A 115,343-nucleotide genomic window follows, 5' to 3' on the forward strand; every position below is an offset into this window, starting at 1 on the left:
CGATGGTACGCAGCGAGCGCGCCGCGAACGAGTCCATGACATCGATCGCGGTGACGTCGACGATGATTCCCTGAGCGCGGTACTTGCTGACGTATGTCATCAAGTCGTCCTGCAGCCGTTCGGTATCGGCGTCGGTCAGCGCCGACTGCACGGACGCGATCAGGTAGGTGCCCTGTTTCAGAATGGGTACCGGCATGGGGCGCCTTGACTACCGTCCGTCGCGGTCGGTGAGTCTCGAGATTTCGTAGCCGAGCAGCCGCTCCGCTTCCTCGATTCCACCTTGCAGGTCGCCGACCGCGTTCATCTTCGTGAGATCGAGGCCGATGGTGACCAGGGCGAGTGCGATCTCCGACGACAAGCCGGTGATGATGACGTTGGCGCCCATGAGATTCGACGCGTCGACGGTTTGCACGAGGTGGTTGGCAACCGTGGAGTCGATCATCGGCACACCGGTGATGTCGATGACGACCACCTTGGCGCGATTGGCGCGGATGGCGCGCAGCAGCTGCTCGGTGAGCTGGCGGGCGCGCTGGCTGTCGAGAACGCCGATGATCGGCAGGATGAGCAGCTGCTCGCGCACCTGAAGCACCGGCGTGGACAGCTCGCGGATGGCTTCCTGCTGCTGGCGGATGACGCGCTCGCGCTCCTGCACGAACGAGATGGCCACGGTGTTGGCGATCCGGTTGGCCGCGGGCTCGTAGGCGTCGAGTACTCGTTTGAGCAGTTCGAAGTCGGACTGGTACTTCTCGAAGAGGCTGCGCGCGAGCACATCTCGTAGCAGCAGCACGATGCCGACGACCTCGTCGGTCTCGACGCCACGCGGAATGATGCGCTCGGACAGGTCGCGGGCGTAGGCCTGCAGTGCCTCGACGCTACCGGTCTGCAGTGCCTCGACGTAGTTGTCGTAGATCGAGGTGGCCTCGGAGAAGATCTCCTCCGGGGTCATCGCGGTCAGCAGTGCGGCGTCCCCGATGCGCCGGGCCCATTCCTCACGTAACTCGGTGCGGTTCTGGCGCAGATGTTCGACCAGTTGCGGCAGCAGGTTGTCGACCGGGCCGGCCGGTAGCGAATCCGGCGAGAGGCCGATGGACACGTCGGACATGGAAACTCCTGCCCCTTTCGTAAGGGAGGTCGATACGTCGGGTTCGCTCGCGCGCGGCTGCCGTCGCCGCCGCAGTCGAGCCTAGTCTTACCCGATACCCGTCGCTGAACAAATCAAACACAACGGCACGGTGTGTGCTCGGCCACGCTCAGCTCGGTTGCGGTGTCGGCCGGCGCCGCGCGTGGGCGGGGGAGCCGCGATGATCGATGCAATCGGCACCGTCGTCGCCGGCGGCCCGGTGATGAGTGAGCAGGGTGTCGTAGATGTCGGAGAGGGCCGCGAGCTGGTCGCGGTCGAGGACATCGATCATGTGCCGTCGCACGCTGTCGACGTGGGCGGGAGCGGCCGTGGCCAGCACCTCCGCCCCCTTCGGGGTGAGCACCGCGGCGGTGCGGCGGGCGTCGTCGGGGATGGACTCCCGGGCCACCAGGCCGCGCTTCTCCATGCGGGTGATCTGGTGCGACAGCCGGCTCTGCGACCACTCCAGCACCGACGCCAGCTCGGCGAAGCTGCGCCGTAGCTCGGGGGTGTCGGCGAGCCGGGCCAGCACCGTGTACTCGACGTAGGTGAGGTTGGACGCGCGTAACGAATCGCGGCCGACGGCCGCGGCGATGAGATCGCGGGTGAAGACGAAGCCGAGCCAGGCGCGCGTTTCGATGTCGTCGAGCCAACGGGGTTCGGTCACGATTCCTCTCCAGGTTTGTGCGTGGTCATGCTATTGCCTTCCCGCTGTCGGCGACAGCCGATGTCGCGCACTGTCGGCGATACCCGAGGTCGCCGTTCGGGAACGACACCTACACCCACGACGTTGAAGGTGCAACCTTTTTCGGGGCAATGAAGATTAGGCTGGCCTGACCTCGGCCGGGGATGGTGTGCTGTCTAGAGTCGGATCGTTGTTTCGGCCGAGGACGATCGGACCGCCCGGCCGAGTGCACCCGCAGAGATACAAGGAGTGCGATTCGTGACCGCGCCTGAGTTCCGCTATTCGGATCTGCTGCCCACCGGAGCCGACGACACGCCCTACCGGCTGCTGACGACCGAGGGTGTGCATACCTTCGAGGCGGGTGGCCGCACCTTCCTGCAGGTCGAGCCCGATGTGCTGCGGATGCTGACCGCCGAGGCCATGCACGACATCAGCCACTACCTGCGTCCCGCGCATCTGGCTCAGCTGCGCAAGATCATCGACGATCCGGAGTCCTCGGGCAACGACCGGTTCGTGGCGCTGGATCTGCTCAAGAACGTCAACATCTCCGCCGGCGGCATTCTGCCGATGTGCCAGGACACCGGCACCGCGATCGTGATGGGCAAGAAGTCCGAGGGTGTGCTCACCGGTGCCGACGACGGCGAGTGGATCTCGCGTGGTGTGTTCGACGCCTACACCAAGCTGAACCTGCGGTATTCGCAGCTGGCCCCGATCACCATGTGGGACGAGAAGAACACCGGCTCGAATCTGCCCGCGCAGGTCGAGTTGTATTCCACCCCGGGCGATCCCGCCCATCCGGCCTACAAGTTCCTGTTCATGGCCAAGGGGGGCGGTTCGGCGAACAAGTCGTTCCTGTTCCAGGAGACCAAGGCCATCCTGAACCCGACCCGGATGCTGGAATTTCTCGACGAGAAGATCCGCTCCCTGGGCACCGCGGCCTGCCCGCCGTACCACCTCGCGGTCGTCATCGGCGGCACCAGCGCCGAATTCGCCCTGAAGACAGCGAAATACGCCTCCGCGCACTACCTCGACACCATGCCCACCGAGGGGTCGATGGCCGCGCACGGCTTCCGGGACCTGGAACTGGAGGAGGAGGTCTTCAAACTGACCCAGTCCTTCGGTATCGGCGCGCAGTTCGGCGGCAAGTACTTCTGCCACGACGTGCGGGTGATCCGGTTGCCGCGCCACGGCGCCAGCTGCCCGGTCGCGATCGCGGTGTCCTGTTCGGCGGACCGGCAGGCGCTGGCCAAGATCACGCCCGAGGGCGTGTTCCTCGAGCAATTGGAAACCGAACCGGCGCAATACCTTCCGGAGCAGACCGAGTCCATCCTCGGCGGCGACGTGGTGCAGGTCGACCTGAACCGCCCGATGTCGGAGATTCGCGCCGAGCTGTCGAAGTACCCGGTGAAGACCCGGCTGTCGCTGACCGGCCCGCTGGTGGTGGCCCGCGACATCGCGCACGCCAAGATCAAGGAGCGGCTCGACGCCGGCGAGCCGATGCCGCAGTATCTGCGGGACATGGCCGTCTACTACGCCGGCCCGGCCAAGACGCCCGACGGGTACGCCTCGGGTTCGTTCGGCCCCACCACTGCGGGCCGGATGGACTCCTATGTCGATCAGTTCCAGGCGGCGGGTGGCTCGTTCGTCATGCTGGCCAAGGGCAACCGCTCCGCGCAGGTGACCAAGGCGTGCAAGGAGCACGGCGGCTTCTACCTGGGCTCCATCGGCGGGCCCGCGGCCCGGCTGGCACTGGACTGCATCAAGAACGTCGAGGTCCTCGAATACCCGGAACTGGGTATGGAAGCTGTCTGGAAGATCGAGGTCGAGGACTTCCCGGCCTTCATCGTCGTCGACGACAAGGGCAACGACTTCTTCGCCGAGACGCAGAAGCCGATCGCGCTGCGCGTGCGCACCCGGTCCAAAGAACGGGTCTGAGCCGCGTCCTCGCCGTCAGTGCGGCGCCCCGGCACGGCGCCGGGGGTGAACGGCCCGGTGCCGACCGATGGTGACGCCACCCTGGCGCGCGAGCCTGCGCCGGGTGAGTTCATCGGTGTGTGCGGGAATCCGGCGGGTGCGCGACGGTGCCAGCGTGGCGAGCGCGACCAGTGCGCTGGCGCCGAGGACGGCGGCGAGCGGTACCAGGGAATTCGCGGTGAGGGGAAGAGCCACAACAGCCTCCTCGTCGTCGAGCGGGCCGAGCACACGACCGCTTTGCACGGTATCGGGTATTGGTGTATCTGCCGTACTACGACACGCGCGGACGCCGCGGCGCCGCCTGCGACCGTATTCACCGGGCGCGGCACTCGTGATCGCAGTCCGCGACGCACCGGCGGCGGGGCGAGGGCCGTGCGGTGGCCGAGGCTGGCTACGATCGCTGCCATGCTGCGAGGACTTGCTGCCACAGCGGCGCTGACCGCGATCGCGCTGGCGGGTGTCACCGCACCCGCGACGGCCGCCCCCGTGCCCACCGGGTCGGCCGGCGGCACCGAGGGCCTGGACCCGATGCTGGCGGTGGCCTACACCCTGGCCGAACAGCAGGCGCACAGCGAGGGTGTGCCACTGTCGATCGTGGCGGGCCATCGCACCCGCGACGAGCAGGAACAGTTGTGGGAGCAGGGAATCGCCACCTACGGCAGCCCCGATGCCGCACGGCAGTGGGTGCTGCCGCCCGACGAATCCACCCACGTGACCGGTAAGGCGATCGACGTCGGACCGCAGCGCGGTGCGCAGTGGTTGCGGGACAATGGAAATCGGTTCGGACTGTGCCAGACCTTCACCAACGAGTACTGGCATTTCGAGGTGCAGACCTTCCCCGGCGGGGTGTGCCCGCCGCAGTGGCCGAATGCGAGTGTGCGGCCGCGAGCCTGACCGGCATCGGACCGAAAAGTTAGCTACCGACCGGTATTCAGCAAACATCCGGAGACACGCCGAATGTCCTGACCATAACCGGTGTGGCGTCTTCGGCAATCGGGCACTGTGGACTGTGGCGGTATCCCGGCAAACCGGCTGGGGACGCTCGAAGCGATGGAGGTTCGGGTGCGAGGGCGGGTTCCGGGACGGCCGAGTGGGTCGATGTCGGTCGCGAGTTCGCGTGCAGGGTCCGCAGATTCACCGGCGGGCGCCAGATTCCGTGCGTCCGCTCCCGGACGGGAGATAGCCACGGTGCAATTGATCCCCGAAACCGGACTGGCGGCCATCCCGGGGGGATGGCTGCTGCTGGAACTGCCCACCGCGCTGCTGGTGGCGGTGTTCGTCGGCACCGGCTGGCTGGGGTACGCCGGGGCCGACCGGCCGGTGCCCGACCCGCCGCTGACGGCGGTCATCGCCCCCGGCGGCCCGGATCCGCTGTCGGTGACCTTCTCCGAACACTGAGTACGGCGCCTCACCGGCGCGCGAATTCCGTTGGTGGACACCGGTGCCCGCCACTCAGGTGGATGGTTCGAGTGCCTCGTCGAAGGTGATCCCGCCCTCGACCGTATGCGGGGTCCGGCGGCGGTTGGGTGAACCCAGCGCCGTGGTCAGATCCGAACCGTCGTGTTCGGCCAGCAGTTCCGAGGAATCCCAGACCAGCAGGGTGGCGCTGACGGTGTTCTCGGCCGCCGAGTGGGCGAGATCGTAGTGCGCGCAAGCGGGTACGTGCTCGTAGGTGATCCACAGGTCGTATCCGGTCATGAACAGATCCAGATCGAAATCGACCGACAGGCCGAGCAATTCGCTGCGTCCGTTGTCGTCCACACCGGCGAAGGCCTCGTCCAGGGCGAGCAGGCGCGGCGCCTGCGGATCCGCGGAATCCAGCATCACGTGCGCCGCGGCGAACAACGGCAGATGCAGCGAGACCGACTGCTCACCGCCCGACAACGCGCTGTGGCGGGCGACAGTGAGACGGTCCTCGGATCCATCGGCGGTGACCAGTGTGAACGAGAAGACCCGCCAGGTTCGGTAGTCCAGGGTGGTGGCCAGAATCTCCGGATACGACCGTTCCGGATGCGCGGCTCGGGCCGCCCGGATCTCGGCGGCGAAATGCGCCCGCACCGTGGCCAATTCGTCGGGGGTCAGATCCGCGGCGGCTCGGTCGAGCAGTTTGCACACCGCGCGCGCCGACTCCGCAAGATTGTCGGCCAGCACCCAGTGCACACCGATGGTGTTGCCCGACGACATCCGGCGCTGCTTCATCTCGCTGCCCATCCGGGCGATGAGATCGCGAGCGTCGCAGGTGCGCTCGTGGATCTGCTGCGCCAGGCCGGTGAGCAGCGCATCCTCGAGGATCCGGCGTTCGGCGTCGGTGAGCAGCAATTCCTGATCGGCGCGGGCGGCCGCGATCCGATCGGCGAAATCGGCCAGGGCCGCCACACCGTCGTCGTCGTGCACCTGCACCACGGTCAGCCCGTCGGCGGCATCCCACTGCAGTCGGTAGTCCTGGCGGGCGGTGGCCAGGGCCGCGTCGAACTCCTGCAGCGCGGAGGTGACGGCACTGCGAGTGGATTTGCGGGCGGCCTCACCGGCGCGCACGGATGCGGTGGCGGCACCGAGGTTGTCGAACAGGGTGCGCACCTCGACCGGCAGCACCGCGGTCTCGGTCTCCGGGCCACCGGATTCGATGCGGTAGAGCAGCTGGTCGGCGGTCGACCAGGCGGCCGGCGAACTCGGCCACCGGCTGTCGGTGGGCGCGCCGAGCAGGGCCAGCAGATCGGCGCGAGCATAGGGCGCGAGCTGGCGGACGTCGGTGAGCAGTTCGGTGAGCGCGGTGCCCAGCGCCTCGTGCGCGGCGCGGTAGGCGCCTTCGGCGGATCCGACCGCCTCGATCGCCTCGGCGGCGGCCTTGCGGGCACCGCGCTGCTCGGCGCGGGCGGCATCGATCCGTTCGCGCGCCTGCTCCAGATCACGGTCGATATCGGCGGCGTCGGCACCGAGCGCTTCGCGCAGGGTGTCGAGTTTGCGTAGTTGCTCCTCGTAACCCGCCCGCGCGGACTCGGCCTCCTCGGCGAAAGCCTCGGCCAGATCGCGGGATTCGGCGAGCCGATCGCCGGCTTCCCGGCTGCGTTCGGTTTCGCGCTGGGAATCCCCGCGCAGTCGCAGCAGGGCGGTGCCGGTGTTCTCGAAATGCCGGACCGCGGCGGCGAGCGCGTCCAATTCCGCGGGATCGCGCGGAGCGTTGCGGGCCGCGGCCACGCTGCGGACCTTCTTGTCGGCGGCGGTGAACGCGCCGACCGCCTGATCCAGATCCTGCTCGGCGTGTACGGCGGCCTCGGTGTGCGACCGCAGAACCCCCGCGGCCTCCGACACCGCGCGCAGTGCGGCGGTCACCGCACCGGCCCGCGGCAGTTCCTTTCCGGCGGCGGCGAGTTGCGACAGCTGGGCCGCGGCGTCCTCGGCGTCGGCGGTGGCGCTCCGTTGTTCCTGTTCGGCCGCGGCGATGTCGTCGGTCAGTTCGGCCAGCCGCCGTTCGCGGCGGCGTGCCCGTGCGGTGCTGCCGATGAACTCGGCCTGGGTCTTGTGGTGGTGCCCGAGCTGTACGCCCTGCCGGAAGGCACCGTCTCCGGCCACCGCCACCGGTTCGACGGACTCGTCGTCGATGTCGTCGTCTCGCACGGCGATCGAGGCGAGAATATCGCCGATCCGGGAGCGCGACACCGCGGCGATCGGTGCGGGCGCCGTGGTGTCACCGACACCTTCCTCGATGACGAGGACGTCGGCGAGGGTCGGACCGCTCGGCCGTGCCGAGCCCGGCAGCGGAATCAGGACTGTGCCCGGATCATCATGTGGTGTGGCGTCGTCGGCGCTGACCCAGGCATCCAGCACGCCGGCCGCGTGCAGGGCCGCCTCGATCCCGGCCGCACGTTCGGCCCCGACGTCGTCGGCGAATCGGACCAGCCGCCACAGTGGCGCTCCGGCACGCTCGTCGCGCGAACTCGTACGGCCGGGCGCGGGCGGTGGCGCGTCGTCCTGTTCGGCGGCGATCACCCGATGCTCGGATCGCAACGTGGCCGTCCGCTCCTCGGCCCCGGCGGCCGCCGCGCGTGCCTGCCGTCGCCGCTCCCGCAATTCCTCGGTGAGCGGTTCGGCATGCTCGGCGAGAACCTGCGACAGACCGGTGGCGTCGTCGGCCCCGGCCTGTGCGAGCGCGGCGTCGAGCGCCTCGAACAGGCCGGCGACAGGGGAGTAGAGCTCGCGTCGGCTCTCCCACCAGCCCCGCAGTGCCGCAGCGGTATTCGAACGGGCCAGCGCCACCCCGGCCTCTGCCTCGGCCAGCGCGGCCGTGGCGGTGTCACGGTGACGTCCGGCGCGCTCGACCGCGCGCTCGGCCCGGGTACGTTCGGCCGCGGCGGCGTCGGCGACCGTCATGGCCTGCCGGACCGCGCGTACATCCGCGTCGCGTTCCTCGGCATGGCTGCGCACGGTGGTCGTGAGTTGTTCGGTGCGGGCCTGTTCGGGCAGTGCGGCCCAGCCGATTCCGGCCTCCTCGGCGGCGGCGCGCAACTCGTCTTCACCATGGGTCAGGGCCGCGGCGGCAGTGGAGACCGCGGCCGCGGCGCGCTCGAACTCCTCGGCGCGCTGATCGGCGGCCTGCTGGGCCTTGGTCGACTTGTCACTGTGGACCGCCGCGGAGGTCTCGAGGCGCCGCACCGCGTCGGCCAGATCGTCGAGTTGCTGTTTGCCCTCGTAGGCGCTGGAACGCTGCAGTGTCTCGCGGTCGGTGAGAGCCTGCTCGTAGGCGCGGTCGGCCTCCTCGGCGCGGTGTTCGGCGGCGGTGCGTTCGGTGTCGCGCCGCAGTCGCAATGCCGCGGCGGCGAACAGCGCGGTGCTGCCGTGGGTCACCGTGTCCAGGCGCGAGCGCACCTGCTCCACATCCGATTTCGCCTGCACCGACAGATATTTGCGATACACGTCGACGAACGCGCGCGTGGCGGAGTCGGCGGCGACCAGCCCTTCCAGCGTCCGGCCCACCTCCTCCATATCGCTGAACGAGCGGGCCGCGTCGAGGATCAGCTGATCGTCGAGCGGGCGCAGGCCGTCGGTCAGCGCCTGGGACAACCCGCGCGGATCGAGATTCTTCGCCAGCTGCGGACGTCGCAGCGTGAGGATCAGATTGATGAGCTGGTCGTAGCGCTGCACACCGAGACCGAACATGCGCGCGTCGATGGCCGCGCGATAGTCGACCGGCCGATCCACGATCGCGTCGGTGCCGATCTGATCGGCGAGCTGTTTGCGGGTGAAGGGGCGGTCGTCGGGACCGATCAGCGAGAAGTCCACGCCCAGCCGGCCGTCGGCGACGAAGTACCACCGCGTCACCTTGTCGGAGCTGCGGGTGGCACGCATGCCGATGCCGACGGTCACCACCTCGGGATCGGACCGGCGCCCGCGCGCGAACTCCATCCACACGTACGAATACGCCGAATCCTGTTTGCGGTAGAGCAGATTCGACTTCATCGTGCGTTCCTCGCCGGCGAACGGATTGAGCCGGCGCGGCTCGATCCGGCCGTCGAAGACGAACGGGAACAGCACCTCGAGAGCCTTGGTCTTACCCGAGCCGTTCGGCCCGCGCAGCACCAGCCGCCCGTCGGCGAAACAGAATTCCTGATCGCGGTAGTCCCAGAGGTTGACGATGCCCGCGCGGGTGGGAATGAAGCGGACACCGCCGTGAAGGAGGTCCATGGTCAGTCCGTCGCCTCTCCTGAGTTGTTCGGGCTCGTGGTCACCGGATCGGCCGTGGCGTGCGCGCCCAGCGAACGTGCGGAGGCGAACAGCTCGCTCTCCGCCCGGGTGCGCACGGTGACCACCGCGCCCCGATAGCGGGCCAGCGCCGGCAGTGCCAGCAGGCCACCGTCGACCACCTCCACCAGAGACAGACGCCTCAGCAGCGAGATCACCTCCGCGGTGAGTCCCGGGACATCGGCCTGCCACTGCGCGGCGAAGGTCGAACCGTATCGCTCGGTCAGGGCGCGCACGGTGACGCCGATCCAGTCGTCGTCGACGAAGGGATGGGTGACCGGTTCGGGGACGTCCTCGTTCGCGATGCTCTCGTCGTCGCCGGGCTCCGGCGCGGCCAGCGGTGCGAAGACGGTGGCGGCGGGGATGGCGGCATCGAGCCCGTCGGCGAACCGCTCGGCATCGGCCGGGCGCTCCCGCCGCGGCAGCGGATGGTCGGTATCGAGCACCAGATCGGCGATCTCGCCGATCAGCAGCAGCGCCACCTGGGCCAGCGTGCCGGTGCTGGGGAAGCGCAGATCCGAGAACCGTCCGGAGGTGTCGATCAACGCGACGCCCTCGCCGCGGCGCTCGGCCCGTAGCCCGGTCAGCAGTTCCACCTCGGCCACCAGTTTCTCGCCGCCGAGGGCGGATCGTTCTGCGGCACCGAGGGTTTCGGCGTACACCACCGGTAGCTCCACCAGTGCCCGCCGGACCCGCCGGGCGGCCGCGGTGCGCCCCTGCGCCGACGCCGGTTCGGCGTCGTCGGCCAGCAGCGAGCGCACGCTGTGCAGATGCTGCAGCGCCCGCGGCGGCCGGAAGATCGCGAACACCACCGAGCGGTCGATGTCGTAGAGCGCCTCACCGGCGTCGGGGTCGCTGGCCCAGCCGCCGGCGTCCCCGTCGGCGAGGGCCAGGGCGCCCCGGGCGGCCAGCCACGCCACGGCGTCGACGAACGCGTCCCGGTCGGCGGCCCGTTCGGTCGAGAGCTCGAGCCCGTCCACCCGCCCGGCGTAGGCGGCCACCTGGTCGGCCAGCTCCGACAGCGTGATCTGGTCACCGGCGCGCCCGAGCGCGGCCAGCGCCAGCGACAGATACGCATACCGGCGCCGGTCGAAGACCCGGTCACCGGGCGTGCGGGCGGGCCGCCCGCCGTCGAGCCGGTCGGGTACCGGGAACAGCCGGGCGGTGGTCTCGGTGACCTCGAGCCGATAGCCGAGCAGATCGGCGAGATCCTCCCGTAGTTCGGTGGCCCAGCGCCGGATCAACGGTAGCGCGATGCGATCCGGGTAGGTGCGGGTCACCAGATGATTGGCCAGCAGTACGCGGGCGGCGCGCTGATAACTGTCCAATGCCAGCGGGTCGATGGTTCGCGCGTGCATCACGACCGCCCGGAACCGGTACGGGTGCGCGAGGTCTCGCGCACCTCGAGCCGGCGGTGATCGAGGTGCAGCAGACCCCCCGCGGTGCGGACCACCGTCGAGGTGGGATGCTCGGAAACGGTCAGTGTGACACCGCTGTCCGAGCCGCTGGTTCCCACCCGCCCACTGACGGGCACCCAGGCCGTGGAGGCGGCGTCGAGCAGGCGCAGCAGCACCTCGGTCTCGCGTTCGTCGAGCACCCGGTCGTGGATGTCGGTGGCGGCCAGCGACATCGCGGCGGCCGCGCGGGCGCGCTGGACCTCGAGCTGAGCGTCGCGCAGTCGTCGTACTCCGGCGTCGTTGCGCACCAGCCGGGCGGGCGCGCCGGGAGTGGGCTGGCGGCCGGTTTCGGCCAGGGTCCGCGCGATCTCCAACGGCGCTGCCTCCCACCAGGATCGGTGCGGCGGAATGATGTCGGCATCGGGATGTTCCATCGACAGATGGCGCGGCCGGCCCAGCCCGAACACCACGTCGAACAGCGCGTGCGCGCTGTCGGTGGTGGGTGCGGCCGCGAACCAGCCGGCCAGATGGCGCAGCGCCGACTCCCGGCTCACCCCGCCCTTGCGGGTCTCGGTGACCCGCCGCAACAACGACAGCACGGCCGCGATGGCGCTCATGGTCGCCTCCCGCAACCGCTCGGCCTCGGTCGCCGCGGCACTGTCGGTGTCGGCCACCGCGCGCTCGCGGACCGCGACGAACCACCCCCGCAGCCCCTGCCAGCGCGCTCGCCAATCCGCCTCGCGGTCCGCGAGGTCCAGCAGCACCCGCTCGTCGCAGGCGGCGGCGCGCGCGATCAGCAGATCGGCTCCGGTGTCGTCGACCTCGGCGATGGCGGCGGCCAGCCGCGGCGCGTACCGGGCCAGGTCCATACTGAATTCGCGCATGTGCGCCAGCAGCGCATCCTTGTGCGCGAGAAAGGTTTCCGGGGTGGCCTCGGTGGTGCGGACCAGATCGCCGAGGGTCAGATAGAAATGCGCCGCGTGATCGGCGAGTTCGGACAGCGCGGCATCGAGGCGTTTGAGCACGCGGTACACCCGTTCGGCATCACCGGCGCGGTTGGCCTGGGCGAGGGCCCCGAGATCGGCGAGCAGTTCCGGCAGTACCAGCCGCGACAGCGACGCCTCGTCCAGGCGCGCGCCCACGACCTCGTTCACCGCCCGGAACGCCTGATATCCCGCCTGCGAGAACTGATAGACGTAATGGCGGTTGCGATATTCCGCGAGAGTGGCCGCGCGGGTGCCGTCGTAGCTGCGTTCCAGCACGCCCCAGAGGTGCAGCTGTTCGAGCAGCGGGCCGATCTCGGTCGCGGTCGGATGCGGTGCGTCGGGCATGCGGGCCAGAGTGTCGGCCACCTCACCGGCGTGTAGCAGCACCACATAGGCCGCGCGCGCCTGATCGAATGCCCGCAGCACCCACAGATAGTCGTGGCGTTTGTCGGCGGTCGCGAAGGAGAACAACCGCAACCGATCCGCGCCCTCGATCTCGGGCCCGCGATGCTCGGGACGGACGCCGTCGAACAGCTCGGGTTCGTCGGGTAGCAATCGGTCAGCGGACTCGGTCACCGGCACGAGCGTAATACCTGCCCGCGCGCCGCCGCGGCGCACCCGGGCCTCGGCGTGCCGTCAGTCCGCGGCGGCGACCGCCGCACGCTCGACCGTCAGCAAGCTCTCCTCGTGATGCTCGGCGTGATAGGCCGCCGCACCACCGTTGATGCCGAACAATCGCTTCGACCACAGCAGCCAGATCACCGCGGCGACATTGATCACCAGAGCGCCCGCTCGCACCACGGTGATCCGCTCGGTGAGTTCGTAGATCTCCAGCGGCAGGAACAACGCCGTCGCGATGACGGCGAAATACTCACCCCAGCGCTGGACGTACCAGAGCCCGACGGCCTCGACGAATTCGATTGCCGCGTAGGCCAGCAAACCGACCGCGATCCAGGTGAGCACCGTGGGAGACAGCGTCCAGCCCTTCTCGATGAACTCCGCGATCTTGGAATTATCCGGATTCCAGCCGATCTGGTCGGCGAGCGGCCGGATCAGGGGCAACTCCCGGTCGAAGGCGGCGTGCAGCTGCTGCTGTGAATTGCGTACCTTGAACACTCCGGCGGCGAGCAGGACGAACACGATGCCACGCAGCACCCGCTCGGCGGCCAGCAGCCGCATGATCAGCCGATCCCGCAGCAGTCGCCCGCGCGGCACTTCCGGAGCGTCGTCGGCGGGCCCGTGTCCGCGCGGGGTGCCGATCACGAAGGTGCCACAGCGCAGGCACCGCCAGGCCTCCCCGGCGAGAGTTGAAACATGCAGGCGCGCAGCGAGTTCCGGCTCGTCGGGGGCGTAGGTGGCATGACCGTGCCACGAGCAGCTGCGCAGGCTGAAGTCCATTCCCGGCAGCGTACAGCCGGGAGCAGCCGGCCGCCGCGCTCAGCCGACCGACAGCACCCGCAACTGCTCGAGGTAGGTCCGGGTGCGTGGATCGGAGGGATAGCGTTCGATCATCTCCCGTGCGGCTTCCCCGGCGATCCACAGCAGTGAGGGCAGTGAGCGGCGTTTACCGGCGAAGGCTCGCATCCCCTCGTCGACGGCCAGTTCGAGATCGCGATCGCGCACCGCCACCACCGCCAGGGTCAGCTGTGCCTCCGAGACCCGCATCGGCTTGCGTACCGTGCCGTCGAGTCCGATGGAGCTGCGGATCACCTGGCGGGCATAGGTTTCGGCGGGGCGATTGTCACCGGCCACCCGGCAGCAATCCATGGCGTAGAAATCGAACTTCTGCGGATCGACGACGAAGTGATTGTCCAAATTGGCTGGATTGTCCAGGCGCTGCAGGATATCCCGGCCGCGTTCGAGGGCTCGTTCCATGGCCTCCCGGTCGCCGATACGAGCCCATGCCTTGGCCTGCTGGGCGGCGAGTTGCACGCCGACGCCGAGACTGCGGCAGTCGGCCAGTGCGGCCTCGGCGACATCGATCGCGCCCCGGTAATTGCCCTGGGTGATGGCGAACCAGGCCGCCATTTCCGCTCCCCAGCCGATGATTTCGGGATGTTCGGCCTCCTGGCCCAGCGACAGCGCCGCGCGGCGGGTCGCCTCCGCGGCGGTCCGCCGGCCCAGGTCGTAGTCCACACAGCCGACCAGCAGTGCGACCCATCCGGCCAGGACCAGTACCTCGCGGTGCTGGGCCAGGGTCAGGCGGCCGTCGAGCAGTGCGGTGATGCGCCGCAACCATGCGGTGCCCTCGGTGTGCAGTTCGTGCGGATCGGCGAACGGATACTCGCAGCACAGCCGCTCGGCGGTGATGCGAACGGCATCCAGTGTGGCCGTGGAGATGTCGGACATCCGCAACCGGCCGATGAACTCGAGCGTGTCCATCCCCGTAGACGACAACAATTCGTCGTCACGATTCGGTCGCGCCTTCGGGAAGAAGGCCGCCGTGACCGTGTCGAACGCCGCGGCGATGATCGGCGCGTAGAAATCGTCCGGGCGCGACTCGCCTGATTCCCACCGGCGCCAATTGCGCAGCAGAGTACTGTCTGTCGGCAGGTTGTGGGATGACTTGGCGCGCATGGCGCGGACTGCATCCGCTTGGGACCACCCCCTCGCATCGCGTTCGGAGCGCATCCTGACAGCCCAGACGGGTCGATCGTCATTCACGGCCACGGCGGTAGTATCCCACCAGTTAACGCCGGATGGACCCGATAGGGCATGCAGATGTCCGTCATTGACATCTGCAATTGCATTTGTCGATGACGGATGCTCGAATCGGGCGGTTCTCCCGTCCACCGCAGGACCGGATTACGCAGAGCAGTAACTCGTTACAGCAGTGAACTCGTTACAGCAGTGCCCCGTGTCGGCGGGGATCCACAAGAGAACAGCGAGTCCCTTACACATCCAAACGGAGGTTCGGGTGGAAGCGTTGATCTATGGATACGTGCGTGACGACTTGGCCGACGGCCATGCCGCCGAACTGGAGGATGCGATGTGCAGCCTCGCCAGCGAGGTGGGCCTCTGTTTCGCCGTGACGTTCCATGAATCGACCATGGGTGACGGCGCCGCATTCGCGGAGCTGACGGCCGAGCTCAAGCGGGCCGAAGCACACCATGTGGTGGTGCCGTCTCTCGATCATCTTGCCGGCCAGACGATTCCGCGTGACGTTCTGATCGCGAAGCTGGCGCACGATGCGGAAGCCCAGGTACTGACCATCGACAGCTGACCTCCCGCGGGTGGCCGGAAGTCGTCCGCCGGATTCCGGCCCCGCCGGCCGTGTGCGCGGCCCGCCGCCGGCTACCGGCCGAATCCGCCCTTCCCGCCGCCGCGGCGGCGCAGATACTTCTCGAACTCCGCGGCGATCGCATCACCGTCGATCTTGGACATCGCGTCATCGAGGTCGACCGCGGCATCACCGCGTTCCTCCAGTGAGCGAACGTATTCGGTGACTTCCTCGTCGCCTTCGGTCATCTCGTCGACCGCGGACTCCCAGTCCTCGGCCTGCGCGGGCAGTTCGCCCAGCGGCACCTCGAGGTCGAGCACATCCTCCACCCGGCGCAGCAGTGCGATGGTCGCCTTGGGGTTCGGCGGCTGGGAGACGTAGTGCGGCACCGCCGCCCAGAACGAGATCGCGGGCACACCCGCCCGCACACAGGCATCCTGCAGCACACCGGTGATTCCGGTCGGGCCCTCGTAGCGGGTCTGTTCCAGATTGAACTGCTCGGCCGCATCCTTGTTGTAGGCGGTGCCGGTGACCGGGACGGGGCGGGTGTGCGGGGTGTCGGCGAGCAGGGCGCCGAGAATGACGACCGTCGAAACCTGCAACTGCTCGATCAATTCGATGATGTCGGTGCAGAAGGCCCGCCAGCGCATATTCGGCTCCACGCCGTGCAGCAGGACGACATCGCGCTCACTGCCCGGGGGTGAGCAGACCGACAGCGTGGTCGAGGGCCATTGGATCTCGCGGGTGACGCCGTCGACCTGCCGCACGGTGGGCCGGTTGACCTGATAGTCGTAGTAATCCTCGGAATCCAGTTCGGCCAGCGGTTCGGCGTCCCAGATCAGTTCCAGATGTTCGACGGCTCCGCTGGCGGCGTCGGCAGCGTCGTTCCAGCCTTCGAAGGCGGCGACGAGCACCGGGTCACGCAACGTCGGCATGGCCGGATCGGATGAGGCACTGGGGTTCACTCGGTCAGCCTACGGCGTGGGCCGAATGTTGTTCGAGGCAATTGGGCCGACTGCGCGTGTCGACCGGCCTGACCACGCCGACCTCGCCCCGCGGCGCCCGCTGTCCGTTCCGAAGTTCGGCCCGATCCTCCACTCTACCGGCAGTCGAGGACGATGTTACGGGCGGGTAGGGTTCACCGAGGCGACGCGGTCCACCGACCGATCCTCGAGCGAGCGTGTCCGATCCTGCAGCCCGGGCTGTCGGTCGCTGCAATTAGTCTTGAGTGCATGTCTGTGTCCTCCCGCGCCGAGTTCGATACCACGTTGCTCGACACGCTCGCCCAGCGTGTCGTAATCGGCGACGGTGCGATGGGCACCATGTTGCAGGATGTGGACCTCACTCTCGACGACTTCCGCGGCCTGGAGGGCTGCAACGAGATCCTCAACGAGACCAGGCCCGACGTCCTGCGCGGTATCCACCGCGCGTACTACGAGGCCGGGGCCGACGCGGTCGAGACCAACACCTTCGGCTGCAACCTGCCCAATCTCGCCGACTACGACATCGCCGACCGGATCCGCGATCTGTCCGAACGCGGCACCCGGCTCGCGCGCGAGGTCGCCGATGAGATGGGCCCCTCCGCACACGGCACTCCCCGCTACGTTCTGGGGTCCATGGGTCCGGGTACCAAACTGCCGACCCTCGGGCACGCACCTTATGTATCCCTGCGCGACGCCTACGCCGAGGCCGCGCTGGGCATGCTCGACGGCGGCGCCGACGCCATCCTGATCGAGACCTGCCAGGATCTGCTGCAGGTCAAGGCCGCGGTCACCGGCAGCCGCCGGGCGATGGAGCGCGCCGGGCGCCGGATCCCGATCATCACCCACGTCACGGTCGAGACCACCGGCACCATGCTGGTCGGCAGCGAGATCGGCGCGGCCCTGACGGCGATCGAGCCGCTCGGAGTCGACATGATCGGACTCAATTGCGCCACCGGCCCGGATGAGATGAGTGAACATCTGCGCCATCTGTCCAGGCACGCCCGGGTGCCGGTCTCGGTGATGCCGAATGCGGGTCTGCCGGTGCTCGGCGCCAACGGTGCCGAATATCCGCTCACTCCGGGCGAATTGGCCTCCGCGCTGCACGGTTTCGTCACCGAATTCGGGCTGGCGCTGGTGGGCGGCTGCTGCGGTACCAGCCCCCAGCACATTCGCGAGGTCGCCGACGCGGTGGCGGATGTGGCTCCGGTGGTACGCGATCCGGATCACGAGCCGAGTGTGTCGTCGATGTACACCGCGGTCCCGTTCGAACAGGACGCCTCGGTGCTGATGATCGGCGAGCGCACCAATGCCAACGGCTCCAAGGCATTCCGCGAGGCCATGCTGGCCGGCGACTGGCAGAGATGCCTCGACATCGCCAAGGACCAGACCCGCGACGGCGCGCACATGCTGGATCTGTGCGTCGACTATGTGGGCCGTGACGGCAGCGTGGACATGGCGGAGGTGGCCGGGCGGCTGGCCACGGCCTCGACGCTGCCGATCATGCTCGACTCCACCGAACCGCCGGTACTGCAGGCCGGTCTGGAACGTCTGGGCGGTCGCTGTGCGGTCAACTCGGTCAACTACGAGGACGGCGCGGGTCCGGATTCGCGATTCCAGCAGATCATGCGGCTGGTGTCCGAGCACGGTGCCGCGGTGGTCGCACTGACCATCGACGAGGACGGTCAGGCCCGCACGGCGGCGCACAAGGTCGAGATCGCCGAGCGGCTGATCGCCGACATCACCACCAACTGGGGGATGTCGGAGAGCGACATCATCGTCGACTGCCTGACCTTCACGCTCGGTACCGGGCAGGAGGAGTCGCGGCGCGACGGTATCGAGACCATCGAGGGCATCCGCGAACTCAAGCGCCGTCATCCGCGGGTGCAGACCACGCTGGGCCTGTCGAACATCTCCTTCGGCCTGAATCCGGCTGCGCGTCAGGTCCTGAACTCGGTGTTCATGCACGAATGTGTCGAGGCCGGACTGGATTCGGCGATCGTGCACGCCTCCAAGATCCTGCCGATCAGCCGGATTCCGGAGGATCAGCGCGAGACGGCGCTGGATCTGATCTACGACCGCCGCCGCGAGGGCTATGACCCGCTGCAGACGCTGATGGCGATGTTCGAGGGGGTGTCTGCGGCCTCGGCGAAGGCCTCGCGCGCCGACGAACTCGCCGCGCTGCCGCTGTTCGAACGCCTGGAACGGCGCATCGTCGACGGCGACCGCAACGGCCTCGAGCCCGATCTGGACGCCGCCATGCAGGAGGTGCCGCCCCTGCGGATCATCAACGAGACGCTGTTGTCGGGGATGAAGACCGTCGGCGAGCTGTTCGGCTCCGGCCAGATGCAGCTGCCGTTCGTGCTGCAGTCCGCCGAGGTCATGAAAACCGCGGTGGCGCATCTGGAACCGCACATGGAGGCCACCGACGACTCCGGCAAGGGCCGGATCGTGCTGGCCACGGTCAAGGGCGACGTGCACGACATCGGCAAGAACCTGGTCGACATCATTCTGTCCAACAACGGTTACGAGGTCGTCAATCTCGGTATCAAACAACCGATTTCGGCGATTCTGGATGCCGCCGCCGACAAGCGGGCCGATGTCATCGGTATGTCGGGACTCCTGGTCAAGTCGACGGTGGTGATGAAGGAGAACCTCGAGGAGATGAACACCCGCGGGGTCGCCGGCCAGTTCCCGGTGCTGCTGGGCGGTGCCGCGCTGACCCGCGCCTACGTCGAGAACGATCTCACCGACGTCTACTCCGGTGATGTGCACTACGCCCGCGACGCATTCGAGGGCCTGCGCCTGATGGACGACATCATGACCCGCAAACGCGGCGGACCGGGTGATCCCGACGGTCCGGAGGCGATCGCCGAACGGGCCAAGGCCGCCGAGCGCAAGGCCCGGCACGAGCGTTCACAGCGCATCGCCGCGGAGCGCCGGGCCAACGAGGTTCCCGTCGAGGTGCCCGAACGCTCGGATGTCGCGGCGGATCTGGCCGTGCCGGTGCCGCCGTTCTGGGGCACCCGGGTCATCAAGGGCCTCGCGTTGGCCGAGTATTCGGGCCTGCTCGACGAGCGTGCGCTGTTCCTGGGACAGTGGGGCCTGCGCGGCCAGCGTGGCGGGGACGGACCCAGCTACGAGGAGCTGGTGGAATCCGACGGCCGCCCGCGGCTGCGGTACTGGCTGGACCGCCTGTCCACCGAAGGGGTGTTACAGCACGCCGCGGTGGTCTACGGGTACTTCCCCGCGGTGTCGGAGGGCGATGATGTGATCGTGCTCACCGAGCCTGATCCCGCTGCGCCGCAACGGTATCGGTTCACCTTTCCGCGTCAGCAGCGCGACCGCTTCCTGTGCATCGCGGATTTCGTGCGGTCGCGAGAGCTCGCGACCGAGCGGGGCCAGGTGGATGTCCTGCCGTTCCAGCTGGTCACGATGGGTCAGCCGATCGCCGATTTCGCGAACGAGCTGTTCGCCGCGAACAACTACCGCGACTATCTCGAGGTGCACGGTATCGGCGTGCAGCTCACCGAGGCGCTGGCCGAGTACTGGCACCGCCGGATCCGGGAAGAGCTTGTGCTGGAAGGGCATTCGGTCGCCGACGAGGATCCGTCCGAGGTGACCGACTACTTCAAACTCGGGTATCGTGGCGCTCGCTACTCCTTCGGCTACGGCGCCTGCCCGGACCTCGAGGACCGGGCCAAACTGGTGTCGCTGCTGGAGGCGGACCGCGTCGGCGTGTCGCTGTCGGATGAGTTGCAGCTGCATCCGGAACAGTCGACCGACGCCTTCGTGCTCCTGCATCCGGAAGCAAAATACTTCAACGCGTAGGATTTTGGCGTTTCCGGGCTTTCACGCAGAGTGGCTGAGCGGCCCGACATGAGCGGGCAGGCCCGGAGGCGGTAGCGGAGCGTCACCACGCAGGGCCCCGGCTCATGGCGCAAGGACACCGCGTGTGAGTGCAGGAGGGGTACAACGGCATGAGTTCAGATCGGCTGATCTCCGGACGGTACCGACTGGCCGATCCCATCGGCAGCGGAGCCATGGGTGTGGTGTGGCGTGCCAGCGATGTGCGGCTGCGCCGCACCGTGGCGGTCAAACAGTTGTTGCTGGCGCCCGGCCTGACCAAGGCGCAGGCGCTCGAGGCGAAGATGCGCGCCATGCGCGAGGGCCGCATCGCGGCCCGGTTGCATCATCAGAACGCCGTCACCGTCTTCGACGTCGCCGAGGAGGACGGCCAGCCGTGGCTGGTGATGGAGTACGTCGACGCGCCGAGCATGGCCGCGCTCATGCGCGACAAGGGCCCACTCGAGCCACCCGAGGTCGCCCGGATCGGAGCGAAGGTGGCCGCGGCGCTGGCGGCCGCGCACGACGCGGGCATCGTGCACCGCGATGTCAAACCCGCCAATATCCTGGTCGCCGACAACGGCACGGTGAAGATCACCGACTTCGGCATCTCCCGCGCCGTCGGCGACGTCACGGTCACCTCCACCGGATTCCTGGCCGGAACACCGGCGTACCTGTCGCCGGAGATCGCCCGCGGTGAGGATCCGGAACCGGCTTCCGATGTCTTCGCCCTCGGATCGACCCTGTACGCGGCGGTCGAGGGCGCACCACCGTTCGGTGAGGGGGACAACCCCCTGGCCGTGCTGCATTCGGTGGTCAGCGCGAAGGTGCCCGCACCGGGGCGTGCGGGTGATCTCGGACCGGTTCTGATGAGTCTGCTGGCCGCCGACAGTGCCGAACGACCGACCATGCAGGAGGCGCAGCGGGCGCTCGAGGCCGTCGCGGAGGGCCGGTCGCACGGCCTGAGTCCGGCCGCCACGAAGGTGTTGCCGCATCCGGGCGCCGACGCGGGCGCGACCACGGTCCTGTCCACTCCCGGGCCGCCTGCGGCGAGTCCGGCGCCGACAGCGAAAACGGCCGCACCGCAGGCGAAGCCGGGCCTGACCCGGGACCGGCGGGTGTGGCTGGCGGCAGCCGCCGCGATAGCGGTGGTGGCGATCATCGTGGGCCTGGTGGCCACGTCGGGATCCGACGAGCCGTCCCGGCCCGCGGCCGAGGGGCTCACCACCTCGGAAGCGGGTGCGCCCGGACAGTCTCCGGCCACGGCGTTCGCCCCACCGGGAGCCGATACGCCCGGCGGATCCTCGGCCGACGGCACCGGCGGCACCGCGTCGCTGGGTAATTCGGCGCCCGGCGCCCAGAGTTCGGCGGGCGCGCCGCCGTCGGGCACCGCCGCGGTTCCGGCTCCCGGTGCCACCCCGCGGCCGGGTACTCCGGCGCCGAGCACCTCGGCGGGACCGTCCCGGCCCGCCGACATCGCGGGCTTCATCTCCGGGTACTACGGCATGCTGCCCGGGAACACCGGCGGCGCGTGGGCTCAGCTGGCACCGTCGTATCAATCGCAGACCGGCGGTTTCGCGCAGTACTCGAACTTCTGGTCGACGATCACCGCGGTCCGGGTCGGCGGTGTGCAGCAGAGCGGTCCGGGACGGGCCACCGCGACCCTCACCTATACCCTGAGGGACGGATCGGTCACCTCCGAGAGCCGCTGGTTCACGGTGGACACGGCCGCCGGCCGGATGCTCATCACCGGTTCGGGGACCTGAGGCGGTATCGGAAGGAGAGCTCCGGGTGAGTGTGGTCGCGGTGCTGTGGGACATGGACGGCACGCTGCTGGATTCGGAGAAACTCTGGGACGTCGGCGTCCGCGAACTCGCCGTGGAGCTGGGCGGCCTGATGACCGACGGCCTGCGGCACGCCCTGATCGGCGCCGACGGGCCCAATGCCCTGCGCATCCTGTTCGACGGTCTGGGCCTCGAGCGTGATCCGGATGCCATGACCGCGGCGGGTCGATGGCTCGAGCGCCGGGTCACCGAGCTGATGTCGGGGCCCATCCCATGGCGTCCCGGTGCCGAGGACGCGCTCGCGGCCCTGCGTACCGCCGGTCTGCCGAACGCGCTGGTCACCAATACCAAGCGGTCGATCACCGAATTGTGCCTGCGCACCCTGGGGCTCGACACCTTCGACGTGTCGGTGTGTGGCGACGAGGTCGACCGGGGCAAGCCGGCGCCGGATCCGTATCTGCGTGCGGCCCGGCTGCTCGGTGTCGATCCCGGCGACTGTGTGGCCGTGGAGGATTCGCCCACCGGTTCGGCAGCCGCACTGGCCGCGGGGTGCCAGGTGCTGGTGGTGCCCTGCGAAATCGAGGTCCCGCACCGTCCGGGCCTGAACTTCCGTGAGTCGCTCGTGGGTCTCACCCTCGACGATCTGCACCGCGTCCACGCCGCCGCCCGCTGACCGCGGCGCGTGCGGCACGGCCGGTCCCGGTCGTGGCCCCGACACCGCGACCGTGCGTATCGCCGTGTGACCGGTGCGGACACCGTCCTCGTGCCCGCGAGGAGTGCATATGGTCTCGTCTCGGGCTACCGTTGTGCTGGTGAATATCGCTGGCGCACTTGGTTACTCGAGAGTTTGTGATCTTTCCCAACGATATGCGCGAATCCTGGGTGCGACCGCCTGCGGCGGGTGACAATGATCTTCATGGTGGCGGCAGGGGGTTGTGGCAACGTGGATGAATCCGGTCGGGTGAACAGCGAAGATCGTGGGGGAGAGGGCTCTTCGGGGCACGCGGCGGAGCTGGCCGCCATCGTCGACACACAGCGGTATCCGCTCGACGAACCCGGGGGCGAGCGCTGGCAGCGGGTGGTGGCGCGAGCCCGGGCCGAACTCGCGGCCGACGGATGTACCGTCCTGCGCGGTTTCGTGCGCCCGGACCGCTGGGCGACGCTGCGTGACCAGGGTGCCGAACTGGCTCCGCACGCGTACTACACGGTGGAGAAGGTCAACGCCTACAACATTCCGCTCGACAGTGATCTGCCACCGGATCATCCAGCGACGATCGTGCTGGAACGCGGAAACGCCTTCGTCGCACGGGATCTCATTCCCGAAACCGCATTGATCCAGGTGCTGTACACGAGTGAGTCGTTCCAGCGGCTGGTCGCCGAGTGTTTCGGCCTGCCGCAGCTGTACGAGTACACCGATCCGCTGGCGGGTCTGTGCCTCAACGTCGTCGCGCCCGGCATGTCGCATCCGTGGCATTTCGACACGAACGAGTTCACCGTGTCGATGCTGACACAGGCGCCGGACGCGGGCGGCGAATTCGAGTACTGCCCGCGTATCCGCACGCCGGAGTCGGAGAATCTCTCCGATGTGCGGGCAGTGCTCACCGGATCCGGTGACGATCTGATCGGGCGGCTCATCCTGCGCCCCGGTGATCTGCAGTTGTTCCAAGGCCGATTCTCACTGCACCGGGTCTCGCCCGTCGAGGGCACCGAGCAGCGGCACAGCGCGATCTTCGCCTACAGCGATCGGCCCGGCATCGTCGGCGCGGTCGAGCGCACCCGGCAGTTGTTCGGACGGGTCCTGCCGGACCATCTGGCCGCGGCGGGCAATGCCGTCCGCGGTGACCGACTGCTGGACTGATTCACCCGTTCGACACTGGAGGACTGCCCGTGACGGTTTCGATGCACAGCACCGGTAAAGCGTCGTTCGACGACATCTACGACCGACCCGACCCGAGCGCATACTGCCGGCGGATGGCCGAACTGGATTACCGCATACCGGAGTTGGCGAGGCCGGCGTTCGCCGAACTCATCGACGAGTACGAGGCGACAACGGGCATCGTGCCGACCGTGCTGGATCTGGGCTGTTCCTATGGTGTGAACGCCGCGGTGCTGCGATTCGGAACCACCGTCGCGGAATTGGCCGACCACTACGGCGGTGCCGATACCGCGACCTGCATCGCCCGCGACCGGGCTCGGCTGGCCGCCGACGACCGGTTACCGCGGGTGCGCCTGATCGGCATGGACGCCTCGGCGCCGGCGCTGGACTACGCCGCGGCCACCGGTCTGCTGCACGAAACCGTCCATGCCGACCTGGAATCGCGCGATCCCACCGAATCTCAGCGCAGGGTGCTCGGTGCCGCCGATCTGGTGATCTCCACCGGTTGCGTCGGTTACGTCACCGGCAGCACGCTGACGCGGGTGGCCCGCGCACACGGCACGCGGTTACCGTGGATGGCACACTTCGTGCTGCGGATGTACGCGTTCGAGCCGATCGCGCGCGAACTCGCCGCACTGGGTTACCGGACCGAGCGCCGCCCCGGGACCTTCCGGCAGCGTCGCTTCGCCTCCGCCGCCGAACAGCAACAGGTGGTGAACACCTTGTCCGCCAACGGAATCGATACCACCGGATACGAATCCGACGGCTGGCTGCACGCCCATCTCTACATCTCCAGGCCGGTAGTAGACGATTCCGCACCATCCGAACCCGCATCGACCCCCGAGGACCGCCCGTGACCGACCGTACCTTCGCCTTCGACGATCAGCTGCCGCGCGTACCGCTGCCCACGCTCGACGACAGCTGCGCGCGTTTCCTGGAATGGTCGCGACCGCTGCTGTCGGAGGACGAATACGCGGCCACCGAGCGCACGGTGGCCGATCTGCTGCGCGCCGACGGGCCCGGCCGGATCCTGCACGCCGATCTGGAACGGTTCGACCGGACACCGGGTGTGGGCAGCTGGCTCGACGAGTTCTGGCCCTCCCGGTATCTGGGCCGGCGCGACCGGATCGCGGTCAACGCCAACTTCTTCTTCCTGTTCCGCGACGACACCCCGCTGGCGCGCTCGACCTCGGATCAGCAGGCCGAGCGTGCGGCCGGGCTGATCACCGCCGCCGTGAACTACAAGCTGCTGCTCGACCGGGAGGAGATCGCGCCGGTCGTCCAGCGCGGTGCGCACTTCTCGATGGCGCAGAACAAGTTCCTGTTCTCCGAGACCCGAATTCCGGGCGATCCGCAGGACAGCGTCCGGGTGCCCTACAGCGACACCTGGCCGGGCCCGTCGCAGGCCCGGCACATCGTGGTCTTCCACCATGGTGCGATGTTCCGCATGGAGGTCATCGGCGCGGCCGGTGTGGCGCACGCCCCGGAGGATCTCGCCGACGGTCTGCGCGCGGTCCTCAAAGCGGCGCCGGAGCAGGTTCCGGTGGCCCGCTCGGCCGGGCATCTGACCACCCTGGCGCGGGCCGAATGGGCCGGCGTGCGTGGGCAGTTGGCCGCCGACCCGGACAATGCGGCGGCCCTGGAAACGATCGAGACCGCGCTGTTCTGTGTCTGCCTCGACGATGTGACGCCCGCCGACGAGCTCACCGCCTGCGATCAGCTGCTGCACGGTGACAGTGGCAACCGCTGGTTCGACAAGGCGGTCTCGCTGATCGTCTTCGCCGACGGCAGCGCCGGCATCAACGTCGAGCACTGTGGCCTCGACGGCACCACCATCCTGTCGTTCGTCGACGCCCTGCTGCAGACCCCGGTGGCCGATCACGCGGCGAGTTCGGGGGCGACGCCGCAGGGGCTGCCCTCGGTGGAGCCCATCGAATTCCGCCTCGACGAGCCGATGCGGGCCCGGATCTCCGCGGCGGCCGCGGACTTCGCGCAGTTCGTGGCCGACAACGCCACCACCACGGTGTCGTTCGAGAACTTCGGGACCGGGCGTGCCAAACAACTCGGCATCTCCCCGGACGCGTTCGCGCAGTTGAGTTATCAGCTCGCCCATCAGCGTAGCAAGGGCAAGCTGGGCGCGACCTACGAATCCATCGCCACCCGGCAGTACCGCAACGGGCGCACCGAGGCGATGCGGGTGGTCACCCCGCAGCTGCTGGAATTCGTTGCCGCCATGGACGACTCGTCCGCCGGTCCGGCGGCCCGGGTGGCCGCGGCTCGCGCGGCCGCGACCGCGCATGTGGACCGCGCCAAGCAGTGCCAGCGCGGTGAGGCGCCCGAACAACATCTGTGGGAGCTGCAGTGGATCCAGCGCCGGCGTGGCGCCGAACTGGATGCCACCGAGCCGATGCCGTTCTACGACAGCCCCGGCTGGGTGATCACCCGTGACGACTATCTGAGCACCAGTTCGGCGCCGTCGGTGAACGTCGAATACTTCGGTTTCGGTTGCACCAGTCCCACCTGTATCGGGGTGGCCTATGTGCTGCTGCCCGATCGGTGGAACCTCTATCTCGCCACCCCGAAGGCGGTGGCGGGCCAGATGGAGCGCTTCGCCGGCGAACTGCGCCGGGCGGTGGCCGAACTCGAGGAGTTGCTCGCGTCCGAGGCGTGATCCGGTCGCGCCGCGGTGCCGACGGCGCCGCGGCGCGCCACCGGATTCGGCTTCGGCAAGAGCCCGCGCGGAACCGGCTGTGTGCCCGGCACGGTCGCTATTCTCGGCCGTGTGACCGGCCCCGCGGTAACTCGCATCACGTGGCGTCCACTCACCCCGGATGATTTCGCGCTCCTGGGGGAGTGGCTCGCACAGCCGCATGTGCGGCGCTGGTGGAATCACGACCCCGATCCGCGGGCGATCGAACGCGATTTCGGCCCCACCGCCCGCGGTGAGGTGGCCGCGCAGGATCTGCTCGTCAGCGCCGACGGTGTGCCGGTCGGTCTGGTGCAATGGATTCGGTGGGGCGACTGGCCGGATTACCTCGACGAGGTCCGGCCACTCGCCGATGTTCCCGTCGACGCGATATCGCTGGATTACCTGATCGGTGACCCCCGGCGCGTGGGCCGGGGACTGGGTCCCGCCGTACTGCGGGCGGTGCTCGCCGCCACCTGGATCGATCACCCCGGCGCGCCGGCGGTGGTGATTCCCGTCGCCGCCGCGAACCGGGCATCGTGGCGGGCGCTGGAGAAGGCCGGGATGCGGCGGATATCCGCCGGACTACTCCCGCCGGACAATCCGGTCGACGACGGGTGGCATTATCTCTACCGCATCGATCGCCCGGTCCCGGGCATCGGCGGACCGGCCGCCGGGTGAGCCCGCACACATCGATATCGCCGCCCGGCGCCGACCTCGATAACCGATTGCGGGACATGTGCGGTCGTCTGAAAGAATGGCGTCCCGTGAAGACTTTCGAATCCCTGTTCGCCGAGCTGCAGGATCGTGCGGCCAACCGTCCGGAAGGTTCCGCAACCGTCGCGGCATTGGACGCCGGGGTGCATGCGCAGGGCAAGAAGGTGATCGAAGAGGCCGGCGAGGTGTGGATCGCGGCCGAACACGAGACCGACGACCAGCTCGCCGAGGAGATCTCCCAGCTCCTCTACTGGGTTCAGGTGCTGATGGTGGGCCGCGGTCTGCGGCTCGAGGACGTGTACCGACATCTGTGACAGGTATCCGCCCGCGGCCGTGCCGGCCGCCGGGCGATGCGGTCCTACCGCTCCCTGACACTCCTTGGTCACTCCGTTCCGAAAGGACACCCCATGCTCCGCGTCGCAGTCCCCAACAAGGGCTCTCTGTCGGAATCGGCCGTCGAAATCCTCACCGAGGCCGGGTACCGCAAACGCACCGATTCACGCGATCTGTCGGTGATCGACAACGCCAACCAGGTCGAGTTCTACTTCCTGCGCCCCAAGGACATCGCGATCTATGTCGGGTCGGGACGTCTGGACCTGGGCATCACCGGCCGTGATCTGGCTCTGGACTCCGGTGCGCCGGTGCAGGAACGCCTGAGCCTGGGTTTCGGCCGCTCCAGCTTCCGCTATGCCGCCCCCGCCGGAGCCGAGTGGAAGGTCGAAGACCTCTACGACAAGCGGATCGCCACCAGCTACCCGAATCTCGTGTTGCGGGATCTGCAGCGCCGCGGAATCGAGGCCGAGGTGATCCGCCTCGACGGCGCGGTGGAGATCTCGATCCAGCTCGGTGTGGCCGACGCCATCGCCGATGTGGTCGGTTCCGGCCGCACGCTGCGCCAGCACGACCTGGTGGCCTTCGGCGAATCGCTGTGCGATTCCGAAGCGGTGCTGATCGAGGCCACCGGTGCCGACCACGGCGACCGGGCCCGCAATCAGTTCGTCGCCCGCGTCCAGGGTGTGGTCTTCGCTCAGCAGTATCTGATGCTGGACTACGACTGCCCGAAGGATCTGCTCGAGCGCGCCGCCGCGATCACGCCCGGCCTGGAGTCGCCCACGGTCTCGCCGCTGACCGATCCGGACTGGGTCGCCGTGCGCGCGCTGGTGCCGCGTTCGGCCGGCAACGACCTGATGGATCAGCTCGCCGAACTCGGTGCCAAGGCAATTCTCGCCACCGATATCCGATCCTGCCGGGCCTTCTGACCGGAACCGCTCAGGGCCGCGGCACCGTTGCGGCGGTGTCCGCGGGCCAGCCCGGATACGGCGGTGGCGTGCCGCCGAAAGCGGGACACAGCGGCTGGTACTCGCAGAATTTGCACATCCAGCCGGGCTGTGGCGGGAAGTCCCCGTCGCGCCCGGCGGCGGTGATCGCCGTCCACAGTGCGGACACGATGCGCTCGAAGCGCTCCAGCTCACCGGCGTCGGGCGTGTAGGTGAGGATCTCGTCGGCCCCCAGGTAGATCAGCCGGAGCTGGGCCGGGACCACGCCCCGGGTGCGGTAGACGATCAATGCGTAGAACTTCAGCTGGAACAACGCCCGCTGTTCGGCATCGGGCGCCGGGACCCGGCCGGTCTTGTAATCGACGACTCGCAGCCTGCCGTCCGGCGCGATATCGATCCGGTCGACGTATCCGCGCAACGGTGAACCGTCCTCGAGGCGGACCTCGACCAGCGACTCACACGATTCCGGATCGAATCCGGTGGGGTTCTCGAGCCGGTAGTACCCGCGGACCAGCCCGCTCACCTCGTCGAGAAATGGTGCGAGACCACCCGATTCGACGACCGCCCCCACCTCTGGGCGATCTTCCAGCAAACGTAGCCAGGCCGGTTCTGCCAGCGTCAGCGCGCGATCCGGAACGCGATCACCGCGAGGTAACCCGTAGAGCGCTTCGAGGACCGAGTGCACAACCGTTCCACGCACGGCCGCGCGGCCGGGTGTTTCCGGAATCCGGTCGATGGCGCGCAATCGGTATTTCAACGGACATTGCCGGAAATCCATTGCCCGCGAAGGTGACAACGCCGGGCCGCTGGAAGCGGCCGGCAATTCGGACGGGGTCGCCGTCGGTGGTGCGGACATACCTGGCAGGCTATCCGCGGGTACCGACACATTCGGCGGCGCGATACCGCCCGCGGAAATGACGCACAGGAGAGCGGAGATACATGACGGCCAGACGGACCGGCCCATTCGCCACGGGGGACCGGGTGCAGCTGACCGATGCCAAGGGCAGGCAACACACCGTCGTCCTGGAGCCGGGCAAGGAGTTCCACACCCACAAGGGCCCGATCTCCCACGACGACCTGATCGGGTCCGACGAGGGCTCCGTGGTCCAATCCGCCAACGGCACACCGTATCTCGCGCTCCGGCCGCTGCTGGTCGACTATGTGCTGTCGATGCCGCGTGGGGCCGCGGTGATCTATCCGAAGGACGCCGCCCAGATCGTGCACGAGGGCGATGTCTTCCCCGGCGCGCGGGTGCTCGAGGCGGGCGCCGGATCGGGCGCACTGACCTGCTCGCTGTTGCGCGCGGTCGGCCCGGACGGCAGCGTGCGCTCCTACGAGATCCGCGAGGACCACGCCGAACACGCGGTCCGCAATGTCGAGCGATTCTTCGGCGAACGCCCGGACAACTGGACGCTCACGCTCGGCGACGTCGCCGAGTACGACGGCGACCAGGTCGACCGGGTGGTGCTGGACATGCTCAAACCCTGGGACGCGCTGCCGGCGGTGGCGGAGGCGCTGATTCCCGGCGGTGTGCTGATGGTCTACGTCGCGACGGTCACCCAGCTGTCGGAGGTGGTGGAGGCGCTGCGCCGGCAACAGTGCTGGACCGAGCCGCGTTCCTGGGAATCGCTGGTGCGGCCGTGGCATGTGGTGGGCCTGGCGGTGCGCCCCGAGCACCGCATGCAGGGCCATACGGCGTTCCTGGTGAGCGTCCGGCGCCTCGCCGACGGCGTGGTGGCCCCGAAACCGCAACGCCGGCCTTCCAAGGGCTGAGAACCGCGGGGTCCGCGATCGAGACGGCCCGGCCCCGTTCGCCTGTGGCGTATCGGGACCGGGCCGTCTCGGTGTCGATCAGGGCTGGCAGGGCGCCATGCCCATGGCCAGGATCTGGCAGGCCGAGGCGTCGGAGAGCTGCCAGCCGGTCGCGGAGTGCTGCCAGGTCATCGGCATCGGACCGGCCGGGCCGTGCGGCGAGGTGATGGTGACCTGTCCCGTGGCCTGATCGCCGTCGGTCTTGATGTCGGCCACGGTGAAGGTGATGGTGCCGTAGTTGGCCAGGCCCTTGGTCATGGTGTCGATGTTGGCTGTCCGCTTGTCGCCGCCGACCACCAGTTTCTCCTTCTCGGCGGTCGGTTTCGCGGGATCGACGAAGCCGTTGAGGGTGGCCTGCAGCTCCTCGGCGGTGGGCGCGGCGACGGTGGCCGCGCCGGTCGCGGCCGCGGCCGAGGTTGCCGAAGTGCTGCTCGCCGCCGTCGAGTCATTGGAATTGTCGGACCCGCATGCTGTGATGGCGGTAACGGCGAGCGCGGCGAAAGCGGTAGCCGTGGCAAGACGGAAGCCGGGGCGGCGCGCACCGGAAACAGTGGCGACCCGGACGGCGTTGCTCCTGAAGCAGGTGTTGCCACTGTCGGAAGTATCGCTGTGGCGGGTAGGAAGGAGCATCGGCTAGACCTTTCGGTTCGGTCCGGCGAATAACTCGCCGAATGCAGGTTAGGGCAGGCTAACATGGTTGCCCGGGCAGGTAGACCGCAGCTGAGATGTGATCACGACGAAACCATGTCGGAAAGCGGGAACGGTTCGCGCCCGGTAGCGTTGATAGACCGGGACTGGGAGGAGCAGCATCATGAGCCCCATCGAGAATTCGGATTCGGCGGCCTGGAGAGAACTCGAGGTGGTACGCGCCGAGGCGGCTGCACTCCGTAGGCAACTCGCCGACTCGCCGGATCGTTCAAGGGAATTGGAAGCTCGTATCGATTCGCTGACGATTCGCAACACCAAACTGATGGACACTCTGAAAGAGGCTCGTCAGCAATTGGTGGCGCTGCGTGAGGAGGTCGATCGGCTGGGCCAGCCGCCCAGTGGCTACGGCGTGCTGATCGGTGTGTACGAAGACCAGACGGTCGACGTGTTCACCTCCGGACGCAAGATGCGCCTGACGTGTTCGCCGAATATCGACACCACCGAATTGCACTACGGCCAGACCGTGCGTCTGAACGAGGCATTGACCGTGGTGGAGGCCGGCACCTTCGATCGGACCGGTGAGATCGGCACCCTGCGTGAGGTCCTCGACGACGGCCGCCGCGCTCTGGTGGTCGGCCACGCCGACGAGGAGCGCGTGGTATGGCTGTCGGGCCCGCTGTCGGCGCTGGTCGACGCGGACGATCTCGAGGATCCCGACCAGCCCACCCGGCGGCTACGTCCCGGTGACTCCCTGCTGGTCGACACCAAGGCCGGATTCGCCTTCGAGCGCATCCCCAAGGCCGAGGTCGAGGATCTGGTGCTCGAAGAGGTGCCCGATGTCGGTTACGAGGACATCGGTGGCCTGGGCCGGCAGATCGAGCAGATCCGCGATGCGGTGGAACTGCCCTTCCTGCACAAGGATCTGTTCCGTGAGTACGCGCTGCGCCCGCCCAAGGGCGTGCTCCTCTACGGTCCGCCCGGCTGCGGTAAGACGTTGATCGCCAAGGCCGTCGCCAATTCGCTGGCCAAGAAGATCGCCGAGGCTCGTGGTGAGGACGCCAAGGAGGCAAAGTCCTTCTTCCTCAACATCAAGGGCCCCGAACTGCTGAACAAGTTCGTCGGTGAGACCGAGCGTCACATCCGCATCATCTTCCAGCGCGCGCGGGAGAAGGCCTCCGAGGGCACCCCGGTGATCGTGTTCTTCGACGAGATGGATTCGATCTTCCGCACCCGCGGTTCCGGTGTCTCCTCGGATGTGGAGACCACGGTCGTGCCCCAGTTGCTGTCGGAGATCGACGGCGTCGAGGGCCTCGAGAACGTCATCGTGATCGGTGCCTCCAACCGTGAGGACATGATCGATCCGGCGATTCTGCGTCCCGGCCGCCTCGATGTGAAGATCAAGATCGAGCGCCCGGATGCCGAAGCGGCACAGGACATCTTCTCCAAGTACCTCACCGAGGGGCTGCCCCTGCACGCCGACGACCTTGCCGAATTCGCCGGTGATCACGCCAAGTGCGTGAAGGCGATGATCGAGAAGGTCGTGGACCGGATGTACGCCGAGAGCGAGGACAACCGCTTCCTGGAGGTCACCTACGCCAACGGTGACAAGGAAGTCCTGTACTTCAAGGACTTCAACTCCGGCGCCATGATTCAGAACATCGTGGACCGGTCCAAGAAGTACGCGATCAAGGCGGTGCTCGAAACCGGTAATCCGGGTCTGCGCATCCAGCACCTGTTCGATTCGATTGTCGACGAGTTCTCCGAGAACGAGGACCTGCCCAACACCACCAATCCGGATGACTGGGCACGTATTTCGGGTAAGAAGGGCGAGCGGATCGTCTACATCCGCACGCTGGTTACCGGTAAGAACGCCTCGGCCAGCCGGGCGATCGATACCGAATCCAATACGGGTCAGTACCTCTAGGAACCACCGCGCCACATCCACAACACACGAAGGCCGCGCCCGCATCGCGAGCGCGGCCTTCGTCGTATCCGGTTGTCAGCGCCGGGCAGTGGCCACCGAGTCGAGCACAATATCGGAGGCCGGTGCGCCGTCGCCGGATCCGTCCTTGGTACCACCCGCGGCGATGTTCTGCAGCACGTCCATTCCGCCGGTGATCCGGCCGAAGGGGGTGTAGTTGGGCGGCAGCTGGCTGTCGGCGTAGACCAGGAAGAACTGGCTGCCGTTGGTGTTCGGGCCGGAATTGGCCATCGCCAGCGTGCCCGCGGGGTAGGTGGCGCCGGCCAGGTTCTCGTCGGCGAACTTGTAGCCCGGACCGCCGGTGCCGTTGGCCGTGGGATCGCCGCACTGCAGGACGAAGATGCCCTCGGTGGTCAGGCGGTGGCAGTGGGTGTGGTCGAAGAACTGCTCACCGGCCAGGAACGCGAACGAATTCACGGTCTGCGGTGCGCGGCCGGCCTCCAGGGAAGCGGTGATCGTGCCGCAGTTGGTCTCCAGCGTCGCGTCGTAGGCGGCTTGGGGATCGACCGTCATCGCGGGCGGCGCGGGCCACTGCTTGCCGTTGGGCTGCCCGTCGCCGGGAGTCATGCAACCGGGGGCCTGGGTGTGGACCGGGACCGGCGTCGCGGCGGCGACGCCGCCCGACAGCAGGGCGATTGCCGTTCCCGCCGCCGCCAGCACACTACGCACCGCCGTTCTGCGCGATCGGGGGGTGGAGTGGTCGAGATCGGACTTCGGGAAACGCGAATCGTTGTGCACCGGGCAGGGCCTCCGACATTCGTATCGTGGGTTCGGTTCGATCGGGACCGGCGGGGTTCACCCCGGCCGGGCCGCGATGCCCGGCATCATTCCATGCCGGGGCACATGACGCATGTGAATGGGACACGCCGGGTCCAGCGCTGCTAACGTCGCGGATATGCAGGTGGTGTTGCGCCATAATCCGTCGTCCACGGTGGCGCGGTGTTTTCTCGCGGGTGGGGAGCCGTTGCGCGCGGAAACCGGTGCGTTGGTGGCGCATTCGGCGGGAGTGAGCCTGGCGGCTCGGGCCGAGGGCGGGTTCCTGGCGGGGCTCAAGCGCTCGGTACTGGCCGGCGAATCGTTCTTCGTCTCCACGTTCACCGCGCCACCGCAGGGTGGCTGGGTGGATGTCGCGCCCGCGCTGCCGGGCGACATGCTCGCACTGCCGATCGCCGCGGATCGCCCGTACTTCATCAGCCGCGGCAGCTGGATCGCCAATTCCCATGGTGTGCAGGTGGAGACGAAATGGGGCGGTTTCGCGAACATGTTCGGCGGTGAGGGCGGATTCGGGCTGCGTGCCGACGGCCAGGGCGAGGTCGTGGTCGGTGTCTTCGGTGCGATCGACATGATCGATCTGCAGCCGGGCGAATCGGTGACCATCGACTGCGGTCATGTGGTGGCCTACGACCTGGCGATGAAATTCGGTATCCGCCGGGCGGTTTCGGGCCGTTCACTGCAGTCGCTGACCTCCGGTGAGGGGCTGGTCTTCGATTTCTCGGGCCCCGGCCGCGTGCTCCTGCAGACCCGCAATCCGGGCGCCTTCGCGGCCTGGGCCGGCGCGGTGACCTCCTCGGGCTAGCGGACCGGATCGGTCGGCGGTCCGGGCAGCAGCAATCGGTCGGCGAGCAGCCGGGTATCCGGTACGAACGGCCAGGACGGATCGGCGAGCTGTGCGCGCAACCGGCCGTCGGTCCACCACCATCCCTCGGCGATCTCCTCCGGCTGATGGCTGATCGGCCCGTCCCATCGCACTTCGTAGGCGAACAGGTGGCACCGCATGGGCCGGCCGGCCCAGACGCCGTCCCAAGATGTGCGGGCCACGGCGCGTGGACCGGGATCGGGTGCGACGATGCCGAGCTCTTCGGCGAGTTCGCGAGCGGCCGCCTGCGCGGGCTCCTCCCCGGGACCGACCACACCGCCGGCGAGACAGTCGTGCATTCCCGCGAACACCGCCTTGGTGTCGGTGCGCCGGTGCACATACACGCGGTGCCCGTCCAGCGAGCGCACCAGCACGCCGGCGCTGGCGTGCCAGAGCCCCTCGGCATAGACCACCGAGCGCTCGGCGCTGCCGATCTCGTTGCCGACTGCGTCGTAGACGGCGATGATCTCACCCATGCTCGCAGCCTAGGTGTGATGTCCCGGGCGGTGCCCGCCGGATGGCAGACCCCCGTCGGGCGAAGGGGAAGATGATGGTGGATACGACCGCGAGACAGGAGATGGTGCCACGTGGTGATCGACCTGAACAGTGATCTGGGGGAGGGGTTCGGCGCCTGGACGATGGGCGACGACGCCGCCCTGCTCGACATCGTGACCAGCGCGAACATCGCCTGCGGATTCCATGCCGGCGATCCCGCGATCATGCGGCGCACCTGTGATCTGGCCGTCGCCAACGGGGTGCGCATCGGCGCCCACATCTCCTATCGCGATCTCGCGGGATTCGGTCGCCGCGAGCTGGCGCTGAGCCCGGCCGAATTGACGGCGGAATCGCTGTATCAGATCGGTGCGCTCGACGCGATCGCTCGTGCGGCCGGTGATCGGGTCCGCTACGTCAAACCTCATGGTGCGCTCTACCATTCGGCCGCACGTGACGAATCGGTGGCCGCCGCGGTGGTCGCGGCGCTGACCGGCCTGGGCGATCTGAGCCTGCTCGGGCCCGCCGGCTCGGCGTTGGCCACGGCCGCCGCGGTGGCCGGAATTCCGTTCCACACAGAAGGATTCGCCGATCGCGGGTACACACCGGCGGCGACGCTGGTACCGCGCGGCACCGCGGGCGCGCTGCTATCCCCGGAGGCGGCGCTGCGGCAGGCGGTGTCGATCGCGGTGAGCGGGCGGACCAGCACCGCCGGCGGCGAGGAGGTGCGAGTCGGCGTGCGGAGCCTGTGCGTGCACGGCGATTCTCCCGATGCCGTGCACATGGCTCGCACGATCCGCCAGGCATTGCTGGACCGCGGCGTCGAAGTGCGGAGCTTCGTATGACGGCGGTGATCGTCCGTCCCGCCGGTGACCGCGCGTTCCTCGTCGAACCCAACGACCCCGCGCACCTGCCGCTGCTGCTCGAGCAGCTGCGGCGCACACCCATCGACGGCGTGGCCGATCTGCTGCCGGCGGCCCGGACCGTCCTGGTGACCCTGGTGCCCGGCGTCGACGCCGCCGCGATCGAAACTCGTTTGCGCGCACTGCAACCGGCCGCGGCCGACGGGGCATCGGACCCGGCCGCCGTGCCCGCGGTGACCGTGCCGGTGAACTACGACGGACCCGATCTCGACGTGGCCGCCGGACTGCTCGGCATCACTGCCGGCGAACTGGTGCGGCGGCACACCGAGGCGCGCTGGCACTGCGCCTTCATCGGTTTCGCCCCCGGCTTCGGCTACCTCCGGGCCGGGGACGCCGAGCTGGCGGTGCCGCGTCGTGCGCAGGCGCGGACCGCGGTCCCGGCCGGTTCGGTCGCGCTCGCCGGTGGATACAGCGCGATCTATCCGCGCAGCTCACCTGGTGGTTGGCAGATCATCGGCCATACCGAGCTGGTGCTGTGGGATCTCGGGCGTGCCGAGCCCGCCCTGCTGCGGGCCGGAACCGAGGTGCGATTCGTGGCGGTGGACCGATGAACGCCCGGCCGCGACGCCCGACGCCCCGGCTACACATCCTCGACCCGGGTCCGGCGAGCACGGTGCAGGATCTCGGTCGGCCGGGCTGGTTTCATGCCGGGGTGGGGGAGTCCGGCGCCGTGGACCGCGCCGCGGTGCGACTGGCGAACCGCCTGGTCGGCAATGCCGAATCGGCGGCGGCGATCGAATGTGTCCTGGGCGGGCTGACCGTCGAATTCGACCTGCCCGCGGTGGTGGCGGTCACGGGTGCCCCGGCGCCGGTCACCGTCGGCGGCCGGGCCGAACCGGTCGCATCGGTGCTGTTCGTCGAGGCCGGGCGGCAGGTGCGGCTGGGGGTCGCGGCGACGGGTCTGCGCTGTTATCTGGCGGTACGCGGCGGTATCGCGGTGGAACCGGTCCTGGGCTCGCGCAGCCGCGACACCCTGGCGGGTTTGGGGCCGGAACCGTTGCGCCGCGGCGACATTCTGCCGGTGGGTGCCCCGGCGCGCGGCTGGCCGGTCGTGGACATCGCGCCGGTGGTGCCGCTCACCGGTGCCCCGGTGCGGGCGCGGGTCCGCCTCGGACCGCGGGCGGAATGGTTCACCTCGCCGGAGGATCTGTTCGCCGGTGCGTGGCGGGTGTCGCCCGAGGCCGACCGGATCGGCATCCGGCTCGACCGGGCCGGCGGCGCACCACCCCTGCGCCGGATCGACGACGCCGAATTGCCCACCGAGGGAATGGCTCTGGGCGCGATCCAGGTCCCGCCCGCGGGCCGCCCGGTGGTCCTGCTGGCCGATCGTCCCATCACCGGCGGGTATCCGGTGGTCGGCACCGTGATCGATGCCGACGTCGATCTGCTGGGACAGGCCCGGCCCGGTCAGCTGGTCGAATTCCGGTCCTGGCGGCCGTGACCCGCCGCGGACGACGCGGTGCGAATACCTCTCGGGAGTGACCTCGGATGGGAATGTGGGGCGACGACAGGGCCCGGGTGTGATCGATATATTCGACGTATGTCCGCTGATGAACGCCGGTTCGGAGCGTGCCGGTGACAGATCTGCTCGCTTCCGGGACCGAATCCGCCGACGCCGATGCCGCGCCGGCCCTGCCGCCGCCGGCCTGGGCCGCGATTGTGCCGATCGCGGTGCTCGGCGGTGCGGCCTTGCTGTTCGCGGCGTCGAAGTACGGGTATTTCGGCGACGAGCTGTACTTTCTGGCCGCCGGTCGCCGGCTGAGCTGGGGCTACGCCGATCAGGGGCCGATGTTGCCGTTGCTGGCGCGGATGATGGACTTCCTGGTCCCCGGGTCCTATCCCGCGCTGCGCTGGCCCGCGGTGCTGCTCACCGTGGCGGCAATCGTGCTGTGCGCCTTCATCGCTCGGGAATTCGGTGGTGGCCGGTCGGCGCAGGTGATCGCCGCGCTGGCCTACGCCGGTTCACCGTTCCTGCTGCTGCAGGGCTCGATGCTGACCACCAATGCGATCGATACCGCGCTGTGGGTGCTGATCACCTGGCTGCTGGTGCGATGGGTGCGGACCCGGCGGGATTGGCTGCTGCTGGCCGCGGGCGTGATCACCGCGCTGGATCTGCAGATCAAATGGCTGATCCCGTTCTTCTGGGCGGCGGTCGCGGTGAGCTGCCTGATCTTCGGGCCGCGGGATCTGCTGCGGCGTCCCCTGTTGTGGGTGGGTGCGGTGCTGACCGTACTCACCGCGGTCCCGCAGGTGATCTGGCAGGCTCACCACGGCTGGCCGCAGTTGTCGATGAGTGCCGCGATCGCCTCGGAGCAAGCGGTACTGGGCGGCCGTGCGTTGTTCGTGCCGATGTCGGTGATCCTGGCCGGGGCGCTCGGCGTGCCGGTGCTGCTGATCGGTGTGTGGACCCTGCTGCGCTGGACGCCGTTGCGGCCCTACCTGTTCCTCGGTGTGAGCCTGCTCCTGCTCGAGGTCGTCTTCCTGATCACCGGCGGCCGGGTGTACTACCCGTCGGGAATGTTCGCGGTCGTGATGGCGGCCGGTGCGGTCGGGCTCACCCACTGGCTGCGGTCGAGGACGGTGGTTCGCCGCCGGGTCTGGGGCACGGTGACGGTCGTGTTCGCCGTGGTCGCGATGGCGACGATCGCGGTGTCGCTGCCCTGGCGCCCGGCCTCGGAGATCGAGAACCCGGGCGACGAGGCGAGCGCCGCCATCCAGATCGGCACCTACGGTCAGTTCGGCTGGCCCGAACTGACCACCGCCGTCGTCGGCGCCTACCGGGCGCTCCCGGCCGAACGCCGGGAGAACGCGGTGATCATCACCGACACGTACTGGCAGGCCGCCGCGCTGGACCAGCTCGGGCGCACCGACCTGCCGCCGGTGTACAGCCCCAACCGGGGGTTCGGCTATTTCGCCGCACCCCCGGATACCGCCGATACGGCGCTGATCGTCGGCGGCCCGGAACTCGCGCTGCGCGGGCAGTGTGGCGAGCTCACCGCCGTCGGCCGGGTCGACACCCGAATCGGCTTCGCGGGCAACACCCGCGATGTCACGCTCTTCGAATGTGTGGGCCCGAAACAGTCCTGGTCGCGCATCTGGCCGACCTGGATGCACCTGTGAGCGCGGCACTAGGGTTTCGTCCATGACATCCGGACAGACGCAGATCTGGCACAATCCCCGCTGCTCGAAGAGCCGCGCCGCCAAGGCCGCCCTGGACGAGGCCGGCGTGGACTACGTCGAGCGGCGCTATCTCGACGAGCCGCCCACCGCCGAGGAGTTGCGCACGGTGCTGTCGCAGCTGGGCCTGGAACCGTGGGACATCACCCGGACCGGTGAGGCGGAGGCCACCGAACTCGGTATGCCCGGGTGGTCGCGCACGCCGGCCGATCGGGACCAATGGATCGAGGCGCTGGTCGGCACACCGAAGCTGATTCAGCGTCCGATCGTGGTCACCGCGGACGGCCGCGCGGTGGTGGCACGCGACGAGCAGTCGGTGCGCTCGGTGCTGTAGGCGATCGCGCACCGTTTCCGGATGTGCCGCAACGGATTCGGCGCGCACCGGCATTACCCGGCGGGTAATCGACTCCGTGCCCGGAATCGCCGATGCTCGAAACATGAGCGAATACGAAACACACACGGTCCTCGCCGAGCGCTACATCGAGAGCTGGAACACCGGCGACGGCGCGGTCCGGCGCGCACTCCTCGACGAGTTGTACCTGCCCGCGGCCACCTACACCGACCCGCTGGCCGATGTCGCGGGAGTGGCCGCGATCGACGAGATGATCGCCGGGGTCCGGCAGCAGTTCGCCGGGATGCGCTTCGCACTCGGCGAGGTCGACGGGCACCACGATCAGTTGCGGTTCACCTGGACGCTCGGCGCACCGGGCGCCGAGCCGCTGATCGTGGGCTTCGACGTGGTCGTTCGCGAGGGGGATCGGATCGCCCGCGTCCACGGCTTCCTGGATCGGGTGCCGTCCTGAATTGCCGAGACGCCGCGTAACGCCAAGATGGTGAGACCTCGCATCCGGGCCGAAACGGCGCGGGTATCGTCGAGCCGTGAGCGAGTCCGGTGCGAAATCCTCCCCGCGGTCGGCGGGGCGGGGAGCGGCGGCCGGTGTGGACGGCCGCAGTACGCGCTGGAACAGCCATAAACAGCGCCGGCGCGCCGAAGTGATCGACGCCGCGGTCGCGGTGATCGAGGACAACGGCGCCGAGGTGTCGGTCCAGCAGATCGCCGACCGGCTGGGCCTGCCCCGGCCGGTCGTCTACCGCCATTTCGACGGCCGTGCCGATCTCGACGAGCAGATCCGCGGGCGGATTCTGGAATCACTGCTCACCGAGTTGCTGCCCACACTGCGGCTCGACGGCACCGTCCGCGATGCCGTGCGCGGCGCGGTCTCCACGTACGTCGGCTGGGTCGACACCCATCCGCAGCTACACCGGTTCCTCACTGCCGGTGCGCCACAAGGAGATTCGTCGCAGTCCCTGGCAGGTGCCCGCGACCGGATCGGGGCCCGGCTGGCGGATCTGTTCGCGACCGCGGCGGTGCGGATCGGGATCGATCCGGTGCGGGTCCGGCCGATGGCCTTCGGCATCGTCGGATTCGTCGACGCGGTGGTCAACAGCTGGCGTGCGGACCCGGCCGGCGGTCTGGGCTCGGAGCAGATCGTGGCGATCGTGACCGAATCGGTGCTCGGGTTACTGGAGAGCAATGCGCGCAGCCTCGGCGTACAGCTCGAACGGGACGCCACCGTCGCCGACCTGGTCGCTCGTTCGGCCACCGTCGCGCCGGACCCGCTGTCGGTCAACTGAATTCACCGGTGCCCACGAATGCCGGCGCCGGCGACCGGACCCGGACGCCCCCGGGAACAGCGCGCGTCGCATAGGCTCGACACATGCAGCGCATCATCGGAATCGAGGTCGAGTACGGCATCTCCACGCCCACCGAACCCTCGGCCAACCCGATTCTCACATCCACCCAGGCGGTCCTGGCCTACGCCGCGGCCGAGGGCGTGCCCCGCGCCAAGCGCACACGCTGGGACTACGAGGTGGAGTCGCCGCTGCGCGACGCTCGCGGTTTCGATCTGGGCCGGCTCAACGGGCCCGCGCCGGTGATCGACGCGGACGAGGTCGGCGCGGCGAACATGATTCTCACCAACGGTGCCCGGCTCTACGTCGACCACGCCCACCCGGAGTACTCCGCACCCGAGGTGGTCGACCCGCTGGACGCGGTGATCTGGGACAAGGCCGGCGAGCGCGTGATGGAGGCGGCCGCACGTTACGCCTCGAGCGTTCCCGGTGCCGCGCCCATGCAGCTGTACAAGAACAATGTCGACGGTAAGGGCGCCTCCTACGGCACCCACGAGAACTACCTGATGAACCGCGATACGCCCTTCAATCAGATCATCGTGGGGCTGACACCGTTCTTCGTGTCCCGCCAGGTGGTGTCCGGATCCGGCCGCGTGGGTATCGGTCAGTCCGGTGATCACGCCGGATTCCAGCTGTCGCAGCGCGCGGACTACATCGAGGTCGAGGTCGGACTGGAGACCACGCTCAAGCGCGGCATCATCAACACTCGCGACGAACCGCACGCCGACGCCGACAAATATCGCCGTCTGCACGTCATCATCGGTGACGCCAATCTGGCGGAATGGTCGACCTACCTCAAGGTCGGCACCACCGCGCTGGTCCTGGATCTCATCGAGGCCGGCGAGGACCTGTCCGATCTGCAGTTGGCGCGCCCGGTGACCGCGGTGCACACCATCAGCCACGATCCCACGCTGCGCGCCACGGTGGCCCTGGTCGACGGCCGCGAGCTCACCGGCCTTGCGCTGCAACGGATCTACCTCGATCGGGTGGAGAAATTCCACGATCGCGAGGGCACCTCCGACGCCCGGGTCACCGATGTGCTGGAGAAGTGGGCACACGTCCTGGACCTGCTCGAGCGTGATCCGCTGGAGTGCGCGCACCTGCTGGACTGGCCGGCCAAGCTGCGCCTGCTCGAGGGGATGCGCAGCCGCGAAGCGCTGGGCTGGGCGGCGCCGAAACTGCATCTGATGGATCTGCAGTATTCGGACGTGCGCCTGGACAAGGGTATCTACAACCGTCTGGTGGCGCGTGGCTCGATGGAGCGGCTGGTCACCGAACAGCAGGTCACCGACGCGATGACCAATCCGCCGACCGATACCCGCGCGTATTTCCGGGGCGAGTGCCTGCGCCGGTTCGGGGCCGATATCGCGGCGGCGAGCTGGGATTCGGTGATCTTCGATCTGGGCGGTGATTCGCTGGTCCGCATTCCCACGCTGGAACCGCGACGGGGTACGAAATCCCACGTGGGCAAGTTGCTCGAGGGTGCCGGAACCGCTGCGGAACTGGTCAAGCAGCTCACGTCCTGACCTCGCCGACGACGGCGTCCGCGGGGTCCTGTGACGTTGCGGCGGGGGCACATTGCGATGTAATCCGGCATGTTGTCGCCGTCGCTGGGTAGTGTTGATACACGAGCATCGGACATATCCGATGCTCGCCGATGATCAGTAGAGGAGGTCGGCTGCTATGGCACAAGAGCAGACCAAGCGCGCCGGTGGCGGCGACGAGGACGACGACGCGGCCGGTGTCGATGCCGCGGGGCAGGAACGTCGCGAGAAACTGGCCGACGAGACCGACGACCTGCTCGACGAGATCGATGATGTGCTCGAGGAGAACGCGGAGGACTTCGTGCGCGCCTACGTCCAGAAGGGTGGCCAGTGACATCAGGTGACCCCTTGCGGCTCCACATGGGGTACGCCCTCTCGTCATTTTCGGAATATCTGCGGGAAAACGCGCCGGAACTGTTGCCTGGCAACGGTTTCGGCGCGGTGTCCAGGGCCTCCGGTGGTGCGGAGGATCTGGCACCGCACGGCACCACCATCGTCGCGGTGACCTACCGCGGCGGTGTGCTCATCGCCGGTGATCGCCGCGCCACCCAGGGCAATCTGCTGGCCAGCCGCGATATGGAGAAGGTGTACATCACCGATTCGCTGTCCGCGGCCGGTATCGCCGGTACCGCGGGTGTAGCGGTGGAGATGATCCGGCTGTTCGCCGTCGAGCTGGAGTACTACGAGAAGATCGAGGGCGTACCGCTGACCTTCGACGGCAAGGCCAACAAGCTGTCGAAGATGGTCCGCGACAATCTGCCCGCGGCGATGCAGGGCCTGGCGGTCGTGCCGATCCTGGTCGGCTACGACCTCGAGGCCACCGATCCGCAGCGGGCCGGCCGCATCGTGTCCTACGACGTGGTCGGCGGCCGGAGCGAGGAACGCTTCGGCTACACCGCCACCGGTTCGGGGTCGATGTTCGCCAAGTCGTCGTTGAAGAAGACCTACAGCCGCGATATGGACGAGGACCGCGCCCTGCGCATCGCCGTCGAATCGCTGCTGGACGCGTCCGACGACGACACCGCGACCGGTGGGCCGGATCTGCTGCGCGGGATCTACCCGACCGCCGTCGTCATCAATGCCGAAGGGGCACTGGATGTTACCGACGAGCGGCTCGAGCAGATCGCCCGCTCGATCGTCGACGAACGTGCGGCCGAAGAAGGGAGGGCCCCCGCATGACCGGTCAGCGGCCGGAGGCGGCAGCGAAGCGTAACCACGGAGGCCGCCCGGGCATGCGGAAAGGGATTACAGCATGACACTGCCGTATTACGCGTCGGCCGAACAGATCATGCGCGACAAGACCGAACTCGCGCGCAAAGGCATCGCCCGGGGTCGCAGTGTCGTGGTGCTGGTGTACGACAAAGGTGTGTTGTTCGTCGCCGAGAACCCCTCGGCGACACTGCACAAGGTGAGCGAGCTGTACGACCGCATCGGATTCGCCGCGGTCGGTAAGTACAACGAGTTCGAGAGCCTGCGCCGCGGTGGCATCCTGCAGGCCGATCTGCGGGGCTACCAGTACGACCGGCGCGATGTGACGGGCCGGGCGCTGGCGAACATGTACGCCTCGACACTGGGCACCATCTTCACCGACCAGCTCAAGCCCTACGAGGTGGAGATCTGCATCGGTGAGGTCGGCTATCCGGAGCAGGCGTCGAATTCGGTGCTGTACCGGATCAACTTCGACGGCTCCATCGTCGACGAGCGCGATTTCGTGGTGATGGGCGGCAATACCGACCCCATCAGCGCCGCACTCAAGGACACCTACCAGCCGGGCCTGGAACTGAGTGCCGCGATCCGCACCGCCGTGGAGGCGCTGCAGAAGGGTTCGGCCGACAACGGCGACAAGGACAAGCGCGCGATCGCGGTGTCCTCGCTGGAGGTGGCGACTCTCGAGCAGGCCCGACCGCGCCGGGCGTTCCGCCGCATCGCCCACACCGGCCTGGAGGAGCTGCTGGCCGGCGCCGGGGCGAACACCGGCGGTGAGGACGAGAAGCCGGAAACGGAAACTCCGTCCGCGGGGGATCCCTCCAACCCGTAGATCGCCAGGTCGACGATACGGACAATGCGAGTCGGCCCTGTTCTCCGGCCAGGAGAACGGGGCCGACGCGTTTCTGTGCCGTGAACCACCGTGGATCGGTGCCCGCGAAACCCCGCGGTGCCGATAACACGCCGCAGATAACACCACACCAAAAATATTGTTGTGCAACCGTCTGCTCGCACAGCCACTTTCGGAGTTGGCTTGGCTGTAATGTCGATAGTGTGCAGCGACGAATTATGGGGATCGAAACCGAGTTCGGGGTGACGTGCACGTTTCACGGTCACCGTCGGTTGAGTCCTGACGAGGTGGCCCGGTATCTGTTCCGCCGGGTGGTGTCCTGGGGCCGTAGTTCGAACGTATTTCTCCGCAACGGAGCTCGGCTCTATCTCGATGTCGGTTCCCATCCGGAGTATGCGACGGCCGAATGTGACTCGCTGGTGCAGCTGGTCACCCACGATCGTGCGGGTGAGCGTGTGCTCGAGGAGTTGCTGATCGATGCCGAGCAGCGCTTGGCGGAGGAGGGGATCGGCGGTGATATCTATCTGTTCAAGAACAACACCGATTCCGCGGGTAACTCCTACGGCTGCCATGAGAACTTCCTCGTGGTGCGCGCCGGTGAGTTCTCGAGGATCTCGGATGTGCTGTTGCCGTTCCTGGTGACCAGGCAGCTGATCTGCGGTGCGGGCAAGATCCTGCAGACGCCGAAGGCGGCCACATTCTGCCTGTCACAGCGGGCCGAGCACATCTGGGAAGGGGTGTCCTCGGCGACGACGCGGTCGCGGCCGATCATCAACACCCGGGACGAGCCACATGCGGACGCGGAGAAGTATCGCCGCCTGCATGTGATCGTCGGCGACTCCAACATGGCCGAGCCGACCACCATGTTGAAGGTGGGAACGGCGGCGCTGGTGCTGGAGATGATCGAGGCCGGTGTGTCGTTCCGCGACTTCGCGCTCGACAACCCGATTCGTGCGATCCGCGAGGTCAGCCACGATCTGACGGGCCGCCGTCCGGTGCGGCTGGCCGGTGGCAGGCAGGCCAGCGCGCTCGAGATCCAGCGTGAGTACTTCACGCGCGCGGTCGAGCATCTGCGCAATCGAGAGCACGATCCCCAGGTGGATGCCGTGGTGGATCTGTGGGGCCGCACCCTGGACGCGGTCGAGGCGCAGGATTTCGCGAAGGTCGACACCGAGATCGACTGGGTGATCAAGCGCAAGCTGTTCCAGCGGTATCAGGACCGGTACTCGATGGAGCTGTCCGATCCCAAGATCGCCCAGCTGGATCTGGCGTACCACGACATCAAGCGCGGCCGTGGCGTGTTCGATCTGCTGCAGCGCAAGGGCCTGGTCAAACGCCTCACCGAGGACGAGGCGGTCGATGCCGCGGTGACCACGCCGCCGCAGACGACGCGGGCCAAGCTGCGTGGTGATTTCATCACCGCGGCACAGGAGGCCGGTCGTGATTTCACCGTCGACTGGGTGCATCTGAAGTTGAACGATCAGGCGCAGCGCACGGTGCTGTGCAAGGACCCGTTCCGGTCGGTCGACGAGCGCGTGGATCGGCTCATCGCCTCGATGTGAGCGACCGGCCCGAGTTCGACGCGGCGACCCCGGGGATCGTCCCCGGGGTCGCCGCGCGTACGGGGCGATTCGGGCAGCAATCGGTGCGGTGGCGCATCGCCGCCGCGAGATGCCTATTACTCTGTGTCGGGTGGCGATTTCCAAGGTCGAGCGGCTGATGAATCTGGTGATCGCGCTGCTGTCGACCCGGCAGTTCCTCACCGCGGAGCGGATTCGTGACAGTGTCGCCGGTTACGAGGAATCGGCCAGCGATGAGGCGTTCAGCCGGATGTTCGAGCGCGACAAGAACGAATTGCGGGATCTGGGGATCCCGCTGGAGGTCGGTCCGGTGGGCCGGTTCTCCGGGCAGGAGGGCTATCGCATCAACCGCGATGCCTACGAACTGCCCGATATCGATCTGACCAGCTCGGAGACGGCGGCGGTCGCGGTGGCGGTGCAGCTGTGGGAGTCCCCGGAGCTGGCCAGCGCCGCCGAGAGCGCGGTTCTGAAGCTGCGGGCGGCCGGTGTGCACGTGGATCCGGAGGCGGCCTCGGCGTCGGTGCCTGCCGTTCCGGCGCGCACGAGAGGGTCGGAGGCTGCCCTGGGGCGGCTGCTGGCGGCCATCGATGCCGGTCGCGCGGTGCGATTCGAGCATCGGGTCACCCACAATGCGCCGTACGCGCTGCGCGATGTCGAGCCCTGGGGTGTGGTGACCCGGCACGGGCGCTGGTACCTCGTGGGCCACGATCGCGATCGGGACGCGGTGCGGACCTTCCGGTTGTCGCGGATCGGCGCCGAGGTCGAGGTGTACGGGCCGGAGAACGCCGTGCACAAACCGGCCGATGTGGATCTGCGGCGGATCGTGGCGCAGGTGACGGGTGCCTCGCCGGTCACCGGGTCGGCGACGGTCTGGGTCGCACAGGGGCGCGGGCAGGAGATTCGCCGTCTCGGGACGCAGCTGGACGAGCGTACGGTGGACGGTCGCGTGGGCTCGGTGGTGGAGGTGCCGGTGCGTTCGCGCGATTGGCTGGCGCGGCTGATCACCGGTCTGGGACCGGACGCCCTGGTGCTGGCCCCGGAGGACCTGCGCGCGGATGTGATATCCCGGCTGCGGTCGGTGCTGGAGCGGACGGAGGTGTCGGCGTGAGGGGTGAGATCGGCGCTGCGGCCGGACAGGCGGTGCGGCGATGAGCAGCCGGTTGTCGACGCGGCTGTCGCGGCTGCTGAACATGGTCCCGTACTTCCTCGCGAATCCGGGTATCAGCGCGGCGGAAGCGGCCGCGGAGCTGGGAGTCGACACCAAACAGCTGATGGGTGATCTCAATCAGCTGTGGATGTGCGGGCTGCCCGGATACGGGCCCGGTGATCTGATCGATCTGTCGTTTTCCGAGGAAAGCATCGAGGTCACCTTCTCCGCGGGTATCGATCGGCCGCTGCGGCTGACCTCCATCGAGGCGACCGCGCTGCTGGTGGCGCTGCGATCGATCGCCGATCTGCCGGGCATGGTGGATCCGACGGCGGCGCGTTCGGCGATCGCGAAGATCGAATCGGCCATCTCGGGTGAGACCGCTCCGCGTGGTGAGCCCGAGGTTCCGGTGGAGGCACCCGCGGTGACGACGGTGCGGTCCGCGCTGGCCGATGCCCGGGCGTTGCGACTGGTGTACTACTCGGCCAGCCGGGACGTGGTGTCCGAGCGGGTGGTCGATCCGATCCGAATCGTGCTGGTGGACAACAACTCCTATCTGCAGGCGTGGTGCCGTCAGGCCGAGGGGGTGCGGTTGTTCCGGTTCGACCGGATCGAGGAGGCGACCGAACTCGACGAGCCCGCCCGCCCGCCCAGCCATGCCACCGATGAGTCGGCGGGGCTGGATCTGTTCTCCGACGATCCGGCGGTGGCGTTGGCGCGCTTGCGGATTCGCGGTGATTACGGATGGGTGCTGGACCAGTATCCGATGCATCCGGTGGTCGTCCATCCGGACGGCGATGTGGAAGCGACGATGCGCTTCGCGACCCTGGACTGGATCGCCCGGCTGCTGCTGGGCTTCGGTTCCGGAGTCACGGTGCTGGGGCCGCCCGAACTGGTGAACGCGGTGCGTGACCGTTCGGCTGCGGCGCTGGCCGTGTACGAGGACCTGGGCGATCTCGGCTACGACCGCTCGGCGATCGAGGAGGTCGGTCCCGCTTGACATTTCGTGTGACGGTGCTGGGCGCCGGGAGTATCGGCGTCTTCGTGGGCGGCAAACTGGCGGCGGCCGGTGCCGAGGTGAGTTTCGTGGGCCGCCCGCGGGTGCTGGACGAGATCGGCGCGCACGGTGTTCGGCTCACCGACCTCGACGGCGGCGACGAGCGGATAGCGGCGAGCGGATTCCGCACCGAGACCGAACCCGGCAGTGCGGCGACCGCGGACCTGGTGCTGGTCACGGTGAAATCCGCGCAGACCGCCGCGGCCGCGGCGCAGCTGAGCGACCGGGTGCGCCCGGACACCGTGGTGATCAGCCTGCAGAACGGGATCGGCAACGACGCCGTGATCCGTGCGGCGCTGCCGGCGACCGTGTCGGCGGGGATGGTGATGTTCAACGTCGTCCACCGCGGGGACGGTCATTTCCATCGCGGTACCGACGGTGGGCTGGCGGTGGCCGACGATCCCGCACTGGCCCGGTTCGCGCCGCTGTTCGGCCGGGCGGGCCTGCCGCTGGACCGGCATCCGGATCTGCGCCCGGTGCAGTGGGCGAAGCTGCTGCTCAACCTGAACAACCCGATCAACGCCCTGTCCGGCCGGCCACTACGCGAGGAACTCGCGACTCGCGACTATCGCCGCTGTCTCGCCTCGGCGCAGGCCGAGGCACTGGCGGTGATGCGGCGCGCGGGGATCCGGCCGGCGCGCCTGACCGCCGTGCCGCCACGGGTGATGGTGCACCTGCTGCCGGTACCGGACGCGGTGTTCGGCCGGGTCGCGGGCCGGGTTCTGGCGGTGGATCCGATGGCACGGTCGTCGATGGCCGACGATCTCGCCGCGGGACGCACGACCGAGATCGACTGGCTGTGCGGGGAGATCACCGCACTCGGCCGCGCGGTGGGCGTGCCGACACCGGTGAACGACCGGCTGACCGAGCTGATCCGGGCGGCCGAGAACGGCGCCGAACGCCGATGGCAGGCCCCGGAGCTGCTGGCGCGGCTGCGCGGTGCGAGCAGCCCCGGCCCGGTGCGGGCCACCGGCCACTGACCACGCGGGCGGCCGCGTGGCGATGAGGGTCGCCACCGGCGGATACCGGTCCGGTAGCATCGGACATACCACAGTCTTGGGAGGTTTTCGATGGGTTCATTGAGCCCGACGCACTGGCTCATCATTGCGTTGGTGATCCTGCTGCTGTTCGGCGCCAAGCGGTTGCCCGACGCTGCCCGGGGTCTCGGACGTTCCTTGCGCATCTTCAAGAGCGAGATGAGCGAGATGCAGTCCGACGGTTCCGCAAGCTCGGGGAGTTCCGCGGCTTCCGGCACCACACAGCAGTCGGCGCCCGCCGCCGAACTGCCGTCCGCGCAGCCGGTGAAACCCGCGCCGCAGGCCGACAAGGATCGCCACACGGCCTGATCCGGCCCCGTCATCGGACCGTAGCCCCGGCAGTTGCCGCGGAGACGGTCCGATGACCGATGTGCGTTTCATCCGGATCCGGTCGCCAGGTGATCAGCGAGGCAGTCACATACATGCGCATTCCGTTCGACCCCCGCCGCAGCAGGCGCAGGACGAATCCCGACGGCACCATGTCGTTGGTCGATCATCTGCACGAGTTGCGTTCGCGGCTGCTGAAGGCCTTGCTGGCGGTCGCGCTGACCTCGGTGCTCGGATTCCTCTGGTACTCGCATTCGTTCCTCGGCATCGACAGCCTCGGTGACATCCTGCGGGGACCGTATTGTTCGCTGCCGGCGGAACATCGCGCGCAGCTGACCGCCGACGGTACCTGCCGGCTGCTGGCGACCGCGCCCTTCGAACAGTTCATGCTGCGGTTCAAGGTCGCCCTGACCGCGGGTGTGGTGATGGCGTGCCCGATCTGGCTGTATCAGCTGTGGGCGTTCGTCACCCCCGGCCTGTACGCGAAGGAGCGCAAGTACGCGATCAGCTTCGTCGCCTCCGGTGTGGTGCTGTTCGTGACCGGTGCGGTCCTCGCCTACTGGGTGGTGGCGCATGCCCTGAGTTTCCTGATGGGGATCGGCAGCAATGTGCAGATCACCGCGCTGAGCGGTAGCCAGTACTTCGGCTTCATCATCAAGTTGCTGATCATCTTCGGCTTCAGTTTCGAGACGCCGATGCTGATCATCGGGCTGAACATGGTCGGCGTGCTGACCTACGAGCGGCTCAAGAAGTGGCGGCGCGGCATGATCTTCGGATTGTTCGTGTTCGCCGCGATCGTGACGCCGCAGGATCCGTTCTCGATGCTGGCACTGGCCGGCGCGCTGACCGTGCTGTTCGAGGTCGCCGTGCAGGTGGCGCGGATCAACGATCGCCGGCGTGCCCGGCGCGGCGACAACTGGAGTTCGCTGTCGGACGACGAGGCCTCCCCGCTGGGTGATCCGGACGGGGTCGACGGAGTGAGTCCGGTCGGGCAGGCCGGGCCGGTGACATCGAGCGGGCCGATCCCGGCCGGCGGCGAAGCACCGAAAACCCCGCGCCCGGTGTCGGACTACTCCGATACCCTCTGAGCGTGGGACAACCGTCGCTGACTGGCGAACTCGCGGCATTCGCCGCCGACCTGACATTCTCTCTGGACCCGTTTCAGCAGCAGGCCTGTACGGCGCTGCAGAACGGGCACAGTGTGCTCGTCTGCGCCCCGACCGGCGCCGGTAAGACCGTGGTCGGGGAATTCGCGGTTCATCTGGCGCGGGCGGCGGGCGGGAAATGCTTCTACACCACACCGATCAAGGCGCTGTCGAATCAGAAGTACGCCGATCTGGTGGAACGCTACGGCCGCGACGCGGTCGGCCTGCTCACCGGTGATCAGTCGATCAACCCCGGTGCCGGGGTCGTGGTGATGACCACCGAGGTGCTGCGCAACATGCTCTACGCGGGCTCCGATGCGCTGACCGCGTTGTCGCATGTGGTGATGGACGAGGTGCACTATCTGGCCGACCGGTTCCGCGGCGCGGTGTGGGAGGAGGTGATCCTGCATCTGCCGCCGGAGGTCCGGCTGGTGAGCCTGTCGGCGACGGTCAGCAACGCCGAGGAGTTCGGCGCCTGGATGGAGACCGTGCGCGGGGACACCACCGTCATCGTCGACGAGACCCGGCCGGTGCCGTTGTGGCAGCACGTCATGGTGGGGCGGCGGATGTTCGACCTGTTCGACGCCAAATCCAGCGAACAGAAGATCCTCGTCGACGAGGATCTCGTGCGCTACATCAAACATCGCGAGGCCAGCGACCGGATGAACGGCTGGTCGAATCCGCGCCACCGCGGTGGTCCCCGGCGCGACTTCCGGCCACTTCCCAGGCCCGAGATGCTCGCCCGCCTCGACGAGGAAGGACTGCTGCCCGCGATCACCTTCATTTTCAGCCGCGCCGGATGTGACGGCGCGCTGGCGCAATGCCTGCGGTCCAAACTCGATCTGAGCCGTCCGGAGGACGCACCGGCGGTCGAGGAGATCATCGAACGCCACACCGGTGATCTGCCTCGCGCCGATCTCGACGTACTCGGCTACTGGGAGTGGCGCGAGGCGCTCTACCGCGGACTGGCCGCCCACCACGCCGGAATGCTGCCGGCCTTCCGGCACACCGTGGAGGAACTGTTCGTCCGCGGTCTGGTCCGGGCCGTATTCGCCACGGAGACACTGGCTCTGGGCATCAACATGCCGGCCCGCACGGTGGTGCTGGAGCGGCTGGTGAAGTTCAACGGTGAGACCCACGCCGAGCTCACCCCGGGTGAGTACACCCAGCTGACCGGACGTGCGGGGCGCCGCGGTATCGATGTCGAGGGGCACGCCGTGGTGATGTGGCATCCCGATGTCGACACCAGCGCGGTGGCCGGGCTGGCCTCCACTCGCACCTATCCGCTGCGCAGTTCGTTCCGCCCCGGATACAACATGTCGATCAACCTGATCGACCGGATGGGCGCCGCGCAGTCACGTCAGCTGCTGGAACGCTCGTTCGCGCAGTTCCAGGCCGACCGATCGGTGGTGGGCCTGGTGCGCGGCATCGAGCGCAACGAGGCGCAGATCCGGAAGTTGCGTTCGCAGATCGGCGACGACGGTTTTCTCGAGTATCTGTCGCTGCGCGAACGCATCAAGCAGCGGGAGCGGGATCTGGAACGGCAGGGCCGGGCCGATCGGCGGGGTGCCGCGGCCGCCTCGCTGACCTCGCTGCGGCGCGGCGATGTGGTGGCCATTCCCACCGGCCGCCGCCAGGGCCTCGCGGTGATTCTGGAGCCGGATTCGAGTCCGGGCGATCCGCGTCCGCTGGTGCTGACCGCCGATACCTGGGCGGGGCGGGTGTCGGCCGCCGACTTCCCGACGCCCGCACAACCATTGGGCCGCATGCGGCTGCCGCGGCATGTCGATCACCGCACCGCGCGGGCCCGGCGCGATCTGGCCTCGGCACTGCGCAGCACCGGGATCTCGGTGCCGGGGCGCGGCCGGCGCGGCGGGCGTGCCCGGGCGGCCGACGATCGGGAGCTGGCGACATTGCGCCGTGCCCTGCGGGCTCATCCGGCCCACACCCGGCCCGATCGTGAACAGCTGGCCCGGGTGGGGGAGCGCTACAACCGGCTCGAGCGGGAGAACGAGTCGATGCGCCAGAAGGTCGCTGCCACCACCAATTCGCTCGCACGGACCTTCGATCGGATCGTGGCGTTGCTGACCGAACGTGGATATGTCGGTGACGGGGAGGTGACCGCCGACGGTCGCCGGCTCGCCCGCATCTACACCGAGGCGGATCTGGTCGTGGCCGAATGCTTGCGGCAGGGCATATGGAAGGGGCTCGGCGCGGCCGAACTCGCCGGAGTGGTGTCGGTGCTGGTGTTCGAATCGCGGCAGGAAGCCGGCTATCTGGGACCGGCCGGGCCGACCGAGCCGGTGCGCCGGGCGGCGGGCGCGACCATCGGCGTGTGGAGCCAGCTGCGCACCGACGAGGCCCGGCACAAGCTCGCCCCCACGCGGGAGCCGGATCTGGGCTTCGTCACCGGCATCTACAAGTGGGCCCGCGGTGATGGGTTGGCGGAATCGTTGCTGGCCAGCGGTGACCATGGCAGTGCCCTGTCGGCGGGCGATTTCGTGCGCTGGTGCCGGCAGGTGATCGATCTTCTCGATCAGATTCACCAGACCGCCGACGACACCGAAGTCGCCGCCACCGCCTCGAAGTCGGTGCGTGCGATCCGCCGAGGCGTTGTGGCGGTGGACGCCGCGTAGCGCCTGCGGCTGTGATTGGATGACTAACGGTACCGACCGTGGTGAGGGCCTGAATCACCTCACGCGGGGGGAAGTGAGACGACGAGTGCGAGTGGAGGCAGGCACATGAGCGGCCCGTACGGACCGAACGAGACCCCTGGTCCAGGGGAGGGCGCCAACGACCCGACCCAGCAGTGGTCCGGGCAGCAGCAGCCGGCTCAGTCCGGGCAGCCGCAGTGGGGTGGGCAGCAGCCGCAGCCGCAGTGGGGTGGTCAGCCCGCACCGTCGCAACAGCAGCAACAGCAGTGGGGGCAGCCACAACAGCCCCAGCAACCGCAGGCCCCGCAGCAGCCGCAGTGGGGCGGGCAGAGTCAGCCGTCGTGGCCGCAGCAGCCACCGGCGCAGCCGCAGCCGTGGGAGCCGACCCAGCAGCAGTGGGGTCAGCCGCCGCAGCCCTCGCAGCAGCAATGGGGCCAGCCCGTCCAGGGCCAGCAGCCGTGGGGCCAGCAACAGCCCGAGCAGCCCGGCCAGCAGCAGTGGGGTCAGCCCGAACCCCAGTTGACCGTCACCCCCGCCAAGAAGTCCCGCAAGGGCCTGCTCATCGGCGGTATCGGTGCGCTGGTCGTGGTCGTCGTCGCGGTGGTTCTCGCCTTCGTCTTCCTCGGTAGCGACAAGCTCGACAACAAGGCCGTGCAGGACGGGGTGCAGAAGGTCCTCAAAGACTCCTACGGCATCGACGACGTCGAGAGCGTCAGCTGCCCGTCGGGCGAGAAGGTCGAGACCGGAGCCACCTTCGACTGCACCCTGAAGGTCGGCGGCGAGCAGAAGAAGGTCACCGTCAAGATCACCAAGGACGACGGGACCTACGAGGTCGGCCGCCCCAACTGATGCCCGCGGTGCTCGGCGCATGCCGCCGAGCACCGGTGATCGGCCGCCGCTACTCGTGCGCGGCGGCGAGCGCGGCGATCAGGCGCTCGACGGGGCTCTCGGCGTTGTAATCGGACGCCAGCGCGCGTAACCGCGCGGGATCGACCGGTGCCGCCGGCAGCCGGTCGGGCCCGGAGTACTCCACCTCCGCATCACGGACCACCCGCACCACCGGAGCGGCGGCCTTCAGATAGTCCTCGGCGGCGGTCAGCTTCGCCCGGACTCCCCGGGCGAGTTCGGCCTCCGGATCGGCGACGGCGGCGACGAGCGCCTCCAGGGATCCGAACCGCGAGATCAATGTCGCCGCGGACTTGTCCCCGATGCCCGCGACGCCGGGCAGGCCATCGGAGGAATCGCCGCGCAGGGTCGCCATATCCGCGTAGGCCGGGCCCGCATTCTGCTGCGGCACACCGTATTTCGATGCCACCTCGGCAGGTCCGAGCAGTTCGGCCTTCGCGAGTCCGCGTCCGACGTAGAACACCCGCACCGGGGGCGCGTCGTCGCGCACGAGCTGGAGCAGATCGCGATCGCCGCTCACCACGACGACCTGGTCGTCGCGTTCGCGGGTGGCGAGGGTGCCGATCACGTCGTCGGCCTCCAGCCCGGCGGCGCCCGCGGTGGCGATACCCGCAGCGGCCAGCACCTCGGCGATCATCGCGACCTGCGGGGTGAGGGTGTCGGGCACCTCCTCGGCGCCCGGTGCCGCCCCGGCCGCGGAATCGAGCCGGTGAGCCTTGTAGGAGGGCACCAGCTCGACCCGGAAAGCCGGTCGCCAATCCAGGTCCAGGCACACCACCAGCCGGCCGGGCCGATGCCGGTTGATCAGCGCCGCGACCATATCGGTGAATCCGCGCAACGCGTTCACCGGGCGGCCGTCGGGCGCGGTGATCTTCTCCGGAATGGCGTAGAACGCCCGGAACCACAGACTCGCGCCGTCGAGCAGCAACAGCGGCCGGTCACTCGCACTGGGGGTGAGCATGGCGCAGACGCTACCGGGCCGCACCGACTCCCGGGCCGTGACCCGGTCGCGAACGTCGTGATCGTCCGGACCGCCCGGCAGGCGGCGGGTAACGTCGTATTGCATGAGCGCGCATACGGAGTCACGATTCGATGCCGAGATCTACGGCAAGCGGTTGGAGCGGGCAGCGGAACTGACCCGCGCGGCACATCTGGACGCGCTGTTGATCACGCCCGGCCCGGATCTGCGATATCTGCTGGGGTCCTCGGCCCAATCCTTCGAACGCCTGACCTGCCTGGTGATCCCGGCCAGTGGGGAGACGCCCTCGGTCGTGGTCCCGAAACTGGAACTCGCCTCGCTCGCTGGTTCGGCCGCCGGTGAACTCGGTGTGCACCTGGTGCCGTGGGTCGACGGTGTGGATCCGTACGGGGTCGTGAAGGCCACGCTGAACGCGGGCGCCCGGGTCGCGGTGGACGACGCCATGCCGGCCCTGCATCTGCTGCCGATCGCGGACGCGCTGACCACGCTGCCGGTGTCGGCCACCCCTATCCTGCGCCGGATCCGGATGATCAAGGACGAGGCCGAGATCGATGCGCTGCGCCGGGCGGGCGCGGCGATCGACCGGGTGCATGCCCGGATGGGGGAATGGTTGCGAGCCGGTCGCAGCGAAGCGGAGGTGGCCGCGGACATCAAGGCCGCGATCGTGGCGGAAGGCCACGACTACGCCGATTTCGTGATCGTGGGCAGCGGCCCCAACGGCGCCGACCCGCATCACGCCGAATCCGATCGGGTGATCGAAGCCGGGGACGTCGTGGTCGTCGACATCGGCGGTCCGGTGGCGCCGGGCTACTTCTCCGATTCCACTCGCACCTATGTGCTGGGCGAGCCGGCGCCGGAGATCGCCGAGTCGTACGCCGCACTGGAACGCGCGCAGGCCGCGGCGGTGGCCGCGGTACGCCCAGGGGTCACCGCCGCATCGGTGGACGCCGCGGCCCGGGATCTGTTGTCCGAGGCGGGATTCGGTGCGGCCTTCATCCACCGGACCGGTCACGGGATCGGCCTGTCGGTGCACGAGGAGCCCTATATCGTCGCGGGCAACGACATCGTGCTCGAGGCCGGCATGGCGTTCAGTGTCGAGCCGGGGATCTACTTCCGCGGTGAGTGGGGCGCCCGTATCGAGGACATCGTCATCGTCACCGAGGACGGCGGGGAGGCGGTCAACCGCCGCCCGCACGGCCTGGTCGTGCTCTGAGGTTCAGCCGCGCAGGGAGCTGCTCGACAGCACCCTGCGCGCACGCACCACGATGACCACCCGCTGCGGGTTCTCCCGCGGGATCCGGTAACGCTGGGCGTAGCGATGCTCGGCGTCGGCCACCTCGGCGGGCTCGGTCCACACCTCGGCCGGGCCCTCCAGGGTGAGCCAGCGCGGACCGTCGACCTGGCTGAGGGCGGCATAACCGGTGCGGCGCACATTGCGCGCCTTGGTGGTGGGGCCGCCGGTGATCACCCGCGCGAGCCCGGCTTCCGGGTCCCAGGTGAACCCGACCGCGACCACGTGCGGCGTGCCGTCGGCGCGCAGTGTGGTCAGTGTCGCCAGATGCCGCTCGGTGACGAATTCCGAGGCGGCGGGGGACAGCTCGATGCGCTGTGCGGTTCCGGTCATGGTTGCGACGCTAGCAACGGGCCCGGGCACGGCGGCGGGTGGCCGGTTTCCCGCCGGCCGTGACAGGTGTCCGGGTGTGCGCGGCGCCGGTGGCACACTGTCGTCCATGGGTGTGCGTGAAGTCGACGACGGTGTGATCGTGCTGCTGGGCGGGCGCAGTGAGATGGGCGTCGAGGTGGTGCGCCGGATCTGCGCCGGGCGCGATGTGGTGCTGGCGGCGCGGCGCAGCGGTGATCTGGCCGAGCAGCGTGCCGACCTGGAACGTGCCGGGGCCCGGCGAGTCGAGGCCGTGGAGTTCGATGCGGGCGCGCTGGACACCCATCAGCCACTGCTCGAGCGGATCGCCGACGAGTACGGCCGGATCGGTGTCGCGGTACTCGCCTTCGGCGTGCTGGGGGATCAGGCACGCGCGGAGAAGGATCCGGCCGCGGCCGTGGCGGTGCTCGAGGTCGATTTCCTGGCCCAGGTCAGCGTGCTGACGGTGCTGGCGAATCTGTTGCGCGCGCAGGGCAGTGGGCAGATGGTGGTGTTCAGCTCGGTAGCCGGGATCCGGGTGCGGCGCGCCAATTACGTCTACGGTTCCGGTAAGGCGGGCCTGGACGGCTTCGCCTCCGGACTGTCGGATGCCTTGCACGGCAGCGGTGTTCATCTGCTGCTGGTTCGCCCCGGATTCGTGATCGGCCGGATGACCGAGGGAATGAGCCCGGCGCCGCTGCCGTCCACACCGGAGCAGGTCGCCGAGGCGGTGGTCGCCGGATTGCGTCGCCGCGCCGCGCGGGTCTGGGTGCCGGGCCTGCTGCGCCCCGTCTACGCGGTGGCACGACTCGTGCCGCAGGCGATCTGGCGACGGTTGCCGCGCTGATGGCGCCGATCGCGGTCGTCGGTATCGGGGCGGACGGATGGCCGGGTCTGGCGGCCGGGGCGCGCGCCGAGGTCGCGGCCGCCGAGGTGCTGTTCGGATCGGCCCGGCAACTGGGGCTGATCCCCGGCGAGGTGACCCGGGCCGAGCGGTTGTCGTGGCCGACCCCGTTGCTGCCGGCATTACCGGATCTGCTCGACCGGCACCGGGACCGCCGCGTCTGTGTGCTGGCCAGCGGCGACCCCATGTTCTACGGAATCGGTGTCACATTGGCGAGATTGCTGGGGCCGCACGCGATCCGGGTGTTCCCGCAGCCGTCGTCGGCGGCACTGGCCTGCGCCCGGCTGGGCTGGGCGAGTGCGCACACACCCGTGGTGAGTGCGGTCGGGCGCCCGCTCGAGACGGTGCTGCCGGAGCTCGCCGACGGACGGCGGCTGCTGGTGCTCGGTGCCGACGAGCATTGCCCGGCGCGGCTCGCGGAGTTGTTGCGGCGCAACGGATACGGTGATTCACGGTTGACCGTACTCGAACAACTCGGCGGCCCCGGCGAACGGATCGTCACCGGCGTCGCCCGGGACTGGTCGCAGGCGCCCGGCGACCCGCTCGACATCGTCGCGGTGGAAGCGGTGCGCGATCCGGCGACGCCACGAACGACCCGGCTGCCCGGGCTGGCGGACACCGGCTACGGCGGGGACGGTCAGCTCACCAAAGCCGAGGTGCGCACCCTGTCGGTGGCCGCGCTCGCCCCGGCGCCCGGCGAACTGCTGTGGGATGTCGGCGGCGGCTCGGGCACCATCGCCATCGAATGGTGCCGCACCCACCCCGAATGCCGCGCGGTGAGCTTCGAGCGCAGTGCGGCCCGGCGCGATCAGATCGCCGCCAATGCGACGGCACTGGGCGTCCCCGGCATCGTGGTGCGCGGGGAGGTGCTCGACGCGCTGTCCGCGGCCGGTGCCGAACGTGCGCCGGACGCGGTGTTCCTCGGGGGCGGGCTCACCCAGAGCGGCGTTTTCGAGGCCTGCTGGGAGCGGTTGCGGCCGGGCGGGCGGCTGGTGGCCAACGCGGTGACCGCGGAATCGGAGACACTGCTGCTGCGCTGGGCCGCCGAGTACGGCGGCGACCTGCGCAAATTCCAGATCTACCGGGCCGAACCGCTGGGCGGATTCACCACGTGGCGGCCGCAGTTGCCGGTGACGCAGTGGACGGCGGTCAAACCGCGATGACGGTGAAGGTGTTGATCCTCGGCGGAACCCGGGAGGCTCGTGAGCTGGCCGGGCTGGCCACGGGCGATCCGGGATTCGAGGTCGTGTCCTCGCTCGCCGGGCGGGTGCGCGATCCCGTCCTACCGGTCGGTGAGGTCAGGATCGGGGGTTTCGGTGGCACCGAGGGCCTGCGGAAGTGGCTGGCCGACAACGATATCGATCTCGTCGTGGACGCGACCCACCCCTTCGCGGGCACCATCTCCGCGCACGCGGCCCAGGCCGCGGGGTCGGCAGGAGTGCCGTTGCTGCACGTGCGACGGCCCGGATGGGCCGAGCATCCGGACGATCACCGGCTGCGAGTTCCGGATCTGCCCGCCGCCGCGCGGACGGCGGCCGGCTACGAGCGGGTCTTTCTCACCATCGGCCGTCAGGGCGTGGCGCATTTCGCCGGGCTGACCCGGCCGTGGTTCCTGATCCGCGCCATCGACCCGCCCACCGGAGAGGTTCCGCCGCATCATCTGCTGCTGCTCGCGCGCGGCCCGTTCACGGTGGACACCGAGTTCGAACTGCTGCGTGAGCACCGGATCGATGCGCTGGTCACCAAGGACAGCGGTGGTGGCCTGACCGAGGCGAAATTGATCGCCGCGCGGCGCCGGGGGATCCCGGTGATACTCGTCGATCGACCGCCGGTTCCCGCGGGTGCCGATCGCGCCGAAACCGTTGCCGCGGCGTGGCGATGGTTACGGCAGCGCAGCCAGATCTGAACATCTGCTCAGCGGTGGCCCACGCCCGTGGCGATCGGAGCCGCGACGCGACTCGGCGGCAGGGTGGTGATCACCGCTCGGCGGTCGCGGTCCGTATATCGGGGTTCGCGGGCGTGCCGTAGCGACGGGAGGTGAAAACCCTGGTGCCGTGCGGGGTGTCGACGACCGCGGTCGTGGAGGCGCCGATGATGAGCAGGGTGCGCATGTCGACGTCGCCGGGGTCCAGTTCAGCGAGGGTGGTGACCCGGACCGACTCGGCCGGGCCACCGACATCTCGGCCGAGCACCACGGGGGTGTCGGGGTCGCGATGTTCGAGGACCAGTTCACGCATGGCGGCGACCTGGTGGCGGCGCCGGCTGGAGGCCGGGTTGTAGATCGCGATCGCCATATCGGCGGCGGCGACGGCCGAAATGCGTTGTGCCACCGTCTCCCACGGCTTCAGGCGATCGGACAGGGAGATCATCGCGAAATCGTGTCCGAGCGGTGCGCCGATCCGGGAGGCGACCGCACTCGCGGCGGTCACCCCGGGCAGCACTCGCACGGGCACATCGCGCCATTGCGGGTCGGCGGATTCTTCGACGACCGCCGCGGCCATCGCGAAGACTCCCGGATCGCCCGAGGACACCACCACCACGCGGGCCCCGGATTTCGCGAGATCCAAGGCCATCGCGGCACGTTCGGATTCGACGCGGTTGTCGCTGAGGTGCCGGCGCTGCCCCGGCCGCACCGGAACGCGGTCGACGTAGGTGGTGTAGCCGACGATATCGGTGGCCGCCGCCAGCGCGCGGGTGACCTCCGGAGTGGTCCACTGGGGTGATCCGGGACCCAGGCCGACCACGACCACCTCACCGATCTCCGCGGTGTCGGCATCGCGCCCGTCCTGGGCGGTGGCGGGGCCGTCGGTGAACGGTATCTCGGTGGTCGGGGTGGGACCGGGGACCACGGTGATGGCGAAGTAGGGGACGTCGGCGTCGGAGACCTCGGCGGCGGGCAGGATCCGCTGCCGTCCGGTGCTGGCACGTTCGACGTAGTACGCGCCGGACAGTCTGCCCGAGTCCGAGAGCGCTTGCCGCACACCGGGATAGGTGCGGCCCAGTTTCATGATCGCCGCGGCGTCGCAATCGGCGAGCCGGGCCGCGAGCTGATCGGGCGGCATGGTCCCGGGCAGCACGGTCAGTACCTGCTCGCCCTCCACCAGCGGGGTGCCCAGTGCCGCCGACGCCGCGCTCACCGAGGTGATACCGGGAACGATCTCGGCAGGGAAGCGATCGGCGAGCCGTCGGTGCATGTGCATGTAGGAGCTGTAGAACAGCGGGTCGCCCGCCGCGAGCAGGGCCACTGTGCGGCCCGCGGCGAGATGGGCCGCGAGCACCTCGGCGGCCTGTTCGTAGAACTCGTCGATGGCGCCCTGATAGCCACCCGGATGATCGGTGGTCTCGGTGGTGACCGGATACACCAGATGTTCCTCGAGCTGGCCGTCATGCAGGTACGGCGCCGCGATGGACCGCGAGATGCTGCGGCCGTGGCGGGCGCTGTGGAAGGCGATGACATCGGCGGCCGCGATGATGCGAGCGGCCTTCACCGTCACCAGTTCCGGGTCGCCGGGCCCGAGCCCCACACCCCACAATTTCCCGGGAGCGACAGCTGCCGCGTCGTGCGCGGATTCCGTTCCGGGGCGCTGAGTTTCGCTCATTCCTGTTCGCTCGCGATCGCATTGAGGGCGGCCGCGGTGATCGCGCTGCCGCCGCGGCGGCCGTGCACGGTGAGGTATTCGACGCCGCCGTATTCGGCGAGGGCCCGCTTGGATTCGGCGGCGCCGATGAAGCCCACCGGAATCCCGAGGATCGCCGCGGGGCGGGGCGCGCCCGCGTCGAGCATGTCGAGCAGGTGGAACAGGGCGGTGGGCGCATTCCCGATCGCCACCACCGCGCCGCCGAGCCGTGTGCGCCACAGTTCCAGTGCCGCGGCCGATCTGGTGTTGCCCAGCCGCTGTGCCAGTTCGGGAACGCGCGGATCGGACAGCAGGCACAGCACGTCGTTGTCGGCGGGCAGACGCTTGCGGGTGACTCCGGAGGCGACCATCGTGGCATCGCACAGGATCGGCGCGCCGGCGCGCAGGGCGGTGCGCGCGGCCGTCACCACATCGGGGGTGTGCGAGATGTCGGTGGTGAGGTCGACCTGCCCGCAGGCGTGGATCATGCGCACCACGACCTGCGCGACGTCCGCCGGAAACCGGGCCAGATCGGCTTCGGCCCGAATGGTCGCGAACGACCGCCGATAGATCTCGGCCCCGTCGGTGAGGTAGCTGGTACGCACGTCGGACATGGGGTTCACCCTAGCGGTGGGAATGTGGCCCGCAGGCGGCAGCGTGCGTAACCACGGAGGGCCCGCGTGGACGCCGCTATCGGGTGCCGCGGTGGGAATGTGGCCCGCAGGCGGCAGCGTGCGTAATCATGAAGGGTCGCGTGGACGCCGCCATCGGGTGCCGCGGTGGGAACGCGGCCCTCGCCGGTGGGCCGCTCAGGGGCCGGTGATCCGGTAACCGCCGGGTTCGGCGACCACATCGGTGACCGCGCCGGGCGGGCGTCCGCAGCGGCGATCACACCCCGACCAGTGCTGACGTCCGGCCGCGACCACATGATCGGCGTCGATTCCGGTGCCGTCGGGTGCGGGCGCGCCGCCGGGGACGACCCGTCCGGACGCGACGGCCGCGGCGGCATCGGCGCGCACATCGGTGAGTGACTTCGCGCATCCGGGCCGCCCGGCACAGGCGGACATCAGCAGCCACGGTGAGGCCGCGTCGAAGATCAAGCCCATCGGCGCCAGTACCCGTACCACCTGTTCGGCGGTCCATTCGTCGAGATCCGCGAGCAGCAGACTACGCCAGGGGGTGATGACGATCGGATGTTCCACCGCCGCGAGGAATTCGGCGGTCCGGGCCGGCAGGGCGCCGAGCGGGACGGCCGCGCCCAATGCGATCCGATCGCCGGGCTGCGGTAGCCAGCCGATCGGAATGTCTTGTCGGGCAGTGAATTCCACCGGTGCGGCCGCCGGGCGCAGGGGTAGGTCATCGAGAATCCGCGCGGGCCCGTCGGCGATCTCGCGCAGCCGCCACCGCGCACCGCGCAGCCGCTGGAAGCTGTGCGCCGCCGCGAGGATCGTCGACACCGCCCGTCCGGCGGGGATCCGCGCGCCGGAATCAGCTCCGGCCAGCACGAGCGCGTATTCGCCGGGGCCGGTGGCGTGGATGCCGATGTCGCCGCCGAATCCGCTGACGTCCCCGCGCCCGTCGTCGAGGGTGAACAGGACCCGACCGGGCAGTTCGGCGAGTTCGGCCGCGGCCCGTAGCCCCGTGTCGAGCTCGGCCGCCAGCGGGCGCACATCGGCGATGCCGCCGATCCGGCCCGACAGTGGCGAGGCGACGATGTTGCGGACGCGCTCGTGTGTGGGTGAGGGCAGCAGACCGGCGGTGCCGAGCCGCTGTGCCAGCGCGGCCGCGTCGTGCATCTGGCGCAATTGCACATTGCCGCGTGAGGTCAGCTCGATGGTGCCGTCGCCGAGATCGGCCGCCGCGCTCGCCAGCGCCCGCAATTGATCGGGCGTCAGCACGCCGCCGGGCAGCCGGATCCGGGCCAGCGGGCCGTCCGCGGCCTGGTGCAAGCGGAGCACGCCGGGGCAGGAGTCGGGGGCGGATCGCGTCATGATCGTTCCAGCCTACGAGGCTCGCGCGGCGCCGGAAGGGGGCGCCGGTCAGTGACCGCGTCGCAGCATCGGCCGGGGATCGCGGGGCAGACCGCTGGAGTCGAAGGCGGGGCCGGGCCAGGAATCCGACAGCAGATTCGGGATGGCGTGGTGGGTGACCCGGTCGTGATGGGCTGTCGCGCCGAACAGGCTGATGCCGCCGATGAACGCCACCGCGCAGATGATCCCCGCCGTCAACGCCCAGCCCCGGTGTCCAGTACCGGCGGCGGTGAGGCCCATCGCCAGGGTCGCGAATCCGATCAGAACGCAGAAGTAGCTGGTCCAGGCCACGCGGCGATTACGCCGGACCCAACTCGGTGTATCGGACATTCCGATCACCGACCTTCCGGCCCGCTTCCACCGCGTGCGCGCATGACCAACTTCCACAGCCGTTCGTCGGCGTAGGTGTTGTCGAGCAGGTGCGGAGTCACATGCCGGTCGGCGCGATCACGGCGCACGGTGGACTCGAATACCAGCAATCCGAAGATCGCCACGACGGCACAGGCACCGGCGGCGACGAGCAGCAGCCCGCCACGCCCACCGGCCGCAGCGGCAAGAGCCATTGCCAGCAATGCCACAGCAATCATCATGCATACAATTCCCGACCAGGCGGCGAAGCGATTCCGCCTGGCCCATCCCGGTGAGTTTGGCATACACACAGCGTACGCCGGGGTCATGGTCTCGGATATGGCGATCGGCGTCGTTGTGGACCGCATTGCGTCCCAACGGAAACCACATCGAGATCTGCCACCGTGCGGGCGGAGCAGGGCTCGGAGCGGGCCGGGTGCGGCGGCGCGATAGCATCCGGGTTGCTCGCTCTACGAGGAATCCGGTGGAATTCCGGTGCGGTCGCGCCACTGTGACAGTCAGACCCTCCGGGCGGGCAGCCGAATCCGCGATGGGCGCGTCACCCGAGGAGAACTGTGATCCTGCTGCTGTCCACCTCCGACACCGATCTGCTGTCCGCGCGGGCCAGCGGCGCCGGCTACCGGCTGGGCAATCCGGCCCGGCTGCTGGTCGAGGACCTGCCTGAACTGCTGACCGGGGTCGATCTGATCGTGGTGCGGATCCTGGGCGGGCGCCGGGCCTGGGAGGAGGGCCTGGACGCGCTGCGGGCCAGTGGTATCGCCCTGGTCGCACTCGGTGGCGAGATGGCACCCGATGCCGAGTTGATGGAGTGCTCCACCGTTCCCGGCGGCGTCGCCGCGGACGCGCACAACTACCTTGCCGCCGGTGGCGCGGACAATCTGCGTCAGTTGCACAACTTCCTGTCCGACACGGTGCTGCTGACCGGTCACGGCTTCGAGCCGCCGGTGCAGCTGCCGTCCTGGGGTGAGCTCGAGCGGACGCCAGAGGCGTTGACCGGTAACGACTCTCGGATTCCGGGTCGCGTCCCGACGGTGGCCGTCCTGTACTACCGGGCACAGCATCTGGCCGGGAACACCGCCTATGTGGAGGCGCTGTGCACGGCGCTGGAACAGGCGGGTGCCCGGCCGCTGCCGCTGTACTGCGCGTCGCTGCGCAATGCCGAGCCGGAACTGATGGACACCCTGCGTGGGGCCGACGCCCTGGTGGTGACGGTGCTGGCGGCCGGTGGCACGAAACCCGCCACCGCCTCGGCGGGCGGTGACGACGAGGCCTGGGATATCGGCGCGCTGGCGGATCTGGATGTGCCGATCCTGCAGGGGTTGTGCCTGACCAGCGGGCGCGCCCAGTGGGAGGACAACGACGACGGCCTGTCGCCGCTGGATGTGGCCACCCAGGTCGCGGTGCCGGAATTCGACGGGCGCATCATCACGGTGCCGTTCTCGTTCAAGGAGTTCGACGCCGACGGATTGTCCGCCTACGTCCCCGATCCGGAGCGCGCGGCGCGGGTCGCGGGAATCGCGGTCCGCCATGCGCGCCTGCGGTATCTGCCCGCCGGACGGCGCCGGATCGCCCTGATGCTGTCCGCCTACCCGACCAAACATGCCCGCATCGGCAATGCCGTGGGCCTGGACACGCCCGCGAGCGCGATCCGATTGCTCACCGAGATGAGTTCGGCCGGTTACGATCTCGGCGATCCGGGTCAGGTGCCGGGGCTGCTCGAACGCGATGGCGACGCACTCATCCACGCGCTGATCGCGGCCGGCGGCCAGGATCAGGACTGGCTCAGTGCCGAACAGCTGGAAGGTAATCCGATCCGGATCGGCGCCCGGCAGTACGCGTCCTGGTTCGCGACCCTTCCCGAGCAGTTGCGCACCGCGGTGATCGAGGCGTGGGGACCGCCGCCGGGTGAGTTGTTCGTCGATCGCTCCGTCGATCCCGACGGCGAGATCGTCATCGCCGCACTGCGTTTCGGCAATATCGTGCTGCTGGTACAGCCGCCGCGCGGATTCGGCGAGAACCCGGTCGCGATCTACCACGATCCGGATCTGCCGCCGAGCCACCACTATCTGGCGGTCTATCGATGGCTGTCGGCGCCGGCCGAGGGCGGTGGCTTCGGTGCCGACGCCATGGTGCATCTGGGCAAGCACGGCAATCTGGAGTGGCTGCCCGGTAAGACCCTCGGCATGTCGGCGGCATGCGGGACCGATGCCGCGCTCGGCGATCTGCCGCTGATCTACCCGTTCCTGGTCAACGATCCCGGCGAGGGTACGCAGGCCAAGCGCCGCGCCCACGCCACCCTGGTCGATCATCTGATCCCGCCGATGGCCCGCGCGGAGACCTACGGCGATATCGCGCGCCTGGAGCAACTGCTCGATGAGCACGCCAACATCTCGACGCTGGACCCGGCCAAACTGCCGGCCATCCGCCAGCAGATCTGGACCCTCATGCGGGCCGCGAAGATGGACCACGATCTGGGCCTGGACGAACGGCCCGACGAGGAATCCTTCGACGACATGCTGCTGCACGTCGACGGCTGGCTGTGCGAGATCAAGGACGTCCAGATCCGCGACGGCCTGCACATCCTGGGGCAGGCGCCGGTCGGTGAGGGCGAACTGGACCTGGTGCTGGCCATGTTGCGCGCGCGTCAGCTCTGGGGCGGTGAGTTCGCGGTGCCCGGCCTCCGCGAGGCCCTGGGACTCGACGAGTCCGGTGCGGAGGTTCGCGAACGGGTCGACGCCGTCGAACAGCGGGCCCGTCGCCTGCTCGGTGAGTTGCAGGCCGCGGACTGGTCCGCGCGGGTCGCCGACGAACTCGTGGCCCGGCACGAACCGGAGGTCGCGAACCCGCAAACACTGGTCGAGGTCCTGCGTTTCGCCGCCACCGAAGTCGTGCCCCGGCTGCGGCAGACCGGCGTCGAGATCGGCCGCATCCTGCACGCTCTCGACGGCGGCTTCATTCCGGCCGGTCCGAGCGGTTCACCGCTGCGCGGGCTGATCAATGTCCTGCCCACCGGCCGCAACTTCTATTCGGTGGATCCGAAGGCGGTGCCGTCGCGGCTGGCCTGGGAAACCGGTCAGGCCATGGCGGATTCGCTGCTCGAGCGCTATCTGGCCGATCACGGCGAATACCCGCGTTCGGTGGGCCTGTCGGTGTGGGGCACCTCCGCCATGCGGACCGCCGGTGACGATATCGCCGAGGTTTTCGCCCTGCTCGGGGTGCGGCCGGTGTGGGACGAGGCGAGCCGTCGGGTGACCCGGCTCGAAGTGATCGAGCAGGCGGAGCTGGGCCGGCCGCGCATCGACGTCACGGTCCGGATCTCCGGCTTCTTCCGCGACGCCTTCCCGCACGTCCTGGCGCTACTCGACGACGCGGTGCGGTTGGTGGCGGGTCTGGACGAGCCGGCGGAGTCGAATTACGTTCGCGCGCACACCGATGCGGATCTCGGCGAGCACGGTGACCACCGGCGCGCGACCACCCGGATCTTCGGTTCCAAGCCCGGCACCTACGGCGCCGGCCTGCTGCAATTGATCGATTCCAAGAGCTGGCGCACCGACGACGACCTCGCGCAGGTCTACACCACCTGGGGTGGCTACGCCTACGGCCGGGATCTCGACGGCGCCCCCGCGGCCGACGATATGCGCGCCGCATACCGCCGCATCGCCGTCGCGGCCAAGAACACCGACACCCGCGAGCACGACATCGCCGATTCCGACGACTACTTCCAGTACCACGGCGGCATGGTCGCCGCGGTCCGGGCGCTGACCGGCAGGAACCCGGAGGCCTACATCGGCGACAGCACCCGCCCGGACTCGGTCCGGACCCGGACGCTGTCGGAGGAGACCACCCGGGTGTTCCGCTCGCGAGTGGTCAATCCGCGCTGGCTCGAGGCGATGCGCCGGCACGGATACAAGGGTGCGTTCGAGATGGCCGCGACGGTGGACTATCTGTTCGGATACGACGCCACCACCAATGTGGTCGCCGACTGGATGTACGAGAAGCTCTCGGAGAGCTACGTTTTCGATGAGGTCAACCGCAAGTTCATGACCGAGTCGAATCCGTGGGCGCTGCACGGCATCGCCGAACGGCTGCTCGAGGCCGCCGAACGCAAGCTGTGGGAAGCGCCGCAGCCGGAGACGCTGGATCGGTTGCGTCAGATCTACCTGGAGACCGAGGGCGAGCTCGAATAGGCCGGGCCGTTACGTCGAGGTGCGGATCGGGGAATGCGTCCGCGGACCGATGTCGGCGACCATTGCGGCTCGTACTGTCGAATGCATGAACTGGAACGAGCTCGCACACCAGAAGTACGTGCTCCTCACCACCTACAAGAAGGACGGCACGCCGGTCGCGACGCCGGTCTGGGTGGCCCCCGACGGCGACGACCTGGTGGTGTGGACCAATCCGAAGACCTGGAAGGTCAAGCGGCTGCACCGAAACCCGGAGGTGACGGTGCAGCCCTGTGATTCGCGCGGCCGCCCCAAGGATTCGCAGGTGAGCCCCGGGACCGCGCGCATCCTCGATGCCGACGGCACCGACCGGGTCCGCGATCTCATCGCGCACAAGTACGGAGTGATCGGCACGGTCTTCATCCGCGGGCACCGGCTGATCCGCGGCCGCGACGGGTCGGTCGGATTGGCGATCGTGGCGCGGTAGGCGGCGCCGGCGATCAGCCCGCGGCGGTGATCTCGATCCCGATCGTGCCCTTGCGCCCGCGCCGCAGCACACTTCCGGTCACGACCAGCCACCCCATCAGCGAGTATTTACGTTTGATGAGCGAGCGCACCCGGTCACTGCCCGCCTCGTCGAGGACGGTGCCGGTGCCGCGGACGACCTCGCCGTGCGGTGTGCCGGAGTAATTGCACGGCTGCAGCGTCACCTCGGCATTGCGGCGCAGGCGCTTGACCTTCCAGCTGTTGGTTTCGGTCCAGACGTAGAGCCGGGCATCGTCGAGTGCCGCCCATACCGGGGTCGCGACGGCGGTGCCGTTCGCACGGAACGTCGTCAGAAGCACATAGTTCGCGGTACCGGCCGGGCCGAAGGGATTGTCCACAGCGAGGCAGCCTAGCCGGTATCGGTGAGATGCCGTCGAATCAGACGGCGTGGGTGAGGATTTCGGGGCCGTGCTCGGTGACGGCGACGGTGTGTTCGGAATGGGCGGTGCGGGAGCCGTCCGCGGAACGGATCGTCCAGCCGTCCGGATCGACGATGATGCGGTCGGTGGTGCGGGCGAACCACGGCTCGATCGCGATGGTCAGTCCGGGGACCAGCCGCATCCCGCGCCCGGCTCGGCCGTCGTTGGGAATGTGCGGATCCTCGTGCATGGTCCGGCCCAGTCCGTGACCGCCGAATTCGGTGTTGACCGGGTAACCGTGGCGGCGTGCCACGGCCGCGACGGCCGCGGAGACATCGCCGAGCCGCCCACCCGGGCGGGCGGCGGCCACCGCCGCGGCCAGGGCCTCCTCGGTGGCGGTGACCAGGCGCTGATCCTCGGGATCGGGGGTGCCGACGATGGTGGTGACCGCGGCATCGGCGACCCAGCCGTCGACCTCGACCGCGAGATCCATGGTCAGTACGTCACCGTCGCGCAGCGAGTAGTCGTGCGGGAGTCCGTGCAGCACCGCGTCGTTGACCGACAGGCAGACGGTGTTGCGGAACGGGCCGCGCCCGAAGGAGGGGGAGTAGTCCCAGTAGCACGACACCGCACCTCGCTCGTGAATGCGTTCGCGCACATGCTGTTCGAGATCGAGCAGATTCACTCCGATCGCGGCCTGTTCGCGCAGTTCCGCGAGTACCTGGGCGACGAACTGCCCCGCTGTGCGCATGTGTTCGATCTCGTCTGGGGTCTTCAATTCGACCATGGAACCTCCGTTTCGGTATTTCTATACCGACTCTAGCTGTGGCGGTATTTAAATACCAAACCTATGCTGGTGGGATGGTTCGTCTTCCGTTGAGTCCGGCCCAGGTCGAGGCCGGTCGCCGTCTGGGTGCCCATCTGCGTGCGATCCGGGGTGACCGCGACTCGGCCGAGATCGCGCGGGCGGCCGGAATCTCGCCGGAAACGCTGCGCAAGATCGAGTCCGGCCGGCTGCCCAGTCCGGCCTTCGGCACCGTGGTCGGATTGGGTGCCGCGCTGGGTGTGCCGCTGCAGGAACTGGCCGAGGTCTGGCAGTCGGCCGGGCTCAGCGCGTCCGCCTAGCGTCGGTGCGGTGCGGGCGCGAACAGCGGTAGCACCGCGTCGGCGATCGCCTCGGGAGAGGGCAGGCCGGCCTGCGCCTCGGGCGGGCTGAGTCGATGCTGCAGTGCCCGCTGGTGGGCCGCGCCCACGACGAGCAGCGCGGCCGTGCGGGGGTCGGCGACGATCGTGTGCCGGGCCGAGAGGTGCGCGATCACCGCGTCGAGAGCGCGATGCGGGCCCAGATCCAGATCGCGGCTGCGTTCGGTGTGCGCGGCGCGTAGATCGGTATCGGATTCGATCGCCGCGATCACCGGGAGTGCGGCATGGAAGAACTCCTCCAGCACGGTGATCAGCTCGATCAGATCGGCGCGCAGGTCCGGTGGGGTGGTCCCGGCTTGCTCGGCCAGCATCTCCTTCAGCGGCCGGAGGTGGTGCGCGATCACGGCCTGTAGCAGGCCCGTTCGGTCGCCGAAGTGGTAGAAGATGCTCGACTCGGCAACTCCCGCCCGGGTGGCGACCTCCTTGGTGGTCAGCCGGGCCGCGCCCGAACTGGTGAGGATCTCCTGCGCGGACGCGATCACCGCCTCCCGCACGCCGCTGCGCGGTCGTCCACGGGTGCGGGCGGTCCGTGCCGTGTCTTCGAGGGGCAACCGCGTTCCTTCCGAGTGTTCCGCTCTTGCAGTATGCCGTATGCCGCCGTATTTTTTGAGTAGACACTCGAAAAACTGCGACCAGGAGTTTCGCTCATGTCCAGTCCTCGCACATCCCAATCCGCAACCGCCACCGGCCGAGACCGGCTGCGCATGCAGCCGGCGGTCGACGCCATCATGCGAACATTGCTGCGCTCTCGCCTGCATCGATTGCTCAGTGGAAAATTGCTGGTCGTCACGGTGATCGGCCGCAAGACCGGACGCGTCTACGCGAATCCGGTCGGCTACGCCGAATCCGACGGCGCACTACTGATCGGCACGGCCGCGTCCTGGCGGCGCAATCTGCGAAAAGACGAGCCCGTGCGAATCACCTGGCGCGGCCGCGACCGGCTCGCGGACTGGGAGGTGATCTCCAGCGAACGCGAGATCGCCGAGCCGTACCGCATCATCCTCACGCAGAATCCCACGCACGGCCGGTTCGCCGGTATCGAACTCGACAGCAGCGGACATCCCGACCGCGAACAACTGCGCGCGGCCGTGGGACGCGGGACCGTGGTGGTCCGGCTGCGCCCGCGGCCGCTGGGATGAGACTCAGGTGGCCCGGCTCACCGACGACATGTGGAAGTCGGGAATGCGCATGGGCGGCATCGCCGTGCGGGTGAACCAGTCCTTCCACTCGCGCGGCAGCGTGATCTCGGTCGCACCCACCTCGGTGGCGCGGCGCAGCAGATCCAACGGGCTCTCGTTGAAGCGGAAATTGTTGACCGCGGCCGTCACCGCGCCGTCCTCGACCAGGTAGACGCCGTCGCGGGTGAGTCCGGTCTGCAGCAGGGTGGCCGGATCCACTTCGCGGATGTACCACAAGCAGGTCAGCAGCAGCCCGCGCTCGGTTCCGGCGATCATCTGCTCGAGTGTGGTGTCCGTACCGCCGGACAGCAGCAGATTGTCCCCGGCCACGGTGACGGGGGCATCGAATTGCGCTGCCGCCCACCGGGGATTGACCAGCGAGCCGATCACCCCGTCACGCAGCCAGTCGACGCGATCGGCGGCCAGGCCGTTGTCGAAGATCGAGGCCATCTCCGAGGACATGGTGGTGGCGACGAACGGCCGGTACTCGAGTCCGGCGGCGCGCGGATCGGAATAGAGCGTCAGCGCGATGTCGGTGAGGCGCTCACCCACCCGGGTGCCACCGGCCCGGGCGAAGGCGGTGTGCCCCTCGTGGGCACCGCGCCCGTCCATCGACCACAGCATCGGAATGAGCAGATCGGCGACCGCCGACGGCGGTAGCAGGGTGGGATAGCGGCCCGCGGGCAGCTCCACGCGCCGCGCACACCAGTCCAGCCGGCGGCTCAGTTCCGTCAGCAGATCGGTGACGCCGATATCGGTGAAGTCCGCGGTGGGCGCACCCACCCAGGCACTGGCCGGATCGTCGTCGCTGCCCCGTTTGCCGTTGATCTCGATGGAGCCCGTCGGCTGGGTCCAGCGGCGGCGAATTCCGGTGGAGGTCCCCAGCCAGGTGGTGTGCAATTGATGGTGGGCGAAACCGTAGAGCCGATCCGCACCGGCGAAGCCGGTCGCCAGTTCACCGGCGAGCGTGGTGAACACCTCGATCCCGGTTTCGGGCACCACGTCCGCCCACGTCGAATCCGCCGCAGCTCCGGCGCTTTCCGGGTCCAGCAGCGGCATCGCGTCCGCGGCGGGCTCGGCGGTGCGGGCCGCGTCCTCGGCGCGCCGCACGACCGCCTCGATGTCGGCCGGATCCACACTCGTGGATCCGGCGCTGCCCGCCCGCGCCGAACGCGGGCCGTCGCGCAGAATCGAGATCACCGACCACGATCGCGATACCGACGCTCCGTTGGTCGTCATGGAATTGCCCGCCCAGCGCAGCGAGGTGTCCGAGGCGTCGGTGACGATGACGATCGTCTCGTCCGCGCGCGCCGCGGCCAGTGCCCGTTCGACGACCTCCCCGCCGTGCATCATCGTCACCGACCGGCCTCCTGTGCTGTACATGCGATTCGGGAATGGGCTGCGCGATTGTCACTCACCCGGCCTGCGGTGTTGTGCGGGGCACCCGCACCCGGTCGGCCGGGAGAATGGGCTGCGCGATTGTCACTCACCCGGCCTGCGGTGTTGTGCGGGGCACCCGCACCCGGTCGGCCGGGAGAGCGGGCTGCGCGATTGTCACTCACCCGGCCTCCTGGCGGGTATTGAGGACGTTGACCCCCCGCACCAGAACCGGGGGACAACCGTGCGAGACCGCCGCGACCTGGCCCGGCTGAGCCTTACCGCAGTTGAAAGCGCCGCCGAGCACCCAGCTCGACCGGCCACCGACCGCCTCCATCGAACCCCAGAAATCGGTGGTGGTGGCCTGATAGGCGACATCGCGCACCTGCCCGGCCAGTTCCCCGTGGCGAATCCGGAAGAAGCGCTGGCCGGTGAACTGGAAGTTGTAGCGCTGCATATCGATCGACCAGGACCGGTCGCCGACGATGTAGATGCCGTCGTCCACGCGAGCGATGAGCTCGGCGGTCGTGGTGTCGTGGTCGGGGTCGGGTTGTAGCGAGACGTTGGCCATCCGCTGAATGGGCACGTGGTGCGCCGAATCGGCGTACGAGCAGCCGTTGGAACGTGGGACGCCCAGCCGCGGGGCGAATGCGCGGTCGAGCTGGTAGCCCACGAGCGTGCCGTCACGCACCAGATCCCAGCGTTGCCCGGCCACGCCCTCGTCGTCGTAGCCGACGCTGGCCAGGCCGTGCTGCTCGGTGCGGTCGCCGGTGACATGCATGATCGGCGTGCCGTAGCGCAGTGTCCCCAGCTGGTCGGGGGTGGCGAAGGAGGTTCCGGCGTAGGCCGATTCGTAGCCGATGGCCCGGTCGTACTCGGTGGCGTGGCCGATGGATTCGTGGATGGTGAGCCACAGATTCGTCGGATCGATCACCAGATCCGTCGGACCGGCCACGACCGAGGGGGCCGCGACCTTCTCCGCGAGCCACTGTGGGATTCGGGCCAGCTCGTCGCCCCAATCCCAGACTCCGTCGGCGCCGGTGACGTACTCCCAGCCGCGCCCGGCCGGTGCCGCGAGCGTCCGCATGGTGTCGAAACCACCGGTGACCGCGTCGACACTGATCGCCTCGAGTTGCGGATGCAACCGCACCCGCTGCTGGGTGATCGTGGACCCCGCGGTGTCGGCGTAAAAGGTCTGTTCCTTGACCTGCAGTACCGAGGCGGTGACGTGATCGACTCCCGCCGCCGAGGCCAGCCGCTGCGAATAATCCTGCAGCAGCGCCACTTTCTCCGGCGTCGCCACCGCGAACGGATCCACCGAATACGGCGAAACCCAGGTCGCGTCCCGGTACACCGGCTCGTCGGCGAGTGTGACGCGCTCGCGATTGAGCGCGCGCAGTGTCTGCGCGACCACCACAGCGCGCCGGGCGACCGCGGCGGCCCGCTCGGGCGTCAGTTCGCAATGTGAGGCGAAACCCCAGGTGCCGTCGATGATCACCCGGACCGCGAAGCCGAGCTCCACGTCGTTGTCGATCGATTCGACCCGGCCGTCACGCAATCGGATCGATTGGGTCACCAGTCGATGCACCCGCAGATCGGCGTGCTCGGCCCCGGCGGCGCGCGCCGCCGACAACGCCGCGTCGGACAGGGCGGCCAGCGGTAGCGCGCGGAACTGTTCGTCCACGGTCGCGGATGCGATGCTCACCCGGCCCACGCTAATTGTTGAACCACGCCCGGTTCAACAGATTCGGTGAGCGGGGCTTCGAAATCGCCTCGGAGCCTTGGTGACACGCCGTGCATGTTGGCACTCGATGCAAACATGCACGAAATGCGGTGTGGCACGTGATGAAACGCGCGCGAAACGCCCAGCCTGCCGCAGGTTTCGCCACCGATGCCGTACTGTCTGCCCGCGTGCCGCCATCCGCACTCCGTGACCGCAAGCGGGAACGCACCCGCCGTGCCCTCCTCGAAGCCGCCGCCGATTTGTTCGAATCCCGCGGCTACGAGGCGACCACCGTCGCCGATATCGCCGCCGCCGCCGAGGTCGGCACGCGGACGTTCTTCAACTACTTCGAGAGTAAAGAGGAATTGCTCTTTCCGGAACCCGACGACCGGGTGCGGGCCGCCGTCACCGCGATCGCGAGCCGGCGCAGTGACGAGCGTCCGGTCGAGGTTCTGCTGCGTGCCCTGCGCGCCGTCGGTGACAACCCCGGCGATCACCTCGGCGACGAGCTGCCCGCCCGGATCGCGGTCCTGCGCGCCCGGGTCTCGCGAACGGTACCGGCGGTCAGTGGGCGCGCCGCGCACGCCCAGCTGGCCGCCCAGCAGGAGATCGCGCTGCGGCTGCGTGACGCCTTCCCCGAGGAACTCGACGAGGTCGGCGCGGCGGCACTGGTCGGGGCGGTCGTGGGCGCGGTATCCGGTGCGCTGACCGTCCTGTTCCAGGGCCGGCACGCGGTCGAGGACGGGGAACGGTTGCATCGCACGATCCGCGAGACCACCTCGCGCGTGCTGGCGCCCTGGTTGTCGGCGGGCCGGCACATGACCGCGGCCGAGGTCCGGTGCTGAGCCGCGGTCGCCGCGACCGGGCCGCCTAGTCTGAACCGGTGCGTCGATTCAGTCTGTGGCTCCGCGGCAAACCGCTGGTGGCCGATTCGATCTACGCGGCCGTGCTGGTGCTGCTGGACCTGCTGACCATCGGTGGTAAGCATCATTGGTTCGTCTACCTGATCCTCGGACTCGTCGTTCCGATTCCGGTGATCTGGCGGCGCGTCTACCCGCGTGCCAGCGCGGTGGCGCTGCTGGTGCTGTCGATATCGACCACCGCGATCTGCGTGGTCCTCGACGAGGATCTGCAACCACCGGCGTTGCTGGCCGTCGGTGTGGCCCTCTACACCCTGGTCGCCTACGTCGGGCGGCGCGAGGGGCTGCTCTACCTGGTGGGCCTGGTGATCGACGGTGCCTTCTCCCTCGCAGTGGTGAATCAGTCGGTGCCGGTGGTGCTCGGATTTCTGGTCATGTACTACGCGTTGTGCTGGACACTCGCGGAGTTCCTCGGCGCCCGTCACGCCTACGACGCCGAGGTCGCCGCGCGGCTGGCGGTCGCCGACTACGACCGTGATCGCAGCGCCCACGATGCGGTCGCCGCCGAACGCACCCGCGTCGCGCGCGAACTGCACGATGTGGTGGCCCACGCGGTGAGTGTGATCATCGTGCAGGCCGACGGGGCCAAATTCGCACTGCGCGGTGACCCCGCCGTCACCGAGCGGGCGCTGACCACCATCGCGGCCACCGGCCGCGAGGCATTGCGTGAGCTGCGCCGCACCGTGGAACTGTTACGCACCGAACACGCCCCCGAACAATTGCCGCAGCACGGCACCGCCGGACTGGCGAAGGTGGTGGAGATGATGCGCAACGCCGGGCTGCCGGTGGAGCTCGAACTGACCGGGGAACTCGACGACATCGCGCCCGAGGTCAGTCTCGGTGTGCACCGCATCGTCCAGGAATCGCTGACCAACACCTTCCGCCATGCCGGCCCCGATCCGCAGGCCTGGGTCCGGGTGCGCCGCCGCGATACCGACGTGCTGGTGGAGGTGCTCGACCGTGGGTACGGTCCCGGCGCGGTCGAGCCCCCGCGCGGCGAGCCGGGGCCGGACACCGCCGTGCGCAACGGAATCGCCGGCAGCGGGCTCGGGCTCGTCGGCATGCGGGAACGGATCGCGGTGCTGGGGGGCACCCTCGAGGTGGGCCGGCGACCCACCGGGGGCTGGCGGGTGTGCGCGAGTATTCCGCTGTGGCGCGAACTGCCCGACTGATCGGACGGCGGGGCCGATTAGATTGAAGCCGTGCCGATCACCGTACTCGTCGTCGACGACCAGGAACTCATGCGCGCGGGACTCAAGATGGTGCTGGGCGCCCATCCGGACGTCGAGGTCGTCGCCGAAGCCGACAACGGCGCGACGGCCGTCCGCCTGGCCGGTGAGCTCATCCCCGATGTGGTGCTGATGGATGTGCGCATGCCGGTCGTGGACGGGGTCACCGCGACCGCTCAGATCCTCGAATCGGGCTGTGGCAGCCGGGTACTGGTGATGACGACCTTCGACCTCGATGAGCACGCGCTGGGCGCCCTGCGCGCCGGAGCCAGCGGATTCCTGCTCAAGGACACCCCGCCCGAGGATCTGCTCTCCGCCATCCGCAGCGTGGCCGCCGGGGACGCGGTGGTCTCGCCGAAGGTCACCAAACGGCTGCTGAACCGGTTGATCGCCGCGGATCCGACCCGCGCCCGCGATCCCGAGATCCTCGACGTGCTCACCGCTCGCGAGCGCGAAGTGCTCGAACAGATCGCCGCCGGGCGCTCCAACGCCGAGATCGCGGCCGAGTTGTTCCTGTCGGAGGCCACGGTGAAGACCCACGTCGGCCGGGTGCTGACCAAACTCGGGCTGCGGGACCGGGTGCAGGCGGTCGTGCTGGCCTATGAGACCGGATTGGTCACACCGGGCAGCTGAGCGGGCTCCCACGAGAAAGATGTCGGGTCCGGGAGAAAAATCGGACGCTCGTGCGTTGGGCAGAGTAGATCGTGGAAAGGATCGCCGATGCCCGCCCTCTTGTTCGCCCTCTATCTCGTGGTCGAGATCGCGGTGCTGGTCGTGGTCGGCCACCTGATCGGTGCCGTACCGACCATCCTGCTGCTGATCGCGGGATCCGCGCTCGGCCTGATCCTGGTGCGCTCCCAGGGCCGCCGGGTGTTCCAGCAATTCCGTCGCGCCCGCCGCGGTGAGATCGGCCCGGGAACAGCGGTCGCCGACGGTGCACTCGTCGGTGCCGGCGCGGTGCTGATGTTCGTTCCCGGCCTGGTGACCTCGGTCCTCGGCCTGATCCTGCTGTTGCCGACTCGCGCGTTGTTGCGGCCGCTGGTCTCGGCCGCGGCGCTGCGCCGGATCGACCGGCTGACCATGGCCGCGGGTTACCGCGGTGTGGTGGTCGACCCCTCCGGTGAGGTGGTCGACGGCGTCGTGGTCGACGAGTACTACGACGACGGGCAGGGCACGGCCCGCCGCGTGATCGACGCCGACTGACCGGTCGCCCACGGGCCGTTTCCACCCCGCGTCCGGCGTGCGGCACACTGATCACCCGTGAGTACCCAGTTGCTGGTCGGCGGCCGAATCTACAGTTCCAGTTCCCCCGATGCCACCGCGATGGCCGTCACCGACGGCATGGTGGTGTGGCTGGGCGCCGAGCGGCCGGGCCGCGCCCTGCATCCCGATGCCGAAGTCATCGACCTGGACGGTGCTTTCGTGGCTCCCGCCTTCGTCGATCCGCACGTCCACGTCACGTCCCTGGGACTGCAGCTCACCGGCCTGGATCTCTCGGCAGCCGTCTCGTTGCGGCACTGCCTGGATCTGGTCCGCGATCACGCCGCGACGCACACCGGCACCGTGATCGGCGACGGCTGGGACGAGACGCGGTGGCCGGAGGGCCGACCGCCGACCACCGCCGAGATCGATTCCGCGACCGGCCCTGGCCGCGCGGTCTATCTGGCGCGTGTCGACGTGCACTCCGCGGTCGTGTCCACCGCCCTGCTCGACCTGGTCCCCGCCGCGCGCGGTGCCACCGGATACCGCGCCGGCGAACCGGTGTACGCCGAGGCGCACCACCTGGTCCGCCGCGCGGCCCTCGACAGCCTCGATCGTGCCCAGCGTGACCGTGCCCGCACCGCCGCCCTCGACCACGCCGCCGCGCAGGGTGTGGTCGCGGTGCACGAATGCGCCGGTCCGGAAATCTCCGGAACCGAGGACGTGCGCGAATTGGTGGAGTTCGGCCACGGTGTCGACGTGCGCGCCTACTGGGGCCAGGCGGTCACCTCGGCCGAGGAGGCGCGGGCACTGATCGCGGACCTCGGCGTGCACGGACTCGCCGGGGATCTGTTCGTCGACGGCTCCTTCGGCTCGCACACCGCCTGGTTGCGCGAGCCCTATGCCGACCGCGAGACCATCGGCACCGCCTATCTCGATGCCGAGACGATCGCCGCGCACGTCCGGGCCTGCACCGAAGCCGGTGTGCAGGCCGGGTTCCACGCCATCGGCGACGCCGCCCTCGATGCCGTGGTGGCGGGTTTCGAGCGGGTCGCCGCCGACCTCGGTGCCGCTGCCGTGGCCACCCGCGGCCACCGGGTGGAACATGCCGAACTGCTCGACGCCGGACAGATCGCGAAGCTGGCCGAACTCGGTGTGATCGCCAGTGTGCAACCCGGATTCGACGCGGCGTGGGGCGGGGCGGGGGACATGTACGCCACCCGGCTCGGCGCCGAGCGCGCCGCCGCCGCCAATCCGTTCGCGGCGATGGCCGCGGCCGGGATCTCCCTGGCGATCGGCTCCGACGCGCCGGTGACCCGGCTGGATCCCTGGCAGGCGGTCCGCGCTGCGGCACATCATCGCACTCCCGGTCACCAGATCTCGCCGCGCGCCGCCTTCGCCGCCGCGACCCGGGGCGCCTGGCGGGCGGGCGGCGTCCGCGACGGTGTCGCGGGCACGCTGGTGCCCGGTGCGCCCGCGTCCTACGCGGTGTGGGATGCCGACGATCTGGTCGTCGCGGCGGCCTCCGACACCGTGCAGCGCTGGTCCACCGACCCACGCTCGCGGGTTCCGGGCCTGCCCGCGCTGGAACCGGGTGCGAAACTGCCGCGGTGCCTGCGCACCGTCCGCGAAGGAGTGACGATCTACCAGGCCTGATGGCGGGTGCCCATGTCTCGCGACGCCTTTCCCGGGTGATCGGCGGGCTCCGGGAAGATCCCGCATCGGCAGGTCCGCGGCACGGCCCGTCCCGGCGGCATCCGCGGGCCGCCGCATCCGGACTTCGACGGCCTCGGGGATATCCGGAGCCGCGTGTGTCGATCGCGCCCCGGCGCCGGATGTGGCGCCGCCGTTCAGTAGCATCGGCGCGGTGCTGGGCGTGACATGGCGGGTGTGGGGGAAAGTCGCGGCCGCTGTCGTCGCCGGGTTGCTGATTTTCGCCAGTTTCCCCCCGCGCACCTGCTGGTATCTCGCGCCCGTGGGGATCGCGATCCTGACCCTGGTCGTACGCGATGCGCATCGGCTGCGCGGTGGTTTCGGCTACGGCCTGCTGGCCGGGCTGGCGTTCTTCCTGCCGCTGCTGCCGTGGACCGGAATCTATGTCGGGCCGGCCCCGTGGCTGGCGCTGTCGGCCGCGTGCGCGCTGTATGTGGGTCTGTTCGGTCTGCTGTCGCGGCTGGTGGTGACGGTGCCGGGCTGGCCGCTGTGGGTGGCGCTGATGTGGACGCTCACCGAATGGGGGCGCTCGAGTTTCCCGTTCGGCGGATTCCCTTGGGGGCGGCTGGCTTTCGGCCAGGCCGACGGATGGTATCTGCCGCTGGCGTGGCTGGGTGGCGCACCGGTGGTGAGTTTCGCGGTGGCGCTGACCGGCACCGTCCTGGCCGCCCTGATCGTGCGGGTGCGTGACCGCGCCGGTCGACGCCGCGTGCTCGGAATTGTCACTCTCGCAATGGTTGTGGCCATCGTCCCGATTGCCGGGGTGATCCTGCGGACCGCGCTGCCCGCCCCCGAGGACGGAGACCGCTCGATCACGGTCGCCGCGATCCAGGGCAGTGTGCCGCGGCTCGGCCTCGACTTCAACGCCCAGCGTCGTGCGGTGCTCGACAATCACATCCGCCGCACCGAGGAACTGGCCCGCGCGGTCACCGCCGGTACCGCGGCACAGCCGGATGTGGTGATCTGGCCGGAGAACTCCTCCGATATCGATCCACTGCGCAACTCCGACGCCTACAGCGAGATCACCGCGGCCGCACGCGATGTCGGCGCCCCGATCCTCGTCGGCGCCGTACTGGTCAACGACGATCGCACGACCACGAATTCGGTGATCGTGTGGGACGGCGACGGTCCGGGGGAGCGCCACGACAAGAAGATCGTCCAGCCCTTCGGCGAGTACCTGCCCTACCGGGGATTCTTCCGTCACTTCTCGAGTTATGCCGACCGCGCCGGCTATTTCGTCCCCGGCCATGGCGACGGTGTCGTCCACGCGCGCGGTGCGGACGGCACGGAGGTGGCCATCGGTGTGGCGACCTGCTATGAGGTGGCCTTCGACCGTGCCTTCGAGGATTCCCTGCGCGCGGGTGCGCAGTTGCTCACCGTGCCCACCAACAATGCCACCTTCGGTGACAGCGATATGACCTACCAGCAGCTGGCCATGTCCCGGGTCCGGGCCGTCGAGCACGGCCGCGCACTGGTCGTGGCGGCCACGACGGGCGTCAGTGCGATGATCACCGCCGACGGTGTGGTCCGGCAGCAGACCTCGAAATTCGTACCCGCCGCACTGGAGACGACGCTGCCGCTACGGAGCGAAACCACGCCCGCGACGGCGATGGGCCCCCTTCCGGAGCGCGTGTTGTGTATCCTTGCTGCGGCCGTTGCCATGGTTGTGGTTATCCGGCGGCGAACGGTGTGCTCGGCGCATCGACGCGATGAGGACGTCACCGGCGACCGGGCATTCGACTGACGGCTGATATCACTCTTACGGACAATCGAACATCACGGGTGCACGCGGATCGACCGCGATGAGCACATCGCAGGCGTCACGCCGTACTCAGCATTCGCCAGACCATTGCGGAGCCAACAGCAGAGCGCGTGATTCATCGCGATTTAGATGATCTTGCGCCGGTCATTCATGTTGTTTGCGACATGTTTGCTGTTTGAAAGCTCTGTCCGTCAAAGGTGTTCGAGGCCGAACATCACGACATCGTTACCAGTCCGGCCGCACAGATGCTCCGAATCATAGGGCGTGGATCACGTCCTACCGTTGGCGCGCGCTTTTCTGCCGCGGACGGGGACCGGGGAGTTGCGTCAACAGCGGCAGAAACGGAGTGATTGATGAGTTCATTGGCCACCGATCGTGTCGACCAATGTGCTTCCGGCGAATATTCAGCACAACCCTTCGCTCTGTCACCGGCGCAGACTGCCCTGTGGTACGCGCAGCGGATTCAGCCTGAGGTGCCACTGACGATCGCGCAGTATGTCGAGATCCACGGTGATCTCGATGTCGGGCGATTGCTCTACGCGATCGAACGTTTCGGCGCCGAGGCGCAGGTGGGTCAGCTGCGGCTGGTCGAGATCGACGGTGTGCCACATCAGGTCGTCGACGCCGCACAGCGACCGGGCTGGGCGCGGATCGATCTGCGGCAGGAGGACGATCCGCACGCGGCCGCGCTGCGCTGGATGAACGATCACGCCAGCAGCCCGATCGATCTGGAACGTGATCCGCTGACCATCAACGCGGTCCTGCGTACCGGAGATCACGACTACATCTGGTACTGCCGTGGTCATCACATCGTCATCGACGGCTATGGCGCCATGAACGCGCTCACCCGTACCGCCGAGATCTACACCGCGCTGGAGAACCAGACCGAGCCGGTCGTCTCGCGTGCGGCCACCCTGGCCGAGATCTACGCCGGTGAAACGCAATACCGCGAATCGAGCCGGTTCCGCTCCGATCAGGAGTACTGGCGCGAACAACTCGACGGTGTCGGCGCCACGCTGACACTGTCGTCGACCGGAATCGTCGCCCCGGCCCCGGACGCGGGGCGCCGCATCGCCGCGGCCACCCTCGGCGCCGATGTCGAGTCCGAATTGGCCACGGCCGCACAGGTCTTCGGATCACAGAATTCGGCGCTGTTCGTGGCGGCGCTGGCGGGGTACGTCCGCGCGGCCACCGGTACGCGCGATGTGGTGCTGAGCCTGCCGATGTCCGCACGCACCACGGTCGCCCTGCGCCGTTCGGCCGGAGTGGTGTCGAATGTGGTGCCGATCCGGGTGCACTTCGATGCCACGACCACCGTCGCCGACGTCGTCAAAGCCACCGAACTGCAGATCACCGGTGCACTGCGGCACCAGCGTTACCGGCACGACGACATCCGGCGCGATTGCGGATACTCCCGCGATGCCCGCGGATTCTTCGGGCCGATGGTCAACATCATGCTGTTCCACAGCGAATTGAACTTCGGCAGCCTGGTCGGATCGCTGAACGTGCTGTCCACCGGACCGGTCGAAGATCTGTCGATCAATCTGTACAACGGTGCGGGCGGGCGCATCCACATCGATTTCGAGGCCAACCCCCGCCTCTACGGCGGGACCGAACTCGCCCGTCACCACCGGCGCTTCCTCGACTACCTCACCCGCTTCCTCACCGCCGACCCCGCGGCGCCGATCACCGGCGTCACGGCGCTCACCGACGAGGAACGCGAGCAGGTCCTGCGGACCTGGAACGCGACCGCGGCACCCGTGCGCCCGGGAACGCTCGCCGATCTGTTCGGCGCGCAGGCGCGGGCCACCCCCGACGCGATCGCACTCGAATTCGAGGGCACCACCCTCACCTATGCGCAGCTGCGGCAGCGCGCGGATCGCCTGGCCCGCATCCTGATCGACCGCGGCGCGGGACCCGACACGGTGGTCGGGCTGGCGCTGCGGCGCAGCCTGGACCTGGTCGTCGGGATGTACGCGATCGTGCGCGCGGGCGCGGCCTATCTGCCGATCGATCCCGATCATCCGGCCGAACGCACCACGCACATTCTCGACCAGGCGGCTCCGCTGTGCGTGCTCGCCACCGGCCGCGACCGGGCCGCGCTGCCGGCCGGAGTGCAGGTCCTCGATCTCGCCGACATCGACTTCGACAGCCCCGATCCGGCCGCCGACGCGCCGATCACCGATGCCGACCGCCGCGCCCCGCTGCGCGGCGAGCACCTGGCGTATGTCCTGTTCACGTCCGGATCGACCGGTAAACCCAAGGGCGTCGGTATCTCCCACGCCGCGATCGGGAACCGGCTGACCTGGATGCAACACCGGTATCCGCTCGACGGCAGCGATGCCGTGCTGCAGAAGACCCCGGCCACCTTCGACGTGTCGGTGTGGGAATTCTTCTGGCCGTTGCAGATCGGCGCCCGGCTGGTGATCGCCGCCCCCGACGGCCATCGTGATCCGGCCTATCTGGCCCGGATCATCGCCGACCGCGGCATCACCACGGCCCATTTCGTGCCCTCGATGCTGTCGGTGTTCGTCACCGACACCGATGTGCGCGGCTGCGGTGGGCTGCGGCGAGTGTTCTGCAGTGGCGAGGCATTGCCCGCGGCGACCGTCCGTGACTTCCACGCCGTCCTGCCCGCCGGGCCGCGCCTGCACAACCTGTACGGCCCCACCGAGGCCGCGGTCGACGTCACCCATTGGTCGTGCGCGCCGGACAACGATGTCGTCCCGATCGGCGCGCCCGTCTGGAACACCCAGGTCTACGTCCTGGACGAGATGTTGCGGCCGGTGCCGCCGGGTGCGGTCGGTGAGCTGTATCTGGCCGGTGTCCAGCTGGCCCGGGGCTATCTGAGCCGGACCGCGCTGACCGCTGATCGGTTCGTCGCCAATCCGTTCACGCCGGGCACCCGGATGTACCGCACCGGGGACCTGGTCCGGTGGCGGATGGACCCGATCCCGCCCGCGAGTGCCACCTCGGAACTGCCGCCCGCGCTGGAATACTTGGGGCGCAGCGACTTTCAGGTGAAGATCCGCGGTCAGCGGATCGAACTCGGCGAGGTCGAAGCCGCGATGCTGGCCGATGAGCGGATCGCCCGCGCGGTGTGCGTCGCCCACACCACTGCGGCCGGTGACGAACTGGTGGGCTACGTCGTGGCCGCGCCGGGACACGACGTGGACGCCGCGGGCGTGGCCGAGGGACTGCGCGGGGCGCTGCCCGCGTACATGGTGCCGGCGGTGATCGTCGTCCTGGACGAGCTGCCGCTCAGCGCCAACGGCAAGATCGATCGCAAGCTGTTGCCGGCCCCCGAACTGCCTGCCCGCCGCGCCGGCACCGGGGTCGTCGAACCGCGCACCCCCGCCGAACGCCGCCTGGCCGACATCGTCGTCGAGGTCCTCGGTTGTGACACGGTCGGCGTGGAGGACAACTTCTTCGACCTGGGCGGCAATTCGCTGTCGGCCGCGCGCGCGGTCGCCCGGATCAATGCCGCCTTCGGTACCGGACTGACCATCCGGGACATGTTCGAATCACCCACCGTCGCGGTGCTCGCGGGCCGGGTCGGTGACCGCAACGTCGACCGGTCCTCCCCGACGCTGGTGGCCGGGCGACGGCCGCAACGACTCCCGTTGTCACTGGCCCAGCAGCGGCTGTGGATCCTGAACCGGTTCGCCGAGCACGCCGGCGCGTACAACATGCCGCTGGCGGTCGAGCTCACCGGTCACCTCGAGGTCGAGGTACTGCGCGCCGCACTGCTCGACGTGCTCGAACGCCACGAGAGTCTGCGCACCACATTTCCCGATTCGCCCACCGGGCCGGTCCAGGTCATCCATCCGGCCGCCGAGATCCCGCTCGAACTGGAGCCGATCGACGCGACCGGCGCCGACGCGCTGGCACTGGCCGCCGAATACGCCGGATACGGATTCGATCTGCGCAGCCAGGCCCCGATCCGGGTGGCGCTGTACGGCACCGAGCCGGACCGGCACATATTCCTGGTGGTGCTGCACCACATCTGCGGTGACGGCTGGTCGGTGGCGCCGCTGGCTCGCGACCTGATGAGCGCGGTGGCCGCGCGCACCGCCGGGCAGACGCCGCAGTGGACTCCGCTGCCGGTGCAGTACGCCGACTTCGCCCTGTGGCAACGCGAACTGCTCGGCGACGAAACCGACCCGACCAGCGCGCTGTCGCGGCAATTGGCCTACTGGCGCACCGCACTCACCGAACTTCCCGATCAACTGGATCTGCCGCTGGACCGGCCGCGGCAGCGCCAGCGCGAAACTACCGGGGGGCGAGTCGAATTCACCATTCCGGCGGTAACCCGTCGTGCCGTGGTCGACCTGGCCGCCGAGCGCGGGGTGAGCACCTTCATGATCCTGCACGCCGCGCTGGCGAGTCTGCTCGCCCGGCTGTGCAACACGCGCGACATCGCCATCGGCACCCCGATCGCCGGCCGCTCCGATCCCGCACTCGATGATCTGGTCGGCATGTTCGTCAACACCCTGGTGCTGCGCACCGAGGTCGATCCGGCCGCCGGATTCGACCTCATCCTCGACCGGGTCCGCGAAACCGACCTCGACGCCTTCGCCAATTCCGACGTCCCGTTCGAGCGGCTGGTCGAGGTCGTCAATCCGTCCCGGGACGCCGGTCGCCATCCGCTGTTCCAGGTGATGCTGTCCTACGAGGACTCTGCCGAACTGCAGGTGGAACTGGCGGGCCTGAGCGCGCGGATTCTGCCGATGGATGTGGGTGTCGCGAAATTCGATCTGCAGCTCATCGTGCACGACAGTGACACCGGTGATGCCGTCGACGGCCCGCTCACCGCCGAATTCGGCTATGCCGCCGATGTTTTCGATCACGCAACGGTGCAGGGTATCGCTCGCCGGTTCGGGCAGGTGCTCGCCGCCGCCGTCGATTCGCCGGGGACACCGGTCGGCGATCTGCCGGTCCTCGATGCGCGTGAGATCGGCAATCTGGTGCCGATCACCGGTGCGCCGGGCGTGCCGCCGCTGAGCCTGGCCCGGCTGCTCGGCGAAACCGCCGAGCGGCTGCCGGATGCGGTCGCGATCCGGTACCGGGGCTACGACATGACCTACCGTGAGATCGACGAGGCCGCCAACCGGCTGGCCAGGGTCCTGATCGAACACGGCGCCGGACCGGAGGTCGTCGTCGCGATCGCACTGCCCCGTGGCCCGGCCTCGATCACCGCGATCTGGGCGGTCGCCAAGACCGGCGCGGCCTACGTCCCGATAGATCCCGATTACCCGGCCGACCGTATCGAGCACATGCTCACCGATTCCGGCGCGATGCTCGGGCTCACCGATGCCCGCAGCCGTCCCGCGCTGCCGAACCGGCCGCTGCACCGCGGCCGGCACCGCAAACAGGGCGCGGACTGGTTGCTGGTGGACTCGACGGCACTGAGCCAGGCACTGGCCCGGGTCTCGCCCGCACCGGTCACCGACGCGGATCGGCATCTGCCGCTGCGGATCTCGCACCCCGCCTATCTGATCTACACCTCCGGATCGACCGGCAGGCCCAAGGCCGTCGTGGTCACCCACGGTGGTATCGCTTCGCTGGCACACGAGCAGATGCACCTGTTCCGCGTCGGGGATTCGGCACGGACCCTGCACTTCTCGTCACCGTCGTTCGACGCCTCGGTGCTCGAACTGCTGCTCGGTTTCGCCGCCGGCGCCACGATCGTGGTCGCGCCGGCCGGACTCTACGGTGGCGCCGAACTGGCCACGCTGCTGCGCACCGAGCGGATCACGCACGCGTTCATCACGCCCGCCGCGCTGGCCACCGTCTCCCCGGACGGCCTCGACGATCTGGAGGCGGTCATCGTCGGTGGCGACGCCTGCCCCGAGGACCTGGTCCGCACCTGGACCGCGGCACACCGGATGCACAACATGTACGGCCCGTCGGAGGCCACGGTCGCGGCGACCGCCACCGAACCGATGGTCGCCGGCCGCCCGGTGCCGATCGGCAAGCCGGTGCGGGGGATGCGATTGTTCATTCTCGATCAGCGACTGCATCCGGTACCGCCGGGCGTCGCGGGCGAGTTGTATCTGTCCGGTCCCGGTGTGGCCCGCGGCTACCTCGGCCGCCAAGGGCTCACGGCCCTGCGCTTTCCGGCCAATCCACACGGTCGCCGCGGTGAACGGATGTACCGCACCGGCGATCTCGTGATGACCGACGCCTCGGGCATATTGCGCTTCCTCGGCCGGGCCGATGACCAGGTGAAGATTCGCGGTTTCCGGATCGAACTGCGGGAGGTCGACCACGCACTGCGCGCTCATCCGGGAATCCGGTTCGCGCTGACCATCGTGCACACCGGCGAGCACGGTGCCGTCCGATTGGCGTCCTATGTCGCCGCCGACGGCCGGGTGGACGCGGCCGAGATCCTGGAGACCGCGCGCCGCCGGCTGCCCGCCTACATGGTGCCCGCCGCGATCACGGTGCTCGACCGGGTGCCGGTCACGCCGGCCGGAAAGGTCGACCGTAAGGCGTTGCCCGCGCCGGTGTTCACCAGCGGTGGCCCAACGCGAGCGCCGGAATCCGAACTGGAGAAGCAGGTCGCGGAGGTCTTCGCGGCCGTGCTCGGCCATGCCGTCCCCGGTGCCGAGGACAGCTTCTTCGACGCCGGTGGCAACTCGTTGCTGGCGACTCGCCTGACCGCGGCGCTGCACGCCGAATTCGGTGTGGAACTGGCCGTCCGGACCATCTTCGAAACACCCACCGTCGCGGGTGTCGCCGCGAATCTGGCCGCCGCGCCGAGCACTCAGCGGGTGGCGCTGGCACCGTATTCGCCGCGCCCCGAACGGATTCCGCTGTCGCTGCCGCAGCAGCGGATCTGGTTCCTCAACCGCTACGCGCCCGAGTCCAGTGCCTACAACATCGCCTTCGCCCTGCACATCGAGGGCGATCCGGATCTGGCCGCGCTGGGCGGGGCACTCGGTGATCTGACCGAGCGGCACGAGGTGCTGCGCACCATCTTCCCCGAGGACCACGACGGCCCGTTCCAGCTGGTGCTGGCCGCCCAGCGCGGCCTGCCGGCGCTGGAGCCGGTGGTGACCGACGAGTCCGGCGCCGAGCTGGCGCTGCGGAATCTGGCGCAGCGCGGATTCGATCTGACCCGGGAGGTACCGCTGCGAATCATGGTGCTGCGCACCGGACCTCGCAGCTTCCAGCTCGGCATCGTGGTGCATCACATCGCCGCCGACGGCTGGTCGATGGCTCCGCTCACCACCGACCTCGTCCTGGCCTACAGCGCCCGGCACGGCGGTGGCAGGCCGGCCTGGGCCCCGCTGCCCGTGCAGTATGCGGATTTCAGTCTCTGGCAACGGGAATGCCTGGGCGAGGAATCGGATCCGGAGGGTGTGGCCGCGAGACAGTTGCGCTTCTGGCGCGAAACACTGACCGGTCTGCCCGAGGAACTGCCGCTGCCCTACGACCGGCCGCGTCCGGCGGAGCCGACGCAGCGGGCCGGCAGGGTCCGCATCGAGGTACCCGGCGCACTGCGCGACGGGCTCGACGAATTGGCTCGTGCGCACGGTATGAGCCGGTTCATGGTGCTGCGCTCGGTTCTGGCGGTACTGCTGCGCAGCATCACCGGTGGCCGCGACATCGTCATCGGCACCCCGGTCGCGGGCCGGACCGACACCCGGCTCGACAATCTGGTCGGCATGTTCGTCAACACGCTGATGCTGCGCTCCGACGTCGACCCGGACCGGGCCTTCGCCGAACAACTGCGTGCCGACCGCGATGGTGAGCTGTCGGCCATGGGCCACGCCGAGCTGCCCTTCGAACGCGTCGTCGAGGAGGTCGCCCGCGACAACGGCGGGCTGCGGCCGCTGCTGCAGGTCGCGCTCACGATGGCCGACACGGTTCCGCCCGCCCTGGAACTTCCCGGACTGCGGCTGCGCGCCGAGGAACTCGACATCGCCGTGGCGAAATTCGATCTGGAACTGCGGGTCCCCGCCGACGCGCAGACCTTCGACCTGGTCTACGCCGCGGAACTGTTCGACGAGGACACCGTCGGCGTCCTGGCCGAGCGGCTGCTGAGCGTGCTGGACGCGGTCACCGCCGATCCGCGGATCCTGGTGCGCGACATCGACGCCCGCACCGATGTCGAGCGCGAACTGTTCACACCGCGGCGTGGCCCGGCCGCCACCCCGCAGTGCAGCCTGGCGAACTACTTCACCGCCACGGCCCATCTGCATCCGCACAACATCGCGGTCCGCAGCGGCACCCAGGAGCTCACCTATGCGGAACTGGATCGCTACTCGAACCGCATCGCCCGCAGTCTGATCGCGCGCGGCGTCGGCAGCGGTGACCGGGTGGCGCTCGGGCTGACCAGGTCGGTGGAATCGGTGGCCGCCACACTCGCGGTGGCGAAATCCGGGGCGGCGTTCGTCCCGATCGACCCCAACTATCCGGCCGATCGGGTCCGGCACATGCTCACCGATTCCGGCTGCGCGCTCGGTGTCTCGGTGACCGCGCATCGCGAGCGGCTGCGCGCCGCCACCGCCGAGTCCGAGACGCACGGCGACGCGGCGGACATCGAGTGGTTGCTGCTCGATGACGCCGCGGTCCATGCCGAACTCGCCACCCGCGACGCCCGCACCATCACCGATGCCGAACGGCAGCGGACGGTGTGGACCGCCGATCTGGCGTATCTGATCTACACCTCCGGTTCGACCGGTAAACCCAAGGGTGTGGCCGTCACCCACGGCGGTCTGTCGAATTTCGCCGACGAGATCCGGGATCGGATGCGCGTCGACCGTGACGCGCGCACCCTGCACTTCGCGAGCCCGAGTTTCGACGCGGCCGTGCTGGATCTGCTGCTGGCGATCGGCTCGGGCGCGACCATGGTCATCTGCCCGCCCGACATCTACGGTGGTGACGAACTCGGCGCCCTGATGGATCGCGAGCGGATCACCCACACCTTCATGACACCGGCCGCACTGGCCACCGTCGACCACCGGCGCTGGCCGTTGCCGCATCTGCGCGCGATCATGACCGGCGGTGAGGCGCTCAGTGCCGATCTGGTCGAGCGGTGGGCTCCCGGCCGGGCGCTGTTCAACGGCTACGGACCCACCGAGACCACGATCGTCATCACGATCGCGGGCCCGATCGAGGCGGGCAGCCAGGTGGCCATCGGCTCGCTGGTGCGCGGGGCGCGCGCACTGGTTCTCGACGAGCGGCTGCGGCCCGTCCCGGTGGGCGTGCCGGGCGAGCTGTATCTGGGTGGCCAGCCCGTCGCCCGCGGTTACTTCGACCGGCCCGGGCTCAGCGCCGCTCGCTTCGCCGCCGACCCCTTCGGTCCGGCGGGCGCGCGGATGTACCGCACCGGCGATGTGGTGCGCTGGCGTGCGGACGGCGAACTGGTCTATCTGGGGCGCAGCGATCATCAGGTCAAGGTGCGGGGATTCCGCATCGAGCTCGGCGAGATCACCGAGGTGCTCGGTGCTCATCCGGCACTGCGCTTCGCGCACACCGAGGTTCGCGATATCGCCGGTACCGCGCGGATCGTGTCCTATGTGCAGGCGGCCGACGCGGGCGCGGTGATCGACGTCGACGCGCTGCGTGCGCATGTGGCCGAGCATCTGCCGGCCCACATGGTGCCCAGCAGTGTGACGGTGCTCGACCGGATCCCGCTCACACCGGTCGGCAAACTCGACCGCGCCGCGTTGCCGGAGCCCCGGCAGATCGTTGTCGCGGCCCGTGAGCCGAGCACCGACGGCGAGCGGCTGGTGGCGCAGGTGATGGCGGAGCTGATCGGCGCGGACACCGTCGGCGCGGACGACAATTTCTTCGATATCGGCGGAAACTCCCTGCTGGCAACCCAATTGGTGGCCCGCCTGACCGCCGCCACCGGGGTGCGGCTCCAGGTTCGCACAGTCTTCGCCGCACCCACCGTCGCCGAGCTGGCCGCGGTACTGGACGGGAGCGAGGGCCGCGACGACGGCCCGGTACTGGAACGCCGGGAACGGCCGCCGCGTGTGCCGCTGTCGGCGGCCCAGCGGCGACTGTGGTTCCTCAACCGGTTCAACGCCACCGCCGCCACCGATGTGTCGGGCGTCTACAACGTTCCGGTCGCGCTGCGCCTGCGGGGCACCCTGCAGGTGCCCGCGTTGCGCTCGGCGCTGCACGCCGTGCAACGCCGGCACGAGACGCTGCGCACGGTCTTCCCGGAAATCGACGGCGAGCCGTTCCAGCGGGTCCTGGCGCCCGGTGAGGCCGCGATCTCGATGCCGGTCGTCGAACTGGACGAGGCCGAGATCGGCGGTGTGGTGCGCAGTTTCGCGGCCGCCGGATTCGATCTGGCGGTCACGCCACCCCTGCGGGCGCAACTTCTGCGCCTGGGGGCCGAGGATCACGTGCTGGTGCTGGTCGTGCACCACATCGCCATGGACGGCTGGTCGCTCGAGCCGCTGGCCCTCGACATCACCCGCGCATACCGGTCGTGTGCGGCCGCGGTGGCACCGGACTGGGAAGAACTTCCGGTCCAGTACGCCGACTACACCCTGTGGCTGCGGGACACCCTCGGTGCCGAGGACGAGCCGGACGCGCCGATCAGCCGCCAGCTCGACTACTGGCGCGGCGCGCTCGACGGCATCCCGGAACTGCTGGCGCTGCCGACCGATCGGCCGCGTCCGCCGGTACCGAGCTACCGCGGCGGTACAGCGGACTGCGTCCTGGACGCCGATACCCACCGCCGGCTGCAGGCCGTGGCCGCACGGCACGGCGTCACCATGTTCATGGTGCTGCACGCCGCGCTCGCGACCCTGCTGCACCGGATCAGCGCCGAGGAGGACATCACCGTCGGCACGCCGATCGCCGGGCGCGGTCACCAGGCACTCGACGGGCTGGTCGGGATGTTCGTCGGCACCCTGGTACTGCGGACGCCGGTGGCCGGTGCGCAGTCGTTCGCCGATCTCCTGAGCGCGGTGCGCGATGCCGACCTGGAGGCTTTCGCCCATGCCGATGTGCCCTTCGAACGGCTGGTCGAGGTGCTCAATCCGGCCCGCTCACAGTCGCATCACCCGATGTTCCAGGTGATGCTGTCGGTGCGCAATCAGCCGGTGCGGACGCTGGAACTGCCCGGGCTGCGCGTCGACGCGCTCGACGCCGATCCCGGTATCGCGAAGTTCGATCTGCAGTTCACCCTCACCGAATCGTGGACCGCGCAACGGGAACCAGCGGGTATCACGGTGTCGGTGAACTTCGCGCGGGATCTGTTCACCGAGGCCGGCGCGGCCCGCCTGGGTGCGCGATTCACCCGATTGCTGGGTGCCGCGGCCGCGAATCCCGCACTGCCCGTAGGTGATCTGGATCTGCTCGATTCCGCCGAGAGGTCGGCGCTGGCGCCGGTGCACGGTGCGGTCGCGGGGCAGCCACGCGGCCTGGCGGAGGTGTTCGCCGCCGCCGTCGCGGCCGATCCCGACGGGGTCGCGTTGTGCAGTGGCGGCACCCGAATCACCTACGACAGCCTCGATCGGTGGACCAACCGGCTGGCCCGCGTCCTGATCGGTCTCGGCGCGGGGCCGGAAACTCTGGTGGCACTGGGAATTCCGCGGTCGATGGAATCGGTCGCGGTCACCCTGGCGGTGGCGAAGGCGGGCGCCGCGTTCGTGCCGGTCGACCCGAACTATCCCGAGCATCGCATCGCCCACATGCTCACAGATTCCGGTGCGACCGTGGGTATCACGCTGTCGGACTACCGCGACCGGATGCCGGGCGACGCGCAGTGGACGGTCCTGGACGCACCGGGGGTACGGGCGCAGGTCCAGCACACCTCGGACGCGCCGCTGCGCCCGGCCGAGCGCCGGGGGAGGCCGCGGATCGACAATCCGGCCTACATCATCTACACCTCAGGATCGACCGGTACGCCGAAGGGCGTCGTGGTCACCCATGGCGGTCTGTCGAACTTCGCCGCCGAAACCGCCGAGCAGTTCGATGTCCGGCCCGGCAGCCGCGTGCTGCATTTCGCCACCCCGAGCTTCGACGCGGCCATGCTGGATCTGCTTCTTGCTCTGGGCGGGGCCGCGACACTGGTCATCACGCCGCCCGGGGTGTATGGCGGCGCGGATCTGGCGGGCGTCCTGCGAGCGGAGCGTGTCACCCACGCCTTCATCACGACCGCGGCGCTGGGAACCGTCGACCCCGCGGGGCTCGACGAATTCCGCCATGTCCTGGTCGGTGGCGAGGCGCTGCCACCCGATCTGGTGGCCAGGTGGGCGCCCGGGCGCCGGCTGCACAACGTCTACGGCCCCACCGAGACGACCATCGTCACCGTCATCTCCGCTCCGACCGCTCCGGAACAGCCGATCGTCATCGGTGCGCCGATCCGCGGTGTGCGCGCGGTGGTACTCGACCGGCGGCTGCATCCGGCTCCCGCCGGGGTGGTGGGGGAGCTGTACCTGTCCGGCCCGGCGCTGGCGCGCGGATATCACGCCCGGCCGGGGCTGAGCGCGCAGCGCTTCGTCGCCGATCCGTTCGGTGCGCCCGGTCAGCGCATGTACCGCACCGGTGACCTGGTGCGGTGGGTGGATCGTGGCGGCCGCTCGGAGCTCGAGTACGTGGGCCGCACCGACCATCAGGTCAAGATCCGCGGCTTCCGGATCGAACTGGGTGAGATCGACACCGCGCTGGGCCGTCACCCAGAGGTCGAATTCGCCACCACGATCGGGCATCACACGGCGGCGGGCGCGACCGCGCTGGTCACCTATGTGAAGGCGCGCGCGGGCACCGCGCCGACGGCCGCGCAGCTGCGTGGCCACCTCGCCGAACTGGTACCGAGTTATATGGTGCCGCAGGCGATCATGCTGCTCGACACGGTGCCGATGACGCCGGTCGGCAAACTGGATCGAAAGGCACTGCCGGAACCGGTATTCGGCGCCGAGCACAGCTATCGCGCGCCGAGCGGGCCCACCGAGTCGGCCGTGTGCGCGGCATTCGCCGATGTGCTCGAGGTCGACACCGTCGGCGCGGACGACGGTTTCTTCGATCTGGGTGGCAATTCGCTGCTGGCGACCAAGGTGGTCGCGCAGTTGCGGGCGGCGGGGATCGAGATGCCGGTTCAGCTGATGTTCGCCGAATCGACGCCGGCCGGGATCGCCCGGCAGCTCGATGCGGCCTCCGGCGACACCCTCGCGGTCGCGATGCAGCCATTGCTGCCGATCCGGCCGGTCGGCCGGTCGCAGGTGCCGCCACTGTTCTGCGTCCACCCCGCGATCGGGTTGTCGTGGTGTTATGCGGGGCTGCTGGCTCATCTGCCCGGCGATCGTCCGGTCTACGGCCTGCAGGCACCGCACATCACCGGTGCGGCGAACCACGACACCGTCCGCGCGGCCGCCGAAGACTATGTGGCACACATGCGTTCGGTGCAGCCCTCGGGTCCGTACCACATTCTGGGCTGGTCGCTGGGCGGCCTGATCGCGCACGAGATCGCGGTACAGCTGCAGGAGGCCGGTGAACGGGTGGCCGTGCTGGCGATGATGGACAGCTATCAGCTCGGCGACCGCTGGCTCGAGGAGGCGATGCCCGCGGTGGCCGACATCATCGGCGAGTTCGGCAGCGATCTGCTCGGTGGCGACAACGGCGTCGACCCGGGCCTCACCCTCACCGAGGCCGCGGATCTCCTGCGCAACCGGCCGGGGCCGTTCGCGGCTCTGACCGTCGACCATCTGCAACGGCTCTACACCGGATACGAGAACGGCACCGTGCTCGCGAACGGATTCCGGCCTCGCGTCTTCGACGGCGATCTACTGTTCTTCACCGCCGCCGACGACGAGATCAACCTCGCCGATTCCACTCGGTGCGCCGCGGCCTGGGAGCCGTACGTGACGGGCGTGATCGACGACCGCAAACTGCGCTGCCGCCATTCCGGCATGACGACGCCGGAGGCTCTGGCCGTCGTCGGCCCGGTGCTGCGCGAAGCCCTCGGCGCGGTCCGCGCCGACGAAACGGAGGAAACACTGTGAGCCTGGCGGTGGAGGTCACCGGGCTGGTCAAGAACTATGGCCGGGTCCGTGTCCTGGACGGAATCGATCTGGAGATCCCGTCGGGAACGGTGATGGGGCTACTCGGCCCCAACGGCGCGGGGAAAACGACCACGGTCCGCATCGTGACGACATTGCTCAAGCCGACCGGGGGCAGTATTCGGGTGGCCGGTGTGGATGTGGTCCGCCATCCCGCACGTGCCCGGACCCGGATCGGGTTGTCGGGGCAGTACGCCGCGGTCGACGCGAACCTGTCGGGTTTCGAGAATCTGCGGATGGTGGCACGGCTGTACGGAATGAACCGCAAACGCGCAGCCGACCGCGCCACCGAACTGTTGTCCGCACTCGGTCTCGAGGCCGCGGCGGGCCGGCGCGCGGGGACCTACTCCGGCGGCATGGCACGGCGCCTGGATCTCGCGGGTGCGCTGGTGGCGCGCCCCGATGTGGTCGTGCTCGACGAACCGACCACGGGACTGGACCCGCGCGGCCGCCTCGACATGTGGCGGGTGATCGGCGATCTCGTCGACGACGGGACCACGGTCCTGCTCACCACGCAGTATCTGGAGGAGGCCGATCAGCTGGCCGATCGGATCACCGTCATCGACCGCGGCAAGGTCATCGCGCGCGGCTCGGCGGACGAGCTGAAAACCTCCATCGGCGGAGATCGGCTGACGATCACCCTGGCACCCGGCCAGGATCCCGGGCCCGCGCAGCAGGTGCTGGCCGGTATCGGGCTCGGCGAGCCGATTCACGAACCGGGGTCGGAGGACGTGGCGATCGTCGTGGGCGACGGCACCCGGACCATGGTCGAGGCGCTGCGCCGCCTCGACGACGCCGGCGTGTGCGTCCAGGACGCGGTGGTCCATCGACCCAGCCTGGACGACGTGTTCCTGTCGCTCACCGGCACGCCCGCCGCACCTGCCGAAGAATCCGAGAACGACGAAGTAGTAGAGGAGATCATGTCGTGAGTACCGCGGAGGTTGCGGTCGCCGATCCGGAAGCACCGGAGCGGAGCGCGGAGGCGGGGGCCGCGGTGCGGCGCGATCGGAGCCACGGTGTGGAGACGATCCCGGCCGCGGTCCGGATCGTCCGCGACAGCGCCATCATCGCCTACCGCAACCTGGTGACCATTCTGCGGGTGCCGACCCTGCTGGTCACCGCGACCATTCAGCCGTTGATGTTCGTCTTCCTGTTCGCCTACATCTTCGGGGCCTCGATGGGCGGCGGCCAGTACCGGGAATTCTTGCTGGCCGGGATCTTCACCCAGACCGTGGCCTTCAATGCCGCGTTCACCACGGTCGGTCTGGCCAACGATCTGCAGAAGGGCATCATCGACCGGATGCGGACGTTGCCGATGTCTCGGATGGCGGTGCTGATGGGGCGCACGCTGTCCGACACCGTGGTCAACGTGCTCGCACTGGCGGTGATGGTGGCCTGCGGATATCTGGTGGGCTGGCGGATCAACGGTTCCATCGCCGATGCGGCGCTGGCCTTCGCCCTGCTGCTGTTCTTCGCCTTCGCGATGTCGTGGGTGGGCGCGCTGACCGGACTGGTGTCGCCGAATGTCGAGGTCGCCCAGAGCGCCGGCCTGATCTGGATGTTCCCGCTGACCTTCATCTCATCGGCCTTTGTTTCCGCGGAGACGCTGCCGGGGCCGCTGCGCACGGTGGCCGAGTGGAATCCGATCACAGCGGTGTCGGCGGCCGGGCGCAAACTGTTCGTCAACGACTCACCGCCGACGTTCGGCACACCGCACGGCTGGCCGGCCGACCATTGTGTCGAATACGCGCTGCTGTGCTCGGTGGTGATCCTGGCGGTGGCGGCACCCCTGGCGCTGTTGCAGTACCGCAAGGTCGCCAGTCACTGATCGGCCGGTATCAGAACTTTCCGGAGTGCCGGGCGATCCGGTGGCCGAGGCGCCGCTGGATCCGCTCGGCGAAATCGTCGCGCAGTGGCGCCCAGCCCCAGAAGTCCAATGCCAGACTGCCGAGCGCGAATCCGTCGTCCCACTCCCATTCGCGCAAGGGGCCGTCGCGATCGCAGGACGCGCAGTGCACCGTGGCGGTCCCGGTTCGTTCCCATTCATCGATGGCGCGTGAAAAGGGCGCCCAGAGTTGGGCGTCGGGTTCCAGCTGCGGATGACCGAAGATCACCACGCGGGTATCGCAGTGCGGGCATGCGGCGTATTCCGCCTCGACGAAACCCTGGCCCGCGCAGTGCGAGGATCGGCCGACGATCACTGCCACCGGGCCCGGTTCCCAGCCGGGCCCGTCGACGACGGTGGCCCAGTTCGGCCCGGGGAGATATCCCTGATCGGTCTGCATGCTGTAGACGCCATCACCGCTGAGCTCACGGGTGAGGATGCCCTCGGCGACGAGCCAGTCGACGAGATCGCGTGCCAGCGGCCCGGCTTCGTCCTGCTCGACCTCGACATCGACTATCCGTTCGAAGAAATCACCCACGGTGCACCACCCGCCACTCTCGTCTCGATTGCGTGTGAGTGTGGCAGGTGGCACCGACAGGATCCGGCCTCGAGCACCCCGATACAGCGAACGTCCCCCGCACCTGAACGGTACGGGGGACGCCGAGTGTCGGGGTCAGCGACCGCGCCGGGTCTTGAGCAGATCCAGGCGTTCCTGCAGCAGCTCCTCGAGCTCCTCCTTGGAACGACGCTCGAGCAGCATGTCCCAATGCGTGCGCGGGGGTTTGACCTTCTTGGGTTCCTGGGTGGTGCCCTCGAGCAGGATGCCCTCCTGACCGTTACGGCACAGCCAAGTGGGTGGGATCTCGGCGTCGTCGGCGAACGGGACGTCGAACTCCTCACCGTTGTCCGTCCGGTACCGCGCCACTCGACGTGGTGCCAGGTCGTGGTCGCGGTCCGTCTCGTAGCTCACCGCTCCGAGCCGGCTACCTCGGAGTACGCGATCTGCCATGGTGTGCGGTCCTCTCTGGCCTGTCGGCAACGTTCTACTGAAGTGTCAACGCGCCAGCGGCTCGATCGGTTCCCGCTGACTGGCAACCGGGTCATTTTACGGTTCGACCCGCTCGCGCCCGGCATCGGCCCGGTCCGATCGCGGCGATCGGACGTTTTCGCCGCGATCCGGGCGCGAGGGTGCGCGGGCCGCTAATGTGTCGGGTCATGTCGCGCCGTGTGCTGTCGTCGTGTTTGTGGTGCGGCCGGGAGATCGCCGATTCCGATATCGGCCGTCGCCGGCGATATTGCCGGCAATCCTGCCGCCAGCGCGCTTACGAACATCGAAAGGGGTTGGAGGGCACCGGAATCGCGGAAGATTCGGTGGTGCTCAGTGCTCAGGAGGCGGCCGATCTGGCCGATCGCTGGTTCGCGACGCGGTGCGCGGCCGAGGATGTGGCCACCGCCGTGGCGGAGGGTGCCTCTCCGGCCGAACTGGCCGAACTGACCGCACAGCTCGTACACCTGGCGAAAGACGCCGAACGCCTGCGGTAGCCCGCCCCTCAGCCCACGCGGCGGTACGCCGGTCCGCGGCGGTCCGCCTCGGCCCACCGGCGCCGGCTCAACTGGGTGTCGGCCGCCTCGATGACCTGCGGCACGGTGATCTGCAGCAGGCCCGGATCGGGAGTGTCGCCGTCGCGATCGCCGGTACGGCCGGCCCACAGTGCGATGTGGCGGCCCGACAGATGCGGGGGAGGTCCGTTGCGGCTGGGTGCGGTGGGGCCGAACAGCGATACCGTGCGGGTGCCGACGGCGGTCGCGAGATGGGCGACGCCGGTGTCGCCACAGATCACCAGAGCGGCCTCGGCGACGGTGGCCGACAGTTCGATCAGGTTCTGCTGTCCCGCGGGCACCTGCGCGGGGGACAACCCGGCACGTGCGGCGATGTCCAGGGCCAGTTCACGTTCGAACTCGTCACCGGTGACGACCACTTCCCGCCCCTGGACGAGCAGATGCCGGATCACCGCGGCGAACCGCTCACCGGGCCAGCGCCGGGCCGGAGCACCGGCGCCGACGTGTACGACCACGCAGTCGCGATGGTCGGTGGTGGCGACCGGCGGGACCAGGCCCAGATTGCGGCGGTCGGCACTGATACCGGCCGATTCGAGCAGGCGGCACCACCGATCGATCTCGTGGAGTTCGGGTTGCCATGCGGGACCGTCGAGTTCGGGAAAGGCCGAGTTGTGATGGCTCAGCAGCCGGGTGGGCTCGGTCCGGGTCAATTCGACGATGCCCTCGGCGCCCGGCCCCTGCAGATTCACCGCCAGTGCGGGTGCCGGTCCGTCCCAGCGCAGGCTCTGCGGGTCGGCGGCCGGGACCATCTCGTCGACGGAGGTGATCAGGTCGACGATGGGTTTGAGCCGATGTGGTGCGGCCAGCACGATGTGGTCGTGCGGCCTGGCCCGGCGCAGCGCACGGAGTGCCGGGACCGCGGTGAGAAGATCACCCAGTCCGCGTGCGCGCAGCACGAGTACAACCGCCACCCTCTTCTCCTAGCCATCACCAAGCGACCCAGATGTCCCGACCCACTCGATTTCGCGTCGTCACCGCGACGCGTCCGAAGAGAGCCACCTGGAGTGGACTACCCGGGGTGCGCGAACGTGAAACGCACGGATTTCCGCCGGGGCGAGGCGATCCGGGCGTGGCCGTTCTACTACGCAGTGTCGTTTCCGGGCTGCCGGTGATCTACGCTGTGGGGCATGACAGTCGTCTACAACCTGGTGGTCATCACGCATCTGCTGGGGCTGGCCGCGGTCATCGGCGGATACGCGGCCGGACGGCCCGCGGTGTCGCAGGTGATGCTCTGGGGTGCGCGAGCGCAGATCGTGACCGGCCTGATCCTGGTCGGTATGGCCGATGGAATCGACTCCCTCGACAAGAACCTCGACATGGCCAAGATCGTCGTCAAACTGGTGATCGCGGTCGCGGTCGCCGGACTGGCCGAAATCGCGCACGCGGATGCCAAGCGCGGCAAGACGATTGCCTGGATGGCCGACGCCGCCGGAGTGCTGGCGATCGCGAATGTCTTCGTGGCCGTGCTCTGGAGCTGAGCCGCACGCCGCGGTGCGTGCCCTGCCACCGCTGGAGGCATCGGTGACGTCGGCAGTGACTGCCGGCGTGCACGCGATGCCCCCCGCGGTGGGGCCACTCACCCGTCGAACAATGTCTGTCCGAGGTATTCCTGCGGGCCGGAGATTCCGGGCGGCAGGACGAACACCGCCGATCCGACCGGCGTGGTCCAGGTGTTGAGCGCGTCGAAATCGGCGAGGCGGCGCTGCACCGGCAGGTACTGCGTCGCGATATCGCGCTGATAGGCCGCGAACAGCAGCCCCGAATTCGAGACCGCGCCCGGCCCCGGTGCGTCGTCGTAGTTGTATCCACGACGCAGGAATCGCTCACCGTCGCCGGTGTGATGCGCCCGGGCGATATGCGAAGACGGCGGGATGACCGCGATGCCGTGTGCGTCCACGGCCGCGAAATCCGGGTCGTCGGACTCCCGGATACCGGTCAGCGGCGCACCGGTCGCGATGCGCCTGCCCACGGACAATTCCCGCCCGTCCGGATCGAGTTCGTCCCAGGTGTCCAGATTCATCGCGATCCGCCGCAGCACCAACGAGGTGCCACCGAGCAACCAGGGATACACGGCCCCGTCGTCCCACACCAGCCGGTCGAAGTCCGGTCCCGGCGCGATGTTGACCGTGCCATCGATCTGCCCCATGAGATTGCGCATCGTCTGCCCGGGTGCGGCATCACGGAATCCGCGCTGGATCCAGCGCACGACCACCAGCGAGGTCACACTGCGTGACAATGCCCGTAGTGCGTGCGCCACCGTGGTCGCCTCGTCCGCACAGATCTGCAGCAGGAGATCGCCATCGCAGAACGCCGGATCGAGCCGATCGATATCGAAGCCGGGCAGTGGGGTGCACCAGGCCGGACGTGCGGCCGCCGAGCCGGCCACGGTGAACAGGCGCGGCCCGAATCCGATGGTCACGGTGAGCCGGGCCGGGCGCTGTGCGAGGTCCGGCTCGGTATCGCCGAGCGCGGGTTCCCCCGCGCACAGCCGCGCGGCATCACCGGACCAGATCCGTAGCAATCCCGCGATGTCGGCCGCGGTCGTGCCGGGTCGCAGATCGAAGGCGGCGAATACCGCGTGCTGCTGCGGCACGGTCGCCACCCCGCCCTGATGGGGCCCGTAGAAGGGCTCTCGCACGGTTCCCGAATCCGGCGGCGTCTCGGTGCGCAGCCGATCGGTGCCCACGACGGCGCCCGCGACTCCGGCGGCGCCCGCGGCCGCCATCCCCCCGCGGAGCAGCCGGCGCCGTGACAGCCGCTCAGCCACCGTGCTTCGGGGCCTGAGCATCCCCGGACGGTGCGTAGTTCTCCTGGTTGCCCGCGAAATCTCGCACCTGGGAGGTGAAGGTGGTGCTGGACCCGTCGGCGAATTTCACCGTGATCGGAGATTGCGCACCGGTACGCAGCGGCGCCTTCAGATCGATGAACATCAGATGATCACCACCGGGAGTCAGCTTCACGGTGCTGTGCGGCGCGATCACCAGACCACCGGCCTTGGGACGCATCATGGTTCCGCCGTCCGCGGCGACGACCTCGTGGATCTCCATCCGGGCCGCGGCCGGACCGGTCGCGTCGACGATGCGCACCTCACGGTCACCGCTGTTGGAGAATTCGGCGAACGCCGCGGACATCCCGGTATCGGCGGCCTTGATCCACTGATTGCGCACAGTCACCGAATCGGCGTCTGCGGCCGGCTGTGTGGTACCGGACGAACATCCGGCCAGTGCGAGGGATATCGCCGCCGCGGCGGCCGTGAGCGCGATCGCCGGCCGCCGGGTGCGCCGCGGGGAGCGGGTGTGCGGGGTGCGACGGCCGGACACGGGGGAGGAGTGGGGGACAACGGACATGATCAGGCTCCAAATATGTGGGAAGGGTGGCCATCCCGCGGACGGGACGGGTGCCGGGACGTCCCGATGGCGCCGCCGTTGCGGCCGCGCACCGGACATCCGGGCACACGGGTCGGTGCTTCGCCCAGCGGAAGGGGGATGCGAACCTGCGAGCCGGGCACACCGCGCGCCGGACACAACGGTCGGCACGGACCGGTGTCCGGACGAGCCCGGGCGCCGGTCATCGGCACGGGCCCGACGGGCCCGTCCGAGCGCATTCCGGTCGTAGGAGAGATCGCCCAGCCGTTACGCGCCGGATCGCGGCGACGACAGCGCCGCGTGCCGGAATCGGTATCCGAATGTCTGCGGCAGCAGGGCATCCGCCGGCGCGGACAGTGTCACGGTCCGGACGCACCGGGCACAGTCCCCGGTGCCGATCGGATCAGGCCCGCGAAGGTTCGAGAAAGAGTCCCCGGCCCGAGGGCGGTCCGCGGCGACCGGTCCCGGACGCCGCCACCAGGCGGTACCGCGAGACGGACACCTCGGGGAACGACGCGAACACCGGGGGCGTGGTGAATCCGGGCACCGGGCTCAGCTGCCGCACCACACGCCGGATTCGCGAAACAACCCGCAGCAGGGTCATTTCCGAACCGCGGATGAGGAGCGCGCCGGCCGCGATGGCCACCGCATGCGCGATGAGCATCGAGGTCGTGAACATCGCGGTGTGACAGTGCGACACGGACGACAACGCGATGTGCCCGGACAGCTGGCCGACGGCCAGCAGGCCCATCAACCGGACGGTCCCGGTACGGCTGTGGGCGGCCAGGCAGCCGATCACGGCACTGCTCGCCACGAGCAGCATGATCGCGGCCGAGCCCGGCGACGCCGTGCCACCGGCCAGAGCGTGCGCGGCGACACTCACCGTCGCCGACGCCGCGGCGACGCAACTGCCACGCAGCCGCATGGCCGGGTCCGCGGTCGTTCGCACCCGGTCATCGTAGGCGAGGCCCGAGCCGGGCACCGGCCCCGGGAGGACCGGCGTGAGCGGACTCACGCGGGCGTCGTCAGGACCGAACGATCACAGGATCTCCAGTTCGGCCTCGCGCAGGTCCTCGGGAAATACGAAGCGCCGCAATGCCCAGAACCGGAACGCCATGGCCAGCAGTACACCCAGGATCTGGCCGGTCACGAAATTCGACACCGCCTGCGCGAACGAGCTCACGTGCGGCACCCGGATATCGAAGACGTACAGCGCCACGGCTTGCGGTATCACCGTCACCCCGACCGCCAGCGCACTCACCGCGAAGAACAGCGCCGCCTCATGACTGCGCTGCCGCCCACCGCGAGTGTTGAACGACCACTCGCGATTGAGGACATAGGACACGATCGTGGCGATCAGGACGCCGAAGGCGCGCGCGGTGAGCGGCTTGTCCTGCAGCACGGTCAACTTCAGCGCGTACACCACGCCGGTGTCCACGAACCACGTGATCGCGCCGACGACGGCGAATTTCATCAGCTCCCGATGCGCGAGCAGCAACCTCTGCCAGCGCTCGGGCAGCCGGTCCAGTCCAACCTGCACCAACGACACGCAATCCACCCTAACCGCGTGGCCGGTGTGTGGCATCCGCACCACGACCATGACCTCGCGGGTAATCGTGCGGTCCACCCGGCACGCTTACCATCGGGCAGGTGCCCACCCATACCGCCGGGGATCTGCTGCGCCACTGGCGCCGCACCCGCCGCCTGAGCCAGCTCGAGCTCGCCGGCCGCGCCGAAACCTCGACTCGCCACCTGAGCTTCGTCGAAACCGGCCGCTCGACACCCAGCCGTCAGCTGATCCTGCATCTGAGCGAGGAACTGGAAATCCCGCTGCGCGAACGCAATCGGATGCTGCTGGCCGCCGGGTACGCCCCCGTGTACGCCGAACCCGCATTGGACACCCACACCATGGCCCCCGTCCGCACCGCGATCCGGCAGATCCTCACCGGTTACGAGCCGTATCCCGCACTCGCGGTGGATGCGCAGTGGAACATGGTCGACGCCAATTCCGGTGTCGCCCTGTTCCTCGACGGCATTCCCGCCGATCTGCTCACCCCGCCGGTCAACGCGCTGCGGGTGAGCCTGCACCCGGCCGGGCTCGCCTCGCGCATCGTCAACCTCGCCGAGTGGCGCGGCCACCTCTTCGAGCGGATCGAACGCCAGATCGAGGCCACCGGCTCCGCCGACCTGGCCGCGCTGCGTGCCGAACTGCTCAGCTATCCCGGCGGTCGCGACGATCCGGGGCTGCCGGAACCGGATCAGGCCGTGGTGCCGCTGCGCCTGCGCCACCACGACCCCGACCGGGGCGCCGTCGAGCTGGAATTCATCAGCACCATGACGATCTTCGGCAGTCCCATGAACGTGACCGTTGCCGAGCTGGCAGTCGAATCGTTCCTGCCGGCCGGCCCGGCCACCGCCGAATTCCTGCGCCGCCGTTCAGATGTCGAGAAGATGGGGTAGCCCGGCCCGGTACCGGTCGGCGTCGATCCGCTTCAACGGCTCGAGTTCCGCGGGCGCGTACATCGGGAACACCGCCGCGCGCGGGGCATCGTCACCGGCGGCGTCCAGTACCCCGTTGGCGGCTTTGCGTCCGGCCTCGCACGCACCCTCCATGGTCGCCAGATCGATCCCGGTGCGGACATGGTCGCCGGCGAGGAAAAGGTTGCCGATCGCCGAATGCGCCTGCGGCCGGTGATCCCAGGACCCGACCGTATTCACCAGCAGGGGAGTGTCGTTGCGGTTTCCGTCGTCCTCGAAGTGCACCCCCGGATCGACGAACCACGACCGCAGGTCCTCGTCGCGCAACCAGCCGGTGCCGGTGTTGAGCCCGCGTTTGAGCTGCGCCCAGACCTCCTGCACCACTTCGTCCTTCGAACACTGCTTGGCCGGTTTGCCGAACAGGATGCCGGGTGTATCCCAATCCGACACATCCGCCGACAGGCATTCCACCACGGACCCGTCGCCGTAGCGGGCCGCGAAGTCACCGCGCCACATCGGCGCCTGGCGCAGTGCCGTGATCGCCCACGGCGAGCCGAGCGCCGCGATGTGGCCTTCGGGAACGCCGGTGGGTTGTCGCAGATAGAACTGCACACCCACCATCCAGTCCAGCACCAGCTCACGCAGACCCGCCAGGGCCGGGTCCGCGGTGAGTACCGCGTCGTCGAAAATGGTCGCGGCTCGATCCGCGGGCATCGCGCACACGTACCAGTCCGCTCGCACCGCGCGCCCGCCCACATTCGCGCCGGTGATCCGGTCGCCGGACACCCGCAGGCCGGTCAGTGCCGCGCCGTCGACGAACCGCACGCCGCGGCCCGACAGGTACGCCACCCACGGGTCGATCCACACCTCGCTGGTGGGCCCGTTCAGAATCCGGTCCACCCCGCCGTTGTACGGTCCCATCCCCGCGCCCGCGAAAACCAGTGCCTCGCCGATGGTTCCGATGGTGCGCGCCGAACTGGTCTCCGATTTGGCCGCCACCGTGATCCGGGTGAGTGCCCGTGCCAGATATTCCCGGTACGCGCGCGACTTCCCGTCGGCACGCACCGCGTCCATCCACGACCTGTACTCCCATTCGCCGAACCGGCGCTCGGTGCAGGTGGTGAACCACATCAGCATCCGGTCACCGAAGAACGCCAGCTCGTGCGGAGGCAGCTGCGGCACGAATGCGAGCCCCGCCACGAGCGAGTCGCGGATGCGATCCGGATCGAGCTGGCGCAGCCCGGCCACCTCGGTGGGTACGGTCACCGGTGGCAGATCCGGGAACCCGGCCACCGTGGACTCGACCCGGACCAGATTGCCCGCGACCCCATTGGCATTGCCCGGGAACGGAATTCGGGCCATCGTGTCCGGGACGTGCTGGTAGCACCCGGGGAAGAACCGGAAACCGTGCTCACCCGGTAGATCCGCACGCCCACCCGCTCCGGTGCCGGGCACACTCATACTGCGTGCCTTGCCGCCGAACGCGGTGGGTTCGTACACCGTCACCTCGTAGCCGCGTTCGGAGAGCTCGTGCGCCACGGTCAACCCCGACACACCGCCGCCGAACACGGCGACACTGCGCCCCGGCGCCACCTGTCCACGCACCGGACTCGCCTGCGCGCCAGGGGCCCACGCGCCACCGGCCGCCAGCGCCGCACCCGCCACCGCCGCGCCGCGCAGCAGTTGCCGCCTGCCGAACACACCCGCACCGTCCCGACCGGTCATTTCCATTCCTCGATTCAGCGAGCGGGATCGGCCCTGCGTCGATCCCGGAGATCGAATTGCCCTGTCTCCCATTCGGTCCGATCCGGATGGAGACCGAGTCCGGTCATCTGGGCGCGGCCGGAATCCAGCGTGTGAGCGTGGCCCCCCAGCGCGCGAGCTGCCGCTCCCGCCAGTCCGTGGCGTTGTCCCGGATCTCCTGAACGACCGTGGCGGCCACCGCGGCCGGCGGTGAGTACCGCAGCGCCTGCACCGCGAATTTCGCCGCGCGGGCCGGGGTGAGCAGTTCGTCGGGGGTCCGCGCCCTGGTCATCACATCCAGTGCGAGCGCCGCCAGTACGGGATCGGTGGCCCCGGTTCGATACATCTGCACCTCTAGCGGGGTCATCTCGGTCCCGCGTGCGAGCCGGTTGGTCCACTGGTACATCGGCAGGCACTCCTGCTCACGCCGGTGCTCCCACTGTGACACCGCGCGATCCAATGCCGGTGCATCGTCGAGAACCGGTGCCGCGCACTCGCCGAGCAGCCGCCCATAGCGCATCGCATCGCGCATACCCTGCGCCGTCACCGGATCCTTGAAATGTCCGGCGTCACCGGGCAGCGCCCAGCCCGGACCGCTGGAATGGCGGAAGTAGGAGACGATGTCGGTGGCCGAGCGCACCCGTCCGAGCAACTGGCATCCCTCCAGTCGCGCCGCGAGATCCGGGATGGCGGCGATCATGTCGCGATAACGTCGTTCGGTGTCGCGACCGGTCCGCGGTCCGCGCCGCACCGGAGGCTGAATCAGCGACAGCACCGCACCGTCCTCGCACGGAAAAGCCGTCCCGAGCAGGTCCCCGTCCCGCCACTGTGCCGCGATGTCGCGCCACTCCGGACGCCGGTCGCGCCAATACGCGAAATAGCAGGCCCGCCCGCTCGGTGTGGCCCGGTACGGGTCCGCGACGCCGATGAGCCGTGCCACGGTCGAGCGGCGGCCGTCGGCACCCACCACCAGCCGGGCCCGCACTTCATGGGCGGTTCCCGCGCGATCGACCGCCCGCACGCCGGCGATCCGGCCGCCCTCGCGGATCAGCTCGATCACCCGCGACGACTCGTACACGGTGGCGCCGGCCGCCCGGGCGGTGTCCACCAGTGCCGCGTCGAATCCGGTGCGGCGCACACACATCGCGTAGTCGATGCCCTCGACCGCGGTGAACGGTGCGCGCACGACCAGTCCTGCCCCCGCGGCGTAGGCGACCCGCAGTGCGGGAGCGCCGAGTCCGCGCACCCGGTCGAGCGCGCCCAGGGCGGCCACCTCGGCGACTCCGGCGGGCCAGAGCAGATGAGTCGACAGTGTGTCGGAGGGGAAGCCCGCGGAGTCGAGCATCACCACCCGCCGGCCGGCCCGCGCGAAGGCGATGGCGGCGGCCGACCCCGCGCAGCGCGCCCCGACCACCACCACATCGGCGAATTGTCGCCTCGGACAGTTCGTTTCGACCGATGGTATCGCGCCGGGAGCAGCGTCGCGACCGGCTGCGCGTGCGCCCTGCGGTGGCGTCGTTCGCGGGTTCGGATCCGCCGGTGGACAGTCGGCGGGGTCGTCGTCAGGCATCGGTGCCGCCTTACGGGTCACTATGTTCGGACACTATGTCCTATTGAGAGAATGAGGTGACACGTCTCACATTGTCAATGGCTTGGCGAAATTGCCGTGCGCATCGGATATCGGCGGCGGCGCAACATGATTGCCGAGTGTTCGCTACCTCGCGTCCAGCGGCCGGTGCGGCACAATGGCCGCATGGCCGTCCTCGACGAACACCCACCATGGCCTCGCTGACTCGGCCGGGATCCCGGTCCCGGCAGCGCGACGAGCGCCGTGACGCCGTGGAACGCCGGGTGCTCGCAGCCGTCGACCGCCTGCTCGCCACCGGCACGACCTACACCGAACTCCCGGTGGCGAGGATCGCCGCGGAGGCGGACATCGCTCGATCCACGTTCTATCGCTACTTCCCGGACAAGAGCCGGTTGCTGATCCGGATGGCTGATCTGGCGACCGACGAACAGTTCCGGACCGCCGAACTCTGGTGGGCCTCGGACCATCTCGACGGCGAGGAGGGCGTCGTCACCGCGATGCGGCTGATGATCGCCGGTACGCGTGCCCATCACCTGGTGCTGCGCGCGCTCACCGAGGTGGCCGGCTACGACCACGATGTCGGCGAATACTGGCGCGACCGGATCAGCCGTTTCACCGAACTCGTCCGTGCCCGTCTCGGGCGCGAGCGCGAGCGCGGCCGGATCCCCGCCGATATCGAGGTCGAGGCCACCGCGATCGCGCTCACCTGCATGGTCGAACGCGCCATCGACTTCACCTTCGCCATCGGCAACCCGGTCGACGACGAACAGCTCGCCCGCGCACTGGGGCACACGATCTGGCAGGCGGTGTACGCGAGGTGAGCGCGAGCGGTGACCTAGCGAGCGACGTGTCACGCCTGCTCGGTGGCACGGCGGTCACCGCGGCTGCCCCGGCCGGCCGCGGGCATGCCTGGACGCTGTATCGCGCCCGCCTGGCCGACGGCCGTGACATCTTCGTGAAACGCGCCCTCGGCGAACATGATTCGGCCACGACGGCCATCCTGCACGCCGAAGCCGAAGGGCTGCGCTGGTTGCGTGCGGCCGCCACCGACCTGGTGCCGCCGGTGCTCGCGGCCGACGACCACACCCTGATCCTGCCGTGGCTGACCCCGATCGAACCGACGCGCGCCGCCGCCGAACGCCTCGGGATCGCGCTGGCCGGACTGCACTCGCACGCCACCGATGCCTACGGCGCGCCCTGGGGAGGCTGGATCGCCACACTGCCGCAGGACAATTCGAGGGTGACCGGGGAGTGGGGCCGGTGGTATGCGCGCCACCGTCTGCAGCCCCTGCTGCCCGCCGCCGCGCCGGTCCTCGGGCGTGCCGGTGTTCGGCTGTTCGAGCAGGTCGTCGACCGTATCGACGACCTGGCCGGACCGCCCGAACCGCCCAGCCGCATTCATGGTGATCTGTGGAGCGGCAACCTGATGTGGACTCGGGACGGTGTGCTGATCATCGATCCCGCGGCCCACGGCGGTCATCGGGAGACGGATCTGGCGATGTTGCGGCTGTTCGGCGTCCCCGGTCTGGACCGCATCCTCGGGGCGTACGGGGAGTGCTTCCCGCTGTCGCCGGGGTTCGAGCACCGGGTGGCACTGCATCAGCTGTACCCGCTCTTGGTGCACGTGGTCCTGTTCGGTGGGGGATACCGGGATCAGGCCGTCGATGCTGCCGGTCGCGCACTGGCAAGCTGAGCGGAAACCGTTGCGAGCCGGTGCTGTTCGCTGGCGGGGTACAAGTTCGGATCACGTGGGCCGACCGAAGCCATAACAGTATCGAATTATTCGTACCTATCCATGACTGCCGGGGTGGCGGCTTCGGGACCCTCGAATATCTCTCGGCCCGGAAGCGGAAGGGGGCCGCGGGATACCGTCGCACCATGGAGTTGCGCAAGATTCACCATGTTGCCGTGATCGCCTCGGATTACGAGCGTTCGAAGGCGTTCTACGTCGAGGTCCTGGGGCTGCGGGTGATAGCGGAGAACTATCGGTCCGAACGTCGTTCGTGGAAACTGGATCTGGCCGTGGCCGATGGCACGCAGGTCGAGTTGTTCTCGTTTCCCGACCCGCCGGCCCGGCCGTCGCGGCCGGAGGCGTGCGGGCTGCGGCATCTGGCCTTCGCCGTCGAGGATGTCGAGGCGGCACTCGCGGAATTACGGGGGAGGGGGGTGCCCGTCGAGGAGGTCCGGGTCGACGCGTACACCGGGCGGCGCTTCGCGTTCTTCGCCGATCCGGACGGTCTTCCGCTGGAGCTGTACGAGGTCTGATCGCCGGCAGGCGAAACGGCACTGTCCGTGTGAATCGATTCAGTAAGAAATGGGAATATGCGTATCTATGCATGTGAGTTCGGATCGGCGTGTTTCCGGTCCACGACAAAACCCCCATTACTACAAAACGCCCCGACCGGGCCGGTGAGGGGTTGTCGAAACGCCGTGGGTGACTGCCATACGATGGCCGAATGACCACAGTGTTGCTCAACACATCAGCAGGGGACATCACCCTCGAATTGGACGAGGCGAAGGCGCCGCAGACGGTTGCCAACTTCGTGGACTACGTCAAGTCCGGTCACTTCGACGGGACGATCTTCCACCGCGTGATTCCGGGCTTCATGGTGCAGGGCGGCGGTATGACCGCCGATATGCAGCAGAAGCCGGCACCGAACCGGGTGCAGAACGAGGCCAAGAACGGGCTGCGCAACGACAAGTACACCCTCGCGATGGCGCGGACGTCGGATCCGCACTCGGCGAGTGCTCAGTTCTTCATCAACACCTCCAACAACGACTTCTTGAACTACCCGGGCCAGGATGGCTGGGGTTATGCGGTCTTCGGCCGGGTCGTGGACGGTACTGCCGTCGTCGACTCGATCGAGGGCGTGAAGACGGGCTCGAAGGCCGGTCATCAGGACGTGCCGGTGGAGCCGATCACGATCGTGTCCGCACAGCTGGCCTGAGGGCCGTCACGACAGCGCCCCGCTGTCCGGTACCGATTTCGGTACCGGGTGCGGGGCGTCGTCGTGTCCGGCGTCAGACGAGGCGGTGACCACCGTCGACGTGCAGAATCGTGCCGGTCATGAAGTCGTTGTCGAGGACGGCATGGAATGCGGCCGCGATATCGGCGGGTGAGCCGATGCGACCGGCGGGCAGTCGTCGGGCCATGGCGGCGAGCCGGTGGTGCTTGTCCGGACCGGCGAAGTCGTCCCAGATCGGAGTGTCGACCCAGCCGGGGGATACGGCGTTGACGCGCACGGGTGCCAATTCCAGAGCGAGCGCGCGCACCAGACCCGCCAAGGCGGCATTGGCGGCGGCGACGATCGAACCACCGGCGGCGGGCCGATAGGCGGCGATGCCCGAGGTGACGGTGAGGGAGCGGCGAATCCGGCCGCCGGCGTGTTTGGCGACGAGCCAGGGACCGAGAACCTTGATGTCGACCACGGTGCGCGCGTCACGGGTGGACAGCTTCGTGAGCGGGCCGTAGCCGTGGCGCATGTCGGCGGCGGTGACGACGACGTGGTCGGTGCTTTCGACGTGGCCGAAAAGTGTTGCGATGGATTCTTCTTCGGCGATGTCGGCGGTGTGGGTGGTGAGGCGATCGTGATCGAGCCGGTCGGCGGCGGCGGTGAGGCGGTGGGGGTCGCGGGCGGCGATGGTGACGTGGTGGCCGGCGTGCAGGAGTCGCTCGGTGAGGGCGAAACCCATTCCGGAGCTGCCGCCGATGACGAGGGTGTGGGTCATGGTTGCCACTGTGTGCCACGGCGGTGGTCGTGGGGAGGCCGAGTGCGGCCTGGTCCTGGCAGGACTACCCCGCGGGGCGGATGAGCGGGCAGACTGGAGAGGTGAGTGATCGTCGTGCGCTGGGGGACTTTCTGCGCGCTCGCCGTGCGCGGCTGCAGCCCTCGCAGGTGGGTTTGCCGTCGGGCGTGCGGCGCCGTCAGACCGCGGGGTTGCGCCGCGAGGAGGTGGCGGGACTGGCCGCCTTGAGTGTGGACTACTACATCCGGCTGGAGCAGGGACGCGATCGCAATCCGAGTTCGGAGGTGTTGTCCGCGCTGGCGGCGGCGCTGTTGCTCGATGCCGACGAGACCGCGCATCTGCGGCAGCTGGCGCAGCTGGCCGGTGGCTGGGCACCGGCGGCGCCCACGGTGGGCGTGGCCGGGCGCGGTCTGCGGCTGATGCTCGGTTCGTTGCGTCCCACACCGGCTTTCGTGCTGGATCAGGTGAGCAATGTGCTGGCCGCGAATCCGGAGGGCTGGCGGTTGCTCTGGGGTATCGAGGAGTGGGAGCCGGTGCGCCGCAATTTGATTCGGTATGTGTTCACGCATCCGTGGGCGCGCACCGTATTCGAGGACTGGAGCGGGATGGCGCGCGACAGTGTGGCACATCTGCGGGTCGTGCAGGGGGAGGGTACGCACGGTGCCGCACTCGCGGCGCTGACGGAGGAATTGTGCGCCGCGAGTGCGGAGTTCGATGAGCTGTGGGCGCATTACGATGTGCGCACCAAGCGGGGGACGCGGCGGATGTTCCGGCATCCGGTGGTCGGCCGGATGGAGCTGACCTCGGAGATCCTGACCGCGCCGGACGGTCAGCGGCTGGTGGCGTTTCAGGCGGAACCGGGCAGTCCGGACCGGGATGCGGTGACGCTGCTAGGGCTGATGGGTGATGACATACCAGAGTGCGGCGAGGGTACCGACCACGAACAGCGGTGACAGGATCCAGGTTTCGACCTTGTTGCCGGTGCGGTCGACGATCGGGATCCGGGTGCGGATGTCCAGTGGCCAGAACAGCCGGCAGCCGCGGTCGGTGAGGCAGTCGCCGGCGAGATGGGCCAGCGAGCCGAGGCCGACGGAGAAGGGAAGCCAGGCAGGCTTGTCGGAGATCCATTGGTCCATCGCGAAGGTGCCGGCACCGGCGAGGACGACGATGGTGGCGTAGGAGCGGAATCCTTCGCCGGGTGGGCAGAGATTGAGCGCTCGCACGGCGAGGGCCAGCAGAAAGAATACGAGCGCGAGGGTGAACCAGCGGCCGATCCAGTGTTCGCCGGCCCAGGTACCGAAGGCGATGGCGACGACGAAGGCCAGCGAGTGGGTGGCGTGGCGGTGCCCGCCCGAGACGGTGGAGATGACCTTGCAGGCCGCGTGTGAAACCGGGCCCAGCACATGCGAAATGGTTCCGCTCGGATGGTCGGCGTCGGGGAGCAGGGCGGCGCCGGCGGTGAGAAATGTTCCCATCAGCAGGTGTACCCGCCGGGCTGGCCTTCCTCACTCCCGACCAGCAACAGATCGTGATCGGCCCCATCGTCGGGCTCTGCGTCGGAGGACTTTTCGCCTTCCTCATCACGCTGCGCACCTTCTACGCACTGGAAAGCGACCTCAACGCCCTCGATCGCGTCCTCGACCCGCACCCCCACACCTGACCGGGTACGGTCATCCGACCAAGATCGTCTAATCTCGAGGCGGTGCTAGGACATTCACATGCGACCAGTGGTGCGTTCGCGTGGGCGGGAGCCGCTGCCGCGCCCGATGAGTGGTACGCAGGCGGCCACGCCGAGATAGATGCGGCTGCGGTGGACCATGCGCCGCAGCATCGCGGCGTCGGCGGAGGTGGTGGGTCCGGCCGCGACCAAACCCGGGTAGTACCAGCGCAATACGAAGTAGGTGACCGGGAAATAGGTGTACACGACCGCGACGCACGCGGACACGAGGTTGCAGGCGATGAGGCTCGTGGTCAGTCCGGCGGGCAGATCGCCGAGGGTGTGGAGTTCGACGAGGAAGATGCCGAGTGCGGCGAGCCAGCCGGTGAAGGTGGCGATGGCGATGCGGTCGCCACAGGCGAGGGTGGCGGCGCGGGCTCCGGCGAGGGTGTCGGCGCCGAATTGTCTGCCGCGGCGTAGTCCGTTGGGGACGACGAAGACCGATCTGCACCAGTAGAGCAGGATGGCGATGGCGACGGGGTAGCCGATGAGGATGATGACGATGCCGAGGCGCGCGATCTGGCCGGCGGCTTCGGGGCCGAGGGCGTCGCGGATGAGGCGCAGGTTGTGGAAGCCGAGGTAGAGCCCGGCGAGGAGATGGCCGAGGAGGCTGGAGAGGGTGACCACCGGCATGGGGCGCATTCGGAGGCGGGCGCGCAGGCTGTTGGTGGGTGGGTCGACGAGATCGCGGGCGGTGCGGTCCTGGCTCAGATCGAGTTGCTGTGCGAGTTGGGCTCCGGTGGCGTAGCGGTCGGCGGGGTCGGGCGACAGACAGGTGAGCAGGGCGTGGCGCAGCAGCGCGGGGGTGTCGCGGGGCAGGTCGGCGTCGAATCGTTCGGCGATGGGGGTGCGCCGCCGGTCGATCATCGCCTGCAGGGATTGTTCGGTTTCGCCGGCATCGTGGCCGTCGTCGAAAGGGATGCTGCCCGTGAGCAGTTCCCAGAGGACGACGGCGAGGGCGTAGAGGTCGGCGCGGGTGTCCAGGTCTGCGGCGGTCGTATCCAAATTCGGATGGCAGGCCTCGAGTTGTTCGGGTGCCATGTAGGGCAGCGAGCCGCCGAAGTAGGCGACGGGGTTGGCGCCCGGGAGATGGCGGCTGAAGCTGATGTTGAAGTCGGCGAGTTTGGGTTGTCCGTCGGCTGTGAGCAGGACGTTGGCGGGTTTGATGTCGCGGTGCAGGATGCCGCGCCGGTTGGCGTAGTCGAGGGCGGCGGCGAGTCGGCTGCCGAGTCGAGCGACGGTTTCGGGCCAGCTGAGGCGCGAGATTTCGGTGCGGGTGGCCGAGGGCTGGGGTTCGAGGACACCGCCGGTGGTGGTGGCGGCGTCGATGGCTTCGAGCAGAATCCGCCCGTTGCGCTGGTCGGGTGTGGTGCGGCGCAGCATGCGCAGGACGCCGAGCAGGGTGCCCCCGGGCACGTACTGCATGTACATGAGTTTGAGGTGCTGATCGGTGATCTGGCGTTTGTCGAAGACGCGGACGATGTTGTCGTGGTCCAGCTGGGCGAGGGTCTGTGGCTCGCTGCCGCGGTCGTGGGAGATCTTGACGGCGACGAGGCGGCCCATGGAGCGCTGGCGGGCGAGGAAGACGCGCGCGAAGGCGCCTTGGCCCAGCGGCAGCAGCAGATCGAAGTCGTCGACGGTGGCGCCGGGGTTGATGGTGTCGAGGGCGTCGAGGGCGGTGGGGTCGGCGAGCATGGTGGTGCGCAGCGCGGGTTCGATGTCTGCTCCGGTGCCGGCGAGGGCGGGGTTCTCGTGGCCCTCGACGTCGAATCCTTCGGTGATGCGGGCCATCTGGTTGGGGTAGTCCTGCCGGTATTCGGTGAGGTCCACGTCGTGGTGGTTGTGGCGACTGCGGGCGTTGATCTCCTCGTAGACGAGATCGGGGGGTAGTGGCGCGGAGGTGAGTTCGGGGAACCGGCGGCTGTAGTCGGCGAGGCGGGGGGCGTCGGGTTCGCGTTGCCAGCGTTCGTGCAGGTCGACTTTGATGAGCTCGATGAGTGCACTGCGGCGCAGGGCGGGTTCGGCGGGCAGGTGTGCGGACAGGTCGGGCGGTTCGCCCCCGTTCTGCCACTGCTGGGCGAACCGGGCGACGAGAGATGTCAACGCGGTCTGCGTCGCGGCGGCGCGGTCGGCACCGGAGTCGGGTGCGGTCGCGCCG

General features: G+C 69.0%; 99 protein-coding genes and 1 riboswitch (2 of these 100 only partly in view). Of the genes, 61 read left to right on the forward strand and 38 right to left on the reverse strand.

Annotated features, from left to right (window positions below; all coding sequences use genetic code 11):
• From AB0L57_RS21185 to AB0L57_RS21195, 3 genes are all read right to left on the reverse strand, one after another.
• On the reverse strand, positions 1-196 hold the 5' portion of the coding sequence (locus AB0L57_RS21185; protein ID WP_364964685.1) for an STAS domain-containing protein. The gene continues 182 nt to the left of window position 1, outside the view; only the first 196 of its 378 coding nucleotides appear in the window; it begins with the start codon at positions 194-196; its stop codon lies off the left edge, out of view.
• A 12-nt stretch (positions 197-208) separates the two neighbouring features.
• A complete protein-coding gene (locus AB0L57_RS21190) occupies positions 209-1,102 on the reverse strand; it encodes an STAS domain-containing protein (protein WP_025349596.1) in 894 nt (297 codons plus the stop codon).
• 148 nt (positions 1,103-1,250) lie between these two features.
• Positions 1,251-1,787 carry a MarR family winged helix-turn-helix transcriptional regulator gene (locus AB0L57_RS21195; protein WP_364964687.1) on the reverse strand — a complete coding sequence of 179 codons (537 nt, stop codon included), beginning with the start codon at positions 1,785-1,787 and terminating at the stop codon, positions 1,251-1,253.
• Positions 1,788-2,063: 276 nt separating this feature from the next.
• Here AB0L57_RS21195 and AB0L57_RS21200 point away from each other — a divergent pair, with 276 nt between their 5' ends.
• The gene (locus AB0L57_RS21200; RefSeq protein ID WP_364964689.1) at positions 2,064-3,740 is read left to right on the forward strand and encodes a fumarate hydratase; all 1,677 of its coding nucleotides are present in this window, start codon (positions 2,064-2,066) and stop codon (positions 3,738-3,740) included.
• A 15-nt stretch (positions 3,741-3,755) separates the two neighbouring features.
• Here the strand turns inward: AB0L57_RS21200 and AB0L57_RS21205 are convergent, their stop codons facing one another.
• Positions 3,756-3,974 carry a hypothetical protein gene (locus AB0L57_RS21205; protein WP_364964691.1) on the reverse strand — a complete coding sequence of 73 codons (219 nt, stop codon included), beginning with the start codon at positions 3,972-3,974 and terminating at the stop codon, positions 3,756-3,758.
• A gap of 210 nt (positions 3,975-4,184) precedes the next feature.
• Between AB0L57_RS21205 and AB0L57_RS21210 the strand changes: the two genes are divergently transcribed.
• Positions 4,185-4,673, forward strand: a complete 489-nt coding sequence (locus tag AB0L57_RS21210; RefSeq protein WP_364964694.1) for a M15 family metallopeptidase — start codon at positions 4,185-4,187, stop codon at positions 4,671-4,673.
• 294 nt (positions 4,674-4,967) lie between these two features.
• Positions 4,968-5,177 (forward strand): hypothetical protein, encoded by a 210-nt coding sequence (locus AB0L57_RS21215; protein ID WP_364964697.1) that lies wholly within the window; start codon positions 4,968-4,970, stop codon positions 5,175-5,177.
• A gap of 54 nt (positions 5,178-5,231) precedes the next feature.
• On the opposite strand, the gene AB0L57_RS21220 is transcribed toward AB0L57_RS21215, so the two are convergent.
• The 5 genes from AB0L57_RS21220 to AB0L57_RS21240 all read right to left on the reverse strand — a co-directional run bounded on the left by AB0L57_RS21220 (position 5,232) and on the right by AB0L57_RS21240 (position 14,475).
• Positions 5,232-9,458 (reverse strand): TIGR02680 family protein, encoded by a 4,227-nt coding sequence (locus AB0L57_RS21220; RefSeq protein ID WP_364964700.1) that lies wholly within the window; start codon positions 9,456-9,458, stop codon positions 5,232-5,234.
• A gap of 2 nt (positions 9,459-9,460) precedes the next feature.
• Positions 9,461-10,873 carry a DUF2398 family protein gene (locus tag AB0L57_RS21225; RefSeq protein WP_364964703.1) on the reverse strand — a complete coding sequence of 471 codons (1,413 nt, stop codon included), beginning with the start codon at positions 10,871-10,873 and terminating at the stop codon, positions 9,461-9,463.
• The gene (locus AB0L57_RS21230) at positions 10,873-12,432 is read right to left on the reverse strand and encodes a TIGR02677 family protein (RefSeq protein WP_364965069.1); all 1,560 of its coding nucleotides are present in this window, start codon (positions 12,430-12,432) and stop codon (positions 10,873-10,875) included. The genes AB0L57_RS21225 and AB0L57_RS21230 overlap by 1 nt, the downstream gene beginning before the upstream one ends.
• A gap of 102 nt (positions 12,433-12,534) precedes the next feature.
• Positions 12,535-13,296: a DUF2127 domain-containing protein gene (locus AB0L57_RS21235; RefSeq protein WP_364964705.1), complete on the reverse strand. Its 762-nt coding sequence runs from the start codon at positions 13,294-13,296 to the stop codon at positions 12,535-12,537.
• 39 nt (positions 13,297-13,335) lie between these two features.
• Entirely contained in the window at positions 13,336-14,475 is a 1,140-nt protein-coding gene (locus AB0L57_RS21240) for an XRE family transcriptional regulator (protein ID WP_364964708.1), read from the reverse strand.
• Between the two features lie 340 nt (positions 14,476-14,815).
• Between AB0L57_RS21240 and AB0L57_RS21245 the strand changes: the two genes are divergently transcribed.
• The gene (locus tag AB0L57_RS21245) at positions 14,816-15,121 is read left to right on the forward strand and encodes a hypothetical protein (protein ID WP_364964711.1); all 306 of its coding nucleotides are present in this window, start codon (positions 14,816-14,818) and stop codon (positions 15,119-15,121) included.
• A 71-nt stretch (positions 15,122-15,192) separates the two neighbouring features.
• Here the strand turns inward: AB0L57_RS21245 and AB0L57_RS21250 are convergent, their stop codons facing one another.
• Positions 15,193-16,053 (reverse strand): PAC2 family protein, encoded by an 861-nt coding sequence (locus AB0L57_RS21250; protein ID WP_364965071.1) that lies wholly within the window; start codon positions 16,051-16,053, stop codon positions 15,193-15,195.
• 297 nt (positions 16,054-16,350) lie between these two features.
• On the opposite strand from AB0L57_RS21250, the gene metH reads away from it, so the two are divergent.
• The 9 genes from metH to hisG all read left to right on the forward strand — a co-directional run bounded on the left by metH (position 16,351) and on the right by hisG (position 28,266).
• Positions 16,351-19,929, forward strand: a complete 3,579-nt coding sequence (metH, locus tag AB0L57_RS21255) for a methionine synthase (protein WP_364964714.1) — start codon at positions 16,351-16,353, stop codon at positions 19,927-19,929.
• A 149-nt stretch (positions 19,930-20,078) separates the two neighbouring features.
• Positions 20,079-21,710 (forward strand): protein kinase, encoded by a 1,632-nt coding sequence (locus AB0L57_RS21260; protein ID WP_364964717.1) that lies wholly within the window; start codon positions 20,079-20,081, stop codon positions 21,708-21,710.
• Between the two features lie 25 nt (positions 21,711-21,735).
• On the forward strand, positions 21,736-22,401 hold the full coding sequence (locus tag AB0L57_RS21265) for an HAD family phosphatase (RefSeq protein ID WP_364964719.1): 666 nt from the start codon (positions 21,736-21,738) through the stop codon (positions 22,399-22,401).
• A gap of 288 nt (positions 22,402-22,689) precedes the next feature.
• Entirely contained in the window at positions 22,690-23,586 is an 897-nt protein-coding gene (locus AB0L57_RS21270; protein ID WP_364964721.1) for an arpA protein, read from the forward strand.
• A 29-nt stretch (positions 23,587-23,615) separates the two neighbouring features.
• Positions 23,616-24,461, forward strand: a complete 846-nt coding sequence (locus AB0L57_RS21275; RefSeq protein ID WP_364964724.1) for a class I SAM-dependent methyltransferase — start codon at positions 23,616-23,618, stop codon at positions 24,459-24,461.
• Entirely contained in the window at positions 24,458-26,275 is a 1,818-nt protein-coding gene (locus AB0L57_RS21280; RefSeq protein WP_364964726.1) for a choline/carnitine O-acyltransferase, read from the forward strand. The genes AB0L57_RS21275 and AB0L57_RS21280 overlap by 4 nt, the downstream gene beginning before the upstream one ends.
• A gap of 111 nt (positions 26,276-26,386) precedes the next feature.
• Positions 26,387-26,971 (forward strand): GNAT family N-acetyltransferase, encoded by a 585-nt coding sequence (locus tag AB0L57_RS21285; protein WP_364964728.1) that lies wholly within the window; start codon positions 26,387-26,389, stop codon positions 26,969-26,971.
• An 86-nt stretch (positions 26,972-27,057) separates the two neighbouring features.
• Positions 27,058-27,321, forward strand: coding sequence for a phosphoribosyl-ATP diphosphatase (locus AB0L57_RS21290; RefSeq protein WP_227982465.1), 264 nt, complete (start codon positions 27,058-27,060; stop codon positions 27,319-27,321).
• Positions 27,322-27,414: 93 nt separating this feature from the next.
• Positions 27,415-28,266 (forward strand): ATP phosphoribosyltransferase, encoded by an 852-nt coding sequence (hisG, locus tag AB0L57_RS21295; RefSeq protein ID WP_364964731.1) that lies wholly within the window; start codon positions 27,415-27,417, stop codon positions 28,264-28,266.
• A gap of 10 nt (positions 28,267-28,276) precedes the next feature.
• On the opposite strand, the gene AB0L57_RS21300 is transcribed toward hisG, so the two are convergent.
• Positions 28,277-29,140, reverse strand: a complete 864-nt coding sequence (locus tag AB0L57_RS21300; RefSeq protein WP_364964733.1) for a RecB family exonuclease — start codon at positions 29,138-29,140, stop codon at positions 28,277-28,279.
• Between the two features lie 83 nt (positions 29,141-29,223).
• Here AB0L57_RS21300 and AB0L57_RS21305 point away from each other — a divergent pair, with 83 nt between their 5' ends.
• The gene (locus AB0L57_RS21305) at positions 29,224-30,057 is read left to right on the forward strand and encodes a tRNA (adenine-N1)-methyltransferase (RefSeq protein WP_364964735.1); all 834 of its coding nucleotides are present in this window, start codon (positions 29,224-29,226) and stop codon (positions 30,055-30,057) included.
• Positions 30,058-30,135: 78 nt separating this feature from the next.
• Here AB0L57_RS21305 and AB0L57_RS21310 read toward each other — a convergent pair whose 3' ends face one another.
• On the reverse strand, positions 30,136-30,726 hold the full coding sequence (locus AB0L57_RS21310; RefSeq protein WP_364964738.1) for a hypothetical protein: 591 nt from the start codon (positions 30,724-30,726) through the stop codon (positions 30,136-30,138).
• Positions 30,727-30,907: 181 nt separating this feature from the next.
• On the opposite strand from AB0L57_RS21310, the gene arc reads away from it, so the two are divergent.
• Entirely contained in the window at positions 30,908-32,668 is a 1,761-nt protein-coding gene (arc, locus tag AB0L57_RS21315; protein ID WP_364964740.1) for a proteasome ATPase, read from the forward strand.
• Positions 32,669-32,743: 75 nt separating this feature from the next.
• On the opposite strand, the gene AB0L57_RS21320 is transcribed toward arc, so the two are convergent.
• Positions 32,744-33,394 (reverse strand): peptidylprolyl isomerase, encoded by a 651-nt coding sequence (locus AB0L57_RS21320; protein ID WP_364964743.1) that lies wholly within the window; start codon positions 33,392-33,394, stop codon positions 32,744-32,746.
• 226 nt (positions 33,395-33,620) lie between these two features.
• Here AB0L57_RS21320 and AB0L57_RS21325 point away from each other — a divergent pair, with 226 nt between their 5' ends.
• Positions 33,621-34,301 carry a TIGR00266 family protein gene (locus AB0L57_RS21325; protein WP_364964747.1) on the forward strand — a complete coding sequence of 227 codons (681 nt, stop codon included), beginning with the start codon at positions 33,621-33,623 and terminating at the stop codon, positions 34,299-34,301.
• Here the strand turns inward: AB0L57_RS21325 and AB0L57_RS21330 are convergent.
• Positions 34,298-34,837, reverse strand: coding sequence for an NUDIX domain-containing protein (locus AB0L57_RS21330; RefSeq protein WP_364964750.1), 540 nt, complete (start codon positions 34,835-34,837; stop codon positions 34,298-34,300). The two genes, AB0L57_RS21325 and AB0L57_RS21330, sit on opposite strands and share 4 nt — an antisense overlap.
• 111 nt (positions 34,838-34,948) lie before the next feature.
• Here AB0L57_RS21330 and AB0L57_RS21335 point away from each other — a divergent pair, with 111 nt between their 5' ends.
• The 19 genes from AB0L57_RS21335 (at position 34,949) to AB0L57_RS21425 (ending at position 54,041) form a co-directional block, all read left to right on the forward strand.
• A complete protein-coding gene (locus AB0L57_RS21335) occupies positions 34,949-35,698 on the forward strand; it encodes a 5-oxoprolinase subunit PxpA (protein WP_364964753.1) in 750 nt (249 codons plus the stop codon).
• A complete protein-coding gene (locus AB0L57_RS21340) occupies positions 35,695-36,327 on the forward strand; it encodes an allophanate hydrolase subunit 1 (RefSeq protein WP_364964756.1) in 633 nt (210 codons plus the stop codon). Before AB0L57_RS21335 ends, AB0L57_RS21340 begins: the two co-directional genes overlap by 4 nt.
• Positions 36,324-37,217, forward strand: a complete 894-nt coding sequence (locus AB0L57_RS21345) for a biotin-dependent carboxyltransferase family protein (protein WP_364964758.1) — start codon at positions 36,324-36,326, stop codon at positions 37,215-37,217. The genes AB0L57_RS21340 and AB0L57_RS21345 overlap by 4 nt, the downstream gene beginning before the upstream one ends.
• Before the next feature lie 134 nt (positions 37,218-37,351).
• Positions 37,352-38,896, forward strand: a complete 1,545-nt coding sequence (locus AB0L57_RS21350; RefSeq protein WP_364964761.1) for a glycosyltransferase family 39 protein — start codon at positions 37,352-37,354, stop codon at positions 38,894-38,896.
• A 22-nt stretch (positions 38,897-38,918) separates the two neighbouring features.
• A complete protein-coding gene (locus AB0L57_RS21355) occupies positions 38,919-39,287 on the forward strand; it encodes an arsenate reductase family protein (RefSeq protein WP_364964762.1) in 369 nt (122 codons plus the stop codon).
• 103 nt (positions 39,288-39,390) lie between these two features.
• Positions 39,391-39,756, forward strand: coding sequence for a nuclear transport factor 2 family protein (locus AB0L57_RS21360; RefSeq protein WP_364964764.1), 366 nt, complete (start codon positions 39,391-39,393; stop codon positions 39,754-39,756).
• A gap of 76 nt (positions 39,757-39,832) precedes the next feature.
• Complete coding sequence (locus AB0L57_RS21365; protein WP_364964766.1) at positions 39,833-40,588, forward strand: TetR/AcrR family transcriptional regulator; 756 nt, start codon at positions 39,833-39,835, stop codon at positions 40,586-40,588.
• Between the two features lie 83 nt (positions 40,589-40,671).
• Complete coding sequence (gene dop / locus AB0L57_RS21370; RefSeq protein WP_364964768.1) at positions 40,672-42,171, forward strand: depupylase/deamidase Dop; 1,500 nt, start codon at positions 40,672-40,674, stop codon at positions 42,169-42,171.
• 157 nt (positions 42,172-42,328) lie between these two features.
• Positions 42,329-42,523 (forward strand): ubiquitin-like protein Pup, encoded by a 195-nt coding sequence (locus AB0L57_RS21375; RefSeq protein WP_025349636.1) that lies wholly within the window; start codon positions 42,329-42,331, stop codon positions 42,521-42,523.
• Positions 42,524-42,549: 26 nt separating this feature from the next.
• The gene (gene prcB / locus AB0L57_RS21380) at positions 42,550-43,368 is read left to right on the forward strand and encodes a proteasome subunit beta (RefSeq protein WP_364965075.1); all 819 of its coding nucleotides are present in this window, start codon (positions 42,550-42,552) and stop codon (positions 43,366-43,368) included.
• 73 nt (positions 43,369-43,441) lie between these two features.
• Complete coding sequence (prcA, locus tag AB0L57_RS21385) at positions 43,442-44,227, forward strand: proteasome subunit alpha (RefSeq protein WP_364964773.1); 786 nt, start codon at positions 43,442-43,444, stop codon at positions 44,225-44,227.
• A 221-nt stretch (positions 44,228-44,448) separates the two neighbouring features.
• On the forward strand, positions 44,449-45,807 hold the full coding sequence (gene pafA / locus AB0L57_RS21390) for a Pup--protein ligase (protein WP_364964776.1): 1,359 nt from the start codon (positions 44,449-44,451) through the stop codon (positions 45,805-45,807).
• A gap of 130 nt (positions 45,808-45,937) precedes the next feature.
• A complete protein-coding gene (locus tag AB0L57_RS21395; RefSeq protein ID WP_364964779.1) occupies positions 45,938-46,933 on the forward strand; it encodes a YafY family protein in 996 nt (331 codons plus the stop codon).
• A gap of 40 nt (positions 46,934-46,973) precedes the next feature.
• On the forward strand, positions 46,974-47,972 hold the full coding sequence (locus AB0L57_RS21400) for a YafY family protein (protein WP_364964782.1): 999 nt from the start codon (positions 46,974-46,976) through the stop codon (positions 47,970-47,972).
• Complete coding sequence (locus AB0L57_RS21405; RefSeq protein ID WP_364964785.1) at positions 47,969-49,009, forward strand: 2-dehydropantoate 2-reductase; 1,041 nt, start codon at positions 47,969-47,971, stop codon at positions 49,007-49,009. Before AB0L57_RS21400 ends, AB0L57_RS21405 begins: the two co-directional genes overlap by 4 nt.
• A gap of 90 nt (positions 49,010-49,099) precedes the next feature.
• Positions 49,100-49,375, forward strand: a complete 276-nt coding sequence (tatA, locus tag AB0L57_RS21410) for a Sec-independent protein translocase subunit TatA (RefSeq protein ID WP_364964788.1) — start codon at positions 49,100-49,102, stop codon at positions 49,373-49,375.
• Positions 49,376-49,488: 113 nt separating this feature from the next.
• Positions 49,489-50,481: a twin-arginine translocase subunit TatC gene (gene tatC, locus AB0L57_RS21415; protein WP_364964790.1), complete on the forward strand. Its 993-nt coding sequence runs from the start codon at positions 49,489-49,491 to the stop codon at positions 50,479-50,481.
• A 2-nt stretch (positions 50,482-50,483) separates the two neighbouring features.
• Entirely contained in the window at positions 50,484-53,174 is a 2,691-nt protein-coding gene (locus AB0L57_RS21420; RefSeq protein ID WP_364964792.1) for an RNA helicase, read from the forward strand.
• A 105-nt stretch (positions 53,175-53,279) separates the two neighbouring features.
• Positions 53,280-54,041 (forward strand): DUF4333 domain-containing protein, encoded by a 762-nt coding sequence (locus AB0L57_RS21425; protein WP_364964794.1) that lies wholly within the window; start codon positions 53,280-53,282, stop codon positions 54,039-54,041.
• Between the two features lie 49 nt (positions 54,042-54,090).
• On the opposite strand, the gene AB0L57_RS21430 is transcribed toward AB0L57_RS21425, so the two are convergent.
• Positions 54,091-55,059 carry a 5'-3' exonuclease gene (locus AB0L57_RS21430; protein ID WP_364965077.1) on the reverse strand — a complete coding sequence of 323 codons (969 nt, stop codon included), beginning with the start codon at positions 55,057-55,059 and terminating at the stop codon, positions 54,091-54,093.
• A gap of 103 nt (positions 55,060-55,162) precedes the next feature.
• Between AB0L57_RS21430 and AB0L57_RS21435 the strand changes: the two genes are divergently transcribed.
• Positions 55,163-56,290 (forward strand): Xaa-Pro peptidase family protein, encoded by a 1,128-nt coding sequence (locus AB0L57_RS21435; RefSeq protein ID WP_364964797.1) that lies wholly within the window; start codon positions 55,163-55,165, stop codon positions 56,288-56,290.
• Between the two features lie 3 nt (positions 56,291-56,293).
• On the opposite strand, the gene AB0L57_RS21440 is transcribed toward AB0L57_RS21435, so the two are convergent.
• A complete protein-coding gene (locus tag AB0L57_RS21440) occupies positions 56,294-56,701 on the reverse strand; it encodes a PPOX class F420-dependent oxidoreductase (protein ID WP_364964798.1) in 408 nt (135 codons plus the stop codon).
• A 106-nt stretch (positions 56,702-56,807) separates the two neighbouring features.
• On the opposite strand from AB0L57_RS21440, the gene AB0L57_RS21445 reads away from it, so the two are divergent.
• Genes AB0L57_RS21445 through AB0L57_RS21455 form a run of 3 tightly spaced genes read left to right on the forward strand, consistent with a single transcriptional unit; the run spans position 56,808 to position 59,526 of the window.
• A complete protein-coding gene (locus AB0L57_RS21445) occupies positions 56,808-57,563 on the forward strand; it encodes an SDR family NAD(P)-dependent oxidoreductase (RefSeq protein ID WP_364964801.1) in 756 nt (251 codons plus the stop codon).
• Positions 57,560-58,783: a precorrin-6y C5,15-methyltransferase (decarboxylating) subunit CbiE gene (gene cbiE / locus AB0L57_RS21450; RefSeq protein ID WP_364965078.1), complete on the forward strand. Its 1,224-nt coding sequence runs from the start codon at positions 57,560-57,562 to the stop codon at positions 58,781-58,783. Before AB0L57_RS21445 ends, cbiE begins: the two co-directional genes overlap by 4 nt.
• Entirely contained in the window at positions 58,780-59,526 is a 747-nt protein-coding gene (locus AB0L57_RS21455; RefSeq protein ID WP_364965080.1) for a cobalt-precorrin-6A reductase, read from the forward strand. Before cbiE ends, AB0L57_RS21455 begins: the two co-directional genes overlap by 4 nt.
• Before the next feature lie 70 nt (positions 59,527-59,596).
• Here the strand turns inward: AB0L57_RS21455 and AB0L57_RS21460 are convergent, their stop codons facing one another.
• The 5 genes from AB0L57_RS21460 to AB0L57_RS21480 form a co-directional block, all read right to left on the reverse strand.
• Entirely contained in the window at positions 59,597-61,219 is a 1,623-nt protein-coding gene (locus AB0L57_RS21460; RefSeq protein WP_364964804.1) for a precorrin-2 C(20)-methyltransferase, read from the reverse strand.
• The gene (locus tag AB0L57_RS21465) at positions 61,216-61,851 is read right to left on the reverse strand and encodes a precorrin-8X methylmutase (protein WP_364964807.1); all 636 of its coding nucleotides are present in this window, start codon (positions 61,849-61,851) and stop codon (positions 61,216-61,218) included. The genes AB0L57_RS21460 and AB0L57_RS21465 overlap by 4 nt, the downstream gene beginning before the upstream one ends.
• Before the next feature lie 195 nt (positions 61,852-62,046).
• Positions 62,047-63,228: a precorrin-3B synthase gene (cobG, locus tag AB0L57_RS21470; protein ID WP_364964810.1), complete on the reverse strand. Its 1,182-nt coding sequence runs from the start codon at positions 63,226-63,228 to the stop codon at positions 62,047-62,049.
• A 48-nt stretch (positions 63,229-63,276) separates the two neighbouring features.
• Positions 63,277-63,597, reverse strand: a complete 321-nt coding sequence (locus tag AB0L57_RS21475) for a hypothetical protein (RefSeq protein WP_364964813.1) — start codon at positions 63,595-63,597, stop codon at positions 63,277-63,279.
• A 5-nt stretch (positions 63,598-63,602) separates the two neighbouring features.
• Positions 63,603-63,845, reverse strand: a complete 243-nt coding sequence (locus tag AB0L57_RS21480) for a hypothetical protein (RefSeq protein ID WP_364964815.1) — start codon at positions 63,843-63,845, stop codon at positions 63,603-63,605.
• A 192-nt stretch (positions 63,846-64,037) separates the two neighbouring features.
• Positions 64,038-64,162, forward strand: a riboswitch (cobalamin riboswitch).
• A gap of 28 nt (positions 64,163-64,190) precedes the next feature.
• Here AB0L57_RS21480 and cobN point away from each other — a divergent pair.
• Both cobN and AB0L57_RS21490 read left to right on the forward strand, forming a co-directional pair.
• Positions 64,191-67,823, forward strand: coding sequence for a cobaltochelatase subunit CobN (gene cobN / locus AB0L57_RS21485; RefSeq protein WP_364964817.1), 3,633 nt, complete (start codon positions 64,191-64,193; stop codon positions 67,821-67,823).
• Positions 67,824-67,908: 85 nt separating this feature from the next.
• Positions 67,909-68,286 (forward strand): PPOX class F420-dependent oxidoreductase, encoded by a 378-nt coding sequence (locus AB0L57_RS21490; protein WP_364964819.1) that lies wholly within the window; start codon positions 67,909-67,911, stop codon positions 68,284-68,286.
• Between the two features lie 13 nt (positions 68,287-68,299).
• Here AB0L57_RS21490 and AB0L57_RS21495 read toward each other — a convergent pair whose 3' ends face one another.
• On the reverse strand, positions 68,300-68,683 hold the full coding sequence (locus tag AB0L57_RS21495) for a PPOX class F420-dependent oxidoreductase (protein WP_364964821.1): 384 nt from the start codon (positions 68,681-68,683) through the stop codon (positions 68,300-68,302).
• A 40-nt stretch (positions 68,684-68,723) separates the two neighbouring features.
• On the reverse strand, positions 68,724-69,491 hold the full coding sequence (map, locus tag AB0L57_RS21500) for a type I methionyl aminopeptidase (RefSeq protein ID WP_364964824.1): 768 nt from the start codon (positions 69,489-69,491) through the stop codon (positions 68,724-68,726).
• A 74-nt stretch (positions 69,492-69,565) separates the two neighbouring features.
• Between map and AB0L57_RS21505 the strand changes: the two genes are divergently transcribed.
• Entirely contained in the window at positions 69,566-69,829 is a 264-nt protein-coding gene (locus tag AB0L57_RS21505; protein WP_364964827.1) for a helix-turn-helix transcriptional regulator, read from the forward strand.
• On the opposite strand, the gene AB0L57_RS21510 is transcribed toward AB0L57_RS21505, so the two are convergent.
• Positions 69,826-70,458, reverse strand: a complete 633-nt coding sequence (locus tag AB0L57_RS21510; RefSeq protein ID WP_364964830.1) for a TetR/AcrR family transcriptional regulator — start codon at positions 70,456-70,458, stop codon at positions 69,826-69,828. The two genes, AB0L57_RS21505 and AB0L57_RS21510, sit on opposite strands and share 4 nt — an antisense overlap.
• 96 nt (positions 70,459-70,554) lie before the next feature.
• On the opposite strand from AB0L57_RS21510, the gene AB0L57_RS21515 reads away from it, so the two are divergent.
• Complete coding sequence (locus AB0L57_RS21515) at positions 70,555-71,046, forward strand: nitroreductase/quinone reductase family protein (RefSeq protein ID WP_364964833.1); 492 nt, start codon at positions 70,555-70,557, stop codon at positions 71,044-71,046.
• Positions 71,047-71,049: 3 nt separating this feature from the next.
• Here the strand turns inward: AB0L57_RS21515 and AB0L57_RS21520 are convergent, their stop codons facing one another.
• The gene (locus AB0L57_RS21520; protein ID WP_364965082.1) at positions 71,050-72,438 is read right to left on the reverse strand and encodes a metallopeptidase TldD-related protein; all 1,389 of its coding nucleotides are present in this window, start codon (positions 72,436-72,438) and stop codon (positions 71,050-71,052) included.
• A gap of 205 nt (positions 72,439-72,643) precedes the next feature.
• A complete protein-coding gene (locus tag AB0L57_RS21525) occupies positions 72,644-74,167 on the reverse strand; it encodes a TldD/PmbA family protein (protein ID WP_364964836.1) in 1,524 nt (507 codons plus the stop codon).
• 140 nt (positions 74,168-74,307) lie between these two features.
• On the opposite strand from AB0L57_RS21525, the gene AB0L57_RS21530 reads away from it, so the two are divergent.
• The 9 genes from AB0L57_RS21530 (at position 74,308) to AB0L57_RS21570 (ending at position 96,870) form a co-directional block, all read left to right on the forward strand.
• Entirely contained in the window at positions 74,308-75,030 is a 723-nt protein-coding gene (locus AB0L57_RS21530; protein WP_364964838.1) for a helix-turn-helix domain-containing protein, read from the forward strand.
• Positions 75,031-75,068: 38 nt separating this feature from the next.
• Positions 75,069-76,277, forward strand: coding sequence for a histidine kinase (locus AB0L57_RS21535; protein WP_364964841.1), 1,209 nt, complete (start codon positions 75,069-75,071; stop codon positions 76,275-76,277).
• 30 nt (positions 76,278-76,307) lie between these two features.
• The gene (locus tag AB0L57_RS21540) at positions 76,308-76,967 is read left to right on the forward strand and encodes a response regulator transcription factor (RefSeq protein ID WP_364964843.1); all 660 of its coding nucleotides are present in this window, start codon (positions 76,308-76,310) and stop codon (positions 76,965-76,967) included.
• A gap of 87 nt (positions 76,968-77,054) precedes the next feature.
• On the forward strand, positions 77,055-77,537 hold the full coding sequence (locus AB0L57_RS21545; protein ID WP_364964846.1) for an FxsA family protein: 483 nt from the start codon (positions 77,055-77,057) through the stop codon (positions 77,535-77,537).
• 57 nt (positions 77,538-77,594) lie between these two features.
• A complete protein-coding gene (locus AB0L57_RS21550) occupies positions 77,595-79,190 on the forward strand; it encodes an amidohydrolase family protein (protein ID WP_364964848.1) in 1,596 nt (531 codons plus the stop codon).
• Between the two features lie 211 nt (positions 79,191-79,401).
• A complete protein-coding gene (gene lnt, locus AB0L57_RS21555) occupies positions 79,402-80,991 on the forward strand; it encodes an apolipoprotein N-acyltransferase (protein WP_364964850.1) in 1,590 nt (529 codons plus the stop codon).
• Between the two features lie 371 nt (positions 80,992-81,362).
• Positions 81,363-94,985 carry an amino acid adenylation domain-containing protein gene (locus tag AB0L57_RS21560; RefSeq protein ID WP_364964853.1) on the forward strand — a complete coding sequence of 4,541 codons (13,623 nt, stop codon included), beginning with the start codon at positions 81,363-81,365 and terminating at the stop codon, positions 94,983-94,985.
• Positions 94,982-95,971: an ATP-binding cassette domain-containing protein gene (locus AB0L57_RS21565; RefSeq protein ID WP_364964856.1), complete on the forward strand. Its 990-nt coding sequence runs from the start codon at positions 94,982-94,984 to the stop codon at positions 95,969-95,971. Before AB0L57_RS21560 ends, AB0L57_RS21565 begins: the two co-directional genes overlap by 4 nt.
• Positions 95,972-96,087: 116 nt before the next feature.
• The gene (locus AB0L57_RS21570; protein WP_364965084.1) at positions 96,088-96,870 is read left to right on the forward strand and encodes an ABC transporter permease; all 783 of its coding nucleotides are present in this window, start codon (positions 96,088-96,090) and stop codon (positions 96,868-96,870) included.
• 10 nt (positions 96,871-96,880) lie between these two features.
• Here AB0L57_RS21570 and AB0L57_RS21575 read toward each other — a convergent pair whose 3' ends face one another.
• Positions 96,881-97,465: a hypothetical protein gene (locus tag AB0L57_RS21575; RefSeq protein ID WP_364964858.1), complete on the reverse strand. Its 585-nt coding sequence runs from the start codon at positions 97,463-97,465 to the stop codon at positions 96,881-96,883.
• Positions 97,466-97,600: 135 nt separating this feature from the next.
• Positions 97,601-97,936 carry an RNA polymerase-binding protein RbpA gene (locus AB0L57_RS21580; protein ID WP_364964861.1) on the reverse strand — a complete coding sequence of 112 codons (336 nt, stop codon included), beginning with the start codon at positions 97,934-97,936 and terminating at the stop codon, positions 97,601-97,603.
• Between the two features lie 206 nt (positions 97,937-98,142).
• Between AB0L57_RS21580 and AB0L57_RS21585 the strand changes: the two genes are divergently transcribed.
• Entirely contained in the window at positions 98,143-98,469 is a 327-nt protein-coding gene (locus AB0L57_RS21585) for a hypothetical protein (RefSeq protein WP_364964863.1), read from the forward strand.
• Between the two features lie 8 nt (positions 98,470-98,477).
• Here the strand turns inward: AB0L57_RS21585 and AB0L57_RS21590 are convergent, their stop codons facing one another.
• On the reverse strand, positions 98,478-99,458 hold the full coding sequence (locus tag AB0L57_RS21590) for a glycosyltransferase family 9 protein (protein ID WP_364964866.1): 981 nt from the start codon (positions 99,456-99,458) through the stop codon (positions 98,478-98,480).
• Positions 99,459-99,674: 216 nt separating this feature from the next.
• Between AB0L57_RS21590 and AB0L57_RS21595 the strand changes: the two genes are divergently transcribed.
• On the forward strand, positions 99,675-100,025 hold the full coding sequence (locus tag AB0L57_RS21595) for a hypothetical protein (RefSeq protein WP_364964868.1): 351 nt from the start codon (positions 99,675-99,677) through the stop codon (positions 100,023-100,025).
• Positions 100,026-100,123: 98 nt separating this feature from the next.
• Here AB0L57_RS21595 and AB0L57_RS21600 read toward each other — a convergent pair whose 3' ends face one another.
• From AB0L57_RS21600 to AB0L57_RS21615, 4 genes are all read right to left on the reverse strand, one after another.
• Positions 100,124-101,335 carry a Dyp-type peroxidase gene (locus AB0L57_RS21600; RefSeq protein ID WP_364964871.1) on the reverse strand — a complete coding sequence of 404 codons (1,212 nt, stop codon included), beginning with the start codon at positions 101,333-101,335 and terminating at the stop codon, positions 100,124-100,126.
• On the reverse strand, positions 101,307-101,894 hold the full coding sequence (locus tag AB0L57_RS21605; protein WP_364964873.1) for a copper chaperone PCu(A)C: 588 nt from the start codon (positions 101,892-101,894) through the stop codon (positions 101,307-101,309). Before AB0L57_RS21605 ends, AB0L57_RS21600 begins: the two co-directional genes overlap by 29 nt.
• A 421-nt stretch (positions 101,895-102,315) precedes the next feature.
• Positions 102,316-102,861, reverse strand: coding sequence for a hypothetical protein (locus AB0L57_RS21610; RefSeq protein ID WP_364964876.1), 546 nt, complete (start codon positions 102,859-102,861; stop codon positions 102,316-102,318).
• Between the two features lie 90 nt (positions 102,862-102,951).
• Positions 102,952-103,461 (reverse strand): GtrA family protein, encoded by a 510-nt coding sequence (locus tag AB0L57_RS21615; protein WP_364964880.1) that lies wholly within the window; start codon positions 103,459-103,461, stop codon positions 102,952-102,954.
• Between the two features lie 101 nt (positions 103,462-103,562).
• On the opposite strand from AB0L57_RS21615, the gene AB0L57_RS21620 reads away from it, so the two are divergent.
• Positions 103,563-104,372, forward strand: coding sequence for a helix-turn-helix transcriptional regulator (locus AB0L57_RS21620; RefSeq protein WP_364964882.1), 810 nt, complete (start codon positions 103,563-103,565; stop codon positions 104,370-104,372).
• On the opposite strand, the gene AB0L57_RS21625 is transcribed toward AB0L57_RS21620, so the two are convergent.
• Both AB0L57_RS21625 and AB0L57_RS21630 read right to left on the reverse strand, forming a co-directional pair.
• Entirely contained in the window at positions 104,349-106,115 is a 1,767-nt protein-coding gene (locus AB0L57_RS21625; RefSeq protein ID WP_364964885.1) for an FAD-dependent oxidoreductase, read from the reverse strand. The two genes, AB0L57_RS21620 and AB0L57_RS21625, sit on opposite strands and share 24 nt — an antisense overlap.
• A 103-nt stretch (positions 106,116-106,218) precedes the next feature.
• Positions 106,219-107,553 (reverse strand): FAD-dependent monooxygenase, encoded by a 1,335-nt coding sequence (locus tag AB0L57_RS21630; RefSeq protein WP_364964887.1) that lies wholly within the window; start codon positions 107,551-107,553, stop codon positions 106,219-106,221.
• Positions 107,554-107,912: 359 nt separating this feature from the next.
• On the opposite strand from AB0L57_RS21630, the gene AB0L57_RS21635 reads away from it, so the two are divergent.
• The 4 genes from AB0L57_RS21635 (at position 107,913) to AB0L57_RS21650 (ending at position 110,669) form a co-directional block, all read left to right on the forward strand.
• Entirely contained in the window at positions 107,913-108,542 is a 630-nt protein-coding gene (locus tag AB0L57_RS21635) for a TetR/AcrR family transcriptional regulator (protein WP_364964890.1), read from the forward strand.
• Positions 108,539-109,414, forward strand: a complete 876-nt coding sequence (locus tag AB0L57_RS21640; RefSeq protein WP_364964893.1) for a fructosamine kinase family protein — start codon at positions 108,539-108,541, stop codon at positions 109,412-109,414. The genes AB0L57_RS21635 and AB0L57_RS21640 overlap by 4 nt, the downstream gene beginning before the upstream one ends.
• 185 nt (positions 109,415-109,599) lie before the next feature.
• The gene (locus tag AB0L57_RS21645) at positions 109,600-109,986 is read left to right on the forward strand and encodes a VOC family protein (protein WP_364964895.1); all 387 of its coding nucleotides are present in this window, start codon (positions 109,600-109,602) and stop codon (positions 109,984-109,986) included.
• A 191-nt stretch (positions 109,987-110,177) separates the two neighbouring features.
• Positions 110,178-110,669 carry a peptidylprolyl isomerase gene (locus tag AB0L57_RS21650; RefSeq protein WP_364964898.1) on the forward strand — a complete coding sequence of 164 codons (492 nt, stop codon included), beginning with the start codon at positions 110,178-110,180 and terminating at the stop codon, positions 110,667-110,669.
• A 73-nt stretch (positions 110,670-110,742) separates the two neighbouring features.
• Here AB0L57_RS21650 and AB0L57_RS21655 read toward each other — a convergent pair whose 3' ends face one another.
• Complete coding sequence (locus AB0L57_RS21655) at positions 110,743-111,450, reverse strand: SDR family oxidoreductase (protein WP_364964900.1); 708 nt, start codon at positions 111,448-111,450, stop codon at positions 110,743-110,745.
• Between the two features lie 101 nt (positions 111,451-111,551).
• On the opposite strand from AB0L57_RS21655, the gene AB0L57_RS21660 reads away from it, so the two are divergent.
• Positions 111,552-112,421 (forward strand): helix-turn-helix transcriptional regulator, encoded by an 870-nt coding sequence (locus AB0L57_RS21660; RefSeq protein WP_364964903.1) that lies wholly within the window; start codon positions 111,552-111,554, stop codon positions 112,419-112,421.
• On the opposite strand, the gene AB0L57_RS21665 is transcribed toward AB0L57_RS21660, so the two are convergent.
• Positions 112,359-112,943 carry a metal-dependent hydrolase gene (locus AB0L57_RS21665; protein ID WP_364964906.1) on the reverse strand — a complete coding sequence of 195 codons (585 nt, stop codon included), beginning with the start codon at positions 112,941-112,943 and terminating at the stop codon, positions 112,359-112,361. The genes AB0L57_RS21660 and AB0L57_RS21665 overlap by 63 nt on opposite strands.
• Here AB0L57_RS21665 and AB0L57_RS21670 point away from each other — a divergent pair.
• Positions 112,934-113,128: a hypothetical protein gene (locus AB0L57_RS21670; protein ID WP_364964909.1), complete on the forward strand. Its 195-nt coding sequence runs from the start codon at positions 112,934-112,936 to the stop codon at positions 113,126-113,128. The two genes, AB0L57_RS21665 and AB0L57_RS21670, sit on opposite strands and share 10 nt — an antisense overlap.
• A gap of 54 nt (positions 113,129-113,182) precedes the next feature.
• Here AB0L57_RS21670 and AB0L57_RS21675 read toward each other — a convergent pair whose 3' ends face one another.
• Positions 113,183-115,343, reverse strand: the 3' portion of a protein-coding gene (locus tag AB0L57_RS21675) for a serine/threonine-protein kinase (protein ID WP_364964912.1). Its footprint extends 14 nt past the window's final position; 2,161 of the gene's 2,175 nt are visible here — the last part of the coding sequence; its start codon lies off the right edge, out of view; the stop codon is at positions 113,183-113,185.

The sequence above is a fragment of the Nocardia sp. NPDC052254 genome (assembly GCF_040679495.1).
Taxonomy (GTDB): Bacteria; Actinomycetota; Actinomycetes; order Mycobacteriales; family Mycobacteriaceae; genus Nocardia.

What these genes read in the sequence shown, in the direction of transcription:
- AB0L57_RS21650 (WP_364964898.1), top strand. Translation starts at nt 110,178, where the DNA reads ATGACCACAGTGTTGCTCAACACATCAGCAGGGGACATCACCCTCGAA.
- AB0L57_RS21655 (WP_364964900.1), bottom strand. Translation starts at nt 111,450, where the DNA reads ATGACCCACACCCTCGTCATCGGCGGCAGCTCCGGAATGGGTTTCGCC.
- AB0L57_RS21605 (WP_364964873.1), bottom strand. Translation starts at nt 101,894, where the DNA reads ATGTCCGTTGTCCCCCACTCCTCCCCCGTGTCCGGCCGTCGCACCCCG.
- AB0L57_RS21360 (WP_364964764.1), top strand. Translation starts at nt 39,391, where the DNA reads ATGAGCGAATACGAAACACACACGGTCCTCGCCGAGCGCTACATCGAG.
- dop (WP_364964768.1), top strand. Translation starts at nt 40,672, where the DNA reads ATGCAGCGCATCATCGGAATCGAGGTCGAGTACGGCATCTCCACGCCC.
- AB0L57_RS21490 (WP_364964819.1), top strand. Translation starts at nt 67,909, where the DNA reads ATGAACTGGAACGAGCTCGCACACCAGAAGTACGTGCTCCTCACCACC.
- AB0L57_RS21635 (WP_364964890.1), top strand. Translation starts at nt 107,913, where the DNA reads ATGGCCTCGCTGACTCGGCCGGGATCCCGGTCCCGGCAGCGCGACGAG.
- tatC (WP_364964790.1), top strand. Translation starts at nt 49,489, where the DNA reads ATGCGCATTCCGTTCGACCCCCGCCGCAGCAGGCGCAGGACGAATCCC.
- prcB (WP_364965075.1), top strand. Translation starts at nt 42,550, where the DNA reads ATGGGGTACGCCCTCTCGTCATTTTCGGAATATCTGCGGGAAAACGCG.
- AB0L57_RS21190 (WP_025349596.1), bottom strand. Translation starts at nt 1,102, where the DNA reads ATGTCCGACGTGTCCATCGGCCTCTCGCCGGATTCGCTACCGGCCGGC.
- AB0L57_RS21250 (WP_364965071.1), bottom strand. Translation starts at nt 16,053, where the DNA reads ATGCCGACGTTGCGTGACCCGGTGCTCGTCGCCGCCTTCGAAGGCTGG.
- AB0L57_RS21515 (WP_364964833.1), top strand. Translation starts at nt 70,555, where the DNA reads ATGTCCAGTCCTCGCACATCCCAATCCGCAACCGCCACCGGCCGAGAC.
- AB0L57_RS21300 (WP_364964733.1), bottom strand. Translation starts at nt 29,140, where the DNA reads ATGTCCGCACCACCGACGGCGACCCCGTCCGAATTGCCGGCCGCTTCC.
- AB0L57_RS21310 (WP_364964738.1), bottom strand. Translation starts at nt 30,726, where the DNA reads ATGCTCCTTCCTACCCGCCACAGCGATACTTCCGACAGTGGCAACACC.
- AB0L57_RS21355 (WP_364964762.1), top strand. Translation starts at nt 38,919, where the DNA reads ATGACATCCGGACAGACGCAGATCTGGCACAATCCCCGCTGCTCGAAG.
- cobG (WP_364964810.1), bottom strand. Translation starts at nt 63,228, where the DNA reads ATGACGCGATCCGCCCCCGACTCCTGCCCCGGCGTGCTCCGCTTGCAC.
- AB0L57_RS21595 (WP_364964868.1), top strand. Translation starts at nt 99,675, where the DNA reads ATGACAGTCGTCTACAACCTGGTGGTCATCACGCATCTGCTGGGGCTG.
- AB0L57_RS21520 (WP_364965082.1), bottom strand. Translation starts at nt 72,438, where the DNA reads ATGATGCACGGCGGGGAGGTCGTCGAACGGGCACTGGCCGCGGCGCGC.
- tatA (WP_364964788.1), top strand. Translation starts at nt 49,100, where the DNA reads ATGGGTTCATTGAGCCCGACGCACTGGCTCATCATTGCGTTGGTGATC.
- AB0L57_RS21545 (WP_364964846.1), top strand. Translation starts at nt 77,055, where the DNA reads ATGCCCGCCCTCTTGTTCGCCCTCTATCTCGTGGTCGAGATCGCGGTG.
- AB0L57_RS21645 (WP_364964895.1), top strand. Translation starts at nt 109,600, where the DNA reads ATGGAGTTGCGCAAGATTCACCATGTTGCCGTGATCGCCTCGGATTAC.
- AB0L57_RS21670 (WP_364964909.1), top strand. Translation starts at nt 112,934, where the DNA reads ATGTTCCCATCAGCAGGTGTACCCGCCGGGCTGGCCTTCCTCACTCCC.
- AB0L57_RS21460 (WP_364964804.1), bottom strand. Translation starts at nt 61,219, where the DNA reads ATGAGCGAAACTCAGCGCCCCGGAACGGAATCCGCGCACGACGCGGCA.
- AB0L57_RS21425 (WP_364964794.1), top strand. Translation starts at nt 53,280, where the DNA reads ATGAGCGGCCCGTACGGACCGAACGAGACCCCTGGTCCAGGGGAGGGC.
- AB0L57_RS21325 (WP_364964747.1), top strand. Translation starts at nt 33,621, where the DNA reads ATGCAGGTGGTGTTGCGCCATAATCCGTCGTCCACGGTGGCGCGGTGT.
- AB0L57_RS21580 (WP_364964861.1), bottom strand. Translation starts at nt 97,936, where the DNA reads ATGGCAGATCGCGTACTCCGAGGTAGCCGGCTCGGAGCGGTGAGCTAC.
- AB0L57_RS21305 (WP_364964735.1), top strand. Translation starts at nt 29,224, where the DNA reads ATGACGGCCAGACGGACCGGCCCATTCGCCACGGGGGACCGGGTGCAG.
- AB0L57_RS21430 (WP_364965077.1), bottom strand. Translation starts at nt 55,059, where the DNA reads ATGCTCACCCCCAGTGCGAGTGACCGGCCGCTGTTGCTGCTCGACGGC.
- AB0L57_RS21330 (WP_364964750.1), bottom strand. Translation starts at nt 34,837, where the DNA reads ATGGGTGAGATCATCGCCGTCTACGACGCAGTCGGCAACGAGATCGGC.
- AB0L57_RS21210 (WP_364964694.1), top strand. Translation starts at nt 4,185, where the DNA reads ATGCTGCGAGGACTTGCTGCCACAGCGGCGCTGACCGCGATCGCGCTG.
- prcA (WP_364964773.1), top strand. Translation starts at nt 43,442, where the DNA reads ATGACACTGCCGTATTACGCGTCGGCCGAACAGATCATGCGCGACAAG.
- AB0L57_RS21560 (WP_364964853.1), top strand. Translation starts at nt 81,363, where the DNA reads ATGAGTTCATTGGCCACCGATCGTGTCGACCAATGTGCTTCCGGCGAA.
- AB0L57_RS21585 (WP_364964863.1), top strand. Translation starts at nt 98,143, where the DNA reads ATGTCGCGCCGTGTGCTGTCGTCGTGTTTGTGGTGCGGCCGGGAGATC.
- AB0L57_RS21375 (WP_025349636.1), top strand. Translation starts at nt 42,329, where the DNA reads ATGGCACAAGAGCAGACCAAGCGCGCCGGTGGCGGCGACGAGGACGAC.
- AB0L57_RS21530 (WP_364964838.1), top strand. Translation starts at nt 74,308, where the DNA reads ATGAAACGCGCGCGAAACGCCCAGCCTGCCGCAGGTTTCGCCACCGAT.
- AB0L57_RS21465 (WP_364964807.1), bottom strand. Translation starts at nt 61,851, where the DNA reads ATGTCCGACGTGCGTACCAGCTACCTCACCGACGGGGCCGAGATCTAT.
- AB0L57_RS21225 (WP_364964703.1), bottom strand. Translation starts at nt 10,873, where the DNA reads ATGCACGCGCGAACCATCGACCCGCTGGCATTGGACAGTTATCAGCGC.
- map (WP_364964824.1), bottom strand. Translation starts at nt 69,491, where the DNA reads ATGGTCGAATTGAAGACCCCAGACGAGATCGAACACATGCGCACAGCG.
- AB0L57_RS21260 (WP_364964717.1), top strand. Translation starts at nt 20,079, where the DNA reads ATGAGTTCAGATCGGCTGATCTCCGGACGGTACCGACTGGCCGATCCC.
- AB0L57_RS21440 (WP_364964798.1), bottom strand. Translation starts at nt 56,701, where the DNA reads ATGACCGGAACCGCACAGCGCATCGAGCTGTCCCCCGCCGCCTCGGAA.
- AB0L57_RS21235 (WP_364964705.1), bottom strand. Translation starts at nt 13,296, where the DNA reads ATGGACTTCAGCCTGCGCAGCTGCTCGTGGCACGGTCATGCCACCTAC.
- AB0L57_RS21625 (WP_364964885.1), bottom strand. Translation starts at nt 106,115, where the DNA reads ATGACCGGTCGGGACGGTGCGGGTGTGTTCGGCAGGCGGCAACTGCTG.
- AB0L57_RS21455 (WP_364965080.1), top strand. Translation starts at nt 58,780, where the DNA reads ATGACGGTGAAGGTGTTGATCCTCGGCGGAACCCGGGAGGCTCGTGAG.
- AB0L57_RS21340 (WP_364964756.1), top strand. Translation starts at nt 35,695, where the DNA reads ATGACGGCGGTGATCGTCCGTCCCGCCGGTGACCGCGCGTTCCTCGTC.
- AB0L57_RS21400 (WP_364964782.1), top strand. Translation starts at nt 46,974, where the DNA reads ATGAGCAGCCGGTTGTCGACGCGGCTGTCGCGGCTGCTGAACATGGTC.
- AB0L57_RS21600 (WP_364964871.1), bottom strand. Translation starts at nt 101,335, where the DNA reads ATGCTCAGGCCCCGAAGCACGGTGGCTGAGCGGCTGTCACGGCGCCGG.
- AB0L57_RS21240 (WP_364964708.1), bottom strand. Translation starts at nt 14,475, where the DNA reads ATGCGCGCCAAGTCATCCCACAACCTGCCGACAGACAGTACTCTGCTG.
- AB0L57_RS21220 (WP_364964700.1), bottom strand. Translation starts at nt 9,458, where the DNA reads ATGGACCTCCTTCACGGCGGTGTCCGCTTCATTCCCACCCGCGCGGGC.
- AB0L57_RS21435 (WP_364964797.1), top strand. Translation starts at nt 55,163, where the DNA reads ATGAGCGCGCATACGGAGTCACGATTCGATGCCGAGATCTACGGCAAG.
- AB0L57_RS21475 (WP_364964813.1), bottom strand. Translation starts at nt 63,597, where the DNA reads ATGTCCGATACACCGAGTTGGGTCCGGCGTAATCGCCGCGTGGCCTGG.
- AB0L57_RS21505 (WP_364964827.1), top strand. Translation starts at nt 69,566, where the DNA reads ATGGTTCGTCTTCCGTTGAGTCCGGCCCAGGTCGAGGCCGGTCGCCGT.
- arc (WP_364964740.1), top strand. Translation starts at nt 30,908, where the DNA reads ATGAGCCCCATCGAGAATTCGGATTCGGCGGCCTGGAGAGAACTCGAG.
- metH (WP_364964714.1), top strand. Translation starts at nt 16,351, where the DNA reads ATGTCTGTGTCCTCCCGCGCCGAGTTCGATACCACGTTGCTCGACACG.
- AB0L57_RS21345 (WP_364964758.1), top strand. Translation starts at nt 36,324, where the DNA reads ATGAACGCCCGGCCGCGACGCCCGACGCCCCGGCTACACATCCTCGAC.
- hisG (WP_364964731.1), top strand. Translation starts at nt 27,415, where the DNA reads ATGCTCCGCGTCGCAGTCCCCAACAAGGGCTCTCTGTCGGAATCGGCC.
- AB0L57_RS21665 (WP_364964906.1), bottom strand. Translation starts at nt 112,943, where the DNA reads ATGGGAACATTTCTCACCGCCGGCGCCGCCCTGCTCCCCGACGCCGAC.
- AB0L57_RS21445 (WP_364964801.1), top strand. Translation starts at nt 56,808, where the DNA reads ATGGGTGTGCGTGAAGTCGACGACGGTGTGATCGTGCTGCTGGGCGGG.